Annotated in this window: 98 protein-coding genes and 2 pseudogenes (1 of these 100 running past the window's edge); 68 read left to right on the top strand and 32 right to left on the bottom strand. The window is 44.3% G+C overall.

Annotated elements, in window-relative coordinates; translation table 11 throughout:
- The first annotated feature begins 24 nt into the window (after nt 1-24).
- The 3 genes from GPLA_RS20170 to GPLA_RS20180 all read left to right on the top strand — a co-directional run bounded on the left by GPLA_RS20170 (nt 25) and on the right by GPLA_RS20180 (nt 2,124).
- Nucleotides 25-591 (top strand): RNA polymerase sigma factor, encoded by a 567-nt coding sequence (locus tag GPLA_RS20170; protein WP_007106861.1) that lies wholly within the window; start codon nt 25-27, stop codon nt 589-591.
- Nucleotides 584-1,135: a hypothetical protein gene (locus tag GPLA_RS20175; protein WP_007106862.1), complete on the top strand. Its 552-nt coding sequence runs from the start codon at nt 584-586 to the stop codon at nt 1,133-1,135. Before GPLA_RS20170 ends, GPLA_RS20175 begins: the two co-directional genes overlap by 8 nt.
- A gap of 65 nt (nt 1,136-1,200) precedes the next feature.
- Nucleotides 1,201-2,124: a DUF4097 family beta strand repeat-containing protein gene (locus GPLA_RS20180; RefSeq protein ID WP_456095266.1), complete on the top strand. Its 924-nt coding sequence runs from the start codon at nt 1,201-1,203 to the stop codon at nt 2,122-2,124.
- Nucleotides 2,125-2,187: 63 nt separating this feature from the next.
- On the opposite strand, the gene ispB is transcribed toward GPLA_RS20180, so the two are convergent.
- The gene (gene ispB, locus GPLA_RS20185) at nt 2,188-3,159 is read right to left on the bottom strand and encodes an octaprenyl diphosphate synthase (protein WP_007106864.1); all 972 of its coding nucleotides are present in this window, start codon (nt 3,157-3,159) and stop codon (nt 2,188-2,190) included.
- 239 nt (nt 3,160-3,398) lie between these two features.
- Here ispB and rplU point away from each other — a divergent pair, with 239 nt between their 5' ends.
- From rplU to folA, 4 genes are all read left to right on the top strand, one after another.
- Nucleotides 3,399-3,710, top strand: a complete 312-nt coding sequence (gene rplU / locus GPLA_RS20190) for a 50S ribosomal protein L21 (RefSeq protein WP_007106865.1) — start codon at nt 3,399-3,401, stop codon at nt 3,708-3,710.
- Between the two features lie 15 nt (nt 3,711-3,725).
- Nucleotides 3,726-3,983: a 50S ribosomal protein L27 gene (gene rpmA / locus GPLA_RS20195; RefSeq protein ID WP_006990966.1), complete on the top strand. Its 258-nt coding sequence runs from the start codon at nt 3,726-3,728 to the stop codon at nt 3,981-3,983.
- Nucleotides 3,984-4,155: 172 nt separating this feature from the next.
- Nucleotides 4,156-5,322, top strand: coding sequence for an Obg family GTPase CgtA (cgtA, locus tag GPLA_RS20200; protein ID WP_007106866.1), 1,167 nt, complete (start codon nt 4,156-4,158; stop codon nt 5,320-5,322).
- 102 nt (nt 5,323-5,424) lie between these two features.
- Nucleotides 5,425-5,940: a type 3 dihydrofolate reductase gene (gene folA / locus GPLA_RS20205; protein ID WP_007106867.1), complete on the top strand. Its 516-nt coding sequence runs from the start codon at nt 5,425-5,427 to the stop codon at nt 5,938-5,940.
- Nucleotides 5,941-5,943: 3 nt separating this feature from the next.
- Here folA and GPLA_RS20210 read toward each other — a convergent pair whose 3' ends face one another.
- On the bottom strand, nt 5,944-6,471 hold the full coding sequence (locus tag GPLA_RS20210; RefSeq protein WP_007106868.1) for a hypothetical protein: 528 nt from the start codon (nt 6,469-6,471) through the stop codon (nt 5,944-5,946).
- 110 nt (nt 6,472-6,581) lie between these two features.
- Here GPLA_RS20210 and tpx point away from each other — a divergent pair, with 110 nt between their 5' ends.
- Nucleotides 6,582-7,076 carry a thiol peroxidase gene (gene tpx, locus GPLA_RS20215; RefSeq protein WP_007106869.1) on the top strand — a complete coding sequence of 165 codons (495 nt, stop codon included), beginning with the start codon at nt 6,582-6,584 and terminating at the stop codon, nt 7,074-7,076.
- Between the two features lie 93 nt (nt 7,077-7,169).
- Here tpx and GPLA_RS20220 read toward each other — a convergent pair whose 3' ends face one another.
- From GPLA_RS20220 to GPLA_RS20255, 8 genes are all read right to left on the bottom strand, one after another.
- Nucleotides 7,170-7,376, bottom strand: a complete 207-nt coding sequence (locus GPLA_RS20220; RefSeq protein WP_007106870.1) for a cold-shock protein — start codon at nt 7,374-7,376, stop codon at nt 7,170-7,172.
- Between the two features lie 238 nt (nt 7,377-7,614).
- Entirely contained in the window at nt 7,615-8,325 is a 711-nt protein-coding gene (locus GPLA_RS20225) for a DUF6445 family protein (RefSeq protein WP_007106871.1), read from the bottom strand.
- The gene (locus GPLA_RS20230) at nt 8,322-9,818 is read right to left on the bottom strand and encodes a tryptophan halogenase family protein (RefSeq protein WP_007106872.1); all 1,497 of its coding nucleotides are present in this window, start codon (nt 9,816-9,818) and stop codon (nt 8,322-8,324) included. The genes GPLA_RS20225 and GPLA_RS20230 overlap by 4 nt, the downstream gene beginning before the upstream one ends.
- 39 nt (nt 9,819-9,857) lie before the next feature.
- On the bottom strand, nt 9,858-10,874 hold the full coding sequence (locus tag GPLA_RS20235; RefSeq protein WP_007106873.1) for a cupin-like domain-containing protein: 1,017 nt from the start codon (nt 10,872-10,874) through the stop codon (nt 9,858-9,860).
- A gap of 36 nt (nt 10,875-10,910) precedes the next feature.
- Complete coding sequence (locus tag GPLA_RS20240) at nt 10,911-11,639, bottom strand: SapC family protein (RefSeq protein WP_007106874.1); 729 nt, start codon at nt 11,637-11,639, stop codon at nt 10,911-10,913.
- Between the two features lie 202 nt (nt 11,640-11,841).
- Nucleotides 11,842-14,841 (bottom strand): TonB-dependent receptor, encoded by a 3,000-nt coding sequence (locus GPLA_RS20245; protein WP_007106875.1) that lies wholly within the window; start codon nt 14,839-14,841, stop codon nt 11,842-11,844.
- A 311-nt stretch (nt 14,842-15,152) separates the two neighbouring features.
- On the bottom strand, nt 15,153-17,738 hold the full coding sequence (locus GPLA_RS20250) for a glycoside hydrolase family 3 protein (protein ID WP_007106876.1): 2,586 nt from the start codon (nt 17,736-17,738) through the stop codon (nt 15,153-15,155).
- Between the two features lie 21 nt (nt 17,739-17,759).
- Nucleotides 17,760-19,022, bottom strand: coding sequence for a sugar MFS transporter (locus GPLA_RS20255; RefSeq protein ID WP_007106877.1), 1,263 nt, complete (start codon nt 19,020-19,022; stop codon nt 17,760-17,762).
- 206 nt (nt 19,023-19,228) lie between these two features.
- Between GPLA_RS20255 and GPLA_RS20260 the strand changes: the two genes are divergently transcribed.
- From GPLA_RS20260 to GPLA_RS20270, 3 genes are read left to right on the top strand one after another with little or no spacing between them, the layout of a single operon-like run.
- A complete protein-coding gene (locus GPLA_RS20260; protein ID WP_007106878.1) occupies nt 19,229-20,575 on the top strand; it encodes a GH1 family beta-glucosidase in 1,347 nt (448 codons plus the stop codon).
- A 16-nt stretch (nt 20,576-20,591) separates the two neighbouring features.
- The gene (locus GPLA_RS20265; protein ID WP_007106879.1) at nt 20,592-21,917 is read left to right on the top strand and encodes a glycoside-pentoside-hexuronide (GPH):cation symporter; all 1,326 of its coding nucleotides are present in this window, start codon (nt 20,592-20,594) and stop codon (nt 21,915-21,917) included.
- 42 nt (nt 21,918-21,959) lie between these two features.
- Entirely contained in the window at nt 21,960-22,958 is a 999-nt protein-coding gene (locus GPLA_RS20270) for a LacI family DNA-binding transcriptional regulator (RefSeq protein ID WP_007106880.1), read from the top strand.
- 91 nt (nt 22,959-23,049) lie between these two features.
- Here GPLA_RS20270 and GPLA_RS20275 read toward each other — a convergent pair whose 3' ends face one another.
- Nucleotides 23,050-25,467 (bottom strand): glycoside hydrolase family 3 N-terminal domain-containing protein, encoded by a 2,418-nt coding sequence (locus tag GPLA_RS20275; RefSeq protein ID WP_226993167.1) that lies wholly within the window; start codon nt 25,465-25,467, stop codon nt 23,050-23,052.
- A 263-nt stretch (nt 25,468-25,730) separates the two neighbouring features.
- On the opposite strand from GPLA_RS20275, the gene GPLA_RS20280 reads away from it, so the two are divergent.
- The 3 genes from GPLA_RS20280 (at nt 25,731) to GPLA_RS20290 (ending at nt 29,258) form a co-directional block, all read left to right on the top strand.
- On the top strand, nt 25,731-26,435 hold the full coding sequence (locus tag GPLA_RS20280) for an NUDIX hydrolase (RefSeq protein ID WP_040515586.1): 705 nt from the start codon (nt 25,731-25,733) through the stop codon (nt 26,433-26,435).
- Between the two features lie 134 nt (nt 26,436-26,569).
- Nucleotides 26,570-27,730: a glycoside hydrolase family 43 protein gene (locus GPLA_RS20285; RefSeq protein WP_007106883.1), complete on the top strand. Its 1,161-nt coding sequence runs from the start codon at nt 26,570-26,572 to the stop codon at nt 27,728-27,730.
- A gap of 127 nt (nt 27,731-27,857) precedes the next feature.
- On the top strand, nt 27,858-29,258 hold the full coding sequence (locus GPLA_RS20290) for a sugar porter family MFS transporter (protein WP_007106884.1): 1,401 nt from the start codon (nt 27,858-27,860) through the stop codon (nt 29,256-29,258).
- Between the two features lie 539 nt (nt 29,259-29,797).
- Here the strand turns inward: GPLA_RS20290 and xylA are convergent.
- On the bottom strand, nt 29,798-31,117 hold the full coding sequence (xylA, locus tag GPLA_RS20295) for a xylose isomerase (RefSeq protein WP_007106886.1): 1,320 nt from the start codon (nt 31,115-31,117) through the stop codon (nt 29,798-29,800).
- Between the two features lie 158 nt (nt 31,118-31,275).
- Nucleotides 31,276-32,742, bottom strand: a complete 1,467-nt coding sequence (xylB, locus tag GPLA_RS20300) for a xylulokinase (protein ID WP_007106887.1) — start codon at nt 32,740-32,742, stop codon at nt 31,276-31,278.
- 182 nt (nt 32,743-32,924) lie between these two features.
- On the opposite strand from xylB, the gene GPLA_RS20305 reads away from it, so the two are divergent.
- A complete protein-coding gene (locus GPLA_RS20305) occupies nt 32,925-34,094 on the top strand; it encodes a XylR family transcriptional regulator (RefSeq protein ID WP_007106888.1) in 1,170 nt (389 codons plus the stop codon).
- 63 nt (nt 34,095-34,157) lie between these two features.
- On the opposite strand, the gene GPLA_RS20310 is transcribed toward GPLA_RS20305, so the two are convergent.
- The 6 genes from GPLA_RS20310 to GPLA_RS20335 all read right to left on the bottom strand — a co-directional run bounded on the left by GPLA_RS20310 (nt 34,158) and on the right by GPLA_RS20335 (nt 40,826).
- Nucleotides 34,158-36,854 carry a hybrid sensor histidine kinase/response regulator gene (locus GPLA_RS20310; protein WP_040515540.1) on the bottom strand — a complete coding sequence of 899 codons (2,697 nt, stop codon included), beginning with the start codon at nt 36,852-36,854 and terminating at the stop codon, nt 34,158-34,160.
- A gap of 20 nt (nt 36,855-36,874) precedes the next feature.
- Nucleotides 36,875-38,182, bottom strand: a complete 1,308-nt coding sequence (locus GPLA_RS20315; RefSeq protein WP_007106890.1) for an ABC transporter substrate-binding protein — start codon at nt 38,180-38,182, stop codon at nt 36,875-36,877.
- 86 nt (nt 38,183-38,268) lie between these two features.
- On the bottom strand, nt 38,269-38,673 hold the full coding sequence (locus tag GPLA_RS20320) for a DUF4426 domain-containing protein (protein ID WP_051997705.1): 405 nt from the start codon (nt 38,671-38,673) through the stop codon (nt 38,269-38,271).
- Between the two features lie 25 nt (nt 38,674-38,698).
- On the bottom strand, nt 38,699-39,241 hold the full coding sequence (locus GPLA_RS20325) for a YggT family protein (RefSeq protein ID WP_007106892.1): 543 nt from the start codon (nt 39,239-39,241) through the stop codon (nt 38,699-38,701).
- A 25-nt stretch (nt 39,242-39,266) separates the two neighbouring features.
- Nucleotides 39,267-40,088 (bottom strand): pyrroline-5-carboxylate reductase, encoded by an 822-nt coding sequence (gene proC, locus GPLA_RS20330; RefSeq protein ID WP_007106893.1) that lies wholly within the window; start codon nt 40,086-40,088, stop codon nt 39,267-39,269.
- A gap of 54 nt (nt 40,089-40,142) precedes the next feature.
- Nucleotides 40,143-40,826 carry a YggS family pyridoxal phosphate-dependent enzyme gene (locus GPLA_RS20335; protein WP_007106894.1) on the bottom strand — a complete coding sequence of 228 codons (684 nt, stop codon included), beginning with the start codon at nt 40,824-40,826 and terminating at the stop codon, nt 40,143-40,145.
- Between the two features lie 28 nt (nt 40,827-40,854).
- Here GPLA_RS20335 and GPLA_RS20340 point away from each other — a divergent pair, with 28 nt between their 5' ends.
- The 21 genes from GPLA_RS20340 (at nt 40,855) to GPLA_RS20440 (ending at nt 58,997) form a co-directional block, all read left to right on the top strand.
- Complete coding sequence (locus GPLA_RS20340; protein WP_007106895.1) at nt 40,855-41,898, top strand: type IV pilus twitching motility protein PilT; 1,044 nt, start codon at nt 40,855-40,857, stop codon at nt 41,896-41,898.
- Between the two features lie 23 nt (nt 41,899-41,921).
- Nucleotides 41,922-43,034, top strand: coding sequence for a PilT/PilU family type 4a pilus ATPase (locus GPLA_RS20345; RefSeq protein ID WP_007106896.1), 1,113 nt, complete (start codon nt 41,922-41,924; stop codon nt 43,032-43,034).
- Nucleotides 43,035-43,064: 30 nt separating this feature from the next.
- On the top strand, nt 43,065-43,376 hold the full coding sequence (locus GPLA_RS20350) for a putative signal transducing protein (protein WP_007106897.1): 312 nt from the start codon (nt 43,065-43,067) through the stop codon (nt 43,374-43,376).
- The gene (gene xerD / locus GPLA_RS20355) at nt 43,363-44,280 is read left to right on the top strand and encodes a site-specific tyrosine recombinase XerD (protein WP_007106898.1); all 918 of its coding nucleotides are present in this window, start codon (nt 43,363-43,365) and stop codon (nt 44,278-44,280) included. Before GPLA_RS20350 ends, xerD begins: the two co-directional genes overlap by 14 nt.
- A gap of 155 nt (nt 44,281-44,435) precedes the next feature.
- Nucleotides 44,436-45,170, top strand: coding sequence for a bifunctional protein-disulfide isomerase/oxidoreductase DsbC (dsbC, locus tag GPLA_RS20360; RefSeq protein ID WP_007106899.1), 735 nt, complete (start codon nt 44,436-44,438; stop codon nt 45,168-45,170).
- Between the two features lie 74 nt (nt 45,171-45,244).
- Nucleotides 45,245-46,963: a single-stranded-DNA-specific exonuclease RecJ gene (gene recJ, locus GPLA_RS20365; protein WP_007106900.1), complete on the top strand. Its 1,719-nt coding sequence runs from the start codon at nt 45,245-45,247 to the stop codon at nt 46,961-46,963.
- Between the two features lie 101 nt (nt 46,964-47,064).
- Nucleotides 47,065-47,346 carry a hypothetical protein gene (locus GPLA_RS20370; RefSeq protein WP_007106901.1) on the top strand — a complete coding sequence of 94 codons (282 nt, stop codon included), beginning with the start codon at nt 47,065-47,067 and terminating at the stop codon, nt 47,344-47,346.
- Between the two features lie 39 nt (nt 47,347-47,385).
- Entirely contained in the window at nt 47,386-48,108 is a 723-nt protein-coding gene (gene recO, locus GPLA_RS20375; protein WP_007106902.1) for a DNA repair protein RecO, read from the top strand.
- Complete coding sequence (gene pdxJ, locus GPLA_RS20380) at nt 48,105-48,842, top strand: pyridoxine 5'-phosphate synthase (RefSeq protein ID WP_007106903.1); 738 nt, start codon at nt 48,105-48,107, stop codon at nt 48,840-48,842. The genes recO and pdxJ overlap by 4 nt, the downstream gene beginning before the upstream one ends.
- A 14-nt stretch (nt 48,843-48,856) precedes the next feature.
- On the top strand, nt 48,857-49,237 hold the full coding sequence (gene acpS / locus GPLA_RS20385; RefSeq protein ID WP_007106904.1) for a holo-ACP synthase: 381 nt from the start codon (nt 48,857-48,859) through the stop codon (nt 49,235-49,237).
- Nucleotides 49,238-49,511: 274 nt separating this feature from the next.
- Nucleotides 49,512-51,674 carry a GTP diphosphokinase gene (gene relA / locus GPLA_RS20390; protein WP_007106905.1) on the top strand — a complete coding sequence of 721 codons (2,163 nt, stop codon included), beginning with the start codon at nt 49,512-49,514 and terminating at the stop codon, nt 51,672-51,674.
- A gap of 2 nt (nt 51,675-51,676) precedes the next feature.
- The gene (mazG, locus tag GPLA_RS20395) at nt 51,677-52,525 is read left to right on the top strand and encodes a nucleoside triphosphate pyrophosphohydrolase (RefSeq protein WP_007106906.1); all 849 of its coding nucleotides are present in this window, start codon (nt 51,677-51,679) and stop codon (nt 52,523-52,525) included.
- Nucleotides 52,526-52,689: 164 nt separating this feature from the next.
- A complete protein-coding gene (locus GPLA_RS20400; RefSeq protein ID WP_007106908.1) occupies nt 52,690-52,992 on the top strand; it encodes a hypothetical protein in 303 nt (100 codons plus the stop codon).
- A gap of 114 nt (nt 52,993-53,106) precedes the next feature.
- The gene (locus GPLA_RS20405; protein ID WP_007106909.1) at nt 53,107-53,694 is read left to right on the top strand and encodes a CBS domain-containing protein; all 588 of its coding nucleotides are present in this window, start codon (nt 53,107-53,109) and stop codon (nt 53,692-53,694) included.
- Between the two features lie 323 nt (nt 53,695-54,017).
- Nucleotides 54,018-54,446, top strand: a complete 429-nt coding sequence (gene rplM / locus GPLA_RS20410; RefSeq protein ID WP_007106910.1) for a 50S ribosomal protein L13 — start codon at nt 54,018-54,020, stop codon at nt 54,444-54,446.
- Between the two features lie 12 nt (nt 54,447-54,458).
- Nucleotides 54,459-54,851, top strand: coding sequence for a 30S ribosomal protein S9 (gene rpsI / locus GPLA_RS20415; protein WP_007106911.1), 393 nt, complete (start codon nt 54,459-54,461; stop codon nt 54,849-54,851).
- Nucleotides 54,852-55,107: 256 nt separating this feature from the next.
- Nucleotides 55,108-55,740 (top strand): ubiquinol-cytochrome c reductase iron-sulfur subunit, encoded by a 633-nt coding sequence (gene petA, locus GPLA_RS20420; protein ID WP_007106912.1) that lies wholly within the window; start codon nt 55,108-55,110, stop codon nt 55,738-55,740.
- A gap of 1 nt (nt 55,741) precedes the next feature.
- Nucleotides 55,742-57,010, top strand: a complete 1,269-nt coding sequence (locus GPLA_RS20425; protein WP_007106913.1) for a cytochrome b — start codon at nt 55,742-55,744, stop codon at nt 57,008-57,010.
- Nucleotides 57,007-57,741: a cytochrome c1 gene (locus tag GPLA_RS20430; protein WP_007106914.1), complete on the top strand. Its 735-nt coding sequence runs from the start codon at nt 57,007-57,009 to the stop codon at nt 57,739-57,741. Before GPLA_RS20425 ends, GPLA_RS20430 begins: the two co-directional genes overlap by 4 nt.
- 183 nt (nt 57,742-57,924) lie before the next feature.
- The gene (sspA, locus tag GPLA_RS20435) at nt 57,925-58,557 is read left to right on the top strand and encodes a stringent starvation protein SspA (protein ID WP_040515548.1); all 633 of its coding nucleotides are present in this window, start codon (nt 57,925-57,927) and stop codon (nt 58,555-58,557) included.
- A 14-nt stretch (nt 58,558-58,571) separates the two neighbouring features.
- Nucleotides 58,572-58,997 carry a ClpXP protease specificity-enhancing factor gene (locus GPLA_RS20440; RefSeq protein WP_007106916.1) on the top strand — a complete coding sequence of 142 codons (426 nt, stop codon included), beginning with the start codon at nt 58,572-58,574 and terminating at the stop codon, nt 58,995-58,997.
- A 220-nt stretch (nt 58,998-59,217) separates the two neighbouring features.
- Here the strand turns inward: GPLA_RS20440 and dolP are convergent, their stop codons facing one another.
- From dolP to GPLA_RS20460, 4 genes are read right to left on the bottom strand one after another with little or no spacing between them, the layout of a single operon-like run.
- Complete coding sequence (dolP, locus tag GPLA_RS20445) at nt 59,218-59,796, bottom strand: division/outer membrane stress-associated lipid-binding lipoprotein (protein ID WP_007106918.1); 579 nt, start codon at nt 59,794-59,796, stop codon at nt 59,218-59,220.
- A 4-nt stretch (nt 59,797-59,800) separates the two neighbouring features.
- Nucleotides 59,801-60,394: a phosphoheptose isomerase gene (locus GPLA_RS20450; protein ID WP_007106919.1), complete on the bottom strand. Its 594-nt coding sequence runs from the start codon at nt 60,392-60,394 to the stop codon at nt 59,801-59,803.
- A 27-nt stretch (nt 60,395-60,421) separates the two neighbouring features.
- Nucleotides 60,422-60,769 carry a YraN family protein gene (locus tag GPLA_RS20455; RefSeq protein ID WP_007106920.1) on the bottom strand — a complete coding sequence of 116 codons (348 nt, stop codon included), beginning with the start codon at nt 60,767-60,769 and terminating at the stop codon, nt 60,422-60,424.
- Between the two features lie 13 nt (nt 60,770-60,782).
- Complete coding sequence (locus tag GPLA_RS20460) at nt 60,783-62,774, bottom strand: penicillin-binding protein activator (RefSeq protein WP_007106921.1); 1,992 nt, start codon at nt 62,772-62,774, stop codon at nt 60,783-60,785.
- A 140-nt stretch (nt 62,775-62,914) separates the two neighbouring features.
- Here GPLA_RS20460 and rsmI point away from each other — a divergent pair, with 140 nt between their 5' ends.
- The 4 genes and pseudogenes from rsmI to GPLA_RS20480 all read left to right on the top strand — a co-directional run bounded on the left by rsmI (nt 62,915) and on the right by GPLA_RS20480 (nt 66,476).
- On the top strand, nt 62,915-63,766 hold the full coding sequence (gene rsmI, locus GPLA_RS20465; RefSeq protein WP_007106922.1) for a 16S rRNA (cytidine(1402)-2'-O)-methyltransferase: 852 nt from the start codon (nt 62,915-62,917) through the stop codon (nt 63,764-63,766).
- Nucleotides 63,767-63,818: 52 nt separating this feature from the next.
- Nucleotides 63,819-64,325 carry a 3'-5' exonuclease family protein gene (locus GPLA_RS20470; RefSeq protein ID WP_007106923.1) on the top strand — a complete coding sequence of 169 codons (507 nt, stop codon included), beginning with the start codon at nt 63,819-63,821 and terminating at the stop codon, nt 64,323-64,325.
- A 98-nt stretch (nt 64,326-64,423) separates the two neighbouring features.
- Nucleotides 64,424-65,077 carry a 2OG-Fe(II) oxygenase gene (locus GPLA_RS20475; protein WP_007106924.1) on the top strand — a complete coding sequence of 218 codons (654 nt, stop codon included), beginning with the start codon at nt 64,424-64,426 and terminating at the stop codon, nt 65,075-65,077.
- Between the two features lie 102 nt (nt 65,078-65,179).
- Nucleotides 65,180-66,476, top strand: a pseudogene (locus GPLA_RS20480) (alpha/beta hydrolase family protein).
- Between the two features lie 72 nt (nt 66,477-66,548).
- On the opposite strand, the gene GPLA_RS20485 reads toward GPLA_RS20480, so the two are convergent.
- Together GPLA_RS20485 and GPLA_RS20490 are read right to left on the bottom strand one after the other, a co-directional pair.
- Nucleotides 66,549-67,748, bottom strand: coding sequence for a dipeptidase (locus tag GPLA_RS20485; protein WP_007106925.1), 1,200 nt, complete (start codon nt 67,746-67,748; stop codon nt 66,549-66,551).
- 178 nt (nt 67,749-67,926) lie between these two features.
- Complete coding sequence (locus GPLA_RS20490; protein ID WP_007106926.1) at nt 67,927-70,083, bottom strand: alpha-galactosidase; 2,157 nt, start codon at nt 70,081-70,083, stop codon at nt 67,927-67,929.
- Between the two features lie 536 nt (nt 70,084-70,619).
- On the opposite strand from GPLA_RS20490, the pseudogene GPLA_RS20495 reads away from it, so the two are divergent.
- The 13 genes and pseudogenes from GPLA_RS20495 (at nt 70,620) to GPLA_RS20555 (ending at nt 88,963) form a co-directional block, all read left to right on the top strand.
- Nucleotides 70,620-73,436, top strand: a pseudogene (locus GPLA_RS20495) (TonB-dependent receptor).
- A gap of 258 nt (nt 73,437-73,694) precedes the next feature.
- Nucleotides 73,695-75,221 (top strand): tryptophan halogenase family protein, encoded by a 1,527-nt coding sequence (locus GPLA_RS20500; RefSeq protein WP_007106927.1) that lies wholly within the window; start codon nt 73,695-73,697, stop codon nt 75,219-75,221.
- Between the two features lie 3 nt (nt 75,222-75,224).
- On the top strand, nt 75,225-75,989 hold the full coding sequence (locus GPLA_RS20505) for a SapC family protein (RefSeq protein WP_007106928.1): 765 nt from the start codon (nt 75,225-75,227) through the stop codon (nt 75,987-75,989).
- Nucleotides 75,990-76,099: 110 nt separating this feature from the next.
- Entirely contained in the window at nt 76,100-77,566 is a 1,467-nt protein-coding gene (locus GPLA_RS20510) for an SLC5 family protein (protein WP_007106929.1), read from the top strand.
- Between the two features lie 26 nt (nt 77,567-77,592).
- Nucleotides 77,593-79,233, top strand: coding sequence for a glycerol-3-phosphate dehydrogenase/oxidase (locus GPLA_RS20515; protein ID WP_007106930.1), 1,641 nt, complete (start codon nt 77,593-77,595; stop codon nt 79,231-79,233).
- A 303-nt stretch (nt 79,234-79,536) separates the two neighbouring features.
- The gene (locus GPLA_RS20520) at nt 79,537-80,310 is read left to right on the top strand and encodes a SapC family protein (RefSeq protein ID WP_007106931.1); all 774 of its coding nucleotides are present in this window, start codon (nt 79,537-79,539) and stop codon (nt 80,308-80,310) included.
- Between the two features lie 216 nt (nt 80,311-80,526).
- On the top strand, nt 80,527-81,372 hold the full coding sequence (gene yghU / locus GPLA_RS20525; RefSeq protein ID WP_007106932.1) for a glutathione-dependent disulfide-bond oxidoreductase: 846 nt from the start codon (nt 80,527-80,529) through the stop codon (nt 81,370-81,372).
- 256 nt (nt 81,373-81,628) lie between these two features.
- On the top strand, nt 81,629-82,135 hold the full coding sequence (locus GPLA_RS20530; RefSeq protein WP_007106933.1) for a (2Fe-2S)-binding protein: 507 nt from the start codon (nt 81,629-81,631) through the stop codon (nt 82,133-82,135).
- 1 nt (nt 82,136) lies between these two features.
- Complete coding sequence (locus tag GPLA_RS20535; protein WP_007106934.1) at nt 82,137-84,425, top strand: xanthine dehydrogenase family protein molybdopterin-binding subunit; 2,289 nt, start codon at nt 82,137-82,139, stop codon at nt 84,423-84,425.
- 203 nt (nt 84,426-84,628) lie between these two features.
- Nucleotides 84,629-85,576 carry a response regulator gene (locus tag GPLA_RS20540; RefSeq protein ID WP_007106936.1) on the top strand — a complete coding sequence of 316 codons (948 nt, stop codon included), beginning with the start codon at nt 84,629-84,631 and terminating at the stop codon, nt 85,574-85,576.
- A gap of 165 nt (nt 85,577-85,741) precedes the next feature.
- The gene (locus GPLA_RS20545; RefSeq protein ID WP_007106937.1) at nt 85,742-86,458 is read left to right on the top strand and encodes a glycosyltransferase family 2 protein; all 717 of its coding nucleotides are present in this window, start codon (nt 85,742-85,744) and stop codon (nt 86,456-86,458) included.
- A 3-nt stretch (nt 86,459-86,461) separates the two neighbouring features.
- Complete coding sequence (locus tag GPLA_RS20550) at nt 86,462-87,181, top strand: TVP38/TMEM64 family protein (protein ID WP_007106938.1); 720 nt, start codon at nt 86,462-86,464, stop codon at nt 87,179-87,181.
- A 24-nt stretch (nt 87,182-87,205) separates the two neighbouring features.
- Nucleotides 87,206-88,963, top strand: a complete 1,758-nt coding sequence (locus tag GPLA_RS20555) for an ArnT family glycosyltransferase (protein WP_007106939.1) — start codon at nt 87,206-87,208, stop codon at nt 88,961-88,963.
- On the opposite strand, the gene GPLA_RS20560 is transcribed toward GPLA_RS20555, so the two are convergent.
- The gene (locus GPLA_RS20560; RefSeq protein ID WP_007106940.1) at nt 88,949-89,839 is read right to left on the bottom strand and encodes an AraC family transcriptional regulator; all 891 of its coding nucleotides are present in this window, start codon (nt 89,837-89,839) and stop codon (nt 88,949-88,951) included. The two genes, GPLA_RS20555 and GPLA_RS20560, sit on opposite strands and share 15 nt — an antisense overlap.
- 186 nt (nt 89,840-90,025) lie before the next feature.
- On the opposite strand from GPLA_RS20560, the gene GPLA_RS20565 reads away from it, so the two are divergent.
- Both GPLA_RS20565 and GPLA_RS20570 read left to right on the top strand, forming a co-directional pair.
- Entirely contained in the window at nt 90,026-91,171 is a 1,146-nt protein-coding gene (locus tag GPLA_RS20565) for an iron-containing alcohol dehydrogenase (RefSeq protein WP_007106941.1), read from the top strand.
- Between the two features lie 637 nt (nt 91,172-91,808).
- Nucleotides 91,809-92,729: a diguanylate cyclase gene (locus GPLA_RS20570; protein ID WP_040515555.1), complete on the top strand. Its 921-nt coding sequence runs from the start codon at nt 91,809-91,811 to the stop codon at nt 92,727-92,729.
- Between the two features lie 77 nt (nt 92,730-92,806).
- Here GPLA_RS20570 and GPLA_RS20575 read toward each other — a convergent pair whose 3' ends face one another.
- The 3 genes from GPLA_RS20575 to rimK are packed head-to-tail and all read right to left on the bottom strand — an operon-like array spanning nt 92,807 to nt 95,193.
- The gene (locus GPLA_RS20575) at nt 92,807-93,256 is read right to left on the bottom strand and encodes an ATP-dependent zinc protease family protein (protein WP_007106943.1); all 450 of its coding nucleotides are present in this window, start codon (nt 93,254-93,256) and stop codon (nt 92,807-92,809) included.
- 2 nt (nt 93,257-93,258) lie between these two features.
- On the bottom strand, nt 93,259-94,287 hold the full coding sequence (locus GPLA_RS20580) for a succinylglutamate desuccinylase/aspartoacylase family protein (protein ID WP_007106944.1): 1,029 nt from the start codon (nt 94,285-94,287) through the stop codon (nt 93,259-93,261).
- The gene (gene rimK, locus GPLA_RS20585) at nt 94,288-95,193 is read right to left on the bottom strand and encodes a 30S ribosomal protein S6--L-glutamate ligase (protein WP_007106945.1); all 906 of its coding nucleotides are present in this window, start codon (nt 95,191-95,193) and stop codon (nt 94,288-94,290) included.
- A gap of 256 nt (nt 95,194-95,449) precedes the next feature.
- Here rimK and GPLA_RS20590 point away from each other — a divergent pair, with 256 nt between their 5' ends.
- The 5 genes from GPLA_RS20590 (at nt 95,450) to GPLA_RS20610 (ending at nt 102,336) form a co-directional block, all read left to right on the top strand.
- Complete coding sequence (locus GPLA_RS20590) at nt 95,450-96,439, top strand: zinc transporter ZntB (protein ID WP_007106946.1); 990 nt, start codon at nt 95,450-95,452, stop codon at nt 96,437-96,439.
- A gap of 163 nt (nt 96,440-96,602) precedes the next feature.
- Nucleotides 96,603-97,730, top strand: a complete 1,128-nt coding sequence (locus GPLA_RS20595; RefSeq protein WP_007106947.1) for a hypothetical protein — start codon at nt 96,603-96,605, stop codon at nt 97,728-97,730.
- Between the two features lie 18 nt (nt 97,731-97,748).
- Complete coding sequence (gene ovoA, locus GPLA_RS20600; RefSeq protein WP_007106948.1) at nt 97,749-99,917, top strand: 5-histidylcysteine sulfoxide synthase; 2,169 nt, start codon at nt 97,749-97,751, stop codon at nt 99,915-99,917.
- 129 nt (nt 99,918-100,046) lie between these two features.
- Nucleotides 100,047-101,240, top strand: a complete 1,194-nt coding sequence (locus GPLA_RS20605) for an FAD-dependent monooxygenase (RefSeq protein ID WP_007106949.1) — start codon at nt 100,047-100,049, stop codon at nt 101,238-101,240.
- 349 nt (nt 101,241-101,589) lie between these two features.
- The gene (locus GPLA_RS20610; protein ID WP_007106950.1) at nt 101,590-102,336 is read left to right on the top strand and encodes an SDR family NAD(P)-dependent oxidoreductase; all 747 of its coding nucleotides are present in this window, start codon (nt 101,590-101,592) and stop codon (nt 102,334-102,336) included.
- Between the two features lie 100 nt (nt 102,337-102,436).
- On the opposite strand, the gene GPLA_RS20615 is transcribed toward GPLA_RS20610, so the two are convergent.
- Nucleotides 102,437-103,174, bottom strand: a complete 738-nt coding sequence (locus GPLA_RS20615; RefSeq protein ID WP_007106951.1) for a FadR/GntR family transcriptional regulator — start codon at nt 103,172-103,174, stop codon at nt 102,437-102,439.
- 260 nt (nt 103,175-103,434) lie between these two features.
- Here GPLA_RS20615 and GPLA_RS20620 point away from each other — a divergent pair, with 260 nt between their 5' ends.
- The 7 genes from GPLA_RS20620 to GPLA_RS20650 all read left to right on the top strand — a co-directional run bounded on the left by GPLA_RS20620 (nt 103,435) and on the right by GPLA_RS20650 (nt 111,562).
- A complete protein-coding gene (locus tag GPLA_RS20620; protein WP_153810602.1) occupies nt 103,435-103,695 on the top strand; it encodes a hypothetical protein in 261 nt (86 codons plus the stop codon).
- Between the two features lie 181 nt (nt 103,696-103,876).
- Nucleotides 103,877-106,135, top strand: coding sequence for a polysaccharide lyase 6 family protein (locus GPLA_RS20625; protein ID WP_007106953.1), 2,259 nt, complete (start codon nt 103,877-103,879; stop codon nt 106,133-106,135).
- A gap of 133 nt (nt 106,136-106,268) precedes the next feature.
- Nucleotides 106,269-107,567, top strand: coding sequence for an MFS transporter (locus GPLA_RS20630; protein WP_007106954.1), 1,299 nt, complete (start codon nt 106,269-106,271; stop codon nt 107,565-107,567).
- Between the two features lie 67 nt (nt 107,568-107,634).
- The gene (locus GPLA_RS20635) at nt 107,635-108,558 is read left to right on the top strand and encodes a sugar kinase (RefSeq protein ID WP_007106955.1); all 924 of its coding nucleotides are present in this window, start codon (nt 107,635-107,637) and stop codon (nt 108,556-108,558) included.
- Between the two features lie 155 nt (nt 108,559-108,713).
- Nucleotides 108,714-109,883: an NAD(P) transhydrogenase subunit alpha gene (locus tag GPLA_RS20640; protein ID WP_007106956.1), complete on the top strand. Its 1,170-nt coding sequence runs from the start codon at nt 108,714-108,716 to the stop codon at nt 109,881-109,883.
- Nucleotides 109,883-110,164, top strand: a complete 282-nt coding sequence (locus GPLA_RS20645) for an NAD(P) transhydrogenase subunit alpha (protein ID WP_007106957.1) — start codon at nt 109,883-109,885, stop codon at nt 110,162-110,164. The genes GPLA_RS20640 and GPLA_RS20645 overlap by 1 nt, the downstream gene beginning before the upstream one ends.
- A 12-nt stretch (nt 110,165-110,176) precedes the next feature.
- Entirely contained in the window at nt 110,177-111,562 is a 1,386-nt protein-coding gene (locus GPLA_RS20650) for an NAD(P)(+) transhydrogenase (Re/Si-specific) subunit beta (protein ID WP_007106958.1), read from the top strand.
- Nucleotides 111,563-111,638: 76 nt separating this feature from the next.
- Here the strand turns inward: GPLA_RS20650 and GPLA_RS20655 are convergent, their stop codons facing one another.
- Nucleotides 111,639-112,049: a hypothetical protein gene (locus GPLA_RS20655; RefSeq protein WP_007106959.1), complete on the bottom strand. Its 411-nt coding sequence runs from the start codon at nt 112,047-112,049 to the stop codon at nt 111,639-111,641.
- A gap of 171 nt (nt 112,050-112,220) precedes the next feature.
- Here GPLA_RS20655 and GPLA_RS20660 point away from each other — a divergent pair, with 171 nt between their 5' ends.
- Nucleotides 112,221-113,171 carry a cation diffusion facilitator family transporter gene (locus tag GPLA_RS20660; RefSeq protein WP_007106960.1) on the top strand — a complete coding sequence of 317 codons (951 nt, stop codon included), beginning with the start codon at nt 112,221-112,223 and terminating at the stop codon, nt 113,169-113,171.
- Between the two features lie 20 nt (nt 113,172-113,191).
- Here the strand turns inward: GPLA_RS20660 and GPLA_RS20665 are convergent, their stop codons facing one another.
- On the bottom strand, nt 113,192-115,343 hold the 3' portion of the coding sequence (locus GPLA_RS20665; protein ID WP_040515561.1) for a heparinase II/III domain-containing protein. The gene runs 95 nt beyond the window's last position; the window shows 2,152 of its 2,247 coding nt (coding positions 96-2,247); its start codon lies off the right edge, out of view — the gene reads right to left on this strand; it ends in the stop codon at nt 113,192-113,194.

Genomic DNA, 115,343 nt, shown 5'->3' on the forward strand with positions numbered 1-115,343 from the left:
AATCTAGCCAACGAAGACAGAAGATTGACAGAGTATTCAAATGTCGTTGCCGCCAAGGACAAGTTTGCCACTGATGAAGAGCGGCAGCTACTACTCGCGGTAAAAAACGGAAACCGACAGGCATATCATCAACTGTATCACCAGTATATTGGGCAGGTATATGCCCTGTGTTATCGCCTAACGGGTGATAAATCCTTGGCTGAAGATGCGTCACAAGAAGTGTTTATTCAGCTGTGGCGCAAAATTGGGGATTATTCAGAGCAGAGTAAGTTTTCCACTTGGCTGCATACAGTCACGTCGAACATTACGATTTCGTATATTCGCAAGCAGCGTGGGTGGGTACAGCGCATGTTTAATCTTGAGGACTCAAGCGCGGCGAATGACATCGCAGAGCCCTCAACTGGCGAGGTAGATATTGAAAAATACGTTACACGTTTGCCCGAACGGGCAAGAATAGTATTTGTGTTGCACGCTATTGAAGGGTATCGCCACGAAGAGATTGCTCAAATGACGAATATGGCAGTGGGATCCAGTAAGGCTCAATTCCATCGAGCGAAAAAGCTGTTAGAGGAGTGGATGGGATATGCGTAAACAAGATTTTGAACAGACACTGCAAGATAAGTTGGCAGAGCTAGATGCGCAAAAGCAACCGGAGCGAGATTTATGGCCCGGGATTGAACTTGCGTTAGTTAAACAACAAGATGATGAGAATAACGTGCGCATTCTTAATGGGCGTGATGGTCATATCAAGCAGAGTGATGGTCATATCAAGCAGAGTGATGGTATCGGCCGATGGGCTCTACTTGCCGCTGGCATAGTCATGGTTGCGTTGCTGAGCTGGAAAGGCTTGATGCCCAGTGAGCCAATGATCACAGGAAACGATTTGGTTGCCGCGCTAAGTGCCCAACATGCAGAGCAAAAAAGCGCTTTGTTAGTGCAATATGAAGGGCAAACAGCATTAACTAAAAATTGGCAACAACAATTAGTCGAGTTAGATAGTGCGGCGCAAGCGATTAAAAAAGCACTTGAGAACGAACCAAACAATATGGCTTTGTTGAAAATGCTGCAAAGCGTACATCAGCAACAAATAAATTTAATTGAGCGAGTGCATTCACCTAAATGGTCGCAGATCTAGCTGAAATGTATGGGAGTACGAAGATGAGAAAATTATTATTGGCTGCGTTATTCACTGGGGCGAGTATGTTTGCTGGCGTCGGTATGAGTGCTTTTGCGGGAGAGCAGGTCGACCAAACGGTGGCGGCTAATGCCAAAGGTTACGTGGAAATTGAGCACGTAAATGGCCGGGCTGAAATAATTGGCTGGGATAAGCCCCAGGTACAGGTAAAAGGCACTTTGGGCGAGCGTACAGAACGCTTTATTTTCGAGCGTCGTGGCAATGAAGTCATTATTAAAATCAAAGTGAAAAATGGTCAGCGAGGCGGTTGGGGCCATAAAGATGAGGATGAGCTGGTGATTTATGTGCCGAATCAAAGTCGGTTGAGTTACACCGCCGTCAATGCGGATGTTTCCCTAAGTAATATCACCGGCGGCGTCAGTGTCGAAACAGTCAATGGCGATATAAAAGCAAAGCAACTTGCTGGGCGCTTGCGCTTAGAGTCGGTCAATGGCGATATAAATGCGGATGACTTACAAGGTGATGTGACTATTGAAACTGTTAATGGTGATATCCGGTCGCGCAGCAGCAAGGGACGCGAGGATAAATATGAAACGGTTAACGGTGATGTAAATGTTGAGTCTAGCAGCCAAGAAGTAAAAGCAGCCACAGTCAATGGTGACGTTAAACTCATCATGCAGACGGTGGAGTACGCTAAATTGGAAACGGTGAATGGCGAACTGAATGTTGATCTAACCTTAGCCAAAGGAGGGGAGGTAACGGCAACAACCGTTGGTGGTGAAATAGCGTTACGTTTTACGCAAGAGGTATCAGCGCTATTTGATATTCGTGCTCACGCAGGCGGCAAAATAGTCAACCGACTGACCAATGATAAAGTGCAAAAAGATAAATATGGTCCAAGCAGTTGGTTATCAACCAGCACAGGTCAGGGGCAAGGAAAGGTCTCTGTCTCTACCGTAAATGGCCGAGTGAGTATTTCGAAGGAGTAGGCCGTACTAGCAGCAACCATGCGCGCAAGAAAGTACAGGTGGATTGCTGCTAAGAAAATATGGTTAAGCGACACGCTCCACAGACAAATGCGCAAGGCCAATTAATGCTTGTTTGTAGGTTGAATCGGCAATCGGTGTTAATGCCTCAATGGCTTGTTGGCAGGCATTAAGTGCCTGCTGTTTGGTATAGGTCAAGGCGCCGGTCTCTTCAATCGCACTGAGTATCGCGCTTAGATTGTCCATACCATTTCCCTCTTCAATAGCTTCCCTAATTAAAGCCGATTGTTGTGGGGTGCCATGCCACATGGCATATAAAAGTGGTAGGGTCGGTTTGCCTTCAGCTAAATCATCCCCCATGTTTTTGCCCATATCTTCACTGTCGGAGGCATAGTCCATTATGTCATCTACCAGCTGAAAGGCTGTACCTAAGTACTTACCATAATCTTGCATGGCGTTTTCGATATCAGTGCTTTGCTTGGTCAGTACTGCGGATAATAACGTCGCGGCTTCAAACAAACGCGCAGTTTTACTGTAAATGACCTGCATGTAACTTTCTTCACTGGTATCAGGGTCGTTGCAATTCATCAACTGCAGTACTTCGCCTTCCGCAATGACATTCGTGGCATCGGATAATATTTGCATGACGCGCATGCTGTCCAATGTGACCATCATTTGAAATGAACGGGTATAAAGGAAGTCACCAACCAATACGCTGGCCTGATTACCAAATACTTCGTTTGCGGTTTCGCGACCTCGGCGCATGGTCGATTCATCTACTACATCGTCGTGTAATAGCGTGGCGGTGTGGATGAACTCGACGATCGCTGCAAGTGTATGGTGCTGCTCGCCTTGAATGTCTAAGGCGCGTGCTGCCAAAACAGTTAACAGCGGACGTAAGCGTTTACCGCCGCTGTTGACAATATAAAAACCTAATTGATTGATCAGCGAGACATCTGAATTCACCTGCTTTTGGATCAATTGATTGACCGCGAGCATATCTGGCTCAGCGAGGGAAAGGATGTTGTCTAAATCCATACTTAAATTTCAGCTCTTACGTAAGGTATTAATTAGCGTGCGATTTTACAGAAATTGCACAGGGTATCCAGTAGACATTATGTAACAATTGCCCGCAAAGACACGTAGAATATGTGTTGCTGCATATTTGAGCAAATAAATTGAATTTGGTACTTGCGACCACTGGATGCTTCACGTACAATTCGCGCCCTGTTTTTGAATATATAGCGCTACGATATAAGCGCAGAGCGGAGTTAATTATGTACGCGGTTTTCCAAAGTGGTGGCAAACAACACCGTGTGGCTGAAGGCCAAACCGTTCGTCTTGAGAAGATCGAAGTGGCTCTAGGTGAGTCAATAGAATTCGCTGAAATCTTGATGGTGAGCAATGGTGAAGACGTTAAGATCGGTACGCCTTTTGTTAGTGGCGGAAAAGTTACAGCTGAAGTAGTAACGCATGGTCGTGGCGACAAAGTTAAGATTGTTAAGTTTCGTCGACGCAAGCATTCACGTACCCAAATGGGTCACCGTCAGTGGTTCACGGAAGTGAAAATCACTGGTATAAGCGCTTAATAGGAGTTTCAACTAATGGCACATAAAAAGGCTGGTGGTAGTACTAATAACGGTCGTGACTCAGAAAGTAAACGCTTAGGTGTTAAGCGCTACGGTGGTGAGTCAGTTTTAGCAGGTAACATTATTGTTCGTCAACGTGGTACTCGTTTCCACGCAGGTAACAATATGGGTATCGGCAAAGACCATACTTTGTTTGCTTTATCAGACGGTAAAGTTCAATTCGAAGTGAAAGGTCCTAAAAACCGTAAATTTGTAAGTATCGTTGCTGAATAATTAGCAGCTATACATAAGTTTAAAAGACCCCGCTTGTGCGGGGTTTTTTGTTTGAGAAGCCTACCTTCATATGTATGAAAGGACGGGCAAACGCGCTGAGTTGTGGTGTGATGCCGCAAATAGCGAAGTAGTATAAACTCTTTATACACTTTACCTGAAAGTTGAGTTAACGATGAAATTTGTAGATGAAGCTGAGATCCGCGTAGAAGCGGGTGATGGCGGAGCCGGTACGGTTAGTTTTCGCCGAGAAAAATATGTTCCAGATGGCGGCCCGGACGGCGGCGATGGCGGCGATGGTGGTAGCGTATACCTAGTCGCGGATGAAAACCTAAACACGCTTATCGATTATCGCTTTGAAAGATTTCATCGTGCTGAGCGCGGTAAAAATGGTAGAAGTGCTGATTGTACTGGTCGTAGAGGTGTGGATCTTGACGTGATGGTGCCAGTAGGCACACGTGCCACAGACACTGAAACGGGCGAATTACTGGGCGATTTGACCAAGCATGGTCAACGTCTTAAAGCTGCCCAAGGCGGTTTTCACGGTTTAGGTAATGCACGCTTTAAAACCAGTACTAACCGAGCGCCTAGGCAGAAGACCTTAGGCACCCCTGGTGACGTACGCATGCTCAAGCTTGAGCTGATGCTACTTGCTGATGTGGGGTTATTGGGCATGCCCAATGCCGGTAAATCTACCTTTATACGCAGTGTATCGGCGGCCAAGCCTAAAGTAGCTGATTATCCTTTTACTACTTTAGTTCCTAATTTAGGTGTTGTTCGTTTAGATGCCATGCGTAGCTTTGTTATCGCCGATATTCCTGGCTTGATAGAAGGGGCATCTGAAGGCGCTGGCTTGGGGATCCAATTCCTTAAACATCTGGAACGCTGCCGTGTATTACTGCATTTAATTGACTTGATGCCAGCGGATGGTTCTGACCCTGTGGATAACGCCAAAGCCATTGTCGCCGAACTGGAAAAATACAGTCCTAAATTAGCCGCTAAACCACGTTGGTTAGTGTTTAATAAAACTGATCTGATGTTCGAAGATGAAGCGCAAGACTTGTGTAAAGAGATTGCACAAGCGATGGAATGGGAAGGTGATTATTATAGCATCTCAGCCGTTCAAGGTAAGAACACCAAAGAGTTGTGTATCAAAGTAATGGAATTCATCGACACCTTGCCGGCCGAGGTTATAGATGAATCGGAAGACGAAGACGTGGGCTTTAAGTGGGATACCTATCATAAAGAGACGGTTGAAAACTACGAAGATGATGACGACTTCGACGACGATGATGACGATTTTGATGGTGATGATGATTTCGAAGTTGTGTACCAAAAATAAATATATATTAATCGGTTAGTTAGGCATGGCTTAGCTAACCGAAGTAATTGCGTGCCTTTGGTAGTAATAGCGGTATCAATGTATGTGTAAGGGAGTAGGTAAATGGCAAAAATTGCCTTGATTGCTGCAATGGCAAACAAACGAGTAATTGGTTTAAACAACCAGATGCCGTGGCATATGCCCGCTGATTTACAACACTTTAAACGAGTGACTCTGGGTAAGCCGATTATTATGGGTCGCAAAACATACGAGTCTATCGGCAGAGCACTGCCTGGTCGCCTGAATATCGTTATTACTCACGACCAGGCTTATCAACTTGCCGATGCAACCGTTGTGAACAGTTGTGATAACGCAATTGCAACGGCTACGTCACACTTAAGCCAGCAAGGATTAAGTGACGAAGAGCAAGAGATAATGGTGATTGGCGGTGGGACTGTGTATCAACATTTTTTACCTTACAGTCATTGCCTTTACTTAACTTTAATAGCCCTTGATACCCCTGGGGATACCTATTTCCCTGATTACTCTGACGATGGGTGGCGTGAAGTCAATGTTGAGTCGCATGAGCCTGATCATAAAAACCCTCACTTTTATCAATTTGTTACCCTTGAGCGGTAGTGACTAAGTCGACGGTGTAATCTGGCTTCGCTCTTTCAAAAGGGTAAATGTATACAGGTAACCATATATCGCGCTAAATATGATGCTTGGCAATATAGTCAGTAGTAAATTCGGTGTTTGATTTAGTAAATTCACGCCCAAGGCTAAGCCTCCTTGTATCGTGATAGGAACAAGCGGCGCAAGCAATGTGCCGGGTATTGCCCTTGAACTAAGTTTTGTTGCTGCGTTATCTAGCGCATGATTAAACGTTTTGAATATCGCGATATTTTGTCTTGTTTTGGCGTGAATTGAGCACAAGATAGGCACAACGAAGATCAATGATAGGTTGCGATTACCGAAGTGACTAACCGATTTTCCCAACGCGAAGGTAAATAATATTGTGACGCTAGCACTGAGCGTTCCTTGCACCAACGCCGAGCGCAGAATATCCCCACTGTTGTCAGTTACTAAGCTATTGGCCCAAAAGGTCCAGGTGAAATAAAACCCAAAGGCGACTAAAGCTGAAATGACTAATCTGATTGTGGATGACATATTCATTACCTTGTTTAAAGTAATTATAAGACCTCGCTATTGTTTTCTATCTTTCGTCCCCCATTTTGTTATCTTAAGAATTCGCATTATTTAACGAGATTGGAGAACATATGAGTACAGTAACTTTACAGGGCAACCCTTTTAATACCGTAGGCGTGTTACCGAGTGTTGGTGAAAGTGCAGCAGATTTCCGTTTGGTTAAAACTGATCTATCTGAAACCACATTGGCTGATTATAAAGGGGCACGCTTAGTACTCAATATTTTTCCGTCGGTGGATACAGGCACATGTGCCATGTCAGTGCGCAAATTTAATGAGCAAGCCAGCAGCTTAGTAAATACTAAAGTGTTGTGTGTATCAGCTGATTTGCCTTTTGCTGCCGCACGTTTTTGTGGAGCAGAAGGAATAGAAAATGTGGCTACAGGTTCTAGCTTCAGAAGTTCGTTTGGTACCGAATACGGTGTTGAGTTCGTGGATGGTCCGTTAACTGGATTGTTGTCGCGTTGTGTGGTTGTTTTGGATGAAAACGGTAAGGTTTTATACACAGAGCAAGTATCTGAAACGGCTGATGAGCCTGACTATGCTGCTGCTATCGCGGTACTCTAGTTATTAATATGACCGTATAAATTTTATTAGTAGCGTAAAAGCAACGAGCCGCAATGCGGCTCGTTTTAGGCGATTACTCACGTAAATCTGTAATTAAACAGGTACTACGTTGTTCGCACATGGGCCTTTAGGGCTCTGTCCAACTTCAAACTCAACCGCTTGGCCGTCATTCAAAGTTGCGTATCCACCACCGCTTTTAATTTCTGAGTGATGAACAAATAAATCTTTTCCGCCGTCTTCTGGAGTAATGAAACCGAAACCTTTGTCTGCATTAAACCACTTAACTGTACCTTTACTCATAGTCTACTCTACTTTGTTTGAAATATTGTTTGCAGAAACCTGCGATAGGCATTGTATAGGTTATTTTTCCGTAAATCCGCTCAATTCCGCGTTTACTTAAATTTTTTGTTGATTATTATAGATTTTTTTCTTCTTAATGCGTCAGGTATATTTTTATTACTCGTCAGTTTTAACGATGCTCCGCCGTTTACTGAGAGGTAAATTCCTGTTTTGGTGGCATAGGTTCCAAGGACAGGCGTTAGACAAAATCGATGAAGATATTGGCGGTTAGACGACCTGATGCAGGGTCTTCATTAATGTCTTTATCAGAGGCGATCAATCCGGAGTGTAATAAATTACCTGGGTAAATAAGCAAACGATTTGGTCTATAGTCGATTTGAGAATGTAAGGTAAATTGTTCCGTGGAAGCCGTAATATACCCAGCAGGGGGTTGGGCCACGTTATTAATAAAGTGGGCAGCCGAACTTAAATATTGACGTTCACGCACTGGCGTAATGCGTTCGAAGCCCGTATTGTTGTCCCTGAAAAAACCTGTTCCACCATGATGTCCAGGGTTTACGTAATGCAATAGTGCAAAATAAAAGGGGCTGACAGCGTCAAAGTGAGGGATGCGTTGCAAGGTCGAGAGCGCATGACTAGGTGTGCTAATCAAAGAGTAGTAGCCCGCTTGATGCTTGAGCTGCAGATGTTGAGGTATGTGATGAATTTGGGCGACCTGTTTATAGATCGACTGCAGTACCTCGATAGTATAATCCCTCGGGAGGTCAGCACGTGCTCCCGGATAAAAACCGCTGTTTTGCCGACTAAAACATTGATTTTGACAGGCATCTGCTGCTAATTCACGGGGAGCTAACAACACATCATCAATGACGATAATAGGCGTCTGCTCCCGCCCAACCTTAATCACCTTAACCGTTTTATTTGCATTGACAGTGAAAGGTAATGTCATAAAGTGGGAATGTTTGTTTGGCAGTAGTGTCGTATAAAGTCATTCACATTTGGCCAATTAGCGACTTTACGTTTTACGTTCGATTTGATGTTATCTAAAAACTGCTTGAGTTCCTCATCACTCATAATATCAACGATAGGGTGATATTGTTGAGGTGTAATACCTTGACCTAGCATCACTTGGATCCAAGAGGTTTCGCCAAACAACTCTTCAGCTTTTTTAAAGACCTTACCTGTACTTTCGAACAAATCCATTCGGTGACGTAGTGTATCTGGGATAGGCATGTTCTTACAATAACGCCAAAATGGCGTATCAGTTCGCTGGGTTTGGTGATAGTGCAAAATAATGAAGTCTTTGATGTCATCAACATCGGCGCGGCTTTGGGCGTTAAATTCGTTTACATCCGCTTGTGCAATTCCATTCGATGGGAACATCAGCATCAAGCGCACAATGGCTCTTTGAAAAAGGTGAATGCCAGTTGATTCTAATGGTTCTATAAACCCAGAAGAGAGGCCAACTGCAATACAGTTTTTGTTCCAATGTTTACGCCGTGTGCCGGTTTTATATTTTATCACTCGAGGTTCGTTGAGGAGCTCTCCCTCAATGTTCGCTAACAAGGCTGCTTTTGCTTGGTCATCACTCATGTATTTGCTACAAAATACTAAGCCATTACCCGTTCTATTTTGCAAAGGAATGCGCCATTGCCAACCTGCGTCACGAGCGATTGAACGAGTATATGGCACTGGATTAGGTTTGGCAGTGGTTTGCACTGCTACCGCGGAGTCGCAGGGTAGCCAATGGCTCCAATCTTCAAACCCAGTGTGCAAAGCCTGTTCAATTAATAATGCTCGAAAGCCAGTACAATCAATAAATAAATCGCCCTCTATCACCTCACAAGAGGCGAGGGTAAGTGCGCATATATCCCCTGAGTTGTCATCTAAGGTTACGGTTTCTATTTTGCCTTCAATACGTTTACAGCCATGTTGCTCGGCGATTTTTCGTAGGTACTGGGCATATAAGCCGGCGTCTAAATGATACGCGTGGTTTTGTTCTTGATTAGCCAGTACGGCAAATCGGCTCTCACGACAGGCTAAATGCTCGGGTATATAATCACCTATTTGTGTCACCATGCCTTTTTGTTGGCCTTTCAACCAAAAATGCTGGAAACCTGCCGCCCAACAACCTTGGCCTAAAAAGCCAAACGAATGAATGTAGTCTTGATTTTGGACCTTCCAGTTCTCGAACTGTATGCCAAGTTTAAATGTTGCATTCGTGGCCGCCATAAACTCTTGCTCGTTGATACCCAGCAAACGATGAAAAATATGCAAGGTAGGTATGGTCGCTTCGCCAACCCCTACCGTAGGAATATCGTCAGACTCAATCAGTGCAACAGATAAATTTTTACCTAATAGTTTAGAAAGAGCAGCTGCGGCCATCCAGCCTGCGGTGCCACCACCTGCAATAACGACACGTTTAATGGGTTTTTTATTCATCTGTGATTTTGTCCTATAAATGATACGGGCAAGGTGAGCTTACACTTTCAATTTGTTCAGCAGTTCCGCTCTGAGTTTTTTAGCTGAAAGTAAATCTAGGGGTTGCGATAACATGCCTTTGACTGCATCTGGGATGTGATCCAAGTCCCCAGATTGATGCGCAAAGATGTAATGATCAAATATGGCTTTCCAGGCATCACGTTGGGCGGGAGGCAGATTGCGCAAACTTAATATAGCGAGCTTCAATGCATTTTCAGGCCTTCCAAAATAGGCTGGGCTATCTCGCCACCAATGGGTCACTAATACGTTGAAATCGGTCAAACCTTCCACATGGTGCCACCACATACTAGGCAAAAATAACGCGTCCCCAGGTTCTAAGTCAGCGACTTGAGCCGCTTGCAGCGCCTGTTTAAATTTCGGGAACTTCACATAATCCGGAGCAGAAAAATCAACCAAACTAATATCCTGGCCCCCTGGTGATAGTTCCATCGGCCCCACATATAGATTTGCTATTTGCTCAGGTGGAAAAACCGTATAACGTCTTTTGCCAACGACGCAGCAGGCTAAATTGTTAGGCACATCATAATGAGCAGCAATTCTACTATGGTTACCAATCCAGATATTGGTTAATGGATTAAACTCATCCATCCCGGCATTATTGGTTTGATTAAAACCCGGTAACCAGTTATTTACGTCAGCAGAAGCCACATAAATAGTAGGGGGAGTAGGGTCGCCACGATGCGCTAATAGCTTATCTAGCACTAGGTTAAGATCGGCTTTTACGCCCTGACAATTAAAGCCCGTCATGTCGTCGTTATAGAAAACTCGGCCTTGAGTATCCGGTTCGCCGTAAGCACTAAATACAGGTTTGCCATTGTATAGACTGCGTAAATAGTTGGCGGCTTGCTCAGGCGAATCAAGCCCTGCCTCGACAATGGGCCAAGCGTTAGCAAACCCCTTCAACACAAGGGGTTCCGAGGACGATAAAACAAACTGTGGAATATCGCCAGGGCGACAATTGGTAATATGCTTAACGCTTTTTTCAACTAACGACATGGTATTTTGCTCAGTTAGGTTAGGCGCAACAGGCTGTTATAACCCTAATAATTCGTTTTTCTTATTCATTAAGGTTCTGATATTCGCTTGTGAAGCGATAGCCATATAAATGGCCTGCAAATAGCCTTTTTCATGTAGCTTACTCAATACTGCACCGTCGAGTTCGCTGAGCTTGTCTTCATTGATGGTGTAAAACCCAATCATTTGATACTTACTTTCATCATTGAGTGTGACGTCTAAGGTAAATGTCTCTAACAATTGATAGTCGACTAAACAGTCAATAAATGCAGCGCTATCTACAAAACCGTGATGTATCGCTTCCAGTATATCGGCTGCGCGGTCTACGTAGGGACTGTTACCACCATGCGTTAAAAATAAGGGTTCCCCATACTCTTGGTTCACTCGTGGGTTATCAAGATCGATGTGTAATACCCTTTGCTCCTTCTCAATTCCGTCTTCTCTAACCTTTTGTATGCCTATCAGGAAGGGCTGTCTGGCGACGGTCAAGGGAATATAGCCCGCTTGCCATTTATTGTCTTGCAAGAACAAGTTCTCTTGGTCCTGAAATCCAAATAGGGCAATGGCAAAGAATTTTCCGTTGCTGGGATCTTTGTTAAAGAAGATGGGGTAATAAGCCTGAACACTTCTGAATTCATTTGGGAAGGTAGGGGAATACCACACATTGTCACCATAGGCTGATGAGTGTTCGGTAATCACTTTTACATTTTGGTGATCGATGCTGTTAAGTAATACGTTATTTGCCATTTTGGATCCCATTACATTAATTACATAAGGCTGTGCAGGTATAGCTGCGTAAGTACTTAGTGCTATATTTCGGCTACGCCAGATTGATTAACCTAAGTTAACCGTTCCTTATATAAATGTGTACCGTAGAGGTAAGAAGAAAAAGGCCGCATGAATTAATTCAGCGGCCTGATGCAACATTTTAGAAATCGCTCAAGCTCGTCTAGAACGTGTAGCGCGCACCTAAGTTGTAGCGAGCTCCTTGTTGAGTCACGTTCAGTACTTGGTATTCAGAACGACCATGCTTGCGAATGTATTCGTCAGTCAAATTGATGGCATTAAAGAAAATATTTAAGCCTTCGACCTGAGGGACATCATAGCTAATGGTCATATCTAATTGGCTATAAGCTTCGACATATACAGGTGAAACGCCTACATCGCCTTGGTACTGAGACTCAAGGAATTCGTCACGCCAGTTGTAAGCCAAACGCACAGACCAGCCATAGTCTTCATAGAAGGCTACCAAGTTTGCTGTATCACTGATGCCTAATTCAACGTCTTGGGTGCTAGCGCCAATATCAAAGTTGTCGAATTCAGCGCCAGTGTCCACTTTAGTGTAATTGATAATGCCACCAAAACCACTTTCGCCAAATAGGTGCTGGACAGCAAATTCAATCCCATCAAATGTTGACTCACCAGATTCGTTAACCGGCGTTTCAATATCGAAAATCATCAAACTATCGGTGGCTGGATTGCCTTGAATTTCTATATTTCCATTCACTAAATTTACCAGAGGATCCGTTGCTCCATAGGTATCGTATATATATTGGCGTTGCAAAGCGCCATCCGCACCCACAGCGGCTAACGCTTCTTGCTGGTATGGACCGTTCGCAGGATTCGCAATACCCGTTGTGACTGGGATATTGTCAATGACAACGTTATTGGTGGTTGTTTTTCTGAAATACCCTAACGATACATAGCTTCCTGGGGCGTAATACCATTCTGCAGAAAGGTCAATATTGTCTGACTCAAGCGGTAACAATGCAGCGCTACCAGAGGTTCCGCTTCCCCCATCAAATCGAGCGCCTTCGTTGAGTGAAGTACCACCAATCATTTGGCTATAATTAGGACGACCTATGGTTTCACTGTAAGCTGCTCGCAACATGACATCTTCAACCACTTCAATATTGAAATTGAAATTTGGTAAAGTATGGTTGTAGCTGCCTTCTTGCGTTTGGAATTCCTGCTCGCCTGAGGAAAGCAAGAAGACTTCAGTTGTGCCATTCCATACTGCTCCATTATAACCTGGGACAGCAGAAGTCGAGGTAACATCGGTTTCTTCATAACGCAAACCAACATGCACGTCATACAGCATGTCGCCTATTTCGCCGTCATAATTATATTGGGCATAAACAGCGGTCATTTCTTCTTTGTTATATCTGTCAGTATCCGATGCGTAATCGGTTGAAGGGCAAAAAGAATTACCGCAATCGCCAACTGCTTGCACACTTAACAATTGGGCAGCTTGGTCTCTTACACCATGAAAATCAAAGGCAAAATAGGTATCCATAATTTCGTAATCTTCGCCATAAAGACCATTAAAGTCTGCGAAGTTGCCGCCACTCACATCGGTAAATTGGTTTTGAATCGATTTGCGAGGGAATAAATCTGCATCATAGGCACCCGCTGAACCTTCTCCTCCCCAGTTATTACGCTGAACGTTTTTGGTTTGGCCGCGGTTTTCCGATGTGGTCAATGATAGGCCAAAATCGATACTGCCAGCATCTTCAAGCAAATATTTACCACGAAACTGTGTCTGCTCAGTATCGGCACGATTTTTATTATTGGTAAAAACGCTTCCTGTTACGAGCATATCCGATGGCTGAATCGCGTTCCCACCGCGAATCGCAAGGATAGGGAGGTCGCCAGTAAAATCTGTTGCTGATGATGCCCTAATAAAACCAGCCATAGCGAGATTATTGCTCGAACCAAACTCATTATTAGGTGAATTTTCAGCAGAAGAATTATGATAATCCAGCTCTAAGTTCAGGTTGTCATTCACTTGCCATTCTAAGTTCAAACCTAGTGACTTGGTTTCATCGCGTGTGCCGTAATCTCCGCCACCCATAGCGATATCTTGTAAACCAACACCGTTTTCTTCGTAGTCTTCAGAATACAGTAAAGGAGACGAGATAGGACCGTCTGTCCACACGTTTTTTGAAGGTGAAAAGCCATACCATGCTGAGACATCATTAAATTGTGTATCAGTATCTTTTTTTACATAGGTGTAGTCTAAGGTCGCGGTGAGGTTTTCAACAGGACTATATTGCAAGACTAACTGAGCATTGGTTCTTTTACGCTGCTGCTCTTCAAATTTATAAGCTGTGGTTTGCGGTACCGAATAGATATCACCATCGCTAGGGCGATTGGTTTGAAATTCATCTTTAGGTACGCCGCCCCATTGTGGGTTTGCCCCTGGTGCACCACTCCAATCTTGGTCAGCTGTACCATCAAATGAGCGCCAGCCTGTGCTTACATTTGCTTGTTGATTACCACTTTCACGCTCTGAATAACTGCCTGAAATAGAGATACCAAATTTACCGTCATCAGATGTATTGGAGTAAATACCTGAAAACTCAGGCGTCACACCACCTTCATTGGTCGATGTGTCGTTAAGAGCTTGAGCACTTATGGTGGAATGCATGCCAGGGTTGTTTAATGGTTTATTGGTCAGGATATTAATTGTGGCACCAATACCCCCAGTCGGCACGGTTGCATTAGACGTCTTATAAACCTCAACGCCACTCACCCCTTCTGCAGCAATATTGGCAAAATCGAACGAACGATCACCCGTAGTCGTGGGAAGTTGACGGCCATTAAGCGTTACTAGGTTACGCTCGGGACCAAAACCGCGGACGGTTACTTTACTGCCTTCACCATTGTTTCTGTCAATGGATACACCGGTAATACGCTGTAATGATTCCGCTAAGTTTGTATCTGGGAACTTACCGATGTCTTCAGCATTAATCGCATCGACGATACCTGCCGAAGAGCGCTTTACGTCCATCGATTTAATCATGCTGCCGCGAATACCTTTAACTTGAATGACTTCTACGTCGCTCTCGTTAAGTTCTTGAGCTAGGGCTGGCGTCAGCATAGAGGCGCCTAGCAGTAATGAGATACTGGTCGCAAGGTGTGTCTTATAAAATGTTTTAGCTTTCATGTGTGTTCCCGGTTGGCGATGAACGAGTTGATTGTAAGCGCTTTCATTTCTTAATTTAAAAAATGCACTTATGTAAGCGCTTTCATTTAGGTTATGATATTTGTTAATCAAGATCAACAAATAATTAACATCAAAGACAGATTCTCATTAAATCTTTGTTATGACATACAATATTAATAAAAAATATTGTCCACGAAAACACCTAATATTTTGATTCTAAAGGATTAGTTTGGGATCAAGTATGAAATGGAGAATAACAAGAATGTAACGAGTAACACAGGCCAAAACCTATGTTACTCACGTCAAATAGGCTAAGGGGTAGCGCAACGAATAACGGCATCAGATGCGGTATTAGGCACGATGCGAATATCAGATATTGATAAGCTCAACGGCTCTTTTGAACGTAAAGCGAACGGAATACCCACTTTTGAAAAGTCAGTAGAATTTTGCTTAAAGCACGCTAAGTCAACCGACATCGTTTGCCAAGGTTGTGCCTGTTCGAACTGCATATGTTGCGTTAAGGCTACGTCGCTTTCACATGATTGCGCGCAATTCATCTGTAGGAATAATGCATCTTGAAGTGCTGAATTAAGTTGGTAGTCAAACTGCAGCGTACTGTTGCTTTCTGTATAACTGCGCAGGTCTTGAAGAAAATCATGATAAATACGTACTTGCCCAGCATCAGCTTTTAACCACTCAACTTTGAATGCATCTTCTTGCACACGTCTGTCTATAGTTCTGAATTTAAGCGCGCCATTTTCTAGCATACTACTGGCTACCGTCGCACTTTTTTGTGCTGTTACGAGCGCCATTTTCCAAGGGGCTTGAACGTTTCTGTCGTATATGGCTAGCACGGGTAATGCTTGTTCATTATCACTGCCCGTTTCCTCAGAAAGTGTGTTATCTACGGTGCTTCTCTCGCCATATTTTAAGCCAAACCCGTAGGGTAATAAGCCAGAGTCGTTTGTATCAAAGCGATTAATGTTGGTTTGCGTAGGACTTTTGGGCCATGAAAACGACAGCTGACCTTTGAAATCATGCTGAATATCACCGTTCGCCGCTGTGAATAACACATCAGCCACGCCAGCGCCTTCAGTGCCGGGCAACCAAGCAACGACGAACGCATCAGAAGCATTCAATTCAGGGTTGACCCACAAGGGGCGACCCGTCAGAAATACCGATACTACCGGTATGCCTTGCGCTTTTAGCGATTTGAGTAAAGCTAAATCAGTTTTGTTACCCCGTTGGTATTCAAGGTTATCCAGATCGCCGTTTCCTTCTGCATAAGGTTGCTCACCAAATACCACTATGGCGACGTCAGGCTTTTGGGTGAATTTGCCATCTACCGCCAGTTCTACAGTACCATTGGCTTGCGCGACTGCTTGCTGGATCCCTTGATAAATTGATGTGCCGCCAGGGAAATCCTGATTGGTGTTACCCGTTCCTTGCCAGGTAATACTCCATCCCCCTGATTGCTGACCTATATTGTCAGCACCGCCACCTGCAACGAGTATATTCGCGTTCGCAGACAGAGGTAAAACTTGTTGATGGTTCTTCAATAGTACCAGCGACTCACGCACCGCTTGACGTGCTACGGCTCTGTGTTCGGGCGACCCAATAATATCTTTATTACCAGATAAAATGCGTTCAGCTGGCGCTGGTTTATCGAATAATCCAGCGCGAAGCTTTACTCGTAAAATGCGAGTAACTGCATCATCAAGACGAGTAGTACTTATCTCACCTGACTCCACCTGAGCGATGGTATTTTCAAGTAAGGGTTTCCAAGCGCCAGTCGGCACCATGTAAATATCAAGTCCGGCATTCATTGCTTGCGGACAACTTTCATTACTACAGCCCTGTATTTGCCCATGGCCGTTCCAGTCGCCAACAACAAAGCCGTCAAAACCCATACGCTCTTTCAATACTGAGGTTAATAAGTAGCGATTGCCATGTACCTTATCGCCGTTCCAGCTATTAAACGACGCCATGACACTTTGTGCACCAGCGGTTAAACCGCCAACGTATCCTTGTGCATGTATATCAAACAGGGTCTGTTCATCAGCAATATTGTCACCTTGATCATCACCACCAACGGTGCCTCCATCTCCAATAAAGTGCTTAACGGTTGAAATAACCTGGCGGTCGCCTAAGAAATTGCTGTCTGCACTGCCTTGTAAGCCTTTTACGATGGACGCTGAATAGTCTCTAACGATTTCAGGATCTTCTGAATATCCTTCGTACGTTCTGCCCCAACGATCGTCGCGTACGGTGGCAACCGTGGGCGCGAAAATCCAGTCGATACCTGTCGCTAATACTTCTTCAGCGGTAGCTTTGGCTATTTCTTCAATCAATGCTGGGTTATGAGCCGCCCCTAATCCAATGTTGTGGGGGAATAGCGTGGCACCAATCACGTTGTTGTGGCCGTGAACTGCGTCTGTGCCCCACATAGTAGGAATAGTTGAACCATCAATGCTGTCGTCAATCGATGCCTGGTACATCTTTTCCGCTAATGCTACCCAATCACTAGGCGAAGCGTGTTTGTCGCCATTGGGAAATGCGCCGCCGCCGTTTAAGTAAGAGCCAAAACCATAGGTGCGCATGTCATCTAAGGTGATATCACGAATTTCGGGCTGAATAGTCTGGGCAACTTTTTGCGCGAGTGTCATACCACTGAGAATGTCAGTGATACGTTGTTCAATTTTGGCATCGGGCTTTACCGCGATATTTAATTTAGGCCAAATCTCGATTGAGTTCGCAGTGGCAGCGTCTTTGCTCTTTGCAACGCCCTGTTTCGTTGAAATCACAACGTTGTCTGTTGTGGATTGACTGCAGCCGACAAGTAGCGAGGTTAGAGAGACCGCACCTAACATCAGAGCGTGATTAAATTTTTGTTTCATAATGGAAATCTCGGGTAAAAGTTAGACGGATGTTGATGAAGTCGGTTTGGAGCCTTGCAGGCCATAAAAGGCGATATACAAGTAACAAACCAGAGGCAATACGAAAGACAGTTGCAAACCAATGCTGTCAGCTAAAACACCTTGTAAAACAGGAACAATAGCACCGCCTACAATGGCTAAACATAAAACGCCTGAGCCACGACTGGTCAAACTGCCTAAGCCTGCTAAGGCCAAACTGAAAATAGTTGGAAACATGATGGAATTGAATAAACCCACCATTAATATCGCCCACATGGCAAACGCACCGCTTGATGATATGGCCAAGGCAATGAGGCCCATAGCGCACACACTGTTGAAGGCGAGCAGTTTACCAGCAGGTATTTTTTGCATTACCGCAGCGCCAATAAAGCGGCCAATCATTGCACCGCCCCAGTAATAACTTAGATAAGTGGCGGCGCTTGCTTCTGCTAAGCCTGCAATGTGCTGTTCGCCCAAAAAGTTAACGATGAAACTGCCAATGGATACTTCAGCGCCGACATAAATAAAGATGCACACTGCGCCTAGCGTGAGGTGGCGATGTTGTAGAGGGCTGCCCTTTGTTGTGTTTAAAGTATCAGGTGTATTGGCTATTTCAGCTGGGCTGGTATCTGGCAGTGATATTTTTAGAAACACCATAGCAAGCAAAAACAGTACTGATGCCAAAATAATGTACGGCAGAATAACACTATTCGCTGTCATATCGCTTTCGTCTATGACTGAGAAAATCAATATTCCGCCAATGATAGGCGCAAGCGTGGTTCCCAGAGAATTAAAGGCTTGAGTTAAGGTTAATCGGCTCGGTGCGGTTTCAGGTTTGCCAAGCAGCGTTACTATCGGGTTTGCAGCGACCTGTAAAATAGTGATGCCTGATGCCAACACAAATAACGCCGTCAGGAATATCCAATAGGTATGACTCGTCGCTGCGGGAACAAATAACAAACAGCCGATACAAGCGACGAGCAAACCAACGCTGATCCCGCGCTGAAATCCAATGCGCTTAACCAACCAACCTGCGGGTACCGATACTAAAAAATAAGCACCAAAGAAACAGAATTGAATCAACATAGCTTGGGTGTAACTAAGTGCAAAGACGGCCTTTAAATGAGGAATGAGCACATCATTCATTGCTGTGATAAAACCCCACATAAAAAACAATGACGTTAGCGAGGTCAAAGCAAAGCGATAACTTTGCGACTTAGCGCTTTGAGTCGACTCCGGTGGAATGGCGGTAGTTGGGTTTATCATGGTGTTTTACCTGTCAGGTTAAGATCAATTTAGCAAGTCGAGCTTGTTTTGTTGACCTAAGCGTAACAAAGTAATAACATCAATGTAAGCGCTTTCATTTGGTTTTTTATCTTTGCGGTAAACCAAATAGAAATTTTGGCATCATCAGCCGTGCAGTCTGAATTCTTCGATGTTTATATTTACCCTAGGCCACGAATAAGTTAATTATGAAAATATCCCTCGCAAAATCTTCTCCACTTAGCCAAACAAATTTCACCTATGGTGTGGCCACTGCCGCCTTCCAAATTGAAGGTGCAGCAGAGTCACGTAGACCATGTATTTGGGACAAATTTTGTGCTACGCCTGACAAAATAAAAGACAGCTCCAATGGGCTAGAAGCATGTGACCATTTTAATCGTTGGGAGCAAGATTTAGCGTTGATAGAGTCTCTTGAAGTAGATGCCTACCGGTTTTCAGTGTCTTGGCCTAGGGTTATCACCCACAGCGGGGAGTTAGACCCTAAAGGTGTAGCGTTTTACGTTGAACTACTCGATGCGTTAAATCAGAAAAACATCAAACCTTATGTCACCCTGTATCATTGGGATTTACCGCAGCATCTGGAAGACAAAGGTGGCTGGTTGAATCGTGAAACAGCGTATCATTTTCGTGATTATGTTGACTTGATCACGCAAGCGTTTGGGGACCGAGTGTACTCATATTCAACCTTGAACGAACCATTCTGCAGTGCGTATTTAGGCTATGAGCTAGGCATTCATGCTCCAGGTTTGAAGAGCAAAGCGTTCGGTAAGCAAGCTGCCCATCATTTGTTACTTGCTCACGGGTTAGGTATGCAAGTACTCGCTAAAAACAGTCCTGAAACACTCAATGGCATCGTGTTAAATGTTAGCCCGTGCTACCCGAAAACCGACAGTGAGAAAGATAAAAAGGCAGCATGGGCCGCAGATCAGAATCTTAATCATTGGTATGCGATGCCAGTGCTTGAAGGACGCTACCCCGAATCTATCAATACCTTACCAGAGGAAGAATTGCCGCCGATTCAACAAGGCGACATGGCGATTATCTGTCAGCCGCTAGACTACCTTGGGCTGAACTATTACACCCGCGAGGTATACGAAGGTGTGGGTCATAACGACAGACAAAAATGGGTTGATGAATCATTGCCTTTTACTGAGATGGGCTGGGAGGTATACCCTCTAGGTTTAACTGATATTTTGCTGCAACTGAATAACAAATACACACTTCCGCCCGTATACATCACTGAAAACGGTGCTGCCATGGCAGATAGTTATGCCGAGGGGCAAGTACAAGACACGGATAGAATCGAATATTTTCAAGGGCATTTGCAAGCGGTGAGTGATGCGGCTGAGCAAGGCGTAGATATTCGCGGCTATTTCGCGTGGAGTTTAATGGATAACTTCGAATGGGCAGAAGGGTACGAAAAACGCTTTGGCATAGTATACGTAGATTACGACACACAACAGCGCACCATAAAGGCCAGCGGGTTGGCATATCGAGATTTTATTAGTAGTCGCCAATTAGCCAAGAGCGCATAGTCGCACAGGAGTCAGCATGGTTAGCGTTAAAGAAAAAATAGCCTATGGGTTAGGAGACACGGCAAGTAACATCGTTTTTCAATCGGTGATGTTGTTTTTGTCCTTTTTCTATACCGATATATTTGGTATCTCACCTGCAATAGTCGGTACGCTATTTTTAGTAGTGCGTATCTTTGATGCAGTAACTGACCCTTTGATGGGAGCGATGACAGATCGCACCCAAACGAAATACGGTAAATTTCGGCCTTATTTGCTGTGGTTAGCGCTTCCCTTTGGCGTGATAAGCGTGCTGGCGTTTACTACACCTGATTTCAGTGAGCAGGGCAAGGTGATATATGCCTTTGTCACTTATGCCTTGTTGATGATTGCCTACACTGCGATCAATATTCCATACTCGGCGCTGGGTGGGGTAATTACTGGCGATCCTAAAGAGCGGGTATCGGTACAGTCTTACCGATTTGTATTCGGTATGCTTGGTGGGTTGATTGTGACGGCTTGTACGCTTCCATTGGTCGACTGGTTTGGTGCTGGTGATAAAGCCAAAGGATATCAGTTAACGATTGCCGCTATGAGTGCGGTGGGCGTACTGATGTTTTTAGTGTGCTTCGCTGGCACCAAAGAGCGCGTGATTGCACCGAAGCAAGACTCCACCTTTAAGCAAGATATGGCGTCATTATGGCAGAATGACCAATGGCGAATTTTATCTGGCGTGGCCTTTTTTGTGCTCATTGGTATGGTGATGCGTAATACCTTAGCGATTTATTACGTGAAGTACTTTTTGCTCAGAGAAGACTTGATCACGGCATTTATCACCTTAGGGATGATTGGCAATATTATTGGCTGTGCGGTTGCGCCTAGTGTGGTCAAACGGTTTTGCAAAATTAAAGTGTATATAGGCGTACTGTTCATTGCCGCGCTGATATGCGTAGCAAGTTATTGGGTCCAACCAGAGCAATTGGTTTTAGCGTTTGTCGTTTATTTTATAGGTAATGTGTTTTTGCAAATGGGCACCCCGTTACTGTGGGCAAAAATCGCGGATACTGTAGATTATGGTCAGTTTAAAACGGGTATTCGCATAACGGGTATGACGTACTCGTCAGTGGTGTTTTTCATCAAACTTGGCTTAGCACTAGGCGGGGCGATAGTGGGTTGGTTGTTGGCATATTACGGTTATCAAGCTGATACAACCCAAAGCCCTGATGCGGTGCACGGCATATTATTGTCTTTTACTATTTTCCCTGCGGTGGCGTTTATCATTGTATCTTGGGTCATGAGTCGTTATACACTTAACGACAATAAGGTGACGGAAATTCAACAAGCCATTGTAAAAGAGGCCGTTTGAGATTGCCCGCACAAGATATATTTAAGGTGAAGTACAAACGTTATGGCAACAATTTATCAAGTGTCTGAGCTCGCTGGGGTTTCTCTAGCGACGGTATCGAGGGTGATGAACGGTGGCACACGCGTTAGCGAAAAGACCCGGGAAAAAGTGACCAAAGCGATGGAAACCCTTAATTACCGTCCAAGTTCAATTGCTCGTTCTTTAGCGTCAAATTGTTCTAATAGTGTGGGGATTTTAGTTTCAGAATTACACGGGCCAATCTATGGCGAAATGATGAGCGGTATAGAAAAGCAACTTCGTACCGCGGGTAAACACGTCATTATCGCTGCTGGGCACAGTGATGCTGCCAGTGAAAAAGACGGTATTGAGTTTTTAATCGACCGTAATTGTGACGCACTTATTCTGCACGTAGAAGCCGTCAGCGACGAATACCTCATTGAGTTAGCAACAACTAAATATGCCTTTATCCTGATCAACCGATATATCCCACAAATAGCAGATAACTGCATCAGTTTAAACAATCGCCGTGGTGGCTACCTGGCCACAAAAGCCTTATTAGAAAACGGCCACCGTGACATCGCCTATATTTCAGGCCCGTTATGGAAAATGGATGCCAATGATCGTTATCTTGGCCATCAAGAGGCGTTGTCTGAATTCGGTATCGCCTGCAATGAAGCATTGCTCAGTGAAGGTAACTTCCAAGAAGAAGGCGGTAATGAATGCATGCTAGCCTTATTGGATACAAAAATAGCGTTTAGCGCCGTGGTCTGTGCCAACGATGAGATGGCCGCTGGAGCCATGCAAGCCGCTCGTGATAGGGGCTTAGCGGTACCTAACGACATCTCAGTCATGGGGTTTGATAATGTTCTATTAGCCCGGTACATGTATCCTAAATTATCTACAGTGAACTACCCAGTACAAGATATGGGTAAAATGGCAGCAAGCTGGATTTTGAAGAATATTTATCAAGCGAATCAGCCTGACATAAGCCACGTATTTGAGCCTGAGCTGGTGTGGCGCGACTCGGTTATTTCACTTTAGCTAAAGTATTGAGAGTTATCGACTCGATCTACAAAGCACAAACGGCCTGAATAGGCCGCTTTTTATGTGATGTTGTACTTTTAAGGTAAGGCTATTGCACACTTACTTGAGTTAAATAAGCTTTTTGCTTTTGCGTAATTTCGCTGACTTCACCGTTAATTTCAAACGATTCTTCTAAACGAATATCATCTGATGCACTGCCTATCATGATGTTTATTTCCCCCGGTTCCACCACAAAACGCATGTCTGCATCGTAAAATGCCAGTAAATTCACTGGTAATTCAAACGTTACTTTTTTGCTTTGACCTGCTTTTAGCGCAACACGTTTAAAACCTTTTAGCTCTTTAACTGGGCGGGTAACGCTGGAAAATACATCGTGAATGTATAGCTGAGCCACTTCTTCGCCATCTACTTCGCCGCTGTTGGTTAGCGTAAAGCTTGCCGATACAGTGCCGTTGGCTTTGGCATTAGTAGCATCAATGGATAAATCACCATAAGCGAAGGTGGTGTAGCTTAACCCATGACCGAAAGCAAAGGCTGGTGCGGTATCGCCAAAAATATAGCCGCGTTTTGCTGACGGTTTGTGATTATAGAATACCGGTAGTTGACCAATGGTTTTGGGTAAGGTTAAAGGCAATTTTCCGCTTGGGTTCACATCACCAAACAGCACATTTGCGACTGCCGTACCAGTTTCTTGACCTAAGTACCAAGCTTCGATAATAGCGGGAGCATCTTTATACAAGTTACCTAGGGTCAAAGGTCGGCCATTGGATAAAATAACCACGGTTGGTTTGCCCGTGGCTAATACTGCCTCGACCAACGCATGCTGGCCACCAAGTAAGCCTAATGAGTCTCTATCCCCTAGGTGATTTTCGGCCCAAGCTTCGCGAGATGTGCCCTCGTTTGAGCCCACTACGACCACAGCAATGTCGCTGCGCTTAGCCACAGCAACCGCATCATCTATGAGTTGTTGAGCGTTACTTTGATCCGCTAGTTTCATATTTTCTTTGTTCCAGCGCGCTTTTGAGTAGCTTTGTGCTATAACCGCGGCAGGAGACGGCTCTAATATGTCCTCAGTGATAATAGCGCCACGAGAGAACTCAACCTTGACTGATTGTCCTAGTTTATTTCGAATTCCATCAAGTATCGTCACCGTTTGTCGAGGAATGTCACTGTAGCCACCAAGCAACGTTTCATCAGCGTGAGCGCCAATGACCGCCACGTGTTTAATCATAGCTCGGTTAAAGGGTAAAATACCGTCGTTCTTTAACAGTACCATGGCTTTTTCGGCCGTCGTTTGGGCTAAATCACGATGGGCCTGACTGCCTACAATCGCATCAACTTTATCTTCATCTGTGTAAGGATTTTCAAACAAACCTAGCTTGAACTTTTCTCGGAGAATACGCGTTACTGCAGTATCGATTTTCTGCATAGAAACTTTTTTATCATTGACTAGTTTGGTCAACAGCGGGAAAACATCACGGTCCGGCATTTCAACATCAACGCCAGCATTGAGAGCCATGATGGCGGCGTTTTCATCGCTACCTGCTAATCCATGTCGAGTAATGAGCTCCTTTATCGCGTAGTAATCACTTACTAAAAGGCCGTCAAACCCCCATTCATCGCGCAAAATATCAGTTAGTAGCATTTTGTTTGCATGAGACGGAATACCGTCAATTTCGTTATATGACGCCATGACACTGCCCACATGAGCGAGTGTTACTGCTGCTTCAAATGGAAAAAGGAAGACTTCTCGTAGTGCCCGTTCACCAATGGGGGCGGGGGCTATATTCAGTCCGCCCGTTGGTTGACCATGGCCCGCTAAATGCTTGAGCGTTGCCATAACACGATTGCCGGGGATCTGTTGCTTGTCACCTTGGAAACCCTTTACCGCGGACACGCCTAGCTCTGCGATAAGGTAGGGGTCTTCTCCCATGGTTTCTTCTATACGGCCCCAACGCGGATCGCGGGCGACGTCTAAAATAGGAGTAAGTGCTTGGTTGCCACCTCTTGCTCTGACTTCTTCGGCACTTGCTTGGTAAACATCATGAATTAAGGATGGATCCCAAGTACTGGCCATGGCAATCGCTTGGGGGAAGCTGGTGGCTTCACTGGCAGCGTGACCGTGTAAGGCTTCTTCATGAAAAATGGCAGGGATCCCCAAACGTGTATTCTCGACTAACCATTTTTGAATAGCATTGGTATATTTAACGCTATCGACAGGCGATAGGTCTTCACTGGGGCGTGCTACGTGGCCGATGCCCAGAGGTAATATTTTCTCGGCCATATCTGTTTTTAGTGCACCGTGAGGGCCCTTTAATTCACGCCCTTGATGCCAAACGGTTTCTAACTGGGCGACTTTTTCTTGGAGTGTCATTTGACCCAGTAGGTCACTGACTCGCTGCTCGGTCGGTAAACTTGGGTTTTGGTAATCATTGGCTGCGAGGCTATTAAATGCTAAAGAAACAAAGCCCAAAGCGAAAACTTTCGTAAAGGAAAACATTCTCATCTTAAATCCCTATCAGGTGCTAAAAGGAGTGGAAAAGCCAGACTGTGGTTATTCATTCTGCAAGATCCCACACTATTGACTAGTGTACCTAGATGGAATCATAATGGTCATTGTGACAATTTGTAAATCAATTATTATATTTCAGTTAATTCCCGGTCATTGATAAGTGCTTACATATTGGCTGTGACTTTTTCCAGATTGTTAATAAGGGAATTTTGTTTATGATGCACAAGGACTTATCACTGGGATCATGAGAAAACGTGTTGGATAACAATAGTAACCAAGCTGCTAAACCGCGCATGATAGAAGCGTTATCAATTGATAACGTGGTGTTGGGCATAGAAAGCGGACGCCTTATGGTGCTGACCGCTAAATATAATACCGGCTTAGCACAAGGTTTGTGGGGCTTGCTGGGTGGATGGGTCGCTTATGATGAACCCATAGATAACGCCGCCAAGCGTATTTTGAAAATGATCACTGGGGTCGATGATCTGTACCTTGAGCAATTTCGAGCCTTTGGCGATGTTAAGCGATATCCAGCTGAGCGTGTCGTGACAATTGCTTATTATGCATTGGTGCGCCCTGATTTATATAATGTTATCCCCGGAGGAACCGCATCTCACGTTGAGTGGCGAGATGTGCGTAACCTGCCTAGTTTAATATATGATCATGGCGAAATCGTCAAAGCGCTGTTACTTCATCTTAAAAGCAAAGTGCGTCATGAGCCTATTGGTTTTAACTTATTACCGGAAAAATTTACTTTGTTGCAACTGCAAGAAGTGTACGAAGCCATCTTAGATGTGAAGTTAGACAAGCCAAATTTCAGGCGGAAAATTTTGAAGATGAACCTGCTTATCGACTGTAATGAAAAACAACAAGGTGTGATGCACCGGGCGGCTAGCTTGTATCGATTCGATATGGTGGTGTATCAAAAGCTCTGTGAACACGGGTTTAACTTTGAATTTTGAAGGACGCTGCGTTGTGCTTTTTAATTCTGGCTTTACTATTTTTGCGATAAGTAGGAATTTAAATGTGGTGTGCTAGACAGGGCTTGTTACATATGGTTAACATGACTATAACTAACTTATCTTAGGAAATTATAGTGCACACACGTTATTTATCTCTTTTACCTTTATTTGCTATTGGCGTCGTTATGCTGTCAGGTTGCTCAGAAAAAGCCAGTCACAGTGAAACGACAACCGATACTATTCAGGCTCCAGCAGCTACTGCATCTCAAGCACATGAACAACAAGACACGAAGAATGCTGAGCAAAAAGGCTTAGATGAATATGGCTCTAAGTCTTTACCGCTGGTAAGTAATATATATACCGCTGATCCTTCTGCTCATGTGTTCGACGGTAAACTTTATATCTACCCGTCACACGATTACGAAGCCGGTATACCGCAAAACGACAATGGCGATCATTTCGCTATGCGTGATTATCATATTTTGTCGATGGATGAAGCGGGTGGTGATGTGACGGAGCACGGTGTGGCTTTGTCTGTTGATGACGTGCCTTGGGCGGGTCGCCAAATGTGGGCCCCTGATGCGGCCAGTAAAAATGGCCAGTATTACCTCTACTTTCCTCTGAAAGACCAACAAGATATTTTCCGTATCGGTGTAGCGAAAAGTGGTTCACCTGTTGGACCATTTATACCAGAGCCTGAGCCTATGGCTGGTAGTTTTAGCATGGACCCAGCGGTATTTGAGGACGACGACCAGCAACATTACTTGTTCTTTGGGGGCATTTGGGGCGGCCAATTACAACGTTGGACAAAAGACGAATATAGCCAACAGGACGACTACCCAGCGGATGACGCACCAGCATTGATGCCTAAAGCGGTAAAGCTTGCAGATGACATGCTGTCTATGGATGGTAATCCGCAAGACATCATGATTTTAGATGAAAGTGGCGAGCCTATTAAGCAAGGGGACTTAGATCGTCGTTTCTTTGAGGCTGCTTGGGTACATAAATACCAAGGGAATTATTACCTGTCTTATTCTACGGGTGATACCCACAAAATCGTTTATGCCATGAGCGAAAATTTAATGGGGCCTTATACTTTTAAAGGTGTGGTGCTCGACCCTGTTATCGGCTGGACGAATCACCACTCGATCGCTGAGTTTCAAGGTAAATGGTACCTGTTTTATCACGATAGCACGCTATCTAAAGGGCAAACTCACTTACGCAGTGTGAAGATGGCAGAGCTGGAATATAACGATGATGGCACGATTGTGCCTTATCAGGCTTATTACCCATAATGACCTTTTTGCCTGAAATTGTGTTCGGGCTTTTTACTTAATAGCGCTAAATTTAAGCTTATCAATAACCAACAAATAGAGCTTTAATCAGGCGTTATCCACCAGGGATATAAAAGAGGAATAGGTTTTGTCTCAAAATAACGAAAATACACTGATGATCATTCTTGTCAGTTGCGTTGCAACCATAGGAGGGTTCCTATTTGGTTTCGATAGCGGCGTAATAAACGGCACCGTTGATGGACTACAAAGCGCATTTAGTTCGGACAATGCAGGCACGGGCTTTAATGTGTCGAGTATGTTGTTGGGCTGCGCTGTTGGGGTATTTAGTGCCGGACGCTTAGCGGATAGGTTTGGCCGCAGACCTTTGCTTATCACCGCAGCTGTATTCTTTATCATCAGTGCTTGGGGCTCAGGGGTTTCAACGTCATCCATGGAATTTGTGGTTTATCGTATTCTTGGTGGCTTGGCCGTAGGTGCAGCGTCAGTAATGGCACCTGCTTATATTAGTGAGATCGCCCCCGCGCGCTTTCGTGGCACTTTGTCTTCAGTGCAACAAGTGGCCATCATTTTTGGCTTATTTTCGGCGTTTGTGAGTAACTACTTTTTGGCTGATTTCGCTGGCTCATCGACGGCTGAGTTTTGGATGGGATACCAAGCGTGGCGCTGGATGTTCTGGATTGAGCTGATCCCCGCGACACTTTTTCTGGTGGCCTTGATGTTTATTCCAGAAAGCCCGCGTTATCTGGTTATCAGTAGAAAGACCGAAAAAGCCAAGCGCGTGTTGAATGCCTTGTACGGTGATGACGAGGGGCAACACAAATTACAAGAAATAGAAGCGTCTCGTGAAACAAATGAATCGAAACCGAAATTGACTGATCTGATTGACAAAGTCAGCGGTAAAATACGTCCTATTATGTGGGTCGGTATTGGTTTGGCGGTTTTTCAGCAGTTAGTCGGTATCAATGTGGTGTTCTACTACGGCGCTATTTTATGGCAAGCCGCTGGGTTCTCCGAATCTGACGCCTTGATGATCAACGTGATAAGTGGTGCGGTGAGTATTGCCGCCGTATTTGTGACCATGTATCTGATCGATAAAGTTGGGCGCAAACCGTTCCTGCTAATAGGCTCTGTTGGGATGACATTTGCTCTTGGCACTATGGTGTATACATTCGCTAACTCCGGCCTTGATGCAAACGGTAACTTGAGCTTGGGGGACCAAGGTGTGGTGGCACTGGTTGCAGCAAATGCTTATGTGTTTTTCTTTAATTTGTCTTGGGGGCCTGTTATGTGGGTCATGTTAGGCGAAATGTTTCCCAATCAAATACGTGGTTCGGGTTTAGCTGTTGCTGGTTTCGCCCAATGGGGAGCTAACTTCATTGTCACCTTTACGTTCCCAATCTTCTTAGCCTCAATTGGTTTAGCGGGTGCGTACAGCATCTACGCACTGGGTGCGTTGATTTCGATAGTGTTTGTGTACAAATTAGTACAAGAAACCAAGGGTAAAGAATTAGAAGAAATGCAAGGTTAAGCCCTACATCGAGCATAGTAAAAGCCGCTATCTAGCGGCTTTTTTATGCCTGCATTCTCTCGGCCAATCAAAGATATCGGTTATTAACCCTCAGATGTATATTTACAAAAGTCTCAGCTTGATGAGTGGGTCGCTCAATGATCCGCAGACAGAATTCAGCGTTATTCTAACGGGTATAAACACAGCTTTCATCCATATAAGGCTTAGCAAAAAATCGACTGACTTCCCTTGTCGTCGCACAAATTTTAATTCTGATGGAAGAGTCGTTCGATCGCCAAAAGAGCGTCTTTAGCTTTGCTTGCTTGTAGGTGAATTAGCCTTTTCAACTAGCGCTACAACACTTAATTTAAAGGCTAAAGTGTAATCTCGTCGTGAGCGTCTCGCGCTTTTATTGCTTGATGTTTCCATAAAGAAGTCCTCTTTATATCAACGTATTTCAGGATGGGACACAGTGCAAAAAAAAGCCTAACATATGTTAGGCCTTTTATTCACGAACCACTGGACACAGCTCGAGGGGATACGGTTAATAAGCGTGCTTATTAACCGTATAGAACGTTGTTTACTTTGTTTTCAAGTAGCTCTTGCTGACCACTTACGTGCTTAGGTTGCAGGTTCTTATCAATACATAGTTTAGACAATGACTCTAACGTGAAATCGCCCCCTTGAATGCCTTTTCCTAAATCACCATTCCAACCCGCGTAACGTTTACTCACAGCTTGGCCAAGGAAGTCGCTTTCAATCATTTTCGCCGCTTTTTTCAAGCCCATTGCGAGGTGATCCATACCGCCAATGTGAGCAATAAACATGTCTTGAGGATCAGAACTTTGACGGCGTAACTTGGTATCAAAGTTGAACCCACCGGATGTAAAGCCGCCAGCTTTGAGGATTTCGTATATTACCAAGGTCAACTCTTCAACGCTGTTAGGGAACTGATCCGTGTCCCATCCTAGCTGAGCGTCACCGCGGTTAGCATCTATGCTACCAAACAGACCAAGAGAAATAGCGGTAGCCACTTCATGTTGGAACGAATGTCCGGCCAGTGTAGCGTGGTTCGCTTCAATGTTTACTTTAAATTCGTTTTCCAAACCGTACTGCTTCAAGAAACCATAAACCGTGGCCGTATCATAATCATACTGATGTTTAGTTGGCTCTTGAGGTTTTGGTTCGATTAACAACAGGCCTTTAAAGCCGATTTTGTGCTTATGCTCCACGACCATGTTCATGAAACGACCCAACTGCTCACGTTCTTGGCGCAAATCGGTATTGAGTAGGGTTTCGTAACCTTCACGCCCCCCCCATAATACGTAGTTTTCACCACCCAAGCGTTTTGTTGCATTCATCGCATGCATAACTTGTGTTGAACCGTAAGCAAACACCTCAGGGTTAGGGCTAGAAGCTGCACCACTAGCATAACGAGGATTACTGAATAAATTTGCCGTGCCCCAAAGCAATTTAAGACCTGTTTCTTCTTGTTTTGCTTCAAGTACATCCGTCATTTGTGCGAAGTTGTTGATGTACTCTTTAATTGAGTTTCCTTCCGGAGATACATCAACGTCGTGGAAGCAGTAATACGGAATATTCAATTTTGAGAAAAACTCAAATGCCACATCGGCTTTTTCTTTGGCGCGTTGCATGGCGTCGCCAGGCTTTAACCAAGGACGATCAAATGTGCCTGCGCCAAAAACGTCCGCCCCGTCCCAGCAGAAGTTGTGCCAGTAGCATGCAGCAAGACGCAAGTGGTCCTTCATACTTTTACCTAATACAATTTCTTCTGGGTTGTAATGGCGAAAGGCAAGGGGGTTTTGTGAACTTGTACCTTCAAATTTTACTTTTGGAATGTCTTTAAAATATTCAGCCATGGGGCTCTCCTAATGTATTTTGTTAACGACTCATCATCGATTACGTTCATCATCACAACAGACGAAGATCGTAACAATTATGTTTTTTAGGTTAACTTTTGTGTTTTGTTGGTTTTTCAATAAAGTCATTGTGTATAAGATACATAGATACAAAATGGCTAAAAAATGTCACGACATACTTTGTACAAGGCTGCAAATTTCACTCGGCGCTTAGCGTAAATATTTGCGCGATTTGGATTGGGTTGATACACAGAATCCAATTGCGGTTGTGGGCAAATGTGCTCAAGTTTGCTGTCAGGTTCAATGGCCAGTTGAGCTAATCGCGCGGCACCTAAACCTGGGCCAACATCACCGCCTTGGCGGTAAGTTACAGGCCGCTGTAAAACATCTGCTATCAGTTGGCGCCAATAGGGACTCTTTGCTCCGCCCCCAATCAAGGTTATCTCGTCTACGTTGACCCCTGATGCGTGTAATGCATCGACCCCATCGGCGAGACCAAAAGTCACGCCCTCTAAAACACTGTGAGTCAAAGTGACTTGGTCGCTAGAGTGGGTTAAACCAAAAAACGCGCCGCTGGCATTGGGATTGTTATGTGGGGTGCGCTCACCGCTTAGGTAGGGCAAAAACACGGGGCAATGTTGATGTTCTATGCTGTTTTCAAGCTGTGCTTGCTCAAGATCCGCGAGCAAATCCGAGACACCACGTTTCGCTATTTTTTCACCGTACCATTGCAAGCAACTGGCGGCACTTAGCATCACAGACATTAAGTGCCAAGTATTTGGTAGGGCGTGACAGAAACTATGTACTGCGGACTCTGGATTGCTACGGAAGCCTTCACTGACAGCGAAATATACCCCTGATGTACCAAGTGAAAGCATGGCTTGACCAGGTTTAACAATACCGACACCAATGGCACCTGCGGCATTGTCGCCAGCACCAGCGACCATAGGTACACGGTTCATATTCCAGCGTTTGGCAAGCTCGGTTGATAACACGCCAGTGATTTGACTGCCTTCATAAAGGGTTGGCATATTAGACTCGTTTAAACCGCAGGCCTCGAGCATGTCTGTATGCCAGCAACGTCTGTCTACGTCTAGCCACATAGTACCGGCTGCGTCTGACATATCAGTGGCAAAATCACCACTTAGTAACAAACGTAAGTAATCTTTAGGCAGTAAGACTTTATCTATTCGCGCGAATAGCTCTGGTTCGTTCTGCTTGACCCAAAGCAATTTAGGCGCGGTAAAACCGGGCATTATAATGTTACCGGTGATCTCTCTGGCAGCCGGTACGAGTTCTTCTATTTGAACGCACTGTGCTTCGCAGCGTCCGTCGTTCCACAGAATTGCTGGGCGAATGACTTTTTGATCTTTATCTAACAGTGTGGCGCCATGCATCTGACCAGCAAACCCAATCGCCTTGACTTGCGTTAAGTCATATTGCGCGTTTAATCTGTCCATGGCTGTGCACAGTCCATCCCACCAATCCTGTGGGTTTTGCTCGGACCATAAGGGTTTCGGCCTTGAGACCTCAAACGCACTTGACGCGCTGTCTACGATTGCACCGCTGTTGTCAGTTAACACTAACTTGATACCAGAGGTTCCTAAATCAATACCTAAAAACATGGGAATACCTGCCAAATAATGAGTTTGGCAAATACTAGCAGAACGGTTAAATTAAACTGCAATGCAGGTAATAACGAAATTTGATAACGAAATTTCGTAACGCGCTTAACGAGTAATGTAGTAGTGCCGTGATACTGGCTAATGCACTATATACTTGGAAACGTTTTATGCTTAGGTGATGTATGTTTCAAGCGAAACACAGTATTAGTTTGTTATTTAACGCCAATAAAGTTTATGACCGTCAGGTTATAGAGGGGATTGGTCATTATTTACAGTCGTCTAAAGTGGACTGGGACGTCTACTTAGAAGAAGATTTTCTAACCCGTTTAGCTCAGCTAGATGAGTGGGGCGGCGACGGTATTATTGCCGACTTTGATGATCCCTCGATTCAGAAAATGCTGCTCAACAGTGCTATACCTGTGGTGGGAGTCGGTGGTTCATACTCTAAAGAAGAAGATTACCCTGATGTGCCTTATGTGGCCACTGACAACTTTGCGGTTGTCCAAGCAGCGTATGAACATCTCAAGAAAAAAGGTTTAGAACGTTTCGCATTTTATGGACTACCTAGCGATAAAGATCATCGTTGGGCGGTGGAGCGCGAAAAGGCAATTATTAAGCTGTGTCAAGCCGATGGTTACGAGTGCTCAATCTATCGAGGGCATCCTACCCGGCCAGAAACATGGCAGTATACTATGAATCGATTAACCGATTGGATACAAGGTTTGCCAAATCCGGTGGGCATTATCAGTGTGACTGACGCGCGGGCGCGCCACCTGCTGCAAGCATGTGAACATATAGGTAAGCTGGTGCCTGACAACATATCCATTGTTGGGATAGACGATGATGATATTGCCCGTTATTTAAGTCGTATCAGTTTAAGCTCGGTCACCCAGGGTTGTTTTGAAATGGGTTATCAGGCGGCAAAATTATTGCACCGTCGACTGGAAAACAGCAGTCTTAAAAACAAACGTGTACTTGTTCCACCAGCAGGGGTGTCTGAGCGACAATCAACGGATTTTAAAGCATTAAAAGACCCCTACGTGATTCAGGCAATGCATTTTATTCGTCAAAATGCGTCTAGAGGCATAAAAGTGGAGCAGGTTTTAGATTATGTAGGCATATCGCGTTCAAACTTGGAGCAGCGTTTCAAAGATGAGCGGGGACATAGTATTCACACCGAAATCCACAATGAAAAATTAGAAAAGGCCTGCACTATGCTCACTAATGGAAATATGTCGACCACAGAAGTCGCTAACGTATGTGGTTATCCGTCTTTACAATATATGTACGCCGTATTTAAAAAACACTTCGCCAAAACACCACGAGAATATCGTGAACAGAGTAGTCAGTAGTCAGTTAGCTGCCTGTTCTTACTACGGGTTTCAGGCAGGCTAAATTTTTTTGTAAAGTGCAGGCTACTGTTTATTAGCGACTTTAGCCGGTAAGTATTTACTTAACATTTCTTCGAGCGAAATTAACTTCAACGGCTTAGTTAAATACTCGTTCATGCCCACTTCTTTTGCTTGTACGAAGTCTTCTTTCATGGCGTTGGCAGACAGACCGCAAATCACTAAGTCTAACAGCCCCAGATGACGTATTTCTTTGGTGGCTTCGTAGCCGTCCATAACCGGCATTTGTATGTCCATTAAAACCACATCATAGTGAGCGGAGTTGATAACTTTAGTCACAGCTTGTTGGCCATCTTCGGCGATGTCGAAAGTAATGCCCAGTACTCTTAGCATTTCACCGGTAACCACTTGATTGATGCTGTTATCTTCAACGAGCAGCACATGGCCGTCATACTCTAATTGCTCAGTAAACTCGGGACTGGGTATATCAGAGATGTATTTCTCTTCATTTAGCAATGAATGGATAAATGAGGTTAACTGCCCTGGGGTGAACGGGTGGGTTAAACAGGCGTAGCTCCAACTATTAATCAGTTTTTGCGGTAAATTACTGGGCTGTGTGTCAGTGATAAAACCTACGTTTCTATCGTTATCTTTTAGTTTTTGCAAAGATGGGGCAATCGCCTGATGTTCACTTTGATCCGCTATGTCGATAATGACGATATCGCGCTCAGATATCTCGTCGAGCAACTTTTCAAGCTGCATATGCGGAAAGTGATGGAATTCTAACTTAATGTTGGCGAAGTATTGTTGCTTAATCAAGCCTTTAGGGGTTTTACTAAAATAATATAACTGACGTTTTAATTGAGGTGGTATGGCAAAAATATGCTGTTCCTTTGATTGAGAAATCAGGGTAAAGGAGACATTAAAAATACTGCCAACGTTCACCTCTGATTCTGCTGTCACCTCACCACCCATTAAATTAACCAGTTGCTTGACTATGGTTAATCCTAAACCTGTGCCACCAAAATCCCGACTGGTGGTGCCATCGGCTTGAGTAAATGACTCAAATACTTTATCAAGCTGTTCTTCAGACATGCCGATCCCTGTGTCTTGCACGCGAGCGCGCAGCCGTAATTTGTTACTGTTAGGCAGCACGTCGTAGGTGATGGATATAGTCACCGAGCCATTGCGGGTAAATTTGACTGCGTTACTGGACAAATTCAACAGCACTTGACTAATGCGCAGTGGATCACCGATTAATGTCGGCGGAATATCGGGGTCACAGATAAAGCGGACATTGAGGTTTTTTTCTTGGGCTTTGACTGAAATGTTGGTTAGCAAATTGGCGAATACCGAATTGAGCGAAAATTCCACCTGTTCGATGTCAAGTTTACCGGCCTCGACTTTCGAAAAATCTAGAATGTCATTAATCAAGCTCATTAAAATCTGGCTTGAGTAGACTACTTTATTTAAGTGTTGGCGCTGAGTTGACGTCAGGTTGCTTTTCATCACTACATCAAGTAAACCGATTATGCCATTCATAGGCGTACGGATTTCGTGGCTCATATTCGCCAAAAACATGCTCTTAGACTGGGTCGCTTGCTCCGCCTTGTATTTTGATTCGACTAATTCGGCATTCAAAATTTCTTGCTTGGCATTTAGCCGCTGAGCTTGGGCAAGTAGGGCGGTTGTTTGCTTGTTTTTTTCATGGAACACGTCCGCGGCATCTGCCAACTGACCAATTTCATTATGCTGCGTGATCCCAGGTATGACGTCAACGTCCTCCCCTTTGGCAAGTTTTTTAAAGACTTCAGTGATGGTATTGATCGGTAACATAATTCGTGATGCCAAGAAATAGGCGGTGCTGCAAGCAAGCAAAATACCGATAATGGAAAACAAGTCGCTGCTAAGTTGGTTTTTCTCAATATTTTTTTTGACTTGCTCGTTAGTCTCTCCCAGCTTGGAGGTCACTAGCAGGTTGAGTTCACGAGCCATAAATAAGAATTCATTGGCTGAGCCAGCCATCACCACGTTAACTAAAAATAGATAGCCGCTGGTGACATTGGTCAGTTGCAAAAACTCACCGTCAATTTCATCAAGCTTCGTTATAACAGAGGAAAACGCTTGGGATGAGGCAGAAGTTTGAGAAAGTTGCGTTTTTGCCTGATTGAGTTCGTTACGAAAACGTTCTACCAATTGATAATCGGGTTTGAGCAAATACTGATAGGTGACGTTTTCAGCCCGAGTTATATGGTATTTCGCATTAGAGATATTAAGTGTTGATGACGAACTGCTTTTCGATAAGGTATCTAATATAGCATTGATATCTGCGGCTAATCGCTCGTTAAACAGAGTGTCACGTTTACTGCGGCCAGCAATAACATTGGAAAAATTATCTTGGTATTCTGCTATATGGCTACGCATTCTAGAGATAAAACCATGATAAACATCTATTTGCTCTTCACTACTGGTTAGTGTTTCAAGAGTGATTAGGTTATCCATCGAACTTTGGATCAAGGAGTTAAATCGTGCAATGGCTGACTTGCTAGCAGAGTCTTTATAAATCAGCACATTACGCTGTAAATCTAATACATCTCGCTCTAGCTCGCGCACCAAACTTACCTTAATAACGGCCTGTTGAGTCAGATCTAAACTATTCACGAACGAACTCTGATTACCGCGAGTCACAAACACTTGCGAGACGAGCAACAGGATCAAAATAACGGAAACAAGCAGTATCTGGAACTTAAGGGTTTTAAACACGTATAATCATCTCGCCATTATCAAGAACTTATAAATTCATACCATTTCTGTAAGGTATAATCGTAGGTCGGCATGGCGGTATTCCACACCGCCACATTGCTAAAGCGGTCTGAATAACTGCCGCCAGAACGCACTTGCCCACGACGAACTGATATATTGCCATCGGGGCCTTTCAACGGTTGACTGGCAGGCTTACCATTATACCAATAGTCCCATTCGCTTTGCTCTAGATAATTAGCCGATCGCCCTGGGTTCGAAATATAATAACCTTGCCTAGCGATAAATGCGCCCGGCCAACCAGATAACCACCAATTCATATATTCATAGGCGATATCTTTGGTTCGCCCCGCAGCGCGAGATGATAAGCACATCACCCCATGCCAGCCGCGATAACCCTCTTTTGGCGCTGCAAAAGTGACCGGCACGTTTTGTCCATTTAAGGTGGAAACCGCAGGTGAGAACATACTTTCAATATGCACCCGTCCTGAGCGCATAAAATCTATCGAATCAGGCACTGAATTCCAAAAACCGGCAAAGTGGTTTTGGTGCTTTAAATCAATCAATATACTGAACAAACTATCTAATTCGGCTACCGAGATATTACCTATATCAGCGAACTTCATCATTCCACTAGCATCAGCGGCCAGCGCTAGGTCGAACAAACCTATGGTCGGATCGTTGATAATACCCACTTTGCCTCGATGTTTATTTGCCAATAACCATCCCCAGCTTTCTGTTTTGTAAGCAATTCCTTGTTCGATTTCATTGGTGTTGTATCCAAATGAATCAACGTTATGTACATAGGGTAAGAAACTGATTTTCCCTGTTTGCTCGGCGCCTAGGGTGCCGTCTGCCTGGACGTTAACGATTTTATATGGGGCATCACCAGCACCGAATTTTGCCTTTGGGGAGACTTTTCCGGTTTTGCATAAGGAGTTGATTTCATCCCAGTGAGTAAGCCGTTTGATGTCGATTTCTTGGATGGAATGATTGCGCCACAATGGACGAATGCTATTTGACCACTGTTCATAAATATCAAAGCTCTCAGGTGAGATTAAACCGCGCTGTAAAACACTTGGACTACCTTTAGCTTCAAATTGAATTTTTATACCAAGATCACTCATAGCACGCTGCCTGAGGGGCTCTTGTAATGTGACGTGCGTGCCTAACACACGCAAAGTGTGGGTGTTTTTAGCAAAAACATAGGGTGCGTTTACGATAGAGGCGCCGAGAATAGTGCCTTTGCCAATGGTTTTTAACGTTGCTCGTTTTGTATTATCCACTGGTGAAGCGCTTACTAGTGAATCCTTTTTACACTGCTTATTCATACTGGCCTCCAATTGGAGACTAAACATTAAGTTAGAACTGACAAGGACGCAATGTTATCTGGTCATAACTTTGGTCTATATGCGTCCTATTCAGCGTAAAATTTATGTTGAAAGTTAAGGACTTGCTTATTCGCGCCATCGTTTATATCAACTGCAATGCGAAACGTTTCTTGGTCACTAAAGGGTAATACCGCGAGGTAATATATTGCATCACCTTCACTAATTTCTTTAAAGGTCAGTTTTTTGCTCACCCCAAGTAAATTGCGCGCGGTGCCTGTTAACACAGCTGACTGTGCTTCTTGCGTCTGCTTATCCAAGATTGAGATATTAATTACCCCGTTATATTTACTGCGCACGATGGCGTAATGCTTAGCAATATCGGGCGTAATAAAAGTACTGTTAAACGCAATATAATGTACGTCCCAATCGCCTAGGGTTTCTTTTTGCTCAGCACGAGCCGTCATAGACAGAGCCAAACTGGCGAGTAGCATAAAGCCAATCGCCAGTTTTGTTTGGTTAGAAGAAGCCAAATAAGTCCCCTAATAATTTTTGCATAAATATAATGAGCAAAATCACTACCATGACGGACAAATCTAATCCCCCCATGCTCGGTAAGCGACGCCTAATGGGGGCAAGCAAAGGTTCAGTTAATTGACCCAGCACCATATCCATTGGGTTGTAGCCTTGGCTGACCCAACTCATGATGGCGCGAATGATCAGCACCCACATCATTAAAGAAAGGGCTTCTTTTAACACTAAATAGAAGGAGCCAATGAACACACCAATAGGATTTATATTAGCATTGCCGACGAGTAAATTGAGCGCCACAATTTTTAGTGCAGCCACGAGTAGCGCGAGTACTAAGGTCGCTGTGTCTATCCTGCCAATGGACGGCAATATTCTGCGCAGCGGGCCAACAATTGGATGGGTCGCTTTCACCACAAACTGGCTAAAAGGGTTGTAAAAATCGGCTCTGGCTAATTGTAACCAAAAGCGCAGCAGCACTACCATTAAGTACAACTCAAACAGGGTACTGATTAAAAACTGCATCGCGCTCATAGAGATTCGTCTTCCTAAAAACTAATTAAAACAATTTGGCCATTTCTTCAGCTCGAGTAACCGCAGCACGCATTGCGCCAGATACTAATTTGTCGATGCCATTTTCTTGAAAATGTTCCACTGCTTTGGCTGTGGTGCCACCTTTAGACGTAACTTGGGCACGCAGCTCGCTAATTTCAAGTTGCGGATTGTGACAAACCATTTCAGCTGCGCCTAGCATGGCTTGTTGTACAAGCAAGCGCGCGGTCTGTTGATCGAACCCCTGATTTTGCGTTTCTTTTTGCATGGCTTCTAAAAATGCATAAAAATAAGCGGGGCTGCTACCAGCTGCAGCAATCACACCGTTGATCATCGACTCTTTTTCAACCCAAGCAATTTCACCCACTTGAGACATTAAATCCCCAGCGTATTCTCTATCTTGTTGGCTAACGCTTGAGGGGGCATATAAACCGGTCATGCCTTTGCCTAACGAACTTGGCGTATTTGGCATGGTGCGAATGATGTTGTTTTGACCGCCAAGCATTTCACTTAACCGTGCTGTGTCTATGCCTGCTGCAATTGAGATAAATAACTTGCCGTCAAGTGCAACGCTGTCTTTTAAAGCCGCGCACATGGTTTCCATTAACTGAGGTTTGACGGCTAATACGACCACTTGCGCCTGCTCCACTGCCTGTTGGTTTTGTTGCGTTATCTGAATAGAAAAATCACTTTTGAGGGCATCTAGCTTAGGCATTGAAGGATTGCTGGCAATGATGTTAATGGCGGGGTAACCGCTATTACACATACCACTGATGATGCTTCTGCTCATGTTTCCTGCGCCGATAAAGGCGATATGTCTATGTTGCATAATTATCCTATGTTGTGAGTTTACCAGAATGAAATTCGGAGTAATAAACTGACGCTATTGACGAGCACCGAAAATAGCGCTGCCGACCCGAACCATAGTCGAGCCGCATTCGATAGCGAGTGGCATATCGCTGGACATTCCCATGCTAAGCGTATCAATTTGCGGATATTTTGTCTGTAGCTGTGCAAAACACTTGCTCATAGCGAGTAAACTTTGACGTTGTAAATTCAGGTCCTCTTGTACTTTTGGTATGGTCATGAGTCCGCGCAGCGTTAAATTCGGCAACTTGCTAATGTGCGCGGCTAAGCTTTCGACCTCGCTTAACGAGGCGCCCGCTTTACTGGCTTCGTTGTCTATGTTGACTTGAATACAGATATTCAGCCGTTTATGGGCACTGCGCTGATCATTCAATCGCTGGGCTATTTTAAGGCGATCAATACTGTGCACCCAGTCAAAGTTTTCTGCTACTGGGCGGGTTTTATTGGACTGTAAAGGGCCAATAAAATGCCATTCAATATCATTTAACGCTTTGAGCTGCTGAATCTTATCAACACCTTCCTGAACATAATTTTCACCGAACAATCGGTGTCCCGCTTCATACGCTTGCACGATATCTGATACGGGTTTGGTTTTAGTTACTGCTAGTAATTTGACTGAATTTGCTGGACGATTAGCCTCACAAGCACTCTGCTCGATTGTTTTCAGTGCGATTTTAAGTCGTTCTGCTATTGTTCCCATATTGCAACTTGTTTACGGAGAATCGGCATTGGATATTACCGAACTTTTAGCCTTTAGTGTCAAAAATAACGCATCAGATTTACACCTGTCTGCCGGTTTACCGCCGATTATTCGCGTTGACGGAGAAATGCGCCGGTTGAATGTTCCTGCCTTGGATCATAAACAAGTTCACGCGTTAATTTACGAAATCATGAATGATAATCAACGCAAAGAATACGAAGAAAATTTGGAGACTGATTTTTCGTTCGAGGTTAAGGATCTCTCTCGATTTAGGGTCAATGCCTTTGTGCAAAATCGTGGCGCAGCAGCGGTATTAAGAACCATACCGAGCAAAATTTTGAGCCTAGACGATTTAGGCGCACCACAGATTTTCAAAGATATTATTAATCAACCTACGGGTATTGTTTTGGTCACCGGGGCCACAGGCTCAGGTAAAAGCACCACGCTAGCGGCGATGGTCGACCATATAAATCGCCATAAACGTGAACATATATTAACCATCGAAGATCCCATCGAATTTGTCCACGAGAACAAACTGTGTGTTGTCAATCAGCGCGAGGTACATCGTGATACGCACAGTTTTAGTAACGCGTTGCGCTCTGCCTTACGTGAAGATCCCGATGTGATTTTAGTCGGCGAATTGCGTGACCTAGAAACCATCAGGCTCGCCATATCCGCAGCTGAAACAGGGTATCTCGTATTTGGTACCTTACATACCAACTCTGCGCCTAAAACCATTGACCGTTTAATTGACGTTTTTCCCGCAGAGGAAAAGTCTATGGTGCGATCTATGTTGTCTGAGTCATTACGTGCGGTGATTTCCCAAACCTTACTTAAAAAGGTCGGCGGAGGACGTGTGGCAGCCCATGAGATTATGTTAGGTATTCCGGCTATTCGAAATCTTATTCGAGAGGATAAAGTGCCGCAAATGTATTCTGTTATGCAAACCAGTCAGGCCCACGGCATGCAAACAATGGATCAATGCTTGAAGAAGTTGGTGGCTCAAGGTGTGATCACCAATGAGGATGCGGCAGCTTTGTCTATCGATAAAAAGCCGAGCATTAATTACTAGCCTTTAAATAAGTTGAGATGTTTATGGACTTAACCCCGTACTTGCAAGAGATGACCGACGTTGACGCATCCGATTTATTCATCACAGTTGGGATGCCGATTAGTGCCAAAATCAATGGTCAACTTACGCCAATAGGTGGCAGTAAATTGGATGAAGATGGGGCTTGGGGTCTAGTTCAGGATGCTATGACCGATGTGCAAAAAGAACAATTCATTCAAAGCAAAGAATGCAACTTTGCCATTGTTCGTGAGGGGATTGGGCGTTTTCGTTGCAGTGCGTTTTGGCAACGTGATATGCCGGGTATGGTAATACGCCGTATCGTGACTGAAATCCCCCAAGCAGATGATCTTGGTCTTCCTGATGTGCTTAAAGATATCATTATGAGCAAGCGGGGCTTAGTGTTGTTTGTAGGGGCGACGGGTACAGGTAAGTCTACCTCATTGGCGGCGCTTATCGGACATAGAAATAAACACTCCAAAGGGCATATTTTAACCATCGAAGATCCCATTGAGTTTGTGCATGAACATCAAAACTGTGTGGTGACGCAAAGGGAAGTGGGCATTGATACACAATCTTTCGATGACGCACTAAAGAGCTCGTTGCGCCAAGCGCCTGATGTCATATTAATTGGTGAAATTCGCTCAATGGAAACCATGGAATATGCGATGTCTTTTGCTGATACCGGACACTTATGCGTTGCAACCTTGCATGCCAATAATGCGAATCAAGCGATAGAACGAATAATGCATTTAGCGCCGGCTGCGCAACACGAAAAACTACGCTTTGATCTGAGCCTTAACATGCGAGCTGTGATCGCCCAGCAATTGGTACCCACTATTGATGGTAAGGGAAGAGTTGCAGCGATCGAGATATTACTCAATTCTCCTTTGGTTACCGACTTGATCCAGCGCAATGAAATTGGCGGTTTAAAGGATGCAATGCGCAAGGGGAAAGAATTGGGTATGCAAAGCTTTGATATGGCGTTATATAGCTTATATCAGCAGCAAAAAATCAGTTTGGATCAAGCGATTCATCATGCTGATTCTCCCAATGATTTACGTTTAATGATTAAGCTCGACTCAGATGATGGTAATACACTGGGCTCGTTATCTAACGTATCTATCGATATGGATTAAGGCACAGTGTCTGTGCTGTTTTGAGATAAAATGAAACTATATAGCAACAACGACCGTTTTATGGTGTGGCAAGTAAAGCAATTGCTGGATGAGCATAACATTCCATGTTTTATTAAAAACGAGTTTGCCAGCGGGGCCATGGGGGAGCTGTCACCTTTAGATTGTCAGCCCGAAGTGTGGATAAACGATGCAAGTTGGCAACCCCGAGCGGAAAAGTTAATCGCCCAGATGAATACAGCAACCACAGCAGAATGGACTTGTCCTAACTGCGCTGAAAGCAATGGTGGCAATTTTGAAGTCTGCTGGCAATGCGGGCAGGAAGGGCAAGTTGACGACAGGTAAAACAAACGAGGGACGTAATGCTCAGGTCATAGAGCAGTTCCTCGATACCATTTGGCTTGAAAAAGGACTCAGTGAAAATACCCTCGACGCATATCGTAGTGATTTGACTAAATTGAGTGATTTTTTGTGCGCTCAAATTCCCCCGCTTAATCTGCTTGATATCCAGACCGAGAATATTAATCATTATATGGCGCAGCGTTATGACAGTGGTTTGTCTGAGCGCAGCAGTGCCCGTTGTTTGAGTAGCTTACGGCGATTTTCTGGTTATATGTTAGCTCATGGTATGCGTGAGGATGATCCCGTCAGCCGAATGCAAAACCCGAAACTTAGCCAACCCTTGCCTAAAACCCTGTCAGAACAACAAGTAGATGATTTGCTTAATGCTCCGCAAACCGACGATCCTATACATCTTCGTGACAAAGCGATGCTTGAAGTGCTTTATGCCACGGGATTACGGGTGACTGAACTCGTCACGCTGCGGATAGGGCAATTGAGTATCTCGCAAGGCGTCGTAAGAGTGACCGGAAAAGGCAATAAGGAACGCCTAGTGCCCTTAGGCGAAGAGGCGTTAGATTGGCTAGCCACGTATATGAAAGAAGCGCGAGGTTTGTTGCTGCGCAGTGAAAGCGATGTGTTATTTCCCAGTAATCGCGGCACCATCATGACTCGGCAGACCTTTTGGCATAGGATTAAGCTTCATGCCGCACAAGCAAATATTAACAGTGACCTTTCGCCTCACACATTACGCCATGCGTTTGCTACCCATCTATTAAATCATGGTGCGGATTTACGCGTAGTGCAAATGCTCTTGGGGCACAGTGATTTGTCCACCACGCAAATATACACCCATGTCGCCACCGCACGGCTACAGGAATTAGTAGCAACACATCATCCAAGGGGTTAGTGTCATTAATGTTGGGCGAGGGGGGTTAATAGTGTGAGTATTTGTTTCACCTGCTTGGTATCACTAAGATAAGCGGTTAACATGCTTGTCTATATAGAATGAAATTATTTTGTACCTTTAGGGTCTAATCTTCATCAGTTCAAAGTGGAATTTATATGAAATATCGTACGTTATTTTTGGCTATTTTTGCCTTTATCTCTGTTAGCTCTGGCGCACTTGCTGCGGATGCGCTGAAAAGCAGTCAAAATCTTGATAGTGTAAAACAGAAAATCCAGGTTTCTCTTGGTATGCAGGTTTCTGCGATAGGTGACTCGCCGGTACCTGGGCTGTTACAAGTGCAAACTGATAAAGGGTTGTTTTACACCAGTGAAGACGGTAAATATTTACTTCAGGCACGGATCTTTAATCTAGACGAAGGCATGCGGAATGAAACCGAAAATGCGCTCACTCAAATGCGTTTAGACGGAGTAGACAAATTTAAAGACTCGGCTATCGAATATAAAGCAGATAAAGAAAAGTACGTGGTTAATATTTTCACCGATATTACCTGCGGATATTGCCGTAAACTGCACAATCAAATGGATGAATATAATGATCTGGGGATTACGGTGCGCTATTTGGCCTTTCCCCGGGCTGGATTAAATAGTAAACCCTATCAAGATATGGTGTCGGTTTGGTGCGCGGATAATCCACAAAAAGCCTTAGACGAAGCAAAAGGTGGTGAAAACGTGGCGAAGCTGAGTTGTTCAAATCAGGTTGCAGAGCAATATAATTTTGGCCAGAGTGTTGGGGTCAATGGCACTCCAAATATTATTTTACCCAATGGCAGTGTTGTGCCGGGTTATCAACCCCCTCTTCAATTACTTCAAGCCATTCAAGACGCATCATAATAGTTAATGCAGGAGTCTATACTCCTGTATTTCCCATATCGTTATTTTTACTGTCTTTAACCTAGAGTATATCTGTGCAAATACGCCGTCGTTCCCCCGTTTCTGATGATCATCTTCCTGGGTCAATTGACCCAACTTTAAGGCAAATTTACGCTGCTCGAGGTATTACCACTGAGCAACAATTAGAGCGCAGTGCTAAAGCGCTTTTGCATTACAAAGATATGTCAGGGATTGATAAGGCGGTGTCGATTTTGGCTGATGCATTAGCTCAAGGTCGGCGAATTATTATTGTTGGCGATTTTGATGCCGATGGCGCAACCAGCACGGCATTAAGCATGTTGGCTTTGGGTATGATGGGCAGTAAAAACCATGATTACTTGGTGCCCAATCGTTTTGACTTTGGCTACGGCTTAAGTCCGCAAATTGTTGATGTGGCCCATGATCGCGGTGCACAAGTGATCATGACAGTGGATAATGGCATCGCTTGTTTCGCCGGCGTACAGCGAGCCAAAGAGCTAGGGATCACTGTGGTTATTACCGATCACCACTTAGCCGCAACTAGCTTACCTATTGCTGATGCCATCGTCAACCCCAATCAGCCTCATTGTGCCTTTATGTCGAAAAACTTGGCTGGGGTGGGGGTTGCCTTTTATTTGATGCTGGCACTTAGAGCACATCTTCGCCAAATCGATTGGTTTAATGAAAAGAGTATCCCGGTACCGAATTTAGCTGATTTACTGGATATCGTCGCACTCGGGACGGTAGCAGACGTGGTGCCTTTGGACGAAAATAACCGTATTTTGGTTCATCAGGGACTGCTGCGTATTCGCAGCGATAAATGTCGCCCGGGTATTCAAGCCTTGGTGGATGTTGCCGGCCGCGATAAACGCAAAATGGTCGCCTCTGATCTAGGGTTTGTCATTGGACCTAGATTAAACGCCGCAGGTCGCTTAGATGATATGTCCATGGGCATTGAGTGTTTACTGACCGACTCGGATTACAAAGCGAAACAAATTGCCGTTGAACTTGACAGCTTGAATCGTGAACGCCGGGAAATCGAACTATCAATGCAGCAAGAAGCGATAAAGACCTTAGAAAATTTGCAGTTGTGTGAAGATGATATGCCCCATGGGTTAGTGTTGTATCAAGCTGATTTTCATCAAGGGGTCATCGGGATCCTAGCAGGACGCATTAAAGAAAAATATTTTAGACCGACGATCGCCTTTGCCCATCAAGATGATGCCGTACTCAAAGGTTCTGCACGCTCGATTCCTGGGGTACATATTCGTGATCTGTTAGAAGAACTCAGCACACGATATCCAGGCATAATTATTAAATTTGGCGGGCATGCTATGGCTGCTGGCCTGAGTCTTGAGTTAACAAAACTTCCCGAGTTTACTCAACGTTTTACCCAGCTCGCAAAAGAGCATTTGGCAGGTAAACCCTTAGCAGGGGAGTTAATCTCTGACGGTGAAATTCCCCTTGCTTCACTGACGCTTGAATTCAGTCAATTGCTGAAAGACGCGGGGCCATGGGGGCAAGGTTTCCCTGAACCCTTGTTCGATGGTGAGTTCGAGCTGATGGAACAACGCATAGTGGGACAAAAACACCTCAAAATGATGCTTAGACTACCCACGGGTAAGCTCATCGATGGGATTGCGTTTAATGTGGATACAAACATCTGGCCGAACGAACAGTGCAAACGGGTAGAATTAGCCTACAAACTCGACATCAATGAGTTTCGAGGACGCACAAGTTTACAGTTTTTGATAGAAGGGCTAAATCCTCTCTAAATACATTCATAACAGGGCATAGCAACGTCAAGCAGGCTGGATATCGTTTTGTGTACGTTGTGGTGCTATTATGTTTATTCTCAGGTAAATAGGGCGCAATGATGGCAAAAAAATCGGAAATCGATAAGTTGCTTAGTAAACATGAAGAATTGACTCATTCTGAAGATATGGACGTAGAGTCACATGTTCAACGAAAAGAAGATCAATGGTTTGTAAACACGCTGGTGATAAAAGGCTATGACGTGCCGTTTCGCTTTCGTCGCAAAAAGCAGTATAAAAACCTTGAAGGTGCCCGGGTCAATCTGACCTACTACCCCATTACCGAAGAAGTGGCGGGATTCCCGTTTGAAGCCATGAAAGTGGTTAGAATTAAAGTTTCTTAAAGGCTTCTTCGTTTCCCCCCTGCATTTAACGAGCATACCGTGGTAGCAGAACAATTAAATGGCTTTTTATTGCACAGACGTGCTTATCGTGAAACCAGTTTTCTACTGAATTTTTTTACGGTGGAAAACGGTAAAGTGTCGGCAATTGTTAAAGGGGCTCGTGGCAGCAAGAGCGATAAAAAAAGCTTATTGCAGCCTTTTCAGCCATTGTTGATTGGGGTGTCTGGACGCTACGAATTGAAAAACCTACAGCAAGTAGAATCAACAGGCGGTATGTTGCGATTGACTGGCCAAGCGTTGTACTGCGCGCTGTATTTAAACGAAGTGTTAAACCGAGTGTTAGCGGATGATATACCCCATCCTGAAATATTTGTTTTGTATCAACAAAGTTTGCACGCCCTGGTAGTTGAAACGCAATTCGAGCCCATTTTACGTACATTTGAATTAGGGCTGCTCGACGCGCTGGGTTATGCCATTGATTTAGCTCATGACGCAGATACGGGAGAGACGCTAGTACGAGAAGGGTATTATCGTATCGTTCCGGAGCAAGGTTGTGTATACCTTGGTGCTATCCGCCAACCTGGTAGTTACTTAGGGCAAAGCTTATTAAAGGTGGCGAGTGAACATTGGGATAAAGACAGTTTATTGGTGGCTAAAATGATCACCAGAGCTGCACTAGCCGAATTACTCGGTAGTAAACCTTTGATGAGTAGAGAATTATTTAAACAAACCCATTTTGGATCTAAAGGGAGAGGACATTGAAAGATATTCTGTTGGGGGTCAACATCGACCATATTGCTACGTTACGCAACGCCCGAGGTACTCGTTATCCTGATCCGGTTCATGCTGCTGATATCGCCGAACGAGCCGGTGCCGACGGTATCACAGTGCATTTACGCGAAGATAGACGACACATAAACGATCGTGATGTGGCGTTATTACGCCAGACCATCAACACACGGCTTAATTTGGAAATGGCCGTTACCGAGGAAATGCTTGAGATTGCACTGCAAACTCAGCCCGAATTTTGTTGTTTAGTCCCTGAAAAGCGTGAAGAGCTAACCACTGAAGGCGGCCTGGATGTTGTAAGCAACAGACACAAAATTGCTGATGCATGTGAACGTCTTGCGGCAGCGGGTATTCAAGTTTCGTTATTTATCGATGCCGATATAGCGCAAATTGATGCTGCAGTAGCTTGTAAGGCACCGTACATTGAAATTCATACTGGACAATACGCTGAGGCGAAAACCGAAGCGGAGCAAGAAGAAGAGTTGGATAAACTAAAGGTCGGTATTGAGTATGCTGATTCAAAGGGCTTGAAGGTAAATGCTGGGCATGGACTACATTATCATAATGTAAAACCGATCGCGGCCATCGCACAGATTATTGAGTTAAACATTGGCCATGCCATTATCGCTCGCGCTGCGTTTGATGGCTTGGAAAAAGCAGTGATTGATATGCGTCGCCTAATGTTGGATGCACGTTTAGGACAATAAACGGGAGAGTCGTCATGGCAGTGATGGGGTTAGGCACAGACATAGTTGAAATTGCGCGCATCGAGAAGCAATTAGCACGTTCTAATCGATTGGCACAGCGGGTGTTAACCGCTACTGAACTGGCTATTTTTGATGAGCATACGTTTCCTGCACGGTATTTGGCCAAGCGTTTTGCAGCCAAGGAGGCAGCGGTGAAAGCGCTGGGTATTGGCATTGGAAATGGCATTAGCTTTCAAGATGTCGAAGTGCATAATTTACCTTCTGGGCAGCCATTTTTACGTTTTTACGCTAAATTTTCTCAGTTATGCGAACAGCGCAATATAACCTCGAGCCATATCTCTATTTCTGACGAGCAACATTACGCGATTGCGACCGTAATTTTAGAGTCCCCTTAAAATATATTGCGAGCTTTTGGTGCGCTGCAATGGTTAGGCGCACCAAAAATGCAGTATTTACATCTATGGGGGGATATTTTTGTTAGTATAATCACTTATTATCGGTAAATTTAGACTGCGTTTGACCACTATTCCAGCGAATGTAACTCGTTAGTTATCAATACCAAAAGACTTAGTCTTTTCGGAAAAGTTGGCGCATTTACTGTATATATTTACCATTTTTCTGCCTGGGCAAGCGCGTGGGTGTTAACGCTATTTAGTACAGGGATACGTTATGGTTGCTATCCGCAAAGTTCATGAATCCAAACGGCCTCCTTTCGATGAGTGGCTAGACTCTTTATCGCTCTCAGATGAATGTAAACACAAGCTGCGAGTGGTGTCTGATACCCCCGAAATACTCTTGGTTGGTCAGGAGATGGTGGAGATCCTGCACGAATTACACATGGACGACGAAACCCTTCAAGCTTCGTTTGTGTATCCCTATTGTCAAACTCACGAATTAACCGAAGAACAAATCGAAGCGCAGTTTGGCGCGGGCATTCAAAAGCTTATTACTGGCGTTAGGCGCATGGATGCCATTAAGTCATTGCATACTAGAGCAAATAGCACACGTAAAAACGACGAAGAACAGATAGATAATGTACGACGTATGTTACTTGCAATGGTGGAAGATGTGCGCGCTGTGGTCATTAAATTGGCTGAACGTATTTGTGCCTTGCAACAGGTTAAAAATCAAGACGAAGAGACCCGGGTTTTAGTCGCACGGGAGTGTGCGAACATTTATGCACCTTTGGCCAACCGTCTAGGTATTGGCCAGTTAAAATGGGAATTAGAAGATCTCTCGTTTCGTTATTTACGCCCCGAAACATATATGCAAATTGCGAACTTGCTGGATGAACGACGCACTGACCGTCAGCAGTATATCGCTGATTTTGTTGAAGAACTGCAAGCCGCATTAGATGAACAAAACATCAAGGCTAAGGTCTATGGGCGACCCAAGCATATCTATAGCATCTGGAAAAAGATGCAAAAGAAACACCTTAGTTTTGAGCAACTATTTGATATTCGAGCGGTGCGTATCATTGCTGACCGTTTACAGGATTGCTACGGCGCACTAGGGGTTGTGCATTCTAACTGGCAACATATTCCCCGGGAATTCGATGATTACATTGCCACGCCAAAACCGAATGGCTATCAATCGATCCATACGGTGACATTAGGCAAAGAAGATAAAACCATTGAAATCCAAATTCGTACCGCGCAGATGCATCAAGATGCGGAACTGGGTGTAGCTGCCCATTGGCGCTACAAAGAGGGTACCAGTAGCAGTCGCTCTGGTTATGAAGAACGTATTAATTGGCTACGAAAAATCCTTTTGTGGCAAGAAGAAGTGGCGGAGTCAGGTGACTTAGTCGAAGAGCTACGTAGTCAAGTATTTGATGATCGTGTTTATGTATTTACCCCAAAAGGCGATGTAGTTGACCTACCGTTGGGCTCTACTCCTCTGGATTTTGCCTATTACATTCACAGTAATGTGGGGCATCGTTGTATCGGAGCGAAAGTCGGTGGACGTATCGTGCCCTTCACTTATGAACTGCGTACCGGTGACCAGATTGATATTTTAACCGGCAAGCAACTTAACCCAAGTCGTGACTGGATGCATCCCGGATTGGGCTATGTTCACTCGTCACGGGCGCGAGCGAAAATACACACCTACTTTAAGAAACAAGACAGAGATAAAAACCTCGCCGCAGGTAAGGAGATTTTTGAACGAGAGTTGCAAAAAGCGGGTATCGAAAGCAGAGATATATCTGAAGCTTGCTCACGCTATAACATGAATACGGCAGATGATCTGTACGCAGCTATCGGCGCCGGTGATATTCGTCTTATGCAGGTCGTTAACTACTTGCAACAGCTGCATGCGCCGCCAGCTGAAATAGATCCAAGAATAAAGCCGAAAAAACCGCAGTCGAACAAATTCAAAAAAGACACGGTTGTGGTTGAAGGCGTGGGAAATCTGATGACGCTGATTGCGGGTTGTTGCCAGCCTCTTCCTGGTGAATCCATTCAAGGATACATCACCCAAGGACGCGGCGTGAGTGTGCATCGAGAGGACTGTGACCAACTAAGTCATTTATTAGAGTTACACCCTGAGCGTGAAATTGACGTAGATTGGGCGAGTAATATTAGTGCATCATTTCAAACTTATGTGCAGGTTTTTTGCAGTGACAGGGATGGCTTGCTACGAGACATCACCACTGTTTTAGCGAACGAAAAGGTTGGTTTGTTGGGGGTTAATAGTGCCAGTGATGTTAAGTCAGGTTTAGCGCGCATATCGCTGCGCCTTGAGCTGAAAGATTTATCAGGACTATCCCGGGTGATGAGCCGTATCGAAGGAATAAAAGGCGTTGCCATGATACAACGCACGGATAATTAATTATGTCTAAGTTATTGTCACAAGGTCATCGTCCTGAGAGCGTGACACAAGATAGTGAAAATGCAGGTGCGCTAAATGAATTACTCAGCATTATGCGCCAACTGCGAGATCCTGTAGCAGGATGTGAATGGGATAAGCAGCAGACGTTTGCCAGTATTTCGCCCTATACGATTGAGGAAGCCTATGAGGTGGCTGATGCCATTGATAAAGGTAATATGGATGAAATCCGTGATGAATTAGGTGATTTACTCTTTCAAGTGGTGTTTTATGCCCAGATAGCACAGGAGCAGAGCGGGTTTGCATTCGCCGACGTAGCTAACAGTATGTCAGCTAAATTACGCCGCCGTCATCCGCACATATTCCCAGACAAAAATGGCAAAACTATTCTCCCCCAGAAAGGGCAGTGGGAACAGATTAAAGCGCAAGAACTGCTTAGCGCAGGTATCAACCGAGACGACAGCATTTTAGCCAATGTTCCCCTCGGTATGTCGCCGCTGCTTAGAGCACAAAAATTACAGCAAAAATGTGCCAAGGCGGGGTTTGATTGGGATGCACTTTCTCCTGTACTAGATAAGCTACAAGAAGAAATTGAAGAGGTCATGGCGGAGGTGAATGCGCCGGATCCGAGTCAAGCTGCTATTGAAGATGAAATCGGTGACGTATTATTTTCAGTGGTAAATTTAGCCCGCCACGTCAAGGTCGATGCCCAGAGTGCGTTGCGAAAAGCGTCGACTAAATTCGAACAGCGTTTTAGGCTAGTGGAGTCTCTTGTTCGCGCCCAAGGGCAAAGTGTAAAGGATTGCTCGTTAAGCGAACTCGAAGCGTTTTGGCAGCAAGCCAAAAAACAATAGAACTTTTTGCCTAATTCAAGGCCCTAACTTATGACGGCTTTTTGTTTGACGTTGCTTGTTACAAACTTTGATTTCATTTTTTGTTGCTGACGTGTAAATTCAAGGTATAGATTTTTAGATTTGCGCTTGAAAGAGGTATTGCGTTTCTTATTTCGCATTAAGTTATGAATAAACTACTTGTACTGCTATTACCGTTATTGTTCTCGTTACTCAGTTTTGAGGGACGAGCGACGACTAATGGCAATGTCAATATCGAACGCAGTGCGCTGTTGTCCGATGCGTTTGATTCGCAGTCGTTACAGATAACTGAACAAGCCGAAGATCGTGATGAGCACTCCTATGTTGGCTTTATATTTCCAACCTTAGCAGTTGCGTTTTATCAAACGCACTACATCAGTGGTGTCCCCTCCTTTTTCCGCCAAACCTATGATTTAAGTAGCATTCGCGCTCCGCCTTCCATTAATTAATTTAACAATCAAACAGTTCACACATTGTGCTAAAGCAATGGTGCACAAATTAAATTAATTAAATAAAGATCTTTGCCTTGGCTACACCTTGCGCGAGGTTTTGGGAAGAAAATCATGAAAAATATCGCCCTTTACGAACTAAATCAATTAGATGAGCTAGCTTGGCCAGAAACCTATCAAGGTATTACCTTAGATTCGCCAGCGATGTCTGTATTCACCGATTTCAAAAAATCTAAACCCATTGTTATTCAAGCTGATACACCGATTACGGAAGTAGAGCAACGAATGATCGAAGAAAAGGTGCGCCTTAAAATCGTCCTTGATAGTGCGCACAAATTTCTTGGCGTTATCAGTTTAGATGACTTAAATGACCAAGAGAAAATCAAACGTATAGCGTCTGGAATTGAGCGGGCAGACTTATGTGTACGTCATTTTATGCGCACTAAAGAAGACCTAAAAGTGATCTTATTCAGAGAGCTGAAGCGTTCAAGTATTGGCGACGTGGTTGAAATGCTTAAAGCCAATGGGTTGCAACATTGCTTAGTGGTTGACAGTCAAGAGCACCAAATTCGGGGGATTGTGTCAGCCAGTGATTTAGCCCGAGGCTTGGGTATCGCTATGAATTTAAGTGTCAGTCCTACCTTCTTCGATATCTTTAATGAGGTATATAGCGAGGCACCTCTTTTTAAAGCCTATGGGTAAGCGGGCTCTGATCCGTTGTCCGATTGTACGAGAGGGAGAATTATTTTCATTCAATCTCCCTCAACACCACCTATTATTGCTTGTCTGTGGTTATTTATCTTAAATAATTACTAACGGATCGCACAATTTCTACTCGCGTTTAATAGAAACATCTGTATAATTCGCGCCCTGCCCAGTTACACCCACTTTGGGAAAGTGGAAGAATCATACGACTCGAAGGGGTCAGTGTATTGATTTTAAGCAGTTTCTGCGGTTGCAAACTTAGGTTTGAAATAACAGAAACAACGTAACATTTTAGACACATATTTTTTGGGTAATATTAGATGAAAACTTTTGTTGCAAAGCCAGAAACGGTAAAACGTGAATGGTATGTGGTAGACGCCGCAGACAAAACACTTGGTCGTTTAGCGACTGAAATTGCTAGCCGTTTACGCGGAAAGCATAAGCCTGAGTACACACCTCACGTGGACACAGGGGATTACATTGTTGTGATCAACGCAGAGAAAGTAAAAGTTACCGGCAACAAAGCCAAAGGTAAAATGTACTACTCTCACTCAGGTTACCCAGGCGGTCTTAAAGAGACTAACTTCGAGAAGTTACAAGCCTTCAAACCAGAGATGATCATTGAAAAAGCGGTTAAAGGTATGTTGCCAAAAGGTCCTCTTGGGCGCGATATGTTCCGCAAAATGAAGGTCTTCGCCGGTCCTGAGCACAAGCACGCTGCTCAACAGCCCCAAGTCTTAGACATTTAAGGAACATAGAAAATGGCAGATACTCAATACTACGGCACTGGTCGCCGCAAAAGCTCTACCGCTCGTGTTTTTCTTCGCGCTGGTAGCGGTAACATCGTTGTTAACAAACGTCCTCTAGATGAATTCTTTGGCCGTGAAACAGCACGAATGATTGTTCGTCAACCACTTGAATTGGTTGAGATGACTGAAAAATTCGATCTATACGTCACAGTTGCTGGCGGCGGAATTAGCGGCCAAGCTGGCGCAATCCGTCACGGTATTACTCGTGCATTGATGGAATTTGATGAGACACTTCGTCCTGCTCTACGTAAAGCTGGTTTTGTAACCCGTGATGCACGTAAAGTTGAGCGTAAGAAAGTGGGTCTACATAAAGCGCGTAAGCGTCCACAATTCTCAAAACGTTAATCGTTTATTACGAATTCGAAACCCGGCTATTTGCCGGGTTTTTTTTGGCTGTTATTTGCTCAATATGCCGTCTTGTCTAAATTTCCCCCTTAAGTCTCAGTATTTCTTCGTTTTATTAACGAATTCCTTGTATTTATTGTGGGTTTTCTTTTATCATTTTCGGTTAATGACAAAACTATAACTTCTTCTAGTGCGTAAATTAAATATGCCTTTTTGTAAAGAAGTATGAGCAAATTCAACCCTCGGAGATTATTGGATGAGCAATGTATCATTAGATGCGAATGATTCGTCTGTTGCCGAAAGCCAACCGCAAGATAATAATCGGCGTCGATTTTTGACTGTCGCAACGTCTGTAGTAGGTGGTGTCGGTGTAGTAGGTGTCGCTATTCCTTTCATAGGTTCATGGAACCCAAGTGTGAAAGCGAGAGCCGCAGGTGCTGACGTAGAAGCAGATATTAGTAAGATTGAACCTGGACAACTTATTCGCGTTGTTTGGCGTAGCAAACCTGTCTGGATTGCCCGACGGACGCCTGAGTTAATTGAATCATTATCAAAAATAGATGATTTATTAAAAGATCCTAACTCTGAAGAAGACCAACAACCTGAATTTGCGCGCAATCCTTATCGCTCACTCAAAGAAGAATATTTGGTACTCGTCGGTATATGTACTCACCTAGGTTGCTCTCCACAACATCTTAAAGATGGCGCATTCGAAGAATATGTTGAAGGTGTACCTGAAGGTTTCCATTGTCCTTGCCACGGTTCTAAGTTTGATATGGCTGGTCGTGTATTCAATAACGTACCTGCACCTCTTAACTTGGTTGTTCCGCCGTACATGTATGTGGACGACAACACCATATTAATTGGTTCCGAAGAAGGAGCGGCATAATATGTTCAAAAACTTAATGGAATGGATTGAATACCGCTTGCCTATCATGCGTGTTGCTAACATGCATGCTGTTCAATACCCTGCTCCCCGAAACATGAACTTCTGGTATGTGTTTGGTTTTTTAGCCACCATCGTTTTAGTTAACCAAATTGTCACTGGTATCTGGTTGACTATGAGCTTTGAACCATCAGCTGAACGTGCGTTTGCATCGGTTGAGTTCATTATGCGTGATGTTGAATATGGCTGGATATTACGTTACATGCACAGTACTGGCGCATCAGCGTTCTTTATTGTTGTCTACTTACATATGTTCCGCGGAATGATTTACGGCTCGTATCAGAAACCACGTGAATTATTGTGGTTATTCGGTATGTTCATCTATTTGGCTCTGATGGCCGAAGCCTTTATGGGTTACGTTTTACCTTGGGGACAAATGTCCTACTGGGGAGCGCAGGTTATTGTTTCCCTATTTAGCGCAATTCCCGTTATTGGTCCTGATTTAGTGGTATGGATCCAGGGTGACTACGTCATATCTGGGGCAACGTTGAATCGATTCTTTGCGTTACATGTTATCGCTTTACCACTTGTTATCGTTATTCTTGTGTTCCTACATATCGTTGCACTTCACGAAGTGGGTTCGAATAACCCAGACGGTACTGACGTTAAGCGTAAGAAAGGCTCATTGAGCGAAGACGAAAAAACCAAGTTTAAAATACACGAATATTATACGAGTAAGTACGACATCATCGATGACATCGTGCCGTTCTTCCCGCACATAGTACTGAAAGATTTGGTTGCCTTTAGCCTCTTCTTGATCGCATTTTGTTATGTAATGTTCTTTAACCCAGGCATGGGTGGGTACTTCCTAGAGCATCCAAACTTTGAAATTGCTAATGGTCTTAAAACACCTGAACATATCTTCCCTGTTTGGTACTTCACGCCTTTCTACGCAATTTTGAAAGCAGTACCACACAAATTGGGCGGTGTTATTTGTATGTTCGCTGCAATTGTTGCCCTTGCACTTCTGCCTTGGATCGACAGAGGACGAGTAAAATCATGGCGTTATCGTTGTGGTTTGCACACTTGGAATCTCATTATTTTTGCTGGTGTATTTATCTTCCTAGGTTATTTAGGCGGTACTCCACAAGAAGCGTGGAAAATCATCGCTTCACAAATTTTAACCATAATGTATTTCGGCTTCTTTTTCTTATTGTGGATATACAGTAAGAATGAAAAGACTAAGCCAGTTCCAGCGAGGATTACAGGATGAAGAAGTTAATACTCGTTTTAGCCTTTTTACTACCTAATGCAGTATTTGCTGCCGGTGGTGGTGCGCACTTAGACACAGCTAATTATGATTTAACTGATAAGGCCTCATTGCAAAGTGGCGCCATGTTATTTCAAAATTATTGTTTAGGCTGTCACCAAATGCAGTACCAACGTTATCAGCGGGCATTCGAAGATTTGGATGTACCTGTGGAGTTGGGTCAAGCGAACCTACAGTTCACCGGCGAAAAACCAGGTGAGTTTATTAAAAATGGTATGCCAGCAGATTCAGCGGCTAAATGGTTTGGTGCACCGCCACCGGATCTAACCTTGGTTGCCCGGGTTCGTGGTGCTGATTGGCTATATACCTATTTACGTACTTTTTACGTTGATGAATCTCGCCCATTTGGTGTGAACAACTTAGTTTTCCCTGAAGTCGGGATGCCTCATGTGCTTCAAGAGTTACAAGGTGTGCCGAGCAAAACGACCGAAGCCCATATGGTTGATGGTGAAATGGTTGAGCGCTATGTCGGTATCAAGTCAGATGGCTCAGGTGTGCTTAGCCCAGAAGAATACGATACTGCGGTATTGGATTTAGTGAACTATTTAGTTTATACCGGCGAGCCTTCACGCTTAGAGTCTGAAAGTATTGGTCGTTGGGTCATAGTGTTCTTGTTAGTCTTCTTTGTGCTTATTTATTTGCTCAAGAAAGAATATTGGAGAGATGTGCATTAATTCAACAAAAGTTAATGTATAATCCGCAAAATTTTAAGGGGCCCAGCGCCCCTTTCTCATCACTGGTAGATTAATTTACCGTTTTACTGTCAATGTTCTTCTTCGTAGGTAACAAAGACAGTGATAATTGAATTTTTGGCTAGCTTAGTCGCGGTTGGAAATTTGAATTTAGGAGGAAGCTTAATGGCTGTAGCCACCAATAAACGTTCTATTATGACGTTGTTCTCAGACACCATCGATATTTATAGTCATCAGGTGCGCATAGTACTTGCTGAAAAAGGTGTTGGAGTAGAAATCAGCTATATCGAGAAAAACAACCTGTCAGAAGATTTAATCGATTTGAATCCTTATGGCACGGTCCCAACCTTGGTCGACAGAGAGTTAGTACTTTATAACTCACATATCATCATGGAATACTTGGACGAACGTTTTCCTCATCCTCCATTGATGCCGGTTTATCCTGTGTCTCGTGGTCAGAGTCGTTTGACTATGCACCGTATTCAAAATGATTGGTATAAGCTTGCTGAGCAAGTACTAGCGGGTAAAGGCGATGTAGCCACAGCACGTAATGAGTTGCGTGAAGCCTTATTGAGCTTGGCACCTTTGTTTGCTGAAACCCCGTTTTTTATGAGCGAAGAGTTTAGCTTGGTTGACTGTTATCTTGCCCCGTTATTGTGGCGTTTACCATCATTGGGTATTGAGCTTTCCGGTAGTGGCGCTAAAGACGTGCGTGGTTATATGAATCGCATTTTTGAAAGAAGTTCGTTCAAAGCGTCATTGACCGACCAAGAACGTGAAATTCATAACCCTCTATAGTGGGAAATGACGATATGACATCCAATCAACCGTATTTACTCCGTGCATTCTATGAATGGATTGTAGATAACAATCTAACGCCTTATATAGTGGTTGATGCACATGTGTCTGGTGCCTTGGTACCGCAAGAGCATGTACGTGATGGTCAGATAGTGCTGAATGTTTCTCCTGCTTCTTGTGGCAAGTTATTACTCGGCAATAGTGAAATCACCTTTGATGCTCGCTTTGGTGGTGTGCCACGCAATATAGTGGTGCCTTGCAAAGCGGTGTTAGCCATTTATGCTAAAGAAAATGGTGCAGGAACTGTGTTCACGGCCGAAGATGATTTTGAAGGCGATGGTAGCGATCTAACGCCATCACCAGTGCAATCATCCGGTAAATCTGACAGTACTTCAGCGCCAAGTAAAAAAGGTAAGCCAAATCTAACTATCGTTAAGTAACGTATTTTAGAATTTATAAAAGGTGCTTTCGAGCACCTTTTTTTATGTTTGAAATTTACTCAAGCGCAATGACATGAGCGGTTCGATGTTTACCATCTTTGCTAAGTGAAAGGGACTCTGGGCGGAAATTATCGTTTGGGAGTAACGTATGGCGATAAATGCCATAACACATTTCTGTAGACCGCCCGAGAGATCAGGCGGCTCTTTTCTAAAGTTAAATCTATAAGTATTCGAATGCTTTAATGACTTGCTTAACACCGTCAATGTTACGTGCAACTGTTGCAGCGACTTCGGCTTCTTTAGTACTGACTAAGCCCATTAAAAATACCTCTGAGTTTTCTACGGCCACGTGAATATGAAAACCATCAATACGTCTATCTGAAATTAGATTTGCCTTAATTTTGGAGGCTAGCCAAACATCATGGGTCGTGGTGGTAGCAGAGACGGGTGGTCCCAAACGTACTTGATTATGTAATTTTTCAATGTTTTTGACTGATGTTGCCGCTTCCTGTGCTTGGCGGATCAAAGCTTCGTTTGGCGCTTGGCCTACCAATAATACCGAACCATTAAAAACGTGTACGTGAATATTGGCCTGTTTATCAATAGCCGGGTTATCAGATAAGGCGATGGATATACGGCTAGAGACGGTCTTATCATCTAGTTGAGTGCCCAAGGAGCGGCGATCATGGGCGGCGGATGCTGCGCCTACCCCTGCACCTACTACTAATGCAGCGCAACCTTGTAATAGGGTTAGGGCTAATAGTGCGCCTACGAGTAATCTGGGTTGATAATTAAGCACGTAATTACTCCTGTGAAGTTTCGGGGAATAAGCAATCATCTATTCCCTCGCAAAGATTATGGATCACCAACAGATGGACTTCATGGATGCGCACGGCTCGGCTTGATGGCACACGTATTTCCACATCATTTGGACCAAGTAAACCGGCCATCTCGCCACCGTCTTGGCCGGTTAGGGCGACAATAGTCATATCTCTACTCAAGGCAGCTTCCATCGCATTTATCACGCTACGTGAGGCTCCATTAGGAGAAATGGCCAGTAATATATCGCCTGTTTGTCCGAGTGCGCGAACCTGCTTTGAAAACACTTCATCATAACTAAAATCGTTGGCAATTGAGGTAAGAGTCGATGCATCCGTGTTTAATGCTATGGCTGGCAAACTAGGTCTTTCTCGTTCGTAACGGTTAAGCATTTGCGATGAAAAACTTTGTGCATGCGCCGCCGAGCCTCCGTTGCCACAAGACAGTATTTTATTTCCATTAATGAGCGCATTAACCATCATTTGTGTGGCGAGGGCAATGGGCTCGGGTAATTCTTCAAGAGAGGCAATCATGGTCTGAATGCTCTCAGTAAAATTAGCTTTAACACTCTCTAACATTCATGCTCCAATACTGGGTAGTTGTTGCTATACATACTTTAACCAGCTGATTTTATCATTGTTGTTACTTAATACATCTATGCCGACTATATCAATTCTGTGGGCGATTAACGAAGGATTAAGCTGATGCTCTAGCATATAGTGCTGGATTGCGGACTCGAACTTACGTCGTTTATGCGGGTGAAAAAACTCTACTGCACTGCCATATTGCTGACTAGTACGGTATTTGACTTCGATAAATACCAGTTCTTGGCCATCTTGCATAATGATATCAATTTCACCACTTCGACATCGATAATTCTGGCTAATTAACTGTAAGCCTTGTTGTTGAAGATAAGCTAATGCTTGTGCTTCGCCTTGCTCACCCTTTTTCAAGGATCGCCAAGGGTTAGTCCATGACAATGGGAGTTACTCTATCTTGTGCCACTTTAGCCCAAGGTAAAACGCGGTGTATTTCCCCGTCAGCACTGATACTCAGATCTCCGCTTAAGCCTTTCACCGAGGTTATGGGTAAAAGTTTGAGATGACGTAACTTAGGCACTAGATTATAGGCGTCGTAGCCAAGTGCAAAAAGTCGGAGCAGACTATCCTGACTCTGGGGCCAGAGCGTTTGTGCATCTTTCGCTAGATCTTGCCAAGGATTATTTGGCATCATCCAGGGCATATCGATAAAGGTTAGATTACGTAAATCACGAATGCTGTTCTTGTTTAAATCTAATGTGTAACTTCTTGATGAAGCAAAAACCGAAATGTCTCTAGCGGCAAAAGGACTTAAACTGGATTCAATGATCGGGTTTAATAATTCGGTTTGCTCCGGATTCGCAAACAGTATGATGGCATCAACGTCGCGTCGATTACGTTCCACTGCATACACTTCACTGGTGGTGAGTAATTCTATTTGTTTTACCCGTTGACGGCTTTGCTCGACATCGAGCAATTCAGAGACCAACTTACGCATGTTTTTACTGTCAGTGAAGGTACCGGTTGCCGGAGCAACATAATCCCTTTGCTGTTGATGAATCTGCCATTGCTCGACAAACGCTTCAGACATCCGCTGGGTAGTGTTGGTATCAGCGGCTAACACGATCGGATGACGCAATCCTGATGCATAAATATGCTTGGCCAGTTGAATCGCCTCATCTTCAGGTGCCAGTGAAAAGTAATATATTTCAGCACTGTCTGAATGTTGTGTTTCTAAGGAATTCATGTTGTTGGCGCCATCTAACGGTTGGGCTAACAAGGGAGATTCAGAAAGTTGTGGCCCTGATGTAGCTAAGGACTGTTCACGGGTTGTAGATAATTCGTTTGATACAATCGAGTCGATTCTGTTCAGCGCTAGCACGGACTTCCCCGCTGGCAGAAGCGTAATTAATTCGGCAATCTTTTCTTTTAATAGCGGCCCGATAATAACGTCATAATCGTGTACTAATGCGTTAAGCTCCTGTGGTGTTTTGAGTGCTGAATCAAAAAAGCGCAATTCAATATTGGTGGCGGCAGGATTGCTATTGGTGATAGATATATCGTTTAGTTGTGCTATGTAGGCAGCGATGACGCCATCTTTGATAGCGTTACCTTGACTGCCTAGTCGGCCGGTCAAAGGTAATAAGACCGCGATGCGCTTGGGTGAAATAGTCGCTTTTTGCATGGCTTTAAGCAATGATTCGGGTAATGTTTGGGAAAGAGGATGAGAGGCATGTGCAGTCTGCCACTGGCTCACTCTATCTTGCAATATTTCAGGACGTAAACCTTGCTGCAGCACTATGTTCTTTAGCTCAAGCCAAGACCTGAGTCTAGGTTCATCAATGATGACTTGCTTGGCTTGTGAGCTGGTAAGTTGTCCCAGCGCTTCCCACAGCCTAAGACTGTTCTTTTCGTTCATATCACCAGCGGCGAGCAGATGCTTACTGGCGTCAAGCCATTGATGTTGGTGTTCATCAATTTGGGCTTGAACCGCGTCAATACGCGCGCGTCCTGAAGGATATGAGGTTAATTTCGTGAGTAATTTTTGCGCTTGTGGTACGGCAGGCGAAGGCAACTGCATATAACATTCAGCTAATAACAACTGAGCTTGGGACTGATATTCGGGATGAATAAGTTCAGGTGTCAGAATGTTGAGAAGTTTGATACTCGCATTGCAATGCTGTTCGTGTTGCAATGTTTCTGCAGCTAACAACAGTAAACCGTTGCGTTCAGTGGTGTCGCCGTTTGCCGCGAACTTACGTTGGGCTTGGTTTAGGTAATATTGACTGCTAAGCTCTCGGTCTGGTTGCACTACCTTGATATCTGGGCGTTTTAGCGTATTTTTTTTGTTCGGTGCATCTGCACATGAAGCCATAAAAACGACTAGGCTAACAACCACTACCGACCTGATTAATTTCATTAAAGGTGCACTCACTTAACATCTTGATAATTCGCCCGTTAGTTTATACCAACGCTGACAAATATCTACCTGCTGAGGGTGTACTGTAATGGGAAGTTACAAGGTAAAATAGCGATATAATTGTTAAAAGGCGTTACATAGTGGCAAATTTTGGAAAGCTGTTCATTGTTCCTACCCCAATTGGAAATCTAGAAGATATTACGCTGCGTGCAATAAGGGTATTGGGCGAGGTTGATTTAATTGCTGCCGAGGATACTCGACATAGCCAAAAATTGTTGCAACATATTGATATTTCGACGCGCCTTATCTCATTGCATGATCACAATGAAACCCAGCGTGCTAAGCAACTAATTGAAAAATTGCACCAAGGATTGAATATCGCCCTAATCTCTGATGCAGGCACACCGTTGATTAGCGATCCAGGCTATGGTCTGGTCAATCAATGTCGTGCTAATAATGTGGACGTTATTCCGTTACCAGGCCCTTGTGCAGCCATCACCGCTTTAAGTGGCGCAGGCTTGGCGACCGACCGCTTTCGTTTTGATGGATTTCTGCCCGCTAAGCAACAGGCAAAAATACAAGCTCTCGAGTCTATCGAACGTGAAACGGCAACATGTGTCTTCTATGAGTCGCCGCGCAGGATTGCAGATACTATGCAAGCGGTTGTTGATGTACTCGGTGGCGAACGAAAAGTGGTGGTTGCCAAAGAATTAAGTAAAACGTTTGAGACATTTTATTCGGGCACTGCAGATGAAGCCCTTGAATGGTTGCATGCTGATTCGAACCATCAGCGAGGTGAGTTCGTACTCATGGTGGCGGGATACAAAACCGACGCAAATGAAATACCGGAAGAGGCATTGAAGTTGCTTAAACTGCTAATGGGGGAACTCCCTCCTAAGAAAGCTGCTGGTATAGTGGCGCAGCAATACGGTTTGAAAAAAAATACCTTATATCAAATGGGGCTGGCGTTTAGCGAAACAAAAGCTGATTAATTCCGCTCGCTGCGGTGAAGCGAATGCTAATTGAACATGGAGCTGAATTTTAGTGCGTAGTAGCGTGATCTCCCCTATTATCCTCGACATTGAGGCCAGCGGTTTTGGCGCTGATAGCTACCCGATTGAAGTTGGCGTTGCCCTGAATAGCGATAGCCGCTTTTGTCGCCTTATTCGCCCAGCAAATGGCTGGTTACATTGGAGCGAAGAGGCCCAGTCTCTGCATGGAATTAGCCGTCAGATGTTGAACGAGAAAGGTGCGCCGGTACACCAAGTGTGTATCGAACTTAACCAATTATTAGTAGGAAAAACAGCTTACTCAGACGGCTGGGTTGTCGATAGTCCATGGTTATCGCGCTTGTTTGAAAGTGCAGGCATGAAAATGGAATTCGAGCTTAGCCAACTAGAAATTATTTTAAATGAACAACAAATGAATAATTGGCATGTGACTAAGTCTCGCATTTTAACTCAAACCCAAGCACAGCGTCATCGAGCGAGCCACGATGCGGCGATTATTTTACAGACTTATCTGGAAACACGTCACGCTAAGATTGAATAATGTTAGTAACAAGGTCGCTTTCTCTCTTGGTTTACGTTGCTACATAGCATCCTTTACCTGACTCGCTAATTACCCACCATTAGGATATTAACTATTTAATGCAAAGACACGATGCAGGCTGCTTAGATGAGCAGGTGATTGCGACTATCTGTGAGCAACTGACGGTATACGGTTATTGTGTTGTGGCTGATTTCTTACCTGAACTCGTGGCCAATGCACTTTACCTTGAAGCGAGTAGCGATCATCGCTTGAGTTTTAAACAAGCCGCCATCGGCCGAGAACAGTTGCAGCAAGTTAATACCCAAGTGCGTAGTGATAGCATTGCCTGGCTTAACAACCAAAGTGAAACCCAAGGTTTATATTTAAAACTCATGGAGCATCTGCGCATAGAGATCAATCGGCGTTTATTTTTAGGACTATTCGATTATGAGAGTCATTTTGCACATTATGGGCAAGGTGATTTTTACAAACGTCATGTGGATGCTTTTAAAGGAAGCAGTAACCGATTACTGAGTAGTGTTGTTTATTTAAACGCCGATTGGGTCAAAGCTGACCAAGGCGAGTTACTTATGTTTCATGATGAACAAGTATCACCCTTTTTAATAGTTGAGCCTATTTTTAACCAATGCGTTATTTTTCTCAGTGAGCAGTTTCCTCATGAAGTACGCACTGCCAAACGTGATCGTTATAGTATAGCGGGTTGGTTTCGTACCAATAACAGTATAGGTGGACAAATAGATCCGCCGCGTTGAGTGCAGATAGTTACACATTGTCTATTGCAATAAATATTACAAATAATATAAATTTGCTTAACATATAAGAAACGCATTATTTACCTAGGCAAGGGAAACTTTATGAAAATTAAAAGCAAAACACTGTGTCTCGCCGCTTTATTGACCATAAGCACACAGGTAACTGCGGCACCAGTGCCGGAGAATTTGTATACTCAACAACCCTCAATTACCCCTGAACTTGCGCATCCAGGCCAGTATCCTGTTGGCGTGAAAACGCTGCAAGTGGTACATGAAAAGCAGCTAAACACGCAAACGTTTACCTCGTTTGAAGATCGACCACTAACGCTTGAAGTCTGGTATCCAGCGGCTGCTAATGCGGCAACTGAAGAGTTGGCTACCTATGAGAATGTCACGCGACTGCATAAACCCTTTAGTCTGATCGGCACTGGCCATCGAAATGCTCAAGCGCAAAAAACAGGCCAATTTCCTTTAATCGTGTTATCCCACGGATACACAGGTTATCGAACGATTATGTATTATCTCGGGGAGCATTTAGCTAGTCATGGTTATGTGGTAGTAGGAATTGATCACACTGATTCCACCACCGAAGACGTTGATTTTGTTAATTCTGGCTTTTCTGGTTTCCCTAGTACATTGGTCAATCGCGCGAGAGACCAACAATTTGTGCTCGACTACTTTAGCCAAGATGACTCTGCGATCGCCAATATTACTGACACGGACCATGCTGCCGTGATTGGGTATTCAATGGGGGGCTTTGGTGCGATTAACACGATTGGTGCATGTTACGGCTTTAATCAGGCAGGATTACAGCGCTTAGGTTTCCCTGAAGACGCAGCAAAACAGCTAATTCCTGTATTCAACAGTTGCCACGCAGGGCGAGATGAAGTCGATAGTCGTTGGCAAGCGATGATCGCCTATGCGCCATGGGGCGGGGAATCATCTGTGCATGATGCTAAGTCTATGAAAACAATTACTGTGCCTAGTTTATATGTATCAGGTGATCAAGATGACGTGTCAGGATACGAAAATGGTAGTTAAAAAATTATTTGAGCAGACGGGCAGTAAAGACAAGTACCTGATGGTTTATGAAAATGCCCGGCATAATATTGCGCCTCATCCAGCGCCGAAAATCGCTTATGAGACTGATGCGGATTTAGGTCATTATATTGAGCCTAGCTGGAGTAACGAACAGCTAAACCGTATTAATATGCATATGAGCTTGGCATTTCTGGATTGCTTCGTGAAAAAGGACGACAGCAAGTGTGCTTACTTACCTAAGCGTGACAATGCAACACAAGTTAAAGACAGTGAAGGGAAGTTAACACAAGCGTGGCCGGGGTTTCCTGACCGTTGGGCGACCGGGATACGTTTTTATCGCGGTGCAAACGCTAAGTAGTATTTGTGAGATATGAAAAAGCCCGTTTACGACTGAGTAAACGGGCTTTTTTTATGATGTTAACCTAAGCGGTTAATGCTTGTCAGCGTAGGTTTCTACTGCTTGCCAAACACGCAAAAAGTTTCCACTCAAAATCTTTTTAATGTCTGCTTCTGAATAATTGCGATCCAACAGACCCTGTACTAAATTCGGGTAGCTGGATACATCTTTCAGCCCTTCAGGTAACGAGTCTCCCACACCGTCGTAGTCAGAACCAATGCCCACATGATCGATACCGATTAGCTCAACCACATGATCGATATGGTCAAGTACTGTGTCTACGCTAGCAAAGGGAAAGGGGTTTTTGACTGCATACTCTTCGTCAAATGCTTTTACAAGTGGGCTGTCTTGACCGGCTTCTTCAACTAAGGCTTTGCGCTTAGTTGTCATTTGATTACGCCAGTTTTGCGATAACTTGCTCACAAAGGTTGAACCGAAGTTAATTTGAATCACACCGCCATTCTTGCCTAACGCTTTGATCATGACATCGTCCATGTTGCGCTCAAACCCAGGGGTGAATTTACGCAAAGATGAGTGAGATGCGATAACCGGTACTTTGCTGATCTCGATGGCTTGATAAAATGCTTGATCCGAGACGTGAGAAATATCCACCATGATGCCGATGTTATTCATTTCCTCGACCAGTTTTTTACCAAATGGGCTTAAGCCTTTCCATTTGCGACGAATGTCATAGGACGAGTCAGCAATGTGATTACTTTGAGAGTGAGCAAGTGTGATGTAACGAATTCCGCGTTCATAGAAGGTATTCAGGTTATCTAAATTACCTTGTATTGGGGAACCGTTTTCCATTCCCATGGGCAATGAAATTAAACCCTGCTTGAACTGTTCTTTTACGTCTTTGACGCTTTTTGCAATGGCAAACTTGTCTGGGGCACGCCCTACAATGGCTTCAACATAATCGATGAGTTTATGCGCCAAAGCAGTCGATTTATCAGAATCATCAAGACTAGCCGGTACGTATATTGACATAAAAGGTGCGTTCAAGCCGCCTGCCTTGGCACGAGGGTAGTCAAAATCTCCATCCTCTGTAGCTTGTGTGACATCGACCCATTTTTCACTCACGCGGTATGGCACATCAATATGCGAATCGATAAGTATGGTGTCTTGCGTCAAGGCTCGTGCCTTTTCTGATGCTTGATATGTTGCATTCACCGCACTGCTAAAGGCAAGGGTACAAGCGATAAATAGCGTCGTTTTATGTAGGTGTTTCATATCGTTCCTTTGATTTATTTTTATATTAAGTCATTCACTAGGCGTGCCATTGCTCGATAGCAAGGTTAGCCGACGTGTATATGATCACGCCTGCTCATAAGTCGATGGTATAAAGGAAGTGAGGGTAAAGTAAAGCCACGCGTGCTTGTTACAACAAGCGTGGCTTTTAAGTTGAGAATTAAACCTTGGTGAGGTGGAACAATAAACTGCTCTGGGGGGTTAATAATGGCATTTGCATACCGAGCTGCATGAGTAGTTCACCACTGAATACTTGCCCGTCAACTGCGCTTAGATGATTTGCAAAACCAAATAAACCTGACTTAGGCCACTTGTCCGTGTTTTTTATTGGCCAAATGATATCCAGTTTGTACTGACTGGTTTTATGTAAACCTGCAAACTTGAACTGATCCGGTAATGAGGCTGAGCTACACGCCACCAAACTATAGGAAAACAAACCTTGAGATTTATCTTTGGCAACAATCCCTAAGCCGTTCATATAGGGCGCAAGTTCTAAACGGAAAAGATCGCCGCTATGCACTAGAGCTCGATGCTGTTTGTATAAGTCGGTCATCGCTTTTAACTCGACTTTTTCCCCGTCGGTCAGTTCACGTAAATCCATTTCCATGCCCATATGGCCGAATAACGTCACCGAAGCGCGCATTTCCATGGATACAGTACGGTGGGTAATGTGGCATTCTCTTGGGCCAACATGTGAGCCCATCAATTCTGACGGTAAAAAATAGGAGAAGCCGTTTTGTATTTTTAGACGTTCTAGGGCGTCATTAGAGTCCGAAGTCCATACACGATCGGTGCGCGCTAATACACCGTAATCGGCACGACCGCCACCAGACGCACAGCTTTCAATTTCTACTTTAGGGTGCACCGCACGTAAGTTATCGAGTAAACGATAAAATGCATGTATTTGATTGTGGCCACCAGGTTTGCCTGAATGATTGCCTTGGTGGTTTAAATCGCGGTTCATGTCCCATTTAATATAGCTGATATCGTATTCAGTCAACAGGGAATCTAAACGTTCGTATAGGTAATCAAATACCTCAGGACGGGATAAGTCGAGCACAAGCTGATGGCGACTATCCAACTGCTTGTTAATTTCGTTACCCAGTATCCATTCAGGATGTTGACGATATAACTCGCTATCAGGGTTAACCATTTCAGGTTCGAACCATAAGCCAAACTCCAAACCTTGAGCTTTAACGTGGTCGATAAGAGGAGTTAAGCCTTGTGGGTAGTATTTCTTATCTACAAACCAATCACCTAAACCAGCCGTGTCATCATCACGTCCATTAAACCAACCATCATCCAATACAAAGCGTTCCGCACCTAATTCGCCCGCACGTGCGGCTAAGTCTTTTAACGTTGCAAGGTCGTGGTTAAAGTAAATCCCTTCCCAGGTGTTGTAGTGCACAGGACGAGGCTTGTCATGCACGCTTTGACGGATAATATGACTGCGCACATATTGGTGGAATTGCTGAGATAAGGCCGACAAACCCTGATCAGTGAAGCTGGCGAACAAGGTAGGTGTTTGATAGCTTTGACCTTGTGTTAAATTAATTTCGCCAGGGAAAAGAAGCTCGCCCATTTGCACATACGAACGTCCATCAGCCATTTTTTCAGCGACGATTTTATGATTACCACTCCAACCTAAATGAAAGCCATAGGCTTCCCCTTGAGCTTGGTTGGTCGTTTTAGGGTGTAACAACAGGGCTGGATAGCTATCGTGAGACGTTTTACCTCGGCGGTTTTCTCGTACGTAAGAGCCAAAAAAGGCGTCTAATGAGTGTTGCTGGAACTCACCCGCCCAGTGGCCTTCAAAACCCACTATTTGATCGAAATCGTTAGGTGTCGGGATCGTCGCCGCCGAACACCAATCAATTGTCACCGTTTGAGAATTGATGTTGTTGATTGTGGTGTTAAAGGTCAGCACATCGCTTTCTACGTCAAGCTCAATTCTGACCACAACCTCAATACCACGGGCACTGTCTGTGCTGATAAGGGAGAGGCTGTGCTCGTTGTCCTGTACAACCTTTGTGAGCAGCGGATTTGCCGCCCATTGATCCTGTTCACCGCGTAAACTTAATCCTGGTAAACCGATAAAGCCTTGTCCTGATGTGGGAGTAATGCATAGGTTTAGTTCTTCAATGGGAGACACGGGCGCTTCTTGGCGTAAGCGTAAGGCCCGCATCATATCGCCCGTTGATTGCTCGGACAGCTTAGCGCGCCAATATATGATCTGTGGCGTTTCGCACCCTACGTCTAAGATTAGGCTGCTTTTTTGCCCATGCAGTGCAATAAATTGTGCGGCGTGTTGCGTCATGTTGGGTCCTCAAATTGATGGTGTATTAGGCGAGAATTAAGAATAGGATATTTTAATCTTTTTTTAAACATATAAATAGTATTATTTAAATATAAGCTTGTTTTATTCAACCATTAGTATCGAGAGCTTGCAATTTTCGATGGGCTACAACAGGTGCCTACTGGATTGTAGGGAATTTTACCTTTGATTAACTAATGACAACAATACGTGAAAATAGCGACTATGCTTGGGTGGTTCTGAGTTGAATTATTTTCCTCTTTATTGTTGAGGGGTTTTTTTAAGGTATTGATTTAAAATGTATTTGTGGTGTTTTTGAGGTAATTCTAATTAAGCGCGAAGAAGTTTTTTTGTATGAAGGAATGTTGCACATATGTTGACAAGTTGTATTAATACTATTTAACATACATATCAGTAGGTGAGCTGAGTGGCATGATCCTATAGTTATGCAGGTGGTTTGAGTGGAACTGAAGCTTGCACAACGTTTAAAAAACGAAGAACACATGATATTAACTGGACACACATACGGGGCACATCCCATGAAAAAGTCATACCTTTGGTCGGCCGTTAAAGCCGCCTTAATAGTACCTACTGTTGCTGGTTTATCTATGCAAGCAGCAGCACAGCAAACACCTGCCGACAACGACTTAGAAGTCATTCAAGTTCGCGGTATCGTAAGCAGTTTAAAGCGCGCCATGTCAGACAAAAAAGAATCGCTAATTGTTTCTGATGGCATAGCCGCAGAAGACTTAGGTAAGTTTCCTGATTTAAACGTCGCTGAATCCCTGCAACGTATTACGGGTGTATCCATCGACCGTAGTGGCGGTGAAGGGCAATTTGTAACGGTTCGTGGTTTTGGCCCACAGTTTAATAACGTTTTGGTTAACGGTCGTCAACTGGCAACTGAAAACCCAGGTCGTGAATTCAGTTTTGACGTACTGGCTGCAGAGATCATTACTGGCGCGAATGTATATAAAAGTACCAATGCAACTCTTCAGGAAGGGGGGATCGGCGCGACAATCAATGTCAGTACTGCACGACCTTTTGATTACGAAGGCTTCAGAATGGCTGGTTCTCTTAAAGGAACCTATGAAGACTTAAACGAGAAAACGTCTCCTAGTGCTTCTTTCTTAGTCAGTAATACCTTTGATGATGACAAAATGGGTGTGTTACTGGCGCTATCTCACCAGAAGCGTGATGTAGACATTAATTCAATCGGCACCAGCGGCTGGCGTCCTGGTATCACGGTATCTAATACGGCAGGTGATGTACTTGCCAGTAATATTTATATTCCACGTAACGTCGATCACATCTCTGATGTGCAAGAACGTACCAGAACAAACGCATCATTGGTGCTGCAATATGCTCCTACCGAAGAAGTTTCCATTACCTTTGACGGTTTCTTATCTGAATTTGAAGTTGACTCCGTTCAGCACGACTTAGCGGCTTGGTACGAACCAACTCGCGTTGGCTCAGTAGAGTTTGATGAAGCAACCCGTACTGCTACCTATATTGATCAAGTCGGCGGAAATGCAGCAACTGATTTTGTAGAAAGCACAGGTAATCGTCGCGATGTATCGATCGAAGCATTTGGTCTAAATGTCGAGTGGGATATTCGTGACAACCTAAAAGCTAACTTCGATGTATCTACGTCTACCGCTGAAAATGATACGTCTGATGGCAACACTTACTTTACCGTTATTGGTATCGTAAACAATTACCAAACAACACTTGAAAATGGCAGTTTCTTGACTCAGCACGATGGCATCACGTCTGCGGGACTTCCGTCGTCAGATCTCGGCCGTGCTCACGTTTATGGTAAAAGTGGCGACAACGACAAAGATGAAATTACCGAATTAAAAGCCGATTTTGTTTACTTGCCGGATAGCGATACGTTCACTCGTATGACCTTTGGGGCTTATTATCAAGACCGTGAAAAGTCGATTCAAAACTACTCGCATACCAACAATTTAGGCCAAATGTTTGGCTTGTTTGGTGGTTATCGTGTGCCCGTTCCGGAAGGGACACTTACCCCCTACACAGCAAACAACTTCTTCAGTGGCGTAACCGACACATGGTATACCTATGACGCTGCCGGCTTTTTTGATGTATTAGCATCAAACACTGAAATGCAAGCCGCGAACGATGCCTCTCTAGGGTTAGCGCCAGGTTCTACGGCGGCAATTATTGCTGCTAATAACGCTTGGGCGCCAGAGCGTCTTGATGACTTCTCTATCATCAGTGAAGAAGTCACTAGCTTGTACATGGACTTTGTATTCCAAGGTGATTTAGGCGATATGCCCTGGACAGTAAACCTTGGTGCTCGCTACAGTGAGACAACGACGTCAGTCAATGGTGTAGAGCGTATTCTAGATGACGTTATTGCCACCAGTGATACCACTTTGTTTGCCAACGTGTTCTCTGACGCAACACTCCCTGTTACCAAGGGCGGTAGTTACGCTAATTTACTGCCTAGCGTTAACTTTAAGTTAGACGTTCAAGATGACATGGTATTGCGTTTCTCAATCTATGACTCGTTAACACGTCCTACATTGTCTCAGCTTTCACCAGCAACGAATATTGGCGAGCCTCGCCTTCAAAACTTAACGGCATCCGGCGGTAACCCAGCCTTAAAACCGTTTAAATCTGAGAACTGGGATTTATCTTTCGAGTGGTATTTTGCTGACGCAAGTTCACTGACATTTGCTTACTTCAACAAAGAAGTTGATGACTTTATTGTAACCTTACGCGGTGACGAATCATTTGTACTCGCAGATCGTTCAAATACAGTGGGCAACATTTGTGGCAACTGTGCTGAGGATGACCTTCCTCCTGGCGCAGTGGTTGCTGATGAACTTCAGGGTATTTCTGAAAACTTCTTAGTGAGCCGTCCGCAAAACGGCGAAACCGCTGAAGTGAATGGTTTTGAAGTAGCTATTACGCATGTGTGGGACAACGGCTTTGGTTTCACCGCTAACGCAACGGTTGTAAACAGCAATGCGGCAATCGATACCAGCAACGTTGCTTAGACGTTTGCCCTCGAAGGACTTGGTGATTCACAAAACCTAATCGTTTTCTACGAGCAGGATGCATGGCAAGCTCGTATTGCGTTCAACAACCGGGAAGCTTTCTTGCAAACCCTATCCGCTGGTACCGGCGAACCTGAGTTCGTTGATACTTATGGTCAATGGGATGCAAGCGCAAGTTATGACATCAACAAGAACGTGACAGTGTTCTTTGAAGGTATCAACTTAACAGGCGAAGAGACCGTTAAACACGGCCGTTTTGCTAATCAGATAACACAAATTCAAGATACTGGGACACGTTACGCTGTGGGTGTACGTGCTAGCTTCTAAGTTTGTTACAAATAAGTACAACGACCGTACATTCGTTGCACATATCTGATTAATGTTGCATGGCCCGCCCGTATTAAGCGGGCCATTTTTCCTATAAAATGCACCATGAAATAATTTACCCCATATAGGGTGTTAGGCTATATGGGGTAAATTATTTAACAAGCGAATAGAGCTCGTAATACCTCGCTCGAATTGGGAAATACCTATGGGCGCAAGTTTGAGCTACCCATACTCGTTACTACGCGGACTAATCCATTCATGTCAAAAGCAGTAAAGAAAATCGTTATCGTTGGTGGTGGAACAGCGGGCTGGTTAACTGCTGCTATTGTCGCTGCTCAACATAAAACCAATCGCTGTGATGGTTTACAGATCGTATTAGTTGAATCGTCAGATATTCCCACTGTCGGCGTAGGTGAAGGCACTTGGCCAACCATGAAGAACACCTTGCAGCAAATTGGCTTAAAAGAAAGTGAGGTTTTTGCTCGTTGCCATGCCACCTTTAAACAAGGGGGCAAGTTTGTTGACTGGGTGCAAGACACAGGCGATTTTTATTACCATCCTTTTACGGTGCCCTTGGGGTACGGGCGTATTGACTTGGCTCCTTATGTAGACAAAATTGAAAACTATGCCGTGGAGTCCAACTTTCAGCACCATGTCTGTGAAGCTGGTTTAGCGCCGCGCTCTATGGCGGAAGCAGAATACAAAGGTCAATGTAATTACGCTTATCACCTCGATGCTGGTGAATTTGCCGAAGTACTCAAAGAACACTGTAAAAACAACCTCAACGTGACGCAAGTCATCGGCACGGTTGAAAAAGTCAATTTGACTGATGATGGCGCTATTGCCTCCATTACGCTCAAGAGCAATGAGCAGATTGATGCTGACTTGTTTGTGGATTGCACCGGTTTTGCTTCGTTACTATTAGGCCAGACGTTAGACGTTCCCTTCATTTCCGCCGATAAAGTATTGTTTAATGATTCAGCTTTGGCGTTGCATATGCCTTATGAGGATGTGACTAGCCCTATCGCAAGTCATACGATCGCTACAGGGCAGAGTGCGGGTTGGATTTGGGATATAGGCTTAACCCATAGGCGCGGCGTAGGGCATGTATATTCCAGTCAATATCTATCTGATGACGAGGCTGAAGTCAATTTACGTCGCTACTTGGGCCCACGGTCAGACGATATTCCCGTGCGTAAAATTAGCTTTCAATCCGGACATCGTGCGCAAGTTTGGAAGAAAAACTGTGTGGCGGTTGGTATGGCAGCTGGCTTTGTTGAACCCCTTGAGGCTACCGCTATTATGCTGGTGGAAATATCAGCGCGCTTCATCGCGGATAACATCCCCCCTGATGACAGCCTGATGCCTATTATCGAAAAACGCTTTAATCAGCAAATGGCCTATCGCTGGTCACGTATTATCGACTTTTTAAAATTACATTACATGTTAACTAAGCGTCCTGAACCTTATTGGCAGGCTCATACTGAACTTGCGTCAATTCCCCAATCACTACAAGACGATTTGGCACTATGGAAGTACCGCGGGCCGATTACCGCAGACTTTGATGCCGCTATCGAGTTGTTCCCTGCGGCGAGTTACCAATATGTTTTATACGGTATGGGCTTTAAACCTGATTTTAGTCGGCAACCGCATTTGTATAATGATCAGGCCAATGCTGAAAAAATAATGACTCGTAATCAGCAGCTTACCCAGCAATTATTACAAACCTTACCTCCACACCGGGAATACATTGAGCGGTGGTTGCACACCCAGAATATGAGATAGTCCATGATCACACTTGTAGAATTGAGTAACGCAGTACATAAAGATTTGAAACTTAAAGAGAATAGCCTATCTGAGTTTGCAGCAAGTCAGCAGATAATGCGCATTCGCGTGCCAGAAGTGGGTAAGTCAGCGACGAATTTTCCGCTCTTTTTCTCGCGTAATCAGCATGATGGTAGTTGGGTCTTGTCGGCCTTAAGCAGTTTTGAGCCACAGCAAAACTTATTTGTCGAAAATGGTCGCTGGAACGCCATATATCAACCCACTAGCTTGCAAACATTTCCATTTTTTTTAATGCAGTCACCTAAACACGAAAAAAGTTATACGATTGGAATAAATGAAAGTAGTAACGTGTTCTCGAAGGATGCTGGGGAAGCGGTATTTGATGATGCGGGTAGGCCATCACAGTATTTAAGTAAAGCCAAAAGCTTACTTGAAGCGGATATCAAAAATGATTTAGAAACCTACCGTTTTGTGTCCCAAGTGGAAGCGTTAGGTCTTATTAAAGCGATAGATTTGCAGCTGGTTTTCGAGGACGGACGGACGCAAAATATCGCAGGCCTGTACACAATCGATGAAGATAAGATGCAAAGTCTATCTAACGAGCAAATGATCACCTTAAACAAAAGTGGTTACTTGGTCGCCCTTCACGCCATGTTGTTGTCCATCTACCAACTTAACTTGTTACTCAGAAAGCATAACGAATGTCATACCCACGATAAGATCACTCAACTCAAAATCGAAGTAGCAAAAGACCGAGTGGCGTCTTAACCTTTTAACTTGTTTAATTTTTTCATCATTATTAACTGGTGAAGTATTAAATTTATAAGAAACGAATAGCAATTTCTGAAGATAACGCAGGGTTGCAGAGGAAATATCAGATGTCAGAAAATATGGTTCAAGCGGCGGTCTTCGCAATAGTGACGGGGGTTATCGGCCTGTTAACGTATTTAAAATGCCGGGGACATGGGCATAACCAGCAAAGTCAAAATAAAGAGTATTTTTTAGCGGGTGGCGGACTCACTTGGATGTTCGTGGCGGGCTCCATTACCTTAACCAATTTGAGTACCGACCAATTAGTTGGCATGAACGGCAATCAAATGGCGTTGTTGGCTTGGTGGGAATTTGCTGCAGTTATCGGTTTGATTATTTTGGCTAAGGTATTCATTCCTATTTACTACAAGTACAACTGTACGACTACCACTGAACTTTTGGAAAAACGCTATAAAAACAAACATATTCGCGCAGTTATCGGTATGTTATTTTTCTTAGGTAATGCCTTGATTTACATGCCGGCGGTTATCTATTCCGGCTCATTGTTTATGCAAACCATGTTTAACGTTGATATCCCGTTGATGTACATTGCCATCGCGTTTGCAGCATTAGGTGCTGTGTATGCTATTTTTGGCGGATTACGTGCAGTTGCCGTATCAGATACCTATTCAGGGGTTTTACTGCTAACAATGGCGGTGTTTGTGGTCTTCTTGTCACTGGCGGCAATTGACTTCGACTTCAGCGGTATACCGGCTGAACGTTTAACATTGATCGGAGCACCAGACTCTCCGCTACCTTGGCAGACTTTACTCACGGGTATGATCTTTATTCAAATATATTATTGGGGAACAAACCAAACCATTACCCAACGCGCGATGGCTGCGCCTAATGTTAAAGAAGCTCAAAAAGGGGTATTTGCTGCCGCCGGTATTCGTATTCTGATCGTACCGGCTATCATAGTCTTACCAGGTATTGTGTCGTTTAAGCTTTATGGCGATATTGGCGATGCGGCGTACGGGCGCATCGTGGGTGATGTCTTGCCATTGTGGCTAACCGGTGTGTTTGCCGCAGCGATGGCGGCTGCTGTTTTATCAACCTACAACAGCTTATTGAACTCAGCCACCGCTTTGTATGTATGTGATATTCATGAAGCCTACATTAACGACAACCCTAACGTAGTGCGTTTAAGTACCTGGGTGACGGCATTATTAACGGTATTATCCTTGGTGTTGGTGCCGATTTATCAGCAAGCCGACAGCATTATTAACTTGTTGCAACAGTTAAATGGTTTATTAAGTATGCCAATATTGTCAATATTCGTCGTTGGCTTGGTGTTTAAAGACGTGGATGCACGAGCTGGTATCGCGGCAGTCATTTTTGGGGTGCTTATGTATGGCTCTCTAACCTTTGATTTCTCACCCATTTATTCGTCTTGGCACTACATTCACTTAATGCCGATCACCCTTGCAGCGTGCATCAGCTTTGCCTTATTTGTGAACCGATTTGTGCTTGGACAAAGAGCAAAATTTGCTTGGGGCAGTGATGATGGCGTTGAGCTAGAAAGTAAAGTTTAAACATATAATTAATTATCGGAAGAGACATGAACAACCTGAGAAAGAGTAACATCCGTAAATTGCCAAAAGGGACGTTTGATACCCTGATTATTGGTGGCGGCATAAACGGTGCTGTTGCAGCATCGGCTTTGGCAGCCAAAGGGGTCAAAGTGGCCTTGATTGACAAAGGTGATTTTGCGGGCTTTACCAGTTCTAACTCTTCGAATTTGGCCTGGGGAGGCATAAAATATTTAGAGAGTTACGAATATGGCTTGGTGAATAAGCTGTGTAAGAGTCGTAATCATTTGATGCGCAGTTATCCATCTACGGTAAAAGAAATCCGCTTCTTAACCAGCATTCAAAAAGGTTTTCGCTTCCCGCCTTTGTTTATTTACATGGGGACATTGCTGTATTGGATGATGGGGCGACTTTTTACCAAAATGCCGAACTATCTCTCAGGGGCGAAAATTAAGTCTTTAGAAAATGTCATTAATACTCAAAACGTAGCGGGTGGGTTCGAGTATTCAGATGCGTATTTACAAGACAATGATGCACGCTTTGTATTTAACTTTATTCGCTCCAGTATGAGTTATGGCTGTATTGCGGCAAACTACGTGGAATCCCTTGGTTCGACTCGAAATGGCGATACCTGGGTGACAAAAGCGAAAGATGCTATTACCGGCGAAGAATTTGAGATCAATTCGAAGGTGCTGATCAACGCTGCTGGCCCGTTTGTGGATCCCATGAATGAGTTAAACCAACAGAAAACCGAACATCATCACGTGTTTTCTAAAGGTATCCACCTTATTGTTAATCGCGTGACGGACAGCAACAAAGTACTGGCCTTTTTTGCTGACGATGGGCGCCTGTTCTTTGTTATTCCCATGGGGCCAAAAACCTGTATAGGTACAACAGACAGCCAAGTGGACAATCCGTATGCCCATGTCACAGAGGCTGACCGGCAATTTGTACTGGATAACGTCAATAAATTATTGGCCCTTGATAAACCCTTAACTAAAGAAGATGTCATAGCTGAGCGTTGTGGTGTGCGTCCCTTAGCCATAAAAGGCACGGGAGGCAAAGCCGATTGGGTGCAGTTATCTCGTAAACATGCGATCGACCAAAATGCTGAGTATAAATACATGTCTATTTTTGGCGGCAAGCTAACCGATTGTATTAATGTCGGTGACGAAGTCGCCACGATAGTTAAAAGCTTTGGTGTCGATTTACCCTATGCGGATTTTAAATGGTATGGGGAGCCTGACGACACGGTACGTGATGAATTTTTCCATCGCGCTAAGTTAATGAACTTTGATGCGCTGACGCCGCAAACATCATCTGAACCATTAACCTCACGCTTTTGGCGTCGTTATGGGCGTAATGCCATCAATATGCTTGAGGCTATTCGTGAGAATCCTGCGAAGGCGGAACTGCTCATTGAGAATTCCGAATATTTGCGGGTTGAAATAGAGCATGCTGCCCAACGTGAGATGGTCACCAAACTAGAAGACTTTTTACGTCGTCGCTCGAAAATATCCTTAGTGGTCCGCCAAGAAGACATTCTTGCTGCACCTGGATTACGTGAAGCCTGTGAAATTCTGTTCGGTGATGAAGCTGAGGCTAAATTACAAGAATATATTGCCAGTGTACGTAAAGATGTTAGTCCCGCCACAGATGTGATAGCTTAGCTTCATTCGAGGCGGTACGCAGCTTGTACTGCCTTGTTTCAGCAAAAATAAAGAGTGGTTAGCTATATTTTGTAGTACGTTTTACGATGGAATGAACAAATTTGATATAATTTATTTACATTCGTGACATCACTCAATAAATAAAAGATACTTGCTGTTGTTAAGTTAGCATTAGGGACCGCATATTTAATGGCCTTGAGCCATTTTTTTATATCTGTATACCCAGGTGTACCGCATAAGTCGGTTTGCTAATTGGCTATTAAAAGCAACCAGTTTTGAACATTAAAGTAAGAGACATCCTCTATGACAATCAGCTATATCCCTCTCGATAAAGAGAAACATAAAGATCTTAAAATCAACCTTCAGCACGATTTCGGCTATGCCAAAGAAGCCCATATTGCTGCAGCATCTATTCGTGAATACGCTCAGCTAGCGAGTGTTATGCCCGTTGTTTTTGTGAAAGATCCTAATTCTGAAAGCTTTCACTCAGTGACTATGCTGGGCACAGAAAAAGGCACTAACTTGTTCGTTCACGAAGGCAAATGGCAAGTACATTGCCTACCGATGAATATTCAACGTTATCCGTTTGATGTTCGCCCTGATGGCGAAAAGTTAGGTGTATTCTTTGATGAAAACAGTGCTTTGGTTACAGACGATGGTGAACCTGTATTCACTTCTGAAGGTGAGCCTAGTCCGTTCTTGGAAAATCGTCAGCAGTTGTTATCAGAGTTGGCGAATAGCGAAATGGCTACCCAACGTTTTATTAAAAGATTAGTCGAACTCGACTTACTTGATCCGATTGAATTGTTGGTGAACTACACTAACGGTGAAAAACGTAACATCACTGGTATGTTCAGTGTCAGTGAGAAGCGTCTGCAAGATTTAGACGAAGCGCAAGTTGTCGAATTGCATAAAAGTGGCTTTTTAGGTGCTGCGTATGCGGTACTTATGTCGTTAGGTCAGCTTAATCGTTTGGTGCAATTGTCGAACAATACTGACAAGCCGATTCAGAACTTGCAGTTACGTGTTGGCGATGCCATCAGTAACGAGCAACCTGCAGAGCCTGCTAACGCTTAATTATGTGAGTATTTGAGTTAAGCCCGCTGCTAGCGGGCTTTTTTATATCTGCAGAAGCTATTTTTGCTTAAATGTCCTGATGGTAAGCAAATAATAGCTGCTTACATTTTTTTGTTCCATTTGGTACAAAATTCTATTAGTTTATCTCTTGGTTTTATTTTGTCAGCCCCCAGTTATCCAATGTGATTTATCAAAACAGCCGAGGAAATTAGCACTATGTCTGATCCAACTTATACCCCGCCAAAAATTTGGTCTTTTGATGCCGAAAATGGTGGTAAGTTTGCCAATATTAATCGCCCTACCGCGGGGGCACGTTTCGACAAAACCCTTCCTCGGGGTAAACATCCGTTTCAGTTGCATTCTATGGCCACACCGAACGGTGTGAAAGTCACAGTCATGCTTGAAGAGTTACTCGAAGCAGGCTTTGAAGGCGCAGAGTACGATGCGTATTCAGTTAAGATTGGTGACGGTGACCAATTTGGCAGTGGCTTTGTTGATATTAATCCAAATTCGAAGATACCCGCATTGATTGATACGACGACGACCCCAGAAACCAGGGTGTTCGAGTCGGGCTCAATTATGCTTTATCTTGCTGAAAAGTTTGCTGCGTTTATACCTAAAGAGCATGCCCAGCGTACTGAGTGTATGAATTGGCTGTTCTGGCAGATGGGCAGTGCGCCGTTTTTGGGTGGGGGGTTTGGGCACTTTTATGCTTACGCTCCAGAGAAATATCAATACCCCATCGATCGATACGCGATGGAAGTGAAACGTCAATTGGATGTGTTAAACAAGCAGCTTGCCAATAACAAATTTATCGCTGGGGACGAGTACACGATAGCCGATATGGCTATTTGGCCCTGGTACGGTGCCGTTGTTCGTAACACGGTATACGAGGCGGCCGAGTTCCTTCAGGTCCATGAATATACCCACTTGGTTCGTTGGGCTGATGAAATTGCTGAGCGACCCGCAGTGAAGCGTGGGCTGATGGTTAACCGTACTTGGGGCGAGCCAGAAGGCCAGTTACCCGAGCGTCATTCAGCCGCTGACTTTAACCAAAAATAGGCAAATTTATTTATTCAAATAAGCCACCGTTCGGTGGCTTTCTCATGTTGATGAGTGCTTAATTCCCATTCAGGAATGGGACTGTTTTTAGCATGGTTTTAACATCTACACGGTTCGTTGCAGTTAAGATTTTTAAGGATCCATTATCTTGGGCTACACTATTTTGTACCAAGCAGTTTTCGCTGTGATCTAGAGAACTAGATACGCGTAATGCTCAGGACCATCTTCATTTAGTATTATTAAACAGGTAACTATCATGATTGAATTTTCATTGAACGGAAAAAAAATCACCTCCGATGCTGAGGCTGACACGCCTTTGTTATGGGTCATCCGCGACGAATTTGGCCTAAAAGGGACGAAATTCGGTTGTGGTATCGCCATGTGCGGAGCATGTACCGTGCACTTTAATGGTTCGCCTGTGCGTTCATGTTCCCTGCCCATAGGTGCCATAGCTAACGCAGAAATCCGTACAATCGAGGGATTAGAAAATCAACATCCTTTGCAAAAGGCGTGGGTAGAGCACCAAGTTCCACAATGTGGTTACTGTCAATCAGGACAAATCATGCAAGCGGCTGGGCTATTAGCGACCAATGCTAACCCAAGCGAAGAAGAAATCGAAGCGTATATGAGTGGCAACCTATGCCGTTGTATGACTTATGCACGTATTAAAGATGCCATTAAAGATGTCGCTACACAGTCAGACGCTGTGGTACAAATTTATAACCCTAAGCTCGAATCCGAACAGACACAGGGAGTCAGTTAATATGACGCGTTTACGTAAAGATAGTATCGAACACAGTCGTCGGAGCTTTTTGATAGGGTCAGTTGGCTCAGGTCTACTCATGGCATTTGCCCCAAGCATAAATGCCCTTGAAGTGATTACAGGCGGTGCATCACAACAATTATCTGGCAAATTATTTAGTCCTACCGTGTGGTTTGAAATTGACAACAACGGAGCTATTTTAGTCAATGTTGCTCGGGCGGAAATGGGTCAGCACGTAGGAACAGCGATAGCGCGTATTGTTGCCGACGAGCTAGGGGCTGATTGGAGCCATGTTGAAATTAAACATGTAGATACTGACCCTAAATGGGGCTATATGGTGACAGGTGGCTCTTGGTCCGTTTTTCAAACCTACGTGCCCATGTCTCAAGCTGGCGCCGCAGGACGTACCGTACTAATCGAAGCGGGCGCCAAACTACTGGGCGTAAATGCACACGACTGTACAACTCAAAACAGTATGGTGGTGGCGGGCAGTCAATCCATTAGTTTTGCCGATGTGGTGAAAAGCGGCAAGATTGACCGCGTATTCAGTGCTGATGAGTTGGCCGAATTCAAACCGAAAAGCCCTGCTAGTCGCCAGTTGATCGCGAAACCTAGCCAAGCACTGGATATACCCGCTAAGACTAACGGTACCGCGGAATACGGCATAGACGTCGAACTAGAAAATATGGTTTATGCGCGTCCTGTTGTACCGCCTACGCGTCATGGCAGTGTCGTTAAGGGGGTTGATGATAGCGATGCCAAAAAAGTCAAAGGTTATCAGGGATATCAAATACTTAACGATCCTAGTAATACCATACAAGGCTGGGTAACGGTATTGGCTGACAGTTACTATGGGGCGGTTAAAGCGGGTAATGCCATTAAGGTGGAATACGACGTGGGCGAAACGGCCAACGTCAGTGAGCAAGATATTATTAGTCAGGGTGAAGCGTTAGCCAAAGATAAAACGTCAGGCACTTTAGTTGTTGAAAAAGGGGATATAACCGCAGCGGCCAAAAATGCTAAAACGTCCCTCGAATCGGTTTATCGAACCTCTTCTGTATTGCACTTTACCATGGAGCCTGTGAACGCTGCTGTGGAGTTCAAGGACGGTGTTTGTCATGTTCATTGTGGTAATCAGTGGCAGTCGCTATTTTTGCCTGTTGTAGCCAAAGCTGTTGGCATGAGTGAAGATAAAGTCATTATTCATCAATACTATTTAGGGGGAGGCTTCGGTCGCCGCTTAGCGGGCGATTATATGATCCCTGCGGCGTTAACGGCTCAAGCTGTTGGTAAACCCGTGAAATTGGTTTTTACCCGGGAAGATGATGCGCGTTTCGATTGCGTACGCTCGCCCTCAGTTCAGCAAATGAATGCGTACTGGAATGCTGAGGATAAGTTGCTTGGCATTGAACATGGAGCTGCGGCTGGCTGGCCAACATTAGCGATGGCGCCTGCTTTTATGCCCGATGGTGTGGATAAAAAAGGCAAATATGATCCTTTTTCGATAGCAGGCGCAGATCACTGGTATACCTTAGATAATCACAGAGTGCGTGCGATTAATAACACACTGGCACAGAAAACCTTTGTTCCCGGTTGGTTAAGAGCGGTAGGACCTGGTTGGACAGGATGGGCAGTGGAATCATTTATGGATGAAGTTGCCCATAAACAAAATGTTGATCCCATTGATTTTCGTTTGTCGTTGCTCGATGCCAGTGGCAAAAATGCCGGTGAATCGCCGGTTTCTGTTGGTGGCGCTAAACGCCTAGCGAAAGTTCTGACGGATATTCGTAAGCAAACAAATTGGGGGCAATCTCTGCCTAAAAATCAAGGGCTAGGGATTGCTATTTCATCTGGGCAAGAACGTGACATGCCAACTTGGGGCGCGTGTGTTGCCCATGTTGAAGTCGATCCTGAAACCGGTGCGGTAAAAGTGCATAAGTTAACCGGATTATTAGATTGTGGAACCGTTGTTCATCCTGACGGCGCATTAGCGCAAACTCAGGGCTCTATGTTATGGGGAATGAGCTTAGCCTTGTTCGAGGGTACCGCTTTTGAAAAAGGGCAGGTTAAAGATACCAACTTAAATACCTACTCACCTCTTCGCATGAATAACCTACCAGAGTTAGATATTAGCTTTGTGCAAAACACCGAATTCCCTACTGGGTTGGGTGAGCCAGGCTTAATTGCTGTTGCTCCTGCCATTGCTAATGCCATTTTTAACGCTGTAGGTGCCCGTGTAAGGGACTTGCCTATTCGTCCTGAAGCAGTACTGGCCGCTATGCCGAGCTAGCTTTCAATGGCGCGTTATTCATTGGGATACGCGCCATATTCGTTGTGAAATTAGAACATCATCGGTCACTTTAACGGTATAAAACTCTCTAAAAATTAAATGCTTAGCCGTTCTTGTTAAGCACTTTAACATTCTTGCAATATCTCTCCAGCTCTAGTAATTTGCTGTACTCGCAATCAAAAAATAAAATAAGAGAATGCAATATGTCTGTAGAAACCATCTATAAGGTTATCCTATACCCTTTTATCAACGAGTCGCTTGCTAGTCTAAAAGCCATGACAAATCTGACCGGCACGGCGGGCGAGGCTTTTATGGATAACGTCGATGATTTTCGTTTCAAAGGGTACGCAGTTTGCTCTGAAGTAACTGGAAATTTAGATGGGGTGATTATGATGCATCACTATCCAGAAACCGCAATTTCCATTGGTAACTCCGTTTGTCAAAGTATGTTTGATGAGACATACGCACACCAAGAAATGACCGATGATTTGCGTAATGCGTTGGCTGAATGGGGCAATACGATAGTGGGTCGCTCAACGGATTTACATAGTAGATACAGCTTAGAATATGGCTTTTCTAGCCCGTATTTTGTTGAAGACTTGAGTGAGATGGACAAATTCCTGAAAGGCGTGCAAGAAGTAGTGACTGTGCCTATTACCATTGAGGGAGTGGGGCGTTACTATTTTAATTTATTAGTACGCAGTGTCGATTATAGCGAAGGCGGCATTAAACGCGAAGAAAGTGTCAGTATCGAGAATCCCCACTCAAAGACATTGGCTAAAGACAGTCGAATATTACTGGTTGACGATAGCGCAATGATCCGTAAAGCATTAACCCGCTTCTTAGCTAAATTGGGCTATAACAATGTTGTTGAAGCTGACGATGGCAACGGTGCGGTTGACTTGGTTAAAAGCGATCCGCCTGATTTTATTTTCATGGATGTGGTGATGGATAAACTTAACGGTGATAAAGCCTTAGCTGAAATTCGCCACTTGGGATCCGACGTGCCTATCGTCATGCTCTCCTCCGTTACCGACCAACTATTAGTTAAATCCTGCCAGGCTCAAGGGATATCGGGCTTTATATTTAAGCCTATTCATACCACTAATGGCACAGAAACCATAGCGCGCTACCTTAAAGTGGCGAACTAGTATGGTGAAACCTAAGCATGAAAGCAGTTTTTGCAATTAATAATTCCTTAAGAATTACTGAATATACTTGAGGATTGACTAATTTGGGCCTGCCCAATTTGCTGCTGGTAAGACATTGAGTCAATGTCACACACCAACGGCGAATCGATACTTGGTACTGTAAACATGGAATTGTCCGTCGTGATCCCGGCAAAGAATGAAGCGCAAAATGTTGCGCCACTGATTCATGAAATTATCGATGTCCTTGATGGTGTTGCTGAGTTTGAAATCGTCTACGTAGATGATGGTAGCGACGATCGCACTATTAATGAACTATATAAAATTATCGATGCAGGTGTGGATTGCATTCAACCTGTGCGTCACAAAACCAGTGTTGGTCAAAGCACGGCCATTATGAGCGGTGTTAAGGCATCCCGTGGCGAGTTAATCATCACCATGGATGCAGACGGACAAAATGATCCTGCTGATATTCCTAATTTACTCCAGGCGGCGAGAAATCTTGTTCCTGGTTCTGATTTTTGTGTGACAGGTTATCGCCGTAAACGCAAAGACACGTCTTGGAAACGCTTTCAGTCTAAAGTGGCTAATAGTATTCGCGCTTGGCTATTAAACGATGGCACGCCTGACACTGGCTGTGGATTGAAAATCATTCCTAAACATACCTTTATGAAACTGCCTTACTTCGACCATATGCATCGCTTTATTCCTGCTTTGGTGAAACGTATCAACGGCCAAGTTATTGTACTTGAAGTCAACCATAGAGACCGTCAAGCCGGGGCGTCTAAATACAACATGCTAGGGCGCCTGCGTGTGGGGATTGTGGATATATTTGGGGTACTTTGGTTGTTACGCCGGGTCAAAGTTCCTGAATATTTGGATTAAGTGATGTGCCACAAAATTCGTTCATTGCTTAGCTCGAAAGTACTGCAAAAGGGCCTGTTGTTTTTGCTGGTGTGCGCGCTGTTAGGTGGGCTTATTAGTACCTTGCCGTTATTTGATACCTTCAACCGTCATTGGATCGATTCGACTATCCGTAATAATGGTCTGTTGGGTGTTGCTTATTTTCTATTGTTTAGCGCCGGTGCAATGGCCATAGGTTGCCCACGTCAAGTGATGGCTTTTCTAGGCGGATACGCGTTTGGTTTTATGCAGGGTATGACCCTATCGGTTGCTGGGGCTGTCATAGGCTGCATGTTGACTTTCTTCGTTTCAAGGTTACTGCTGCGACCCCTAATCAAACGACGTTACGCCCAGCGTATTCATCGAATAAATGACTTTTTACAAGACCAACCAATCAGCAAAACAATCGTTATTCGTTTATTACCTGTGGGCAATAACTTACTCACGAATTTGTTGGCTGGTGTGACGAACGTAAAAGGCCGGCATTTTTTATTGGGCTCAGGGATTGGCTATATTCCACAAATGGCAGTGTTTGCGCTGATGGGCAAAGGAATAGTGGTTTTGTCTATCTGGAAGATTGCCTTAAGTATCGTGCTGTTCTGCTTTTCTACCGCGTTAAGTGTGCGCTTGTTTAAGCAATACAAACATTCAAAAATCGTGGCATCAGAAAATAGCGCTAAATCGAGTGAGCTAGCTTGTGATTAAGCAACCGAACGTGGAGTTAATGTAGTGGCTATTTCATTATCAGCTATGCTCGAACGACAGAATTTCCTTTCTGGTCAAAATCATCCTTTTAATGTGTGGTGGCTTTTGGTCATCTCATGCTCACTTATTTTAGTCGGTCTGGGATTGCGGGATCCTTGGCCAGCGGACGAACCGAGATTTGCCTTGATTGCCAAGGATATGGTCGATTCTGGGCAATGGTTTTTCCCTATGCGCGGTGGTGAGTTATATCCTGACAAACCACCAATATTCATGTGGTCTATCGCAGTTTTTTATTGGCTATTGGGTTCATTAAAAGTGGCTTTTCTTCTGCCTAGCGCACTGGCAAGTATCGCTACTGTACTGCTGGTTTATGATATCGGTCGTAGATTATGGTCAGCGCCGGTTGGTTGGTATGCAGGTTTGTTGTTATTGGCTTCATTGCAATTTACCTTGCAGGCAAAGACTGCGCAAATAGATGCCTTAGTGTGCTGCTTTATCACGATCGGCTGTTATAGCTTGCTGCGTTTTTTGCTGCTGGGTGACAAATGGTTTTGGTATTTTGTTGCCTGGTTTTTTATGGGGCTGGGTATTATTACCAAAGGGGTGGGTTTTCTGCCTTTGTTGATGTTACTACCCTATACCGCACTTAGAATAAGCAAGCAAGAATATACGTCAATCTCTGCTAGGCCATGGTCGTGGCATTGGCTGTTTGGGCCGCTAGTGATGTTAGGGGCGATATGTTTGTGGTTTCTACCCATGCTGTATTGGGTCGATGTGCAGCACAATCCTCTGTTTGATGCCTACCGAGATAACATATTATTTAGACAAACAGTTACCCGTTATGCCGATTCTTGGCATCACGTGAAACCATTTTGGTATTACCTAACAAGTGTTATTCCGATATTTTGGCTGCCGTTAAGTTTATGCATACCTTGGTTGCTAAAGCCATGGTGGACGGCAATTAAGGCCAAGGACGGGCGAATTATAATTATCCTCAGTTGGATTGTGTTGTTGCTGTTATTTTTCAGCATTAGCCCAGGAAAACGGGGGGTTTATATTCTACCCGCTTTACCTATGCTAGCATTGATTTGTGCGCCGTATTTACGTCAGTTAATTAGCAGTAAGGCGCTCAATTGGCTTATTTGGGCCGTGGTTTCGATACTGTCTCTAGGTCTATTGGTATTTGGCATTGGCGGGCAGTTAGCATTGGCATTTGCCAGTAAGCTCGGTGCGAAGTACGAAATTGCACCATGGGCATTTTTGATCACGCTGGGCGCATTAGGAATGTTAGGGTGCATTTTTGTTGCGCTCGCTAAAAAACGCAAATTTCAACCATTCTGTAGTTGGTTGCTGTTTATTCCTCTGCTTTGGATTGGCTATTCAACTTGGGGTTATCAATTGTTAAACGAAGTGAAGACCCCTAAAAATGTGTTTGTTTCGATGGCCGAACTGGTACCTGATGATAGTCAATTAGCGTTGGTTAATTTTTCCGAGCAATTTATTCTTTTTTCGCCCTACTCAGTTACTCACTTTGGCTACCACACGCCAGTAAAACCGCAGGTTCAAGCTGCATGGCGGTGGCAAAAAGATAAACCGAACGGCGTAATTTTACTTGATGCGACGACCACGACAGGGTGCTTTAATATGCAAAATGCTCTGCCAGTAGGGCTGGCTCACAGAGTGAATTGGGTGCTACTGACATATAACAGCAGACGCCTCAGCTGCCCAGAACCTGAAATTGCAGTGAGCGAATTTTCATCAAGTCCATCAGTTACCCAGTGAAATTTCGCTTGGTGACTGATTAAAATGACGCTTAAATTCGCGACTAAATTGTGATGCGCTTGTGTACCCCACTTGAAAGGCAGCTTCGTTTGCTCGGCTGCCATTGGTCGTGATTAAATCTTTGGCTTTTACTAAGCGTATTTTTTTTAGATATTGCAAAGGTGATTCAAACGTCACTTGTTTAAACGCACGGTGAAATGCTGAAACACTCATATTGACATCTTCTGCGAGGGTTTCAACCGTGATAGGGCCTGCAAAGTTAGCATGCATGGTATTAAGCGCTCGAGCCACACGGGCATAGTGACCATCGTGTTGTGCCAAACCAATGAGGGTTTTTCCTTGGGGGCCGCACAGCACGCGATAAACCAATTCTTTGACAACGTCAGGGCCAAAGATATCGGCCTCAATGGGTTCAATGAGTATCCCAAGTAACCGCTGTAGGGTTTGCTCAAGGGCCATGTCGAGCTTGGCAGACTGAACGCAACTAATTTGACGGCACAAACCATTATCTGTGTACCTTTGATGCTGCCGCATTTGATTCACTAGCTTGTGCAGTAGGCTTGGGTTGACGTCGACGGCTAAGCCCATAATCGGCAAGCCGTTATCTGAGAATGACGCACATTCCAGAGGCATGGGTACTCCGAGTACTAAATAATCCCCCGCGCCATACTGAATTTCATGTTCAGGAAAGTAGATCACCTTGCGTCCTTGACCGACTATGATTATGCCTGATTGATAGACCAAAGGCTGTCTAGGGCTCCCTTTACTTGCACGAAAGAAGCGTACACCAGGTATGGATGTCTCCACATTACCTTCAAGGTTGAGTAAATTGGCTTGTTTAGCAAATGTGTGCATTGCATCGATTATGTTTGACATACATCTCCTTACTTATTTTTTGTGAAAAGTAGCGCAGTTGATAGCTTTAGGCAAGCTTTTGACCAGTATTGCTCTTTTAAAGTACTATATTGGGCACTAATATATGGTTACTGATTTGACATTCTTTACATGAGTCGCTTAGGTTATTGCACCATGTTAACGCCCCACTTCTTAGGAAACAGTAATATGAAATTTAGTTACGTAAACCCAACACAGATTCAGTTTGGTCAAGGCCAAATCGCCTCATTGAGCACGCTTATCCCAACGGCACAAAAAGTACTGGTAGTGTATGGGGGGGGCTCCATCAAAAAAAATGGGGTCTATGATCAAGTCGTAACCGCGCTGGCCGAGCATAACTGGCTTGAATTTTCGGGTGTAGGTGCCAACCCGACAATTGAAGTACTTGATCAAGCGGTAGCGATTGCCAAAGAACAGAACGTGGACTTTGTGCTCGGTGTTGGCGGTGGTTCGGTCATTGACGGTGTTAAATATATTGCTGCTGCAGCTACCTATGACGGGGACGGTTGGGATATTTTACAGGGCAAGCATAAAGTCAAAACTGCACTGGCACTAGGGGCTGTACTTACCTTACCTGCTACTGGTTCTGAGTCAAATTCAGGCTCTGTTGTTAGCAAAGCCGCTACCCAAGAGAAGTTAGCGTTTATGGCTCCTGCGGTACAGCCTAAGTTTGCTGTGATGGATCCTGACGTAATGAAAACCTTGCCGCAACGCCAACTTGTTAATGGTTTAGTTGACGCATGGGTCCATACGTGTGAGCAATATCTTACGTTCCAAGCTGGGACTTTAGTGCAAGACGGTTATGCTGAGGCATTGCTTAAAGCGTTAAAAACCTTAGGTGACAACTTCGACAAACAAGACGACGCGTGGCGAGCAAATTTGATGTGGGCAGCGAATCAAGCGCTTAACGGCTTAATTGGTTCGGGTGTGGCCCAAGATTGGGCAACTCACATGATTGGTCACGAGTTAACCGCATTATACGCGGTGGATCACGCTCGCTCTTTGGCCATAGTACAACCGTCATTATTGCGTAATCAGTTTACCGCTAAAAAGGCGAAGTTAGAACAAATGGGCAAAAATGTGTTTGGGTTCGAGGGATCCGAAGATTTAGCCGAACGCACGATAAAGGCAATTGAGGATTTCTACCATAGCCTAGGCGTGGCGACTCAGCTAACGGAACATGATGGCAATAAAGCCCAAGCGGTTGATACTGTGATAGCACAGCTGGAAGCGCATGGAATGAAGGCGCTGGGTGAGAACCAAGCCATTACCTTAGTGCAAAGCCGCGAAATTCTAGAGCAAGCCGTGGCGTAACGTTTGGCGCAAGCTTTGTGTGTTGCCGCTGAGTCCGTTTTTGGGCGTAAGCGGCATTTTTTGTGTAATGAATGATATGCTTCTCGCCCATGAGAAGTGAAAATCTTTTCACGCTTAAAACGTGACCCGACCGTTTGGTTATCATCTGCTGCATGTGAGCAGAGACCATCAAGTTTAGCTGTGCTGACGGCGTATGTTATTTTTACGCTTGGCTTACTTTCATTCTGGCTGATACCTCGTCATATAACGACCCACACAACAACAACAATTTTAATTTTACATTATAGGTGTGATAGCAGCGAGTAAGATCTAGGATGATATCTATTGACCTTGCCTAGATTCACTTGATGTTTTCTTACCATGTACAAATAACAGGGGTGGGAATTTGTAGGGTTTTTTCTCTAAATAGTTGTGCAAATAAAGGTGGATCTGCATTTTTGTAAAATAAATCACTGTAACATTGATATATTACCCACCAAGCTCTAAATCACTTAATGTCAATCAAACTTTAGTATATAGTTCGCGGAAAATTAACATATAATTCAGTTAGTAAGACTCATTGCTATGCGCAGTTATGGGCTACGCTTAATCATGCAATAATAACCAGAACGAGGAGAATAACGTTATTTCTCAGGTCATGCCCAAGGTGGGTGAAAATTTCACTACCGTCAACAGAGCCAATATATTAATTGTCGACGACGAACCGATTAATATTCATATTCTGTCTAACTCTTTGACTGAAATTTACAATGTGTTTGCTGTGACCTCTGGTACTGAGGCGATCGATTTCTGTCTGCGTACTCCTCCTGAGCTTGTTCTCATGGACATGGATATGCCGGGTGTTGATGGCTTAGCTGCGTGTTTAGCACTCAAAGAATGCAGTGAAACTAAAGATATTCCGGTTATGTTCATAACGGGACACGGTGATTCGGGAGCCGAGGATCGTTGCTGGAATGCTGGTGGTGTCGACTTTTTAACCAAGCCGGTAAATGTGAATACACTAAAGCATCGAATTAAGTCGCATTTGGCGTTGAAGCTGGTGACGGACGAATTGCGCCGCATGGCCTACCAAGATGGTCTGACCCAAGTCAGTAATCGCCGTTATTTTGATGAATACCTGGCTCGCCAGAAAAAGCTTAACCAGCGTTCTGGTCATTCTCTGGCGTTATTGATGTTTGATATCGATTTCTTTAAATCGTTTAACGATCATTACGGACATTTAGCGGGTGATGATTGCTTAAAGCTGGTCGCCAAAGCATTGACTGATTCTGTGGTGCGTCCTGCTGATTTCGTTGCTCGCTTTGGCGGTGAAGAGTTTACCATAGTGTTACCTGATACCGATCTTAGCGGCGCCATATCTGTTGCTGAAAAAATTCAAACTGAAATAGCTATGCTGGAAGTAAATCATATCGGTTCACCATTTGGTATGGTAACCGGCAGTATTGGTATCGCGGTGAGTGATAACACATCAGCTGAGCAGGGTGATCTAGTCGATAGTGCGGATAAGCGTCTGTACCTAGCTAAAACCACCGGCAGAAATAAGTTTATCGCCCAGTAACCTATGTCTTTTTGAGGTTAATTGGCGATATTTTCACAGTAAAATATTGCCAATTAACCGATATGCTAGCGATAGAACTAGTTGACTGAGCCAGCACTTAGCTCGTATTCCAAAGCAGGGTCAACCAGAAACTTTCCAGCCATTGCCTCGCGACCCAATAACATCAAATACGTCATTTCAGAGCGGTCGGTTAACGTTAGTTGAATATCCCAGTTTAAGTCCGCCATCTGAATTTCGGTTTTTATCGTATAGCGTTTTTCCAACGTCGCGGTGGAGCTTTTTACACGTTTTATCGCTTCAACTTTTGCTTCACGGCGCACGATTTCAGCTACGTTGTGAATATTGGGATGGATATCAAAACTGACCCATAACTGTCCCTCACGATTAAATTCTTCAATATTATCGACATGTAACGACGATGTTGTGGCGCCTGTGTCCACTCGCACATTTAACGACTGAATGGTTAACTCAGGAAGATCGCACAGCTCAAGTGTGCCAACTATGGGTTTATCTAAATATCTATGCATGGTTATGTCTCATCAAATGTAGGTGGTACAGGCGTTAGGTTATCTTGCAGTAATTCTACATGTTCGGCCACTGAATCAGGTGCGTGAAAATACGCTATGTGATACATGGCTTCACCCTCTTGGGCTAGAGGGATATTTTGCTTGCCAATCACCACGCCCTCAGTGGGGCTTAATACGGTCGTTAACGGCGTACCGTAAGGATCCGATATGGTAGCTAGAGGTGCGCCTTTAAGCACATGGTCCCCTAGTTGCGCAATATGGTTAACAAGGCCGCTTTCTTGGGCTCGCACCCAACCACTTTGGCGGGCAACAAAACGTTGAATGGTGTCAATTTTAGTACGTCTTGCGGCAAGCATACCTAAGGAGCGCATCACGTTAACTATGCCTTTCACCCCGGCTCGGATCGATAATTCATCGTATCTTAAGGCTTCACCGGCTTCGTAAAGCAGAATGTTTACCCCCAAATCAGCCGCCGATTGGCGTAACGAACCGTCGCGCAGATTGCTGTTGAGCAGCACGGGAACGCCAAACGCTTCGGCCATCGCCAAGGTTTGCGCATTATCTAAATTGCCACGAATTTGCGGTAAATTACTGCGATGAATAGCCCCTGTGTGTAAATCGATGCCGACATCACATTTGCTGACAATCTCTTGTAAAAATAGGTCGGCGATAATGCCCGCTAAAGAACCTTTTTTACTACCTGGAAAGCTGCGATTGAGATCCCGGCGATCAGGCATATAGCGGCTCTGATTGAGTACTCCATAAACATTGACCATGGGCACTGCGATCAATGTACCGCGCAGATTAGCCAAAGACTTACTTTTTAATAGGCGGCTTATAATTTCAATTCCGTTTAGCTCATCGCCATGTATGGCGGCACTGACGAACATAACTGGGCCGGAACGTTTGCCTCTTTGTACATGCACTGGAATAGACATTCTGGTCGCTGTGTATAGCGGCGGCATTTCCAATTGTATTTTTTTAGTTTCGCCTGGTGCTATTTCAACGCCACCGATAATAAGGGGGGTCATTTAGCCTTTACCGCGAGTTTTAGTGTTATTGGGTTTGGCATTTTTTGCTAAAAATTCAATGATCATACCTGCCACATCTTTACCTGTGGCGCTTTCGATGCCTTCAAGCCCAGGAGATGAATTTACTTCCATGACAACTGGGCCGTTATTTGAGCGCAAAATATCCACACCGCACATATTTAAGCCCATGGTTTTAGCGGCATCAATGGCAGTTTTACGTTCCTCGGGGGATAGACGTACTAAACTGGCCGAGCCACCTCTGTGCAAATTTGAACGAAACTCGCCTGCGGCGGCTTGGCGCTTCATGGCTGCTACCACCTTACCGCCGACCACTAGACAACGAATGTCTGCACCACCGGCTTCCTTTATGTACTCTTGCACAAGAATATTAGCATTCAAGCCCATAAAGGCTTCGATAATCGACTCAGCCGCTTTTTGCGTATCAGCAAGCACCACGCCTATGCCTTGGGTGCCTTCCAGCAATTTAATGACCACTGGTGCGCCGCCCACGTTTTTGATTAAATCATCGATACGATCAGGGTGATGCGCGAAGCCTGTGCGGGGCATGCCAATGCCTTTTCGTGATAACAGTTGCATAGAGCGTAACTTATCGCGAGAGCGACTGATGGCCACAGACTCATTAATGCTAAAGGTTCCCATCATTTCAAATTGGCGTACCACAGCGGTGCCGTAAAATGTCACCGAGGCACCTATGCGTGGTATAACTGCATCATAGTGAGGTAAGGCTTCGCCTTTAAAGCGTACCGTTGGGCGATTACTGCTGATATCCATATAGCAATGAAGTGTGTCGATGATATCGACTTCGTGACCTAGATTTTCGCCCGCTTCTTTGAGGCGTCTGGTGGAATATAGATTTTTGTTGCGGGATAAAATAGCTATTTTCATGTGGATCTCTGAAAAACGAATAAATATAAATAGAGCCAAAACCATTGATGAGCGAAGTCGAATAAACAAGTTCAAAGCCGAGCTTATTCAAGGGCATAAGAAGCAAACTAATTGCAGTCGGTCATGTTGGTGCGACTATGTGCCACTAGTGTACACCTTTTCTGTATTTTTGAATCCTTAGGCGCTAAAAACAAGTTTGCATCCTCAATGAGGTGTTTTATATTCGCCCCACTAATCGTTCGGTGGGAGTATCACCATGCAAGACAATCAACAATCATCATTAAATCAGCGCGATAGCTTTCTTTGGGCCTATTACTTTGCTGATGGTATCGCTAAGCCCCTCGATCCAAAAGAGTTGAAAACGGCTGAACAAAACACAGGTTTTACGTGGGTGCATTTGCAATCTGATACGCTCGATGCCGAGCAAACGATGGACGATTTAGGCCTTCCCCAGCCGGTAGCTGATTCTTTACTGGCCCTTGAAACACGCCCTAAAACCTTGGCAATTGAAGGAGGCCTATTGGTCTACTTACGGGGTATCAATACTAACCCTGATGCGGACCCAGAAGACATGGTGTCTTTGCGTTTATGGCTGACCGATAAAGGTATAGTGTCCACACGGCGCCAAGGCCGAAAACTACTTTCAGTGCAAGATGTCAAAAATGATATTGAGCAAGGCGTGGTGATCAGTAGTGTTGGCGATTTGTTGCTGGAAATCATTGAACGTGTCGTGGATCGCATCAGTGAGATGGTTGATATTCTAGACGACGAATTAGTGACCTTTGAAACCGCTGAGTCTATGGATCTTCAAGCTCGCCAGCGTCTGTCAGTCGTGCGCAGGCAAGCTGCGGCTATTCGTCGTTATCTCGCCCCTCAGCGTGATGCATTGGATACATTGTATCGCAGTAATCAATTTTTAACGGGCGAACAGGCGTTTACATTGCGAGAGTTGAGCGATAGAACCACTCGCTACGTGGAAGATTTAGATTTAGCCCGGGAGCGCTCTATTGTTTTGCAAGATGAAGTGCGTAACCGCATTGCTGACCGTCAAGGTATGGTGATGTATGTACTGTCTTTGGTTACGGCTATTTTTCTACCGCTGTCTTTTTTAACCGGGGTATTCGGAATGAATGTTGGCGGTTTACCGGGTACTGACAATCCAGAAGCATTTAATGTACTGACATTTTCTATGCTTGGGCTGGTAGCGCTGCTGGGGAGTTTTATGATCTGGAAAAAGTGGTTTTAAGTATCAAGCACAGTTGAGCCCATGTAGCACTGATTAACACGTATCGCTTAGGGATATAAAAATGCAATTATTTCTGCACTTTTTCGGTCTCTGAGCGTATTGAAAATTCAGAATATATTTTGCGCAGGTCAGCGCGGTCAGAACTAAACGATTAAGGGGCGCTGTGCAGTCAATAACGACAACAGCAAGCAATCAATACGTCAGTCAGCAGGTTATCACTCAGCTGTTAGCGCGTGTGGCTGAGCGGGGCTTTAAAGCTTTGGTGCATGTTGAACTTGAAGGCGTTTATGAAACGGCGAGTGTTGCCCATTCGCTGGATTTTGCTGGGGTAAACAAGACCTTGCGTAACCTCGGTATCAATGGTGAATTGAAAACGGAATTTTGGCACCAGCAATGGGAATATGTGTCGTTGTTTAACGGGCAATCGCCACTAAAAGAAGCACAAGACTTAGCCAATGCCATGCGGCTTTTGCCGATAATTATGCGTCGCTTCGGCGCTCAAAATGTGCTGTTAAAGCCCGTCGCTTGGGCGGCTGATAAAGGAAGATATGTGCCTGGTTCAGGTGCTATTTTTTCTACGGACAAACGATCTGTGCATATTCCCAATGCCATTCAAATGAATGTGAGTGTGGCGGACGACGAAGATAATAATTTAATCCCGGACTCTACTCTTGGGGAATGGATCCAATACCACTTATTGATAAATAGCTTGGCGTGCTGTGTCCTGTTTTTACCTGAAGAGGACGCGTTTAAACGCCTGACGTTGCGCACTGAATACGGCTTAGATGCAGAATTAAGCTCACCATTTCTACTTTCAGGCGGGCACCAAGGCAGTATTGCCTTATATAAAGAGTTAGGAAAACATAATCAGCTCATGGGCCAGGAACCTTTGTTATATGGGGCAAATAACCAAGTGTTGAGTTACAGCCACAATTGGAAAAAAACAGCCCGAGTAGAGCATCGAATAGGCGCTACGAGTCATGCTTATGATCCATATTTAAATATGATCTTTATTCTACTTAACGTGTTGCAAGGAATCGAGAGCTGGCAAAACGAGAATAGCTTACCTCCAAGCTTTTCTAGCTGCGCTTTTCCAACGTCGTTAATGGATTTGCATGCTGTTGATGGGTCGATGAGGCTGGGTGCCTTGTCTTTATTCTCTCAACAAAGCTGGTTTGCACAACAAATCGACCATCACTGCCAAACGGCTTTTAGCGGGCAATTCGATTCTGTTGGTAGTTGGTTACAAGCTGAGTTTTTAGGCCGTTTTTCTGTGGCATTGACGACATAATCAAAGAAGTTGAACAATATGTATGCACAAAATTTAAAAGCACCAAACAATCCTGCACTAGGTCAGTTACCTAGGTTACATAAACCGCCCTTGCTGAGCGGCGCTAGCGTTGGGGGAAAACGCGCCGAACTAAAGCGTTATTTTCTGCAAAACTGGGCACTGTACGAATCGTTGTTCGACTTGATAAACGATGATAAAGCTTTTTATCTTCGGCCTGAGCCTCTGCGCCATCCACTGATATTCTATTATGGCCATACTGCAGTTTTTTACGTGAACAAGTTACTGCTCGGTAATTATATTCAGCAACGGGTAGATAACAACATTGAGTCTACCTGTGCCGTGGGAGTCGATGAAATGTCATGGGATGATTTGTCACCGGACAATTATCAATGGCCGACGGTGGATGCGGTGCGCGCGTACCGGAATAAAGTCAAAACCATGGTCAGTGACCTTATTGATAATATGGCACTAACACTGCCAATTTCCCAAGACTCACCCGCGTGGATAATACTGATGGGAGCTGAGCACGAAGGCATTCATATTGAAACGTCTTCGGTCATTATGCGCATGCTGGACAGTGAATATTTAACCGATAACGGCCAGTGGCCAAGTTATCCAACGTGCGCAAATGATTCGTATGAACGATTCAAGAATACTTTGAAATTGGTTCCTAGCCAGCACGTTCGATTGGGCAAACCTGTGGATAATGACACATATGGCTGGGACAACGAATATGGCATTTCGAATCTGTTGGTAGCGGATTTTCATGCCAGTGAAACGTTAGTCTCCAATCAAGAATTCATGGAATTTGTCGAAGCGGGTGGCTATGAGCATCTTGATTATTGGACGCAAGAGGGTAAAGAATGGTTGATGTATACCAAAGCAACTATGCCGCGCTTTTGGTCTACATTAAATGGCCAATACCTGCAGCGTAATCTACTCAATTATATTTCTCTGCCACTTAGTTGGCCTGTTGAAGTGAATTACCTTGAAGCCAAAGCATTTTGTAACTGGAAAACGACTCAGTTACCAGGGTTCGTGCGTTTACCCACAGAAGCGGAATGGCAAGTACTGCGGGATACGTTATCCACTGACTTGCCGCTCTGGCAAGAGGCCCCTGGAAATATAAACCTAGAGTATTATGCGTCCTCATGCCCCGTCGATGCCTTCTCTCAGGGGGCGTTTTTTGATGTCATTGGTAATGTATGGCAATGGACTGAGAGCCCGATTGATGGTTTTGATGGGTTTCAGGTACATCCTTTGTACGATGATTTTTCCACACCTACATTTGATGGAAGACACAATCTCATTAAAGGTGGCTCTTGGATTTCTACCGGCAATGAAGCAACCCGGGATTCACGATATGCATTTCGCCGTCATTTCTATCAACATGCGGGCTTTAGATATGTCCAGTCGAGTAGTGAGAGCATCCCGTTAACGCCGGTCAACCAATATGAAAACCAAACCGACATCAGTCGTATGTTACACCATCAATACGGACCGAAAAGTGCTTTGTTCGAACATGATTTACAACAAGTTTTGGCGCTTTGCCAATCCATGATTGATGATGAACTGTGCAAGCCAAATAAGGCCTTGGATATGGGGTGCGGAACAGGGCGTTTAGCGTTCGAACTTAGTCGTGTATTTACTGACGTTGACGGTATTGATTTAACTGCCCGCCATATTCAGCATTGCCTGCATTTAAAAGACCATGGTCAACTGCGCTACGCTTTGCCAACGGAAGGAGAGTTACAACAGTTTATCGAAATCAATCGTCATGAGCTGGGCTTCATACACAAGCCAGAAAACCTCAACTTTGCGCAAGGAGACGGGCATAATTTAAAACCGCAATTCAACCACTATGATCTTATTGTGGCCCACCGCATGTTGGACCAACTGTATGATCCACAAACCTTTCTGCACACCATGTTAGCGCGCTTAAATCCACGAGGTATTTTGCTGTTAACCAGCGCATACGCGTGGAATGAAGACATCACGCCTAAAAGCAAGTGGCTCGGAGGGGTTAAGATCAACGGTGAAAACCAAACAAGCGCAGCACAGCTCAAGTATATCCTGGGGCAAAGCTGTGATTTGCTCATAGAAGATGAGTTGACCAGTGACGTTCAAATAGATAATCGCACCAGTGCTCGTGCGCACAATCATTTGACTATGTGGCGAAAGCGCTAACGGATGAGCATATTTAATCAAACCAAAGCGCCGCATTGAGCGGCGTTTTTTATGATTGATACTGATACACTTTGGCACTGATTTTTATGGCACGTGAGACGATGTGCACTGGGAGAGTGAAAGTATTCAATGCCTAATAACATAATTATTGCTGGTGGCGGTATTGGTGGATTAAGTGCTGCACTAGCCCTTAAACGTAAGGGATTTACGGTGCATGTACTGGAAAAAAGTGATGCACTTGGCGAAGTCGGAGCTGGTATTCAATTGAGCCCCAATGCGATGCATGTACTAATGCAACTCGGGCTCAGTGACGCAATTTTGTCGTTAGGCTTTTTACCCCAATATGCGACTATGCGCCACTATCAAGACGGTAGCGAATACTTGCGTATGCCGTTAGGCCAAGAAGCACGACAAAAATATGCGGCCCCCTATGTTCATGTACATCGGGCAGATTTACATCGTGTTTTATACCAAGCCGCGCTTGAGCGTGGAGTGAAAATAAGCCTAAATGCGCAAGTTGAACATTATCAACATGTTGCGGGGAGTACCGGCACAGAGGTACTCATCAGGCTCCATGATGGTGGTCAATTGCGCTGTGATGTATTGGTTGGGGCCGATGGTATTCGCTCATCGGTAAAAAAATGTATGTTACCCCAGTCAGCTCTAGAATTTACCGGACATGTCGCTTGGCGCGGCACACTGAAAAGTAAAGATGTTCCCGCCAGTCTGGTTAAACCTGAGGCAAACTTGTGGATTGGCCCTGGGGCGCACTTGGTCAGTTATTACGTGCGCGGCGGCGAAGAAATAAATGTTATCGCGGTGCAAGAGCGTGAACAGTGGAACGATGAGCGCTGGAGCGTGCCGGGTGATATTAGTGAGTTGCGGCAAGCATTTTCATCTTGGCATCCAGACGTAACTCAATTACTCAACAAACTCGACAGTTGTTTTTTATGGGGATTGTTTGCCAGCCAACCCTTGGTTAGTTGGGTTGATGGTCAAGTTGCCTTGCTCGGTGACGCTTGTCATCCTATGTTGCCATTTGTGGCCCAAGGAGCAGCAATGGCAATTGAAGATGGTTTCAGTTTGGCAAATGCCCTGGAAAATGCCGAAGATATACATAATGGCTTGCTGTCATACCAATTAGCGCGCTCTGCTCGAGTGACAAAGGTACAACAGATGGCGGCAAATAATGCTGATCTTTATCATATGAAAGGCGTTAGCGCTAAGGCTAAGCTGACGATGTTAAAAGCGACGAGTCGTTTATTTCCGAGGTTGGCTTCATTGCCTATGGCATTCATTTATCATTATAATAATACTCAATAATTAATCAGTGCTTAATTGGTCAAGAACACGATGAATCTTTTGATTAATTGTATGAGGTCATCCATGACCAATCGAATGGGTTATAAAAAGTATGTCTGTACGATTAAAGGTCATTCGAGATACGTCCTTGCAGCCAATTGTTATAGCATACTTTTAATAACAATCACCAGCAAAAGACAATTGGTAATGCCAAATGTAAATAATTGGTTGACAATCGCCTGGTTAATTAGGTATTTTAGCGCAGTAGACTTGGATTGGTAAAACACTTCGGTGGGCTGTGCGGTGCTCCCTGGAGCAACTAATTGAAAGTTTACTTATTTGCTAATTTAGATATCCAGTGGAGAACGTTATGACGATGAAAGGCAAAGTAGCCATAGTGGCAGGTGGTGGACGTGATATAGGTCGCGCTTGTGCATTAGAGTTGGCAGGCCGTGGAGCAGATGTAGTTATTACATATCTCGCCAGTGAAGCTACCGCACAAAGTGCAGTTGATGAAATTCAAAAGCTTGGTGTACGTGCAGTCGCAATTAAAGCTGACTTAACTCAGCAACAAGATGTAGATGCATGTGTACAAAGTACCGTTGAGCAATTTGGCAAGGTGGACTGTTTAGTTCATGTTTCAGGTGGTTTGGTGGAGCGCGTTAAAGTCGCTGACATGAGCTTGAGTCATTTCCATAAAGTGATGGATCTGAATTTAACCTCACTCTTTATGATGACGCATGCATGCATTCCTCATATGCCTAAAGGCAGCAGTATAGTAACCTTGGCATCTCAAGCTGGTCGCGATGGCGGCGGCGGTGGTGCTGCAATTTATGCTACATCTAAGGGTGCTGTTATGACATTCACTCGTGGGTTAGCCAAGGAGCTTGGTCCTGATATTCGTGTGAACGGTGTCTGCCCAGGCATGATCAGCACAGGTTTCCACGATACCTTTACGCCAGACGCTGTGCGTACTAAAGTAGCAGGTTCAACTGCACTTCAACGTGAAGGTAACTCTGAAGAAGTCGCCAAACTAGTGGCCTTTTTAGCGTCAGATGAAGCATCTTATATGACAGGTACTAACGTTGATATTAACGGCGGTATGCTGTTCTCATAAACTAGCCACCAGCTAGACAAAAAAAGCCAACATATGTTGGCTTTTTTATTGGCTGTAATTCCTAAGTAAAGGAAGAGGCGGTGAAATGCCTTAACTTCTATCAGGCCTCTCTTAATACGTGAGACAGTGAATATAGCCCGCGAGTTTCAATAGTTTGCCTGCGGACTTCTTCTAATGCTTGAGCTTCTTTGGCTTCGAATAATGCGTTGATCAAACGATTGAAGTGTTGGTGCATGGCTGCCCGTGCTGCTTGGGTATCACGCTTTTTTAGGGCCTGATAGATAGCGGTATGTTCGTGCAGACGTTTTGAGCTACTTTGGCTACATACGCCTTTGTATGCGGTTTTAACATCTACATTGGTGTCACGTACTTGCCAGAGGTTTTCCACTGCCATTAATATGGCGTTGTTTCGTGTGGCACGAGAAATGATCATATGAAAATCACGATCAGCGTGTTCGGAGTTTTCGTCCTTCTCCATCGCGTCCAGTGTGCTTTTCAAATCCATTAATTCTTCATCGGTAATAGTGGTAGCGGCCAGCGCTGCGGCTTCACCTTCCACTAGTGCCCGGGCCTGAGTGAGTTCAAATGCACTAATATTATGCAATTGCTTCGGGGCACGTTTATTTGCTAACACATATACGCCAGACCCTGTTTTAACTTCAACTCGCTCGCGCACTTCAAGAGCAATAATAGCTTCACGAATAGTGGGGCGGCTAACATTGAAGGTTTCAGCTAACTCTCGCTCTGGGGGCAAGCGGCTACCGGGCTGATATAACCCTGACTCGATAAGCTGTTCAATTTTTTCGACTATATTCCAGAATAATCGACGACTCTTCATTTTAACTTCCCACTTTGTGTAATACCTACTACTTGCAGCTATTCTACCACAACTTCAGATTATGCAAGCCCTTTAGCATTAGGTATAGCATGTTTTAACAATAATGCAGCATACTATTAACTTTGATTATTACCAATAGGTAATTTATTGGTAATAACATATTTGTTAAATTGGTTAATATTAGTTTGACATTTAATTCAAGTATTGGTTACATTAAGCTGTCTGTATATGTAAAGCAAAGCGAAAAACGAATGATAGTAATGCTGAAGCTAAATAAAATAAGTCGTGCTCTTGATGAGTATCGGTTCAGTCGTCCACTTACACAAACCCTCTGTACCTCTACACTTGTGTGTATGTTGGCGAGCTCTTGGAGCGTTCATGCTCAAGATACTGATTTAACGACACAAAACGCAGACGTAGCAAAAATCGAAGAGAATGACGTTCAAGTCATCAAGGTTTTTAGTTTACGTGGCTCGCAAATTTGGTCACTAAGCGATAAAAAGCACAGTGGTAATCGTTGATGCAATTACGGCTGACAGGCAGGGTGGCATAAGTCACCTTGCCATACTTTCTAAAGGGCGTTTTGCACCCGCACGTGCAAAGCGCACTTATTATTTAGCCGCAACGCGGTACATGGTTAACAACATCGGTAAATATTAACTTTGTTAACAAACATTTTTACACAGGATTGAGCACTTACTTATGCGCGCGAATTTTCATTTCCTAACACGCCCCGCTCTGTTATCGCTATTATTGATTGCATGTAGCAACGCAACTGCGGCAGATTTCCTTGTCAGCGATCCGCAAGCGTATGAAAATGCGCTGAAAAAAGTTCAGCCAGGGGACAGCATCATTTTAGCTGACGGCACATGGCAGAATTTCGAGATTTTATTTAATGGCAAAGGCACTAAAGAGCAACCTATTACTTTGCGTGGTCAAACGTCTGGCAAAGTGTTTCTAACAGGCCAGTCAAACTTGCGTCTTGCCGGCGAACATTTGCTGGTCACCGGCTTAGTCTTTAAAGATGGTTACACACCGACAGGTGAAGTCATCGCCTTTCGTCGAAATAAAGAAGATGTGGCTAATTACAGTCGAATTACTGAAGTGGTTATCGACAATTTCAGCAACCCCGAAAAGTTCGAGCAAGACAGTTGGGTGATGATGTACGGTCAATATAATCGGTTTGACCACAATCACTTGGTGGGGAAACGTAATGCAGGTGTCACTATGGCTGTGCGCTTGACGACAGAAGCAAGCCAACAAAACCATCATCGCATTGATCATAACTACTTCGGACCGCGGCCTACTTTAGGCTCAAATGGCGGTGAAACGTTACGTATTGGGACTAGCCACTATTCACTTACTGACTCATTCACTAGGATTGAAAATAACTATTTCGACCGCTGTAACGGTGAAGTTGAAATCATTTCTAATAAGTCAGGTAAAAACACCATTCGCAATAACGTGTTTTTCGAATCGCGGGGTACGCTAACCCTAAGACACGGGAATGGTAACCTTGTAGAGAATAACGTGTTCTTTGGTAATGGTGTCGACCACACGGGCGGTATACGCGTAATCAATAGTGACCAAATTATTCGTAATAACTATCTGGAAGGACTGACAGGGTACCGTTTTGGTAGTGGATTAACGGTTATGAACGGCGTGCCTAATTCGAAAATCAATCGTTATCATCAAGTGAATAATGCGTTGATTGAACACAATACATTAGTGGATGTTGAACATATTCAATTTGCCGCTGGTAGTGACAAAGAACGTACGGCTACGCCTGTTAACTCGGTAATGAAAAACAACATTATTGTGAATCATCACGGCTCTGACGGCATTGACATTTTTGATGATATCAGCGGTATAGAGTTTGCAAATAATCTGTTAAATAAAGACGCAACGGCCAGTATAGATACTGGCTTTGACCAACAGACAATCACCATGACGCGGGCCGCTAACGGACTACTGTATCCTAGCGATAAAGCGCAGCAGAAACTGGGCGTTAGCCGGGACTTAACGCCCATTCGTAAAGACCAAGTGGGGGTCAGTTGGTATCCAAAAACGGAACCGGATGTGGCGTTTGATTCAGGGAAGACTATAGTCGTATCCCCTGGTGATAACACCTTGTTTGATGCGATTGCACAAGCCAAAACGGGCGATGTACTTGAGCTACAAGCTGGTGCCTACCGTGTTTCTAAGATCCTCAGCATGGATAAAACCATCACTATTCGTGCCAAGCAAAAACATACTGCGGTAATTTATCCTCTGCGCTCAACGTTATTCGAAATCAGTAACTTCGGTAATTTGACGTTAGATGGCGTACGCGTTGACGCATCAAACGCGCCCGATGCAGCAGGAAATACCCTTATTCGTACCACCCGTTTACCCATGCAACAAAACTACCGCTTAGTGATTGAAAACAGTGTTTTTGAACATTTGGACATTAATCACTCCTATCACTTTTTTGATGCGGGCAATCGCAGCTTTGCAGACTACATTAGGGTAACTAACAGTCAGTTTAGCCATATCACTGGGGATTTATTTCGCTTAAACAAAGAGCTAGATGATTTAGGGATATATAACGTCGAGTATCTGACCATAAGTGATTCAACGATAGAAGATGTTGAAGGCGCCATTGCTAAGGTCTACCGCGGCGGTACCGACGAAAGCACCTTTGGACCCCATGTTGTGCTAAGCAATAATCAATTCAATGATATCGGCAAGGGTAAACGCAATAAGTCTAATGGATCCCTTACGCTATTAGGTGTGCAGGTAACTAACATTATGAGCAATACGTTTATTAATAGCGCACCTGTGATTATCGATCATACGGTAGGGCAGCCTAAAACCTCAATCACGAATAATGTGTTTGAAGGCAGTCCTGAACCTATGATTAAGCAACTTTTTCCATTAAGTGGTGCAACTATAAAAATGACTGGAAATACCAGCCTATAAGACAGTGCTGTTGATGTGTTGAATCTCAACATAACGGTTGACTAGCATGTTGTCTGAGCTAAGCAGTGTATATCTGAGTCCGTAGTCGGTTTTTGGTCTAATAATTACGTTAGGCAAACAAGAGTATAAAAATATGAAAATGAAAAATTTGCGTTGGTGGGTGGTCACGCTAGTTGCCCTAGCAACCGTGATTAACTACATAGACCGCTCGGCACTGAGCGTACTATGGCCCGATATTGTTGAAGATCTTTTTCCAAATGAATCGGATTTCGAACGTAAACAGATATATGCAAACATATCCATGGTTTTCATTTTATCTTATGCCTTTGGTCAGGCTATTTTCGGAAAGATTTTTGACTGGGTCGGTACGCGCTTAGGTTTTGTGATTTCTATCGGTGTTTGGTCACTGGCTACGGCGGCCCATGCATTTGCTCAGGGCGTGCTTAGTTTTAGTATCTTTCGTGCAGTCTTGGGTATGGCAGAAGCCGGTAACTGGCCTGGCGCAGCTAAGAGTAATGCGGATTGGTTCCCGAGCAAAGAGCGCGCTTTAGCCCAAGGGATCTTTAATTCAGGAGCGGCCATTGGTGGCATTATTGCCATTCCACTTATCGCTTATTTAACGGTATTTTTTAACTGGCAAATGGTGTTTGTGGTAATAGGCTTGGTTGGATTGTTGTGGCTTGTTCCTTGGATTGTTTTGGTCAAGGCGCCGCCTAAGTCGCACCCTTGGATCACCGATGAGGAACGTGAATATATTTTAACCGGCCAGAGAACGCTAAACGTTGATAATAACAACGATGATGAGGAATATAATCCATCAACAGCAGAATTGCTCTCGCGTAAACAAAGCTGGGGGGTGATTATCGCTTCTGCAGCCATTGATCCTATTTGGTGGTTATTTGTTTTCTGGATCCCTATCTACCTAAACGAAGTGTACGCAATGGATGTTAAAGCGATTGGTATTTACGGTTGGGTGCCTTATGTGGGAGCCATGTTTGGCGCTTGGTTTGGTGGACTACTTGCGCAAAACCGCATCAAGGCCGGTTGGACGGTTGATAAAACCCGTAAATTAACGATTAGTCTGGGTTGTTTGATTATGTTGCCAGCGTTGTTGTCCATGGCGGATCCCGGTGGCCCTACTTCTGCTGTCATGATCATGGCGGTCATTTTATTTGGTTTTCAAACTGCGATAGGCAATGTGCAAACACTGCCCAGTGATTTATACGGTAAAAAAGCGGTAGGTACGCTCTCAGGTTTCTCCGGCATGGCGGCCAAATTAGGCGCGTTAGGATTGACAGCATTGGTGCCAATTTTGACCGCTGATGGTAACTACACCCCAGCTTTTGTTATTGGCGCATCGTTAGCGGTTATTGCCATGCTCGCGATTTGGATCCTTATTCCAAAAGTAGAGCCTTTAAAAAGCCTTAAGTAAGGTGTTATCTCAACAATATTAATGAAGTTCACTAGGTTTTATAAACGAACTATACCCAGGGTGTAATATGCAAAAAGTAGTGTTGATTGGCGAATGTATGTTGGAATTGCGTGAAGGCAAAGATGGTGTCATGCATCAGTCTTTTGCTGGTGATGCATACAATACCGCGGTCTATCAGAAGCGCGGTTTCCCAGAGCAAAACGTGTGTTTTATGAGCGCTCTTGGCAAAGATGTAGTCAGTGATAAGTTATTGCATCATTGTCAGCAGGCGTCTTTGAATAACCAGTACTTATCTCGTAAAAGTGAGCAGAACCCTGGGGTATATTTGGTTCAAACGGATGATCAAGGAGAGCGTTCGTTTTTGTATTGGCGTGAAAACTCCGCAGCCAGACAGCTAATGCGTTTTGTCGATGAAGGTGTGATTGAATCCATGTTCGACAGTGATTTAGTTTTCTTCTCGGGTATTTCATTAGCGGTCATACATCCGCAAGATCGTCCGGCATTTTGGGCGATGCTCAAACGTTTGAAAGCAAACGGTGTCACACTCGCATTCGATCCTAATTATCGGCCTCGATTATGGCGCTCGCCAAAAGAAGCACAAGAGCAATTCCATCTTGCCTACGAACTAACAGACATCTTGTTACCGGGCATTGATGATTTTTCACAGCTTTATGGGCTAACCCAGCTCAGCGAAATCCTAGAATTCTGCCAACCTTATGATATTCATGAATTAGTCATAAAAAATGGTGCTAACAGCGTGTATTGCCAATTAGGCAGTAATCTTATTCATCTACCTATAGCGCCTGTTGAAAATGTAGTCGATACCACATCTGCAGGGGACTCATTTAATGGTGTTTACCTGGGGGCTCGGCTTGCGGGTAAAGAGATAGAACACGCGGTTAGTCTTGCCTCCAAGGCAGCTGCCATTGTTATTCAGTACCCAGGTGCGATCACGCCCGAAGCAGAGTTTAAGCAACGTCTCAATCAATAGAAGTTGACATTCATCACTGCAATTAATGAAAGTTTACGTTTCTATAACGTTTTTTACATATTCTATATAACTAATTTGAATTACTAACTTGCACTTTAGCAGTGCATAGTTCGTGCACTGTTGTGAGTCAAATTGTAACAAAACTTGGAGGGCCTATGCCTACTATTGCATTTCCAGCTGAAGTGAAAGCTGGCGAAAAGCGCTGTGCGCTTTTGCCCGTTAACGTAAAGGCATACAAATTATTGGGCGCAGATGTGCTCATTGAATCTGGTTTAGGCCAGCACATTCATGTCTCTGATGAGGATTTTATCGCCGCGGGCGCAACTGTGGCTCCGGATCGTAGCGCGTTGTTAACACAAGGTGACATCATATTAAGCTTACATAAGCTGGCAGGTGATGATGTGGCACACGTCAAACAAGACGCTTTGATTGTCAGTTACCTCGATCCCTTCAACGAACCTAGTTTTGTAGACACATTGTGTAGCAAAGGCGTTACCAGTATCAGTATGGAAATGATCCCACGTATCAGCCGTTGTCAAAAAATGGATGCCTTGAGCTCCCAAGCAAGTCTGGCTGGGTATGTGATGGTCATGCAAGCGGTTAATACCTTACCGAACGTATTGCCAATGATGATGACGCCCGCAGGCACATTGAAGCCGGCAAAAGTATTTATCATTGGCGCAGGGGTAGCTGGTTTACAAGCCATAGCCACCGCTAAGCGCTTAGGGGCAAGTGTAACTGCATTCGACACTCGGACCGTTGTAGCCGAGCAAGTTCGTTCATTAGGGGCGAAGTTTCTCGATATAAATTTAGGGGAAACTGGCGAAACAGGCCAAGGTTACGCTCAAGCGTTGACGCCCGAGCAAATGCAAATTCAACAGCGCGAGCAAGCAAAATGCATTGCGGATTCAGACATAGTGATTACCACAGCTCAGCTGTTTGGTCGCAAGCCTCCTGTATTGATTAATCAAGAGACCATCGCTTTGATGCGTCCGGGCAGTGTGATTGTGGATATGGCTGCTGAAACCGGTGGTAATGTGCAAGGTAGTGTCTCAGGGGAAACGGTAAGCATTCACGGCGTGAATGTTATCGGGACTGGAGCATGGGCGAATGGCGTAGCAAAACATGCTACTCAAATGTACGCCAGTAACTTGTATAACCTGATCAGCGAATTTTGGTCCAAAGACGATAATCGTTTTGCATTAAATATTGAAGATGAGGTGCAGTCTGGCTGCATCATTACCCATCAAGGCAAAGTGGTGAACGCTATGATAAGTGACTTCTATGCCTCACAGAAACAAACTACTAAAGACGGGGCCGCGTAATGGAAGGCATTTATTTATTGTTTATTTTATTGTTGTCGATTTTTGTTGGTTTTGAACTCATTCAAAAAGTGCCCGCAACATTGCATACACCGTTAATGTCTGGGGCGAATGCTATTTCAGGTATCACTGTGGTTGGCGCATTGGCGCTGGCAGGTGATGAGACCTTGGGCGAATACACAATGTATTTGGGGGCATTCGCAGTATTTTTGGCCACCATCAATGTTGTTGGTGGCTACTTGGTTACCGATAGAATGTTAGCCATGTTCAAGAAAAAGAAGTAGGCGGGAATAGATATGACATCAAATATAGATTTAGTGATTAATTTCACCTACGTAATAGCCGCCGGTTTGTTCATTTATGGCCTGAAGCTGCTAGGTCACCCATCGAGTGCCCGTAAAGGTAATCTTGTTTCAGCGGTAGCTATGCTAATCGCAATAGTGGTGACTTTATTAGACAACAATATCATTAATTTTCAGTGGATTGCTATCGCTATGTTAGCAGGCTCAGTGGTGGGCTTTTTCGCTGCACGCTTGATTGCCATGACCGACATGCCTGAAATGGTGTCCTTGTTAAATGGCGTTGGTGGCCTCGCGAGTGTATTCGTCGCGTGGGCGACCATTCAAAGTGGTGCAGGTCTAACGGCATTTATTTTAGTGGTAACCTTTTTAGCGCTTCTTATTGGTGGTGTAACATTTTCAGGCAGTATTGTCGCCTGGGCTAAGTTGAGTGAACGTATTACCGGCCGAGCCGTGACGTTTAGCGGTCAAGCTGTTGTTAACGGCATTATTGTTTTAGCGATTATTGCCACGGGATATGCGTTTGTCGCACAGCCTGATTTGGCATTAACATCTACTGAAGTACTGTATATAGCGCTTGGTTTATCTTTGCTGTTCGGCATCATGTTGGTGTTACCGATTGGCGGTGCGGATATGCCAGTGGTTATCTCATTACTTAACAGTTACTCAGGTTTAGCTGCTTGTGCTGCTGGTTTTGCATTGCAGAACAATATTTTGATTGTGGCCGGTTCACTGGTTGGCGCCAGCGGGATCATATTGACCAACATTATGTGTAAGGCAATGAACCGCTCGTTAAGTAATGTGTTGTTCTCTGGTTTTATGGCTGTACATAAAACAGATATGGTCATAGAGGGTGAAGTGAAACCTTTATCTGCTGATGATGCCTTCTACGTTTTAGAAGCCGCACAATCGGTAGTGGTGATCCCTGGGTATGGTATGGCAGTCGCGCAAGCACAGCATGTAATGAAGGAATTGCAACTACAGCTTGAAGAAAACGGTTGTGAAGTGGCTTACGCTATCCACCCTGTTGCTGGCCGTATGCCTGGTCACATGAACGTCTTGCTTGCAGAAGCGGACGTGTCCTACGAACACTTGTTTGAAATGGACGAAATTAATAAGCGTATTGAAAACTTTGACGTAGCCATGGTAATTGGCGCAAATGACGTGGTTAACCCAGCAGCACGTGAAATGAAAGGCAGTCCAATTTACGGTATGCCGGTCATTAATGCTGATTTAGCCAAAAATGTTTTCGTACTCAAGCGCGGTATGGCATCTGGCTTTGCTGGGATTGATAACCCATTGTTCTTTAAACCGAATACTCGAATGATTTTTGGCGACGCCAAAGAAACCTTAGGCACCATTGTTCGACAGTTTAACGATTAATTAGACTTTGTAAGCAAACTACTTTCACTTGCTTTAAGCCCTCATATTGATGAGGGCTTTTTTATGTGAGCTGACGTTATTTATTTTGCTGATTAGCCAATTTTTCACGATAGGACATGCAGCCTTCGTACGTTTCCTTGAAATGCCAGCGTTGGATCTTTTTATCCATGTCGGTAATAATGGTCAGTTGACATTCTACGTTCACTTGTACGGGTTGCATCATTGTTTTTGCAGTAAGGGGATCTTGTCCCTCTAAACCAGTGGCAGGCTGTGCCTCAGTTATTAAGCCAACGTGTTCACGTGATATTTGATAAAAGTAGCTAATCTCACTATTAGCGGCCTCAATTTCTGCTGGAAAGCCGATCACCGGAAATACGCTATTAATGTTTTTATCTTTATAGGAGGCAAGTCCATCATCTAGGCTGGGTAGACTCGCGCAACTTGTCAATAGTAGTGGGGTAAGGAAAAGCGACAGTAATTTATGCATATTTAACTTATATAAAGGACTAACAACTCAAACACAGACACATTTATCGCGCTCAAGTTCAGGACGCTATTTGTATTTGCTTTAGTGTAGCTGTCTTACGACTGCCAATAGAAGAATTATTCAGTTAATTATGATAGTAATAACGCATATATTTAGATATTGAGCTAGGAAATGGCACATCAAGATAACGAACATTCTGAGCATTCAGGTCCGTCTGCACATCATCACGGGCACAGTCACGGGCCTCATGGCCATCATCATCACATAGACCCGTCCTCATCGCGGATTGGCTGGGCTTTTTTTCTGAATGTCACTTTTACGATAATTGAGTTTATTGGCGGCTGGTTGACCAATAGTACGGCTATTATGGCCGATGCAGTGCATGACTTAGGCGATAGCCTATCCATTGGTACGGCTTGGTTTCTCAATCGCGCGGGCAATAAAAAAGCAACAGAGCGTTTCACCTATGGGTTTAAACGTTTGTCATTGTTGGCCGCCATGCTCAATGGGATTGTGTTGGTGTGTGGTTCTATTTGGGTATTAATTGTTAGTGTGCCTCGCCTGTTTGCGCCAGAAATGCCTCACACAGAAGGCATGTTCTTACTCGCGTTGCTTGGGGTCTCAGTGAATGGTTTTGCTGCTTATAAACTAAGTGCCGGTAACACACTCAACGAGCGGGTGCTTAACTGGCATTTAATTGAGGACGTATTGGGCTGGGTAGCCGTGTTGATAGTATCTGTGGTGCTGATGTTTGTGAATCTGCCTATTTTAGATCCCTTGTTATCAATCGCTTTTACCTTGTTCATTTTATATAACGTGGTGCGCAATATTCAACTGACGCTGGGTTTATTTTTACAAGGAGTGCCTGATGGGGATACGCAAAGTAATATTAAGCAAAAATTGAATGGCATCGAACATGTGGCGGATATACATCACTTACATTTTTGGTCACTGGATGGCGAGCAACATGTATTGACGGCGCATTTGGTGCTTACGCAAGTGCTCATGCCTGAGCAACTACTGGCAATAAAATGTGAAGTGGCGGAATGCTTAAATGAATATAAGTTAGCCCACACCACCATTGAATTTGAATTCCCAGAAGAAGCTTGCCGAGATGCGTAAGCTTCCTCTAGGGAGTGACGTTAATTATCAGTAAAGTGATAAGGTCCGGTCCAACTGTATGACGTGCCGTCTATTGCCAATTGGTGCTGTTTTGAGGACGACGCATTTCTATTCGCTAATATAAACACGCTCATATGTCCTTTTATGTCCTTAATTGTAATCGCTGTATAATCTGCATCGTCGTGTACGATTTTTAACTGTGCAATGTTGCTGTCAGAATTAACCGACAACTCTGAAACCGGACTATAACTTCCATGGGGTTCAATGACAGACGCAAATGTGGTGTTGTCACTGTCTTTCCTACGAATCATCAAAGCGGCGTCCCTGCGTAAATTAAACTGGGGATCATGCGCACCCAAGCGAGTCAGTAACAATTCGTCGGACTTGTCTGTCGCTGAGGTTAAGGTGTAATACTTACCGTTGCCCAGCCATGAAAACTGCGTATTGTCGGTTGCAGGTGTGCCTTTACCCTCTACATACAAATGTTGATAGCCATTTTTATTCCCTAATGGGGTCAAGGTCGCAGGGGAGTCATAGGCAAAATTTTCGCTCAGTACTTGGCCCATAAAATAGAAGGGGAAGTCATACTGATTTTTTGTGGCGGAGTTTACTTTCATTATGTCTAATAGAAACGGCTTTTCAAAACCCGTCGCTTTTATGACTGCCATAGTGCGATGCATCTGCGTACCAGGGTAGGCATTGGTTTCTGTGGCGCTGACGACCTGAACATCTTTATTCTTATCTTCATAAAAATACAACTGTGAATGATGTTTGCTCGCAGTCTCATAGTCCCCGTCAAAATGCATCATTTCATTCTGTGAAAGGGTGTTGTGGGCGATGGTTGTTTTAGCCCAAGTTTTATTTTCTTTTAAATAGTTTCCACCGCCTTTTTGGCCAATGTTAACAAAGCGGGCAAGTCCATAATCCTGAACTATTTCATCACCTTTTTCGTACAAAGAAAAAGACAGTTTGTCATAGTGACCATGGCTCAGCCCTTGGGCGGCATATTTAAACACTAAGGTTAAATCTTCATTGCCATAGCGCAGCACACCGACGCCGCCTTGTTCGCCATCTTGACCGTCTGTGAGGTTGATCGAATTCTTCACAAATGGTTGAGCTTTGCCATCACGGATCCCAATAGCAACCGCCAAACCAGATTGATCTAACAACACCTCATTTTGCTTTTGGGCGATACTGAGTAAATGTGGGTTTTGACTACCGTATTGATAGGCTATGTCAACGGCTGTGACTAATGCAGGAGTATAATAGGACATGCCTTTTTGACCATCATTCAATGGAAAGAACTCACCATCAGCATCGGTTAAATTAAGCAATGCATCTACGCCTTTAAGTAGTACATTGTCTTTGTGGGAAAACACCTGCATTTCAGGCTTAACATTGTGCATTGCCAAGCCAAAAATCAAAAACGGATACATGGCATAGCGTTGATAATAAGGCCCTTCAGTATAATAACCATCAGGTGAAAAAGGTTCCTCCAGATTGGCTAAAAATCCTGCCTTTTGGCCTTCTACCTTGATGATACCGCCATCATTGTCTCTGCCACCTAATGCAAGGCCATCATCTTCGATACCGTATAAAGCTCTTTGCAGTAGTTCTTCGTCGTTCATCACAAGGGCAATCATGCCCACGGCTGCGTTGCCCCAGGTACTGTGGTTGTGCACGCGATTATAGAATTGCGGATTACCAATGGAAATAAAATCAGCAAAGGGACGAAATAAGTTATTCTCTAATTTTTCACGCTCTTGCGCCGAAAGCGTATCGTATATGGCGTCGTAGGCTTGGCTCATGTAAACCAACCAGTTGCTGTCATTTAAGCATTGCCAGAATAATTTTCCTCGTGCGTAAGAGCGCTCTTGAGGATGAACGGGCAAGTCTTGATACATAGCTTCATATTGGAACAGCATATCTCGAATGTATTTGGCGTATTTGTCGTCTTGCAGTATTTGATAAAGTGCACCGGCTTTTTGGGCAGTCAAAAAGTTCAGCTTGTGTCTTTGGTGGGTATAACCACCTGAAAAGTCTTTTGGCAGTGGGGTATCAATGCCAAGTGCAATTTCAGCATCGACTTCTTTTTGCACGCTTTGTAGCGAGGCATCGAATAACGGCACTTTTCCCAAGTTTTTTCTGACTTGCTCTACACCCGCTTTGGTC

Source organism: Paraglaciecola polaris LMG 21857 (assembly GCF_000315055.1).
Classification (GTDB): domain Bacteria; phylum Pseudomonadota; class Gammaproteobacteria; order Enterobacterales; family Alteromonadaceae; genus Paraglaciecola; species Paraglaciecola polaris.

What these genes read in the sequence shown, in the direction of transcription:
- GPLA_RS20175 (WP_007106862.1), top strand. Translation starts at nt 584, where the DNA reads ATGCGTAAACAAGATTTTGAACAGACACTGCAAGATAAGTTGGCAGAG.
- GPLA_RS20180 (WP_456095266.1), top strand. Translation starts at nt 1,201, where the DNA reads ATGTTTGCTGGCGTCGGTATGAGTGCTTTTGCGGGAGAGCAGGTCGAC.
- ispB (WP_007106864.1), bottom strand. Translation starts at nt 3,159, where the DNA reads ATGGATTTAGACAACATCCTTTCCCTCGCTGAGCCAGATATGCTCGCG.
- rplU (WP_007106865.1), top strand. Translation starts at nt 3,399, where the DNA reads ATGTACGCGGTTTTCCAAAGTGGTGGCAAACAACACCGTGTGGCTGAA.
- rpmA (WP_006990966.1), top strand. Translation starts at nt 3,726, where the DNA reads ATGGCACATAAAAAGGCTGGTGGTAGTACTAATAACGGTCGTGACTCA.
- cgtA (WP_007106866.1), top strand. Translation starts at nt 4,156, where the DNA reads ATGAAATTTGTAGATGAAGCTGAGATCCGCGTAGAAGCGGGTGATGGC.
- folA (WP_007106867.1), top strand. Translation starts at nt 5,425, where the DNA reads ATGGCAAAAATTGCCTTGATTGCTGCAATGGCAAACAAACGAGTAATT.
- GPLA_RS20210 (WP_007106868.1), bottom strand. Translation starts at nt 6,471, where the DNA reads ATGTCATCCACAATCAGATTAGTCATTTCAGCTTTAGTCGCCTTTGGG.
- tpx (WP_007106869.1), top strand. Translation starts at nt 6,582, where the DNA reads ATGAGTACAGTAACTTTACAGGGCAACCCTTTTAATACCGTAGGCGTG.
- GPLA_RS20220 (WP_007106870.1), bottom strand. Translation starts at nt 7,376, where the DNA reads ATGAGTAAAGGTACAGTTAAGTGGTTTAATGCAGACAAAGGTTTCGGT.
- GPLA_RS20225 (WP_007106871.1), bottom strand. Translation starts at nt 8,325, where the DNA reads ATGACATTACCTTTCACTGTCAATGCAAATAAAACGGTTAAGGTGATT.
- GPLA_RS20230 (WP_007106872.1), bottom strand. Translation starts at nt 9,818, where the DNA reads ATGAATAAAAAACCCATTAAACGTGTCGTTATTGCAGGTGGTGGCACC.
- GPLA_RS20235 (WP_007106873.1), bottom strand. Translation starts at nt 10,874, where the DNA reads ATGTCGTTAGTTGAAAAAAGCGTTAAGCATATTACCAATTGTCGCCCT.
- GPLA_RS20240 (WP_007106874.1), bottom strand. Translation starts at nt 11,639, where the DNA reads ATGGCAAATAACGTATTACTTAACAGCATCGATCACCAAAATGTAAAA.
- GPLA_RS20245 (WP_007106875.1), bottom strand. Translation starts at nt 14,841, where the DNA reads ATGAAAGCTAAAACATTTTATAAGACACACCTTGCGACCAGTATCTCA.
- GPLA_RS20250 (WP_007106876.1), bottom strand. Translation starts at nt 17,738, where the DNA reads ATGAAACAAAAATTTAATCACGCTCTGATGTTAGGTGCGGTCTCTCTA.
- GPLA_RS20255 (WP_007106877.1), bottom strand. Translation starts at nt 19,022, where the DNA reads ATGATAAACCCAACTACCGCCATTCCACCGGAGTCGACTCAAAGCGCT.
- GPLA_RS20260 (WP_007106878.1), top strand. Translation starts at nt 19,229, where the DNA reads ATGAAAATATCCCTCGCAAAATCTTCTCCACTTAGCCAAACAAATTTC.
- GPLA_RS20265 (WP_007106879.1), top strand. Translation starts at nt 20,592, where the DNA reads ATGGTTAGCGTTAAAGAAAAAATAGCCTATGGGTTAGGAGACACGGCA.
- GPLA_RS20270 (WP_007106880.1), top strand. Translation starts at nt 21,960, where the DNA reads ATGGCAACAATTTATCAAGTGTCTGAGCTCGCTGGGGTTTCTCTAGCG.
- GPLA_RS20275 (WP_226993167.1), bottom strand. Translation starts at nt 25,467, where the DNA reads ATGAGAATGTTTTCCTTTACGAAAGTTTTCGCTTTGGGCTTTGTTTCT.
- xylA (WP_007106886.1), bottom strand. Translation starts at nt 31,117, where the DNA reads ATGGCTGAATATTTTAAAGACATTCCAAAAGTAAAATTTGAAGGTACA.
- xylB (WP_007106887.1), bottom strand. Translation starts at nt 32,742, where the DNA reads ATGTTTTTAGGTATTGATTTAGGAACCTCTGGTATCAAGTTAGTGTTA.
- GPLA_RS20305 (WP_007106888.1), top strand. Translation starts at nt 32,925, where the DNA reads ATGTTTCAAGCGAAACACAGTATTAGTTTGTTATTTAACGCCAATAAA.
- GPLA_RS20315 (WP_007106890.1), bottom strand. Translation starts at nt 38,182, where the DNA reads ATGAATAAGCAGTGTAAAAAGGATTCACTAGTAAGCGCTTCACCAGTG.
- GPLA_RS20320 (WP_051997705.1), bottom strand. Translation starts at nt 38,673, where the DNA reads ATGCTACTCGCCAGTTTGGCTCTGTCTATGACGGCTCGTGCTGAGCAA.
- GPLA_RS20325 (WP_007106892.1), bottom strand. Translation starts at nt 39,241, where the DNA reads ATGAGCGCGATGCAGTTTTTAATCAGTACCCTGTTTGAGTTGTACTTA.
- proC (WP_007106893.1), bottom strand. Translation starts at nt 40,088, where the DNA reads ATGCAACATAGACATATCGCCTTTATCGGCGCAGGAAACATGAGCAGA.
- GPLA_RS20335 (WP_007106894.1), bottom strand. Translation starts at nt 40,826, where the DNA reads ATGGGAACAATAGCAGAACGACTTAAAATCGCACTGAAAACAATCGAG.
- GPLA_RS20345 (WP_007106896.1), top strand. Translation starts at nt 41,922, where the DNA reads ATGGACTTAACCCCGTACTTGCAAGAGATGACCGACGTTGACGCATCC.
- GPLA_RS20350 (WP_007106897.1), top strand. Translation starts at nt 43,065, where the DNA reads ATGAAACTATATAGCAACAACGACCGTTTTATGGTGTGGCAAGTAAAG.
- dsbC (WP_007106899.1), top strand. Translation starts at nt 44,436, where the DNA reads ATGAAATATCGTACGTTATTTTTGGCTATTTTTGCCTTTATCTCTGTT.
- GPLA_RS20370 (WP_007106901.1), top strand. Translation starts at nt 47,065, where the DNA reads ATGGCAAAAAAATCGGAAATCGATAAGTTGCTTAGTAAACATGAAGAA.
- acpS (WP_007106904.1), top strand. Translation starts at nt 48,857, where the DNA reads ATGGCAGTGATGGGGTTAGGCACAGACATAGTTGAAATTGCGCGCATC.
- relA (WP_007106905.1), top strand. Translation starts at nt 49,512, where the DNA reads ATGGTTGCTATCCGCAAAGTTCATGAATCCAAACGGCCTCCTTTCGAT.
- mazG (WP_007106906.1), top strand. Translation starts at nt 51,677, where the DNA reads ATGTCTAAGTTATTGTCACAAGGTCATCGTCCTGAGAGCGTGACACAA.
- GPLA_RS20400 (WP_007106908.1), top strand. Translation starts at nt 52,690, where the DNA reads ATGAATAAACTACTTGTACTGCTATTACCGTTATTGTTCTCGTTACTC.
- GPLA_RS20405 (WP_007106909.1), top strand. Translation starts at nt 53,107, where the DNA reads ATGAAAAATATCGCCCTTTACGAACTAAATCAATTAGATGAGCTAGCT.
- rplM (WP_007106910.1), top strand. Translation starts at nt 54,018, where the DNA reads ATGAAAACTTTTGTTGCAAAGCCAGAAACGGTAAAACGTGAATGGTAT.
- rpsI (WP_007106911.1), top strand. Translation starts at nt 54,459, where the DNA reads ATGGCAGATACTCAATACTACGGCACTGGTCGCCGCAAAAGCTCTACC.
- petA (WP_007106912.1), top strand. Translation starts at nt 55,108, where the DNA reads ATGAGCAATGTATCATTAGATGCGAATGATTCGTCTGTTGCCGAAAGC.
- GPLA_RS20425 (WP_007106913.1), top strand. Translation starts at nt 55,742, where the DNA reads ATGTTCAAAAACTTAATGGAATGGATTGAATACCGCTTGCCTATCATG.
- GPLA_RS20430 (WP_007106914.1), top strand. Translation starts at nt 57,007, where the DNA reads ATGAAGAAGTTAATACTCGTTTTAGCCTTTTTACTACCTAATGCAGTA.
- sspA (WP_040515548.1), top strand. Translation starts at nt 57,925, where the DNA reads ATGGCTGTAGCCACCAATAAACGTTCTATTATGACGTTGTTCTCAGAC.
- GPLA_RS20440 (WP_007106916.1), top strand. Translation starts at nt 58,572, where the DNA reads ATGACATCCAATCAACCGTATTTACTCCGTGCATTCTATGAATGGATT.
- GPLA_RS20450 (WP_007106919.1), bottom strand. Translation starts at nt 60,394, where the DNA reads ATGTTAGAGAGTGTTAAAGCTAATTTTACTGAGAGCATTCAGACCATG.
- GPLA_RS20460 (WP_007106921.1), bottom strand. Translation starts at nt 62,774, where the DNA reads ATGAAATTAATCAGGTCGGTAGTGGTTGTTAGCCTAGTCGTTTTTATG.
- GPLA_RS20475 (WP_007106924.1), top strand. Translation starts at nt 64,424, where the DNA reads ATGCAAAGACACGATGCAGGCTGCTTAGATGAGCAGGTGATTGCGACT.
- GPLA_RS20485 (WP_007106925.1), bottom strand. Translation starts at nt 67,748, where the DNA reads ATGAAACACCTACATAAAACGACGCTATTTATCGCTTGTACCCTTGCC.
- GPLA_RS20490 (WP_007106926.1), bottom strand. Translation starts at nt 70,083, where the DNA reads ATGACGCAACACGCCGCACAATTTATTGCACTGCATGGGCAAAAAAGC.
- GPLA_RS20500 (WP_007106927.1), top strand. Translation starts at nt 73,695, where the DNA reads ATGTCAAAAGCAGTAAAGAAAATCGTTATCGTTGGTGGTGGAACAGCG.
- GPLA_RS20505 (WP_007106928.1), top strand. Translation starts at nt 75,225, where the DNA reads ATGATCACACTTGTAGAATTGAGTAACGCAGTACATAAAGATTTGAAA.
- GPLA_RS20510 (WP_007106929.1), top strand. Translation starts at nt 76,100, where the DNA reads ATGTCAGAAAATATGGTTCAAGCGGCGGTCTTCGCAATAGTGACGGGG.
- GPLA_RS20515 (WP_007106930.1), top strand. Translation starts at nt 77,593, where the DNA reads ATGAACAACCTGAGAAAGAGTAACATCCGTAAATTGCCAAAAGGGACG.
- GPLA_RS20520 (WP_007106931.1), top strand. Translation starts at nt 79,537, where the DNA reads ATGACAATCAGCTATATCCCTCTCGATAAAGAGAAACATAAAGATCTT.
- yghU (WP_007106932.1), top strand. Translation starts at nt 80,527, where the DNA reads ATGTCTGATCCAACTTATACCCCGCCAAAAATTTGGTCTTTTGATGCC.
- GPLA_RS20530 (WP_007106933.1), top strand. Translation starts at nt 81,629, where the DNA reads ATGATTGAATTTTCATTGAACGGAAAAAAAATCACCTCCGATGCTGAG.
- GPLA_RS20535 (WP_007106934.1), top strand. Translation starts at nt 82,137, where the DNA reads ATGACGCGTTTACGTAAAGATAGTATCGAACACAGTCGTCGGAGCTTT.
- GPLA_RS20540 (WP_007106936.1), top strand. Translation starts at nt 84,629, where the DNA reads ATGTCTGTAGAAACCATCTATAAGGTTATCCTATACCCTTTTATCAAC.
- GPLA_RS20545 (WP_007106937.1), top strand. Translation starts at nt 85,742, where the DNA reads ATGGAATTGTCCGTCGTGATCCCGGCAAAGAATGAAGCGCAAAATGTT.
- GPLA_RS20550 (WP_007106938.1), top strand. Translation starts at nt 86,462, where the DNA reads ATGTGCCACAAAATTCGTTCATTGCTTAGCTCGAAAGTACTGCAAAAG.
- GPLA_RS20560 (WP_007106940.1), bottom strand. Translation starts at nt 89,839, where the DNA reads ATGTCAAACATAATCGATGCAATGCACACATTTGCTAAACAAGCCAAT.
- GPLA_RS20565 (WP_007106941.1), top strand. Translation starts at nt 90,026, where the DNA reads ATGAAATTTAGTTACGTAAACCCAACACAGATTCAGTTTGGTCAAGGC.
- GPLA_RS20570 (WP_040515555.1), top strand. Translation starts at nt 91,809, where the DNA reads ATGCCCAAGGTGGGTGAAAATTTCACTACCGTCAACAGAGCCAATATA.
- GPLA_RS20575 (WP_007106943.1), bottom strand. Translation starts at nt 93,256, where the DNA reads ATGCATAGATATTTAGATAAACCCATAGTTGGCACACTTGAGCTGTGC.
- GPLA_RS20580 (WP_007106944.1), bottom strand. Translation starts at nt 94,287, where the DNA reads ATGACCCCCCTTATTATCGGTGGCGTTGAAATAGCACCAGGCGAAACT.
- rimK (WP_007106945.1), bottom strand. Translation starts at nt 95,193, where the DNA reads ATGAAAATAGCTATTTTATCCCGCAACAAAAATCTATATTCCACCAGA.
- GPLA_RS20590 (WP_007106946.1), top strand. Translation starts at nt 95,450, where the DNA reads ATGCAAGACAATCAACAATCATCATTAAATCAGCGCGATAGCTTTCTT.
- ovoA (WP_007106948.1), top strand. Translation starts at nt 97,749, where the DNA reads ATGTATGCACAAAATTTAAAAGCACCAAACAATCCTGCACTAGGTCAG.
- GPLA_RS20605 (WP_007106949.1), top strand. Translation starts at nt 100,047, where the DNA reads ATGCCTAATAACATAATTATTGCTGGTGGCGGTATTGGTGGATTAAGT.
- GPLA_RS20610 (WP_007106950.1), top strand. Translation starts at nt 101,590, where the DNA reads ATGACGATGAAAGGCAAAGTAGCCATAGTGGCAGGTGGTGGACGTGAT.
- GPLA_RS20615 (WP_007106951.1), bottom strand. Translation starts at nt 103,174, where the DNA reads ATGAAGAGTCGTCGATTATTCTGGAATATAGTCGAAAAAATTGAACAG.
- GPLA_RS20620 (WP_153810602.1), top strand. Translation starts at nt 103,435, where the DNA reads ATGCTGAAGCTAAATAAAATAAGTCGTGCTCTTGATGAGTATCGGTTC.
- GPLA_RS20625 (WP_007106953.1), top strand. Translation starts at nt 103,877, where the DNA reads ATGCGCGCGAATTTTCATTTCCTAACACGCCCCGCTCTGTTATCGCTA.
- GPLA_RS20630 (WP_007106954.1), top strand. Translation starts at nt 106,269, where the DNA reads ATGAAAATGAAAAATTTGCGTTGGTGGGTGGTCACGCTAGTTGCCCTA.
- GPLA_RS20635 (WP_007106955.1), top strand. Translation starts at nt 107,635, where the DNA reads ATGCAAAAAGTAGTGTTGATTGGCGAATGTATGTTGGAATTGCGTGAA.
- GPLA_RS20640 (WP_007106956.1), top strand. Translation starts at nt 108,714, where the DNA reads ATGCCTACTATTGCATTTCCAGCTGAAGTGAAAGCTGGCGAAAAGCGC.
- GPLA_RS20645 (WP_007106957.1), top strand. Translation starts at nt 109,883, where the DNA reads ATGGAAGGCATTTATTTATTGTTTATTTTATTGTTGTCGATTTTTGTT.
- GPLA_RS20650 (WP_007106958.1), top strand. Translation starts at nt 110,177, where the DNA reads ATGACATCAAATATAGATTTAGTGATTAATTTCACCTACGTAATAGCC.
- GPLA_RS20655 (WP_007106959.1), bottom strand. Translation starts at nt 112,049, where the DNA reads ATGCATAAATTACTGTCGCTTTTCCTTACCCCACTACTATTGACAAGT.
- GPLA_RS20660 (WP_007106960.1), top strand. Translation starts at nt 112,221, where the DNA reads ATGGCACATCAAGATAACGAACATTCTGAGCATTCAGGTCCGTCTGCA.